Annotated in this window: 105 protein-coding genes and 2 pseudogenes (2 of these 107 running past the window's edge); 66 read left to right on the forward strand and 41 right to left on the reverse strand. The window is 65.2% G+C overall.

Going from position 1 to position 113042, the window contains the following annotated elements:
* The 6 genes from ACWYRN_RS15410 to ACWYRN_RS15435 form a co-directional block, all read left to right on the forward strand.
* Positions 1-993, forward strand: the 3' portion of a protein-coding gene (locus tag ACWYRN_RS15410; protein WP_488688481.1) for an ATP-dependent DNA ligase. It extends 648 nt beyond the left edge of the window; the window shows 993 of its 1641 coding nt (coding positions 649-1641); the start codon falls outside the window, past its left edge; it ends in the stop codon at positions 991-993.
* Positions 990-3458 (forward strand): ligase-associated DNA damage response DEXH box helicase, encoded by a 2469-nt coding sequence (locus ACWYRN_RS15415; RefSeq protein ID WP_488688482.1) that lies wholly within the window; start codon positions 990-992, stop codon positions 3456-3458. Before ACWYRN_RS15410 ends, ACWYRN_RS15415 begins: the two co-directional genes overlap by 4 nt.
* Complete coding sequence (pdeM, locus tag ACWYRN_RS15420) at positions 3455-4129, forward strand: ligase-associated DNA damage response endonuclease PdeM (RefSeq protein ID WP_488688483.1); 675 nt, start codon at positions 3455-3457, stop codon at positions 4127-4129. Before ACWYRN_RS15415 ends, pdeM begins: the two co-directional genes overlap by 4 nt.
* Before the next feature lie 125 nt (positions 4130-4254).
* Positions 4255-5376 (forward strand): sensor histidine kinase, encoded by a 1122-nt coding sequence (locus tag ACWYRN_RS15425; protein WP_488688484.1) that lies wholly within the window; start codon positions 4255-4257, stop codon positions 5374-5376.
* Positions 5373-6167 (forward strand): LytR/AlgR family response regulator transcription factor, encoded by a 795-nt coding sequence (locus ACWYRN_RS15430; protein ID WP_488688485.1) that lies wholly within the window; start codon positions 5373-5375, stop codon positions 6165-6167. The genes ACWYRN_RS15425 and ACWYRN_RS15430 overlap by 4 nt, the downstream gene beginning before the upstream one ends.
* A gap of 153 nt (positions 6168-6320) precedes the next feature.
* Positions 6321-7133, forward strand: a complete 813-nt coding sequence (locus ACWYRN_RS15435; protein ID WP_488688486.1) for a glycine zipper 2TM domain-containing protein — start codon at positions 6321-6323, stop codon at positions 7131-7133.
* A 299-nt stretch (positions 7134-7432) separates the two neighbouring features.
* On the opposite strand, the gene ACWYRN_RS15440 is transcribed toward ACWYRN_RS15435, so the two are convergent.
* From ACWYRN_RS15440 to ACWYRN_RS15450, 3 genes and pseudogenes are all read right to left on the reverse strand, one after another.
* Positions 7433-8224 (reverse strand): Crp/Fnr family transcriptional regulator, encoded by a 792-nt coding sequence (locus tag ACWYRN_RS15440; protein WP_488692822.1) that lies wholly within the window; start codon positions 8222-8224, stop codon positions 7433-7435.
* A 491-nt stretch (positions 8225-8715) separates the two neighbouring features.
* A pseudogene (locus ACWYRN_RS15445) lies at positions 8716-9063 on the reverse strand (LuxR C-terminal-related transcriptional regulator); the annotation flags it as partial.
* A gap of 57 nt (positions 9064-9120) precedes the next feature.
* Positions 9121-9837 carry an IS6 family transposase gene (locus tag ACWYRN_RS15450; RefSeq protein ID WP_488688487.1) on the reverse strand — a complete coding sequence of 239 codons (717 nt, stop codon included), beginning with the start codon at positions 9835-9837 and terminating at the stop codon, positions 9121-9123.
* Positions 9838-10002: 165 nt separating this feature from the next.
* Between ACWYRN_RS15450 and ACWYRN_RS15455 the strand changes: the two genes are divergently transcribed.
* The 3 genes from ACWYRN_RS15455 to ACWYRN_RS15465 are packed head-to-tail and all read left to right on the forward strand — an operon-like array spanning position 10003 to position 13177.
* Positions 10003-11088, forward strand: coding sequence for a catalase family protein (locus ACWYRN_RS15455; RefSeq protein ID WP_488688488.1), 1086 nt, complete (start codon positions 10003-10005; stop codon positions 11086-11088).
* Between the two features lie 12 nt (positions 11089-11100).
* A complete protein-coding gene (locus ACWYRN_RS15460) occupies positions 11101-11799 on the forward strand; it encodes a hypothetical protein (protein WP_005664110.1) in 699 nt (232 codons plus the stop codon).
* Between the two features lies 1 nt (position 11800).
* Positions 11801-13177 (forward strand): Dyp-type peroxidase, encoded by a 1377-nt coding sequence (locus tag ACWYRN_RS15465; protein ID WP_488688489.1) that lies wholly within the window; start codon positions 11801-11803, stop codon positions 13175-13177.
* Positions 13178-13480: 303 nt separating this feature from the next.
* Here the strand turns inward: ACWYRN_RS15465 and ACWYRN_RS15470 are convergent.
* Positions 13481-14197 (reverse strand): annotated as a pseudogene (locus ACWYRN_RS15470) (IS6 family transposase).
* Positions 14198-14249: 52 nt separating this feature from the next.
* Positions 14250-14705: a MarR family winged helix-turn-helix transcriptional regulator gene (locus ACWYRN_RS15475; RefSeq protein WP_488688490.1), complete on the reverse strand. Its 456-nt coding sequence runs from the start codon at positions 14703-14705 to the stop codon at positions 14250-14252.
* Between the two features lie 189 nt (positions 14706-14894).
* On the opposite strand from ACWYRN_RS15475, the gene ACWYRN_RS15480 reads away from it, so the two are divergent.
* Positions 14895-15755 (forward strand): hypothetical protein, encoded by an 861-nt coding sequence (locus ACWYRN_RS15480; RefSeq protein WP_488688491.1) that lies wholly within the window; start codon positions 14895-14897, stop codon positions 15753-15755.
* A 262-nt stretch (positions 15756-16017) separates the two neighbouring features.
* On the opposite strand, the gene ACWYRN_RS15485 is transcribed toward ACWYRN_RS15480, so the two are convergent.
* From ACWYRN_RS15485 to ACWYRN_RS15495, 3 genes are all read right to left on the reverse strand, one after another.
* Entirely contained in the window at positions 16018-17049 is a 1032-nt protein-coding gene (locus ACWYRN_RS15485; protein ID WP_488688492.1) for an SDR family NAD(P)-dependent oxidoreductase, read from the reverse strand.
* 80 nt (positions 17050-17129) lie between these two features.
* Positions 17130-18158, reverse strand: coding sequence for an asparaginase (locus ACWYRN_RS15490; RefSeq protein ID WP_488688493.1), 1029 nt, complete (start codon positions 18156-18158; stop codon positions 17130-17132).
* Positions 18159-18254: 96 nt separating this feature from the next.
* Positions 18255-19118 carry a pirin family protein gene (locus ACWYRN_RS15495; protein WP_488688494.1) on the reverse strand — a complete coding sequence of 288 codons (864 nt, stop codon included), beginning with the start codon at positions 19116-19118 and terminating at the stop codon, positions 18255-18257.
* Between the two features lie 123 nt (positions 19119-19241).
* Between ACWYRN_RS15495 and ACWYRN_RS15500 the strand changes: the two genes are divergently transcribed.
* The 7 genes from ACWYRN_RS15500 (at position 19242) to ACWYRN_RS15530 (ending at position 28755) form a co-directional block, all read left to right on the forward strand.
* Positions 19242-20792: a dipeptidase gene (locus tag ACWYRN_RS15500; RefSeq protein ID WP_488688495.1), complete on the forward strand. Its 1551-nt coding sequence runs from the start codon at positions 19242-19244 to the stop codon at positions 20790-20792.
* Positions 20793-21283: 491 nt separating this feature from the next.
* A complete protein-coding gene (gene galT, locus ACWYRN_RS15505) occupies positions 21284-22378 on the forward strand; it encodes a galactose-1-phosphate uridylyltransferase (RefSeq protein WP_488688496.1) in 1095 nt (364 codons plus the stop codon).
* Entirely contained in the window at positions 22375-23469 is a 1095-nt protein-coding gene (locus ACWYRN_RS15510) for a M24 family metallopeptidase (RefSeq protein ID WP_488688497.1), read from the forward strand. The genes galT and ACWYRN_RS15510 overlap by 4 nt, the downstream gene beginning before the upstream one ends.
* Complete coding sequence (gene galK, locus ACWYRN_RS15515) at positions 23469-24551, forward strand: galactokinase (RefSeq protein WP_488688498.1); 1083 nt, start codon at positions 23469-23471, stop codon at positions 24549-24551. Before ACWYRN_RS15510 ends, galK begins: the two co-directional genes overlap by 1 nt.
* A gap of 14 nt (positions 24552-24565) precedes the next feature.
* On the forward strand, positions 24566-26383 hold the full coding sequence (locus ACWYRN_RS15520; protein WP_488688499.1) for a glycoside hydrolase family 2 protein: 1818 nt from the start codon (positions 24566-24568) through the stop codon (positions 26381-26383).
* Positions 26384-26474: 91 nt separating this feature from the next.
* Entirely contained in the window at positions 26475-27632 is a 1158-nt protein-coding gene (locus ACWYRN_RS15525; RefSeq protein ID WP_488688500.1) for a glycosyltransferase, read from the forward strand.
* Positions 27633-27663: 31 nt separating this feature from the next.
* Positions 27664-28755, forward strand: coding sequence for a TraB/GumN family protein (locus ACWYRN_RS15530; RefSeq protein ID WP_488688501.1), 1092 nt, complete (start codon positions 27664-27666; stop codon positions 28753-28755).
* Positions 28756-28854: 99 nt separating this feature from the next.
* Here ACWYRN_RS15530 and ACWYRN_RS15535 read toward each other — a convergent pair whose 3' ends face one another.
* From ACWYRN_RS15535 to ACWYRN_RS15570, 8 genes are all read right to left on the reverse strand, one after another.
* Positions 28855-29631 carry a hypothetical protein gene (locus ACWYRN_RS15535; RefSeq protein WP_488688502.1) on the reverse strand — a complete coding sequence of 259 codons (777 nt, stop codon included), beginning with the start codon at positions 29629-29631 and terminating at the stop codon, positions 28855-28857.
* A gap of 159 nt (positions 29632-29790) precedes the next feature.
* Complete coding sequence (locus ACWYRN_RS15540) at positions 29791-30189, reverse strand: VanZ family protein (RefSeq protein WP_488688503.1); 399 nt, start codon at positions 30187-30189, stop codon at positions 29791-29793.
* A 79-nt stretch (positions 30190-30268) separates the two neighbouring features.
* Positions 30269-30580: a hypothetical protein gene (locus ACWYRN_RS15545; RefSeq protein ID WP_488688504.1), complete on the reverse strand. Its 312-nt coding sequence runs from the start codon at positions 30578-30580 to the stop codon at positions 30269-30271.
* Between the two features lie 149 nt (positions 30581-30729).
* Positions 30730-31704, reverse strand: coding sequence for an IS1595 family transposase (locus tag ACWYRN_RS15550; RefSeq protein WP_488688505.1), 975 nt, complete (start codon positions 31702-31704; stop codon positions 30730-30732).
* A gap of 564 nt (positions 31705-32268) precedes the next feature.
* The gene (locus ACWYRN_RS15555; RefSeq protein WP_488688506.1) at positions 32269-33045 is read right to left on the reverse strand and encodes an SDR family NAD(P)-dependent oxidoreductase; all 777 of its coding nucleotides are present in this window, start codon (positions 33043-33045) and stop codon (positions 32269-32271) included.
* Between the two features lie 71 nt (positions 33046-33116).
* Complete coding sequence (locus tag ACWYRN_RS15560) at positions 33117-33644, reverse strand: TPM domain-containing protein (RefSeq protein ID WP_488688507.1); 528 nt, start codon at positions 33642-33644, stop codon at positions 33117-33119.
* Complete coding sequence (locus tag ACWYRN_RS15565; protein WP_488688508.1) at positions 33644-34483, reverse strand: TPM domain-containing protein; 840 nt, start codon at positions 34481-34483, stop codon at positions 33644-33646. Before ACWYRN_RS15565 ends, ACWYRN_RS15560 begins: the two co-directional genes overlap by 1 nt.
* A 9-nt stretch (positions 34484-34492) precedes the next feature.
* Positions 34493-35104 carry a LemA family protein gene (locus ACWYRN_RS15570; RefSeq protein WP_488692823.1) on the reverse strand — a complete coding sequence of 204 codons (612 nt, stop codon included), beginning with the start codon at positions 35102-35104 and terminating at the stop codon, positions 34493-34495.
* 149 nt (positions 35105-35253) lie between these two features.
* Here ACWYRN_RS15570 and pyrF point away from each other — a divergent pair, with 149 nt between their 5' ends.
* Positions 35254-36075: an orotidine-5'-phosphate decarboxylase gene (pyrF, locus tag ACWYRN_RS15575; RefSeq protein WP_488688509.1), complete on the forward strand. Its 822-nt coding sequence runs from the start codon at positions 35254-35256 to the stop codon at positions 36073-36075.
* A gap of 272 nt (positions 36076-36347) precedes the next feature.
* Here pyrF and sbcB read toward each other — a convergent pair whose 3' ends face one another.
* Together sbcB and ACWYRN_RS15585 are read right to left on the reverse strand one after the other, a co-directional pair.
* Entirely contained in the window at positions 36348-37796 is a 1449-nt protein-coding gene (gene sbcB, locus ACWYRN_RS15580; RefSeq protein ID WP_488688510.1) for an exodeoxyribonuclease I, read from the reverse strand.
* A 100-nt stretch (positions 37797-37896) separates the two neighbouring features.
* On the reverse strand, positions 37897-38862 hold the full coding sequence (locus tag ACWYRN_RS15585) for a GGDEF domain-containing protein (protein WP_488688511.1): 966 nt from the start codon (positions 38860-38862) through the stop codon (positions 37897-37899).
* Between the two features lie 112 nt (positions 38863-38974).
* Between ACWYRN_RS15585 and ACWYRN_RS15590 the strand changes: the two genes are divergently transcribed.
* The gene (locus ACWYRN_RS15590) at positions 38975-39790 is read left to right on the forward strand and encodes a helical backbone metal receptor (protein WP_488688512.1); all 816 of its coding nucleotides are present in this window, start codon (positions 38975-38977) and stop codon (positions 39788-39790) included.
* A 66-nt stretch (positions 39791-39856) separates the two neighbouring features.
* Here the strand turns inward: ACWYRN_RS15590 and ACWYRN_RS15595 are convergent, their stop codons facing one another.
* The 3 genes from ACWYRN_RS15595 to ACWYRN_RS15605 form a co-directional block, all read right to left on the reverse strand.
* Positions 39857-40243, reverse strand: a complete 387-nt coding sequence (locus ACWYRN_RS15595; RefSeq protein ID WP_488688513.1) for an HPF/RaiA family ribosome-associated protein — start codon at positions 40241-40243, stop codon at positions 39857-39859.
* Between the two features lie 86 nt (positions 40244-40329).
* Positions 40330-41571, reverse strand: coding sequence for an MFS transporter (locus ACWYRN_RS15600; protein WP_488688514.1), 1242 nt, complete (start codon positions 41569-41571; stop codon positions 40330-40332).
* Between the two features lie 215 nt (positions 41572-41786).
* Positions 41787-42815: a CDP-6-deoxy-delta-3,4-glucoseen reductase gene (locus ACWYRN_RS15605; RefSeq protein WP_488688515.1), complete on the reverse strand. Its 1029-nt coding sequence runs from the start codon at positions 42813-42815 to the stop codon at positions 41787-41789.
* 248 nt (positions 42816-43063) lie between these two features.
* Here ACWYRN_RS15605 and ACWYRN_RS15610 point away from each other — a divergent pair, with 248 nt between their 5' ends.
* The 3 genes from ACWYRN_RS15610 (at position 43064) to ACWYRN_RS15620 (ending at position 44720) form a co-directional block, all read left to right on the forward strand.
* Positions 43064-43918, forward strand: a complete 855-nt coding sequence (locus ACWYRN_RS15610; protein WP_488692824.1) for an NAD(P)H-binding protein — start codon at positions 43064-43066, stop codon at positions 43916-43918.
* Positions 43915-44118: a hypothetical protein gene (locus ACWYRN_RS15615; protein ID WP_229438455.1), complete on the forward strand. Its 204-nt coding sequence runs from the start codon at positions 43915-43917 to the stop codon at positions 44116-44118. The genes ACWYRN_RS15610 and ACWYRN_RS15615 overlap by 4 nt, the downstream gene beginning before the upstream one ends.
* A gap of 338 nt (positions 44119-44456) precedes the next feature.
* The gene (locus ACWYRN_RS15620) at positions 44457-44720 is read left to right on the forward strand and encodes a hypothetical protein (RefSeq protein ID WP_488688516.1); all 264 of its coding nucleotides are present in this window, start codon (positions 44457-44459) and stop codon (positions 44718-44720) included.
* An 83-nt stretch (positions 44721-44803) separates the two neighbouring features.
* On the opposite strand, the gene ACWYRN_RS15625 is transcribed toward ACWYRN_RS15620, so the two are convergent.
* The 3 genes from ACWYRN_RS15625 to ACWYRN_RS15635 all read right to left on the reverse strand — a co-directional run bounded on the left by ACWYRN_RS15625 (position 44804) and on the right by ACWYRN_RS15635 (position 49738).
* Positions 44804-45751: a glycine-rich domain-containing protein gene (locus ACWYRN_RS15625; protein WP_488688517.1), complete on the reverse strand. Its 948-nt coding sequence runs from the start codon at positions 45749-45751 to the stop codon at positions 44804-44806.
* Positions 45752-45980: 229 nt separating this feature from the next.
* Positions 45981-47807, reverse strand: coding sequence for a CHASE domain-containing protein (locus ACWYRN_RS15630; protein ID WP_488688518.1), 1827 nt, complete (start codon positions 47805-47807; stop codon positions 45981-45983).
* Between the two features lie 179 nt (positions 47808-47986).
* The gene (locus ACWYRN_RS15635; RefSeq protein WP_488688519.1) at positions 47987-49738 is read right to left on the reverse strand and encodes a glutamine--tRNA ligase/YqeY domain fusion protein; all 1752 of its coding nucleotides are present in this window, start codon (positions 49736-49738) and stop codon (positions 47987-47989) included.
* A gap of 243 nt (positions 49739-49981) precedes the next feature.
* Here ACWYRN_RS15635 and ACWYRN_RS15640 point away from each other — a divergent pair, with 243 nt between their 5' ends.
* The 11 genes from ACWYRN_RS15640 (at position 49982) to ACWYRN_RS15690 (ending at position 61322) form a co-directional block, all read left to right on the forward strand.
* Positions 49982-50272: a DnaJ domain-containing protein gene (locus tag ACWYRN_RS15640; RefSeq protein ID WP_290423683.1), complete on the forward strand. Its 291-nt coding sequence runs from the start codon at positions 49982-49984 to the stop codon at positions 50270-50272.
* A gap of 73 nt (positions 50273-50345) precedes the next feature.
* Positions 50346-50864: a hypothetical protein gene (locus ACWYRN_RS15645; RefSeq protein ID WP_488688520.1), complete on the forward strand. Its 519-nt coding sequence runs from the start codon at positions 50346-50348 to the stop codon at positions 50862-50864.
* The gene (locus ACWYRN_RS15650) at positions 50861-51637 is read left to right on the forward strand and encodes a hypothetical protein (protein ID WP_488688521.1); all 777 of its coding nucleotides are present in this window, start codon (positions 50861-50863) and stop codon (positions 51635-51637) included. The genes ACWYRN_RS15645 and ACWYRN_RS15650 overlap by 4 nt, the downstream gene beginning before the upstream one ends.
* Before the next feature lie 17 nt (positions 51638-51654).
* Positions 51655-52542, forward strand: coding sequence for a hypothetical protein (locus ACWYRN_RS15655; protein ID WP_488688522.1), 888 nt, complete (start codon positions 51655-51657; stop codon positions 52540-52542).
* Between the two features lie 172 nt (positions 52543-52714).
* Complete coding sequence (locus ACWYRN_RS15660) at positions 52715-53929, forward strand: MFS transporter (RefSeq protein WP_488688523.1); 1215 nt, start codon at positions 52715-52717, stop codon at positions 53927-53929.
* A 223-nt stretch (positions 53930-54152) separates the two neighbouring features.
* Positions 54153-56996: a type VI secretion system Vgr family protein gene (locus ACWYRN_RS15665; protein ID WP_488688524.1), complete on the forward strand. Its 2844-nt coding sequence runs from the start codon at positions 54153-54155 to the stop codon at positions 56994-56996.
* A 38-nt stretch (positions 56997-57034) separates the two neighbouring features.
* Positions 57035-58603 carry a hypothetical protein gene (locus tag ACWYRN_RS15670; RefSeq protein WP_488688525.1) on the forward strand — a complete coding sequence of 523 codons (1569 nt, stop codon included), beginning with the start codon at positions 57035-57037 and terminating at the stop codon, positions 58601-58603.
* Between the two features lie 52 nt (positions 58604-58655).
* Positions 58656-59753 carry a hypothetical protein gene (locus tag ACWYRN_RS15675; protein WP_488688526.1) on the forward strand — a complete coding sequence of 366 codons (1098 nt, stop codon included), beginning with the start codon at positions 58656-58658 and terminating at the stop codon, positions 59751-59753.
* A 142-nt stretch (positions 59754-59895) separates the two neighbouring features.
* Positions 59896-60381 (forward strand): hypothetical protein, encoded by a 486-nt coding sequence (locus ACWYRN_RS15680; protein ID WP_488688527.1) that lies wholly within the window; start codon positions 59896-59898, stop codon positions 60379-60381.
* Positions 60382-60390: 9 nt separating this feature from the next.
* Positions 60391-60885 (forward strand): hypothetical protein, encoded by a 495-nt coding sequence (locus ACWYRN_RS15685; protein WP_488688528.1) that lies wholly within the window; start codon positions 60391-60393, stop codon positions 60883-60885.
* Between the two features lie 110 nt (positions 60886-60995).
* A complete protein-coding gene (locus ACWYRN_RS15690; protein ID WP_305824601.1) occupies positions 60996-61322 on the forward strand; it encodes a hypothetical protein in 327 nt (108 codons plus the stop codon).
* Between the two features lie 30 nt (positions 61323-61352).
* Here the strand turns inward: ACWYRN_RS15690 and ACWYRN_RS15695 are convergent, their stop codons facing one another.
* The 3 genes from ACWYRN_RS15695 to ACWYRN_RS15705 form a co-directional block, all read right to left on the reverse strand.
* Positions 61353-62585 (reverse strand): CaiB/BaiF CoA transferase family protein, encoded by a 1233-nt coding sequence (locus ACWYRN_RS15695; protein WP_488688529.1) that lies wholly within the window; start codon positions 62583-62585, stop codon positions 61353-61355.
* Between the two features lie 73 nt (positions 62586-62658).
* Positions 62659-64434 carry a cation:proton antiporter domain-containing protein gene (locus ACWYRN_RS15700; protein WP_488688530.1) on the reverse strand — a complete coding sequence of 592 codons (1776 nt, stop codon included), beginning with the start codon at positions 64432-64434 and terminating at the stop codon, positions 62659-62661.
* Between the two features lie 198 nt (positions 64435-64632).
* Positions 64633-66972, reverse strand: a complete 2340-nt coding sequence (locus ACWYRN_RS15705) for a family 1 glycosylhydrolase (protein WP_488688531.1) — start codon at positions 66970-66972, stop codon at positions 64633-64635.
* Between the two features lie 322 nt (positions 66973-67294).
* Here ACWYRN_RS15705 and trpS point away from each other — a divergent pair, with 322 nt between their 5' ends.
* Both trpS and ACWYRN_RS15715 read left to right on the forward strand, forming a co-directional pair.
* On the forward strand, positions 67295-68347 hold the full coding sequence (gene trpS / locus ACWYRN_RS15710; RefSeq protein WP_229438438.1) for a tryptophan--tRNA ligase: 1053 nt from the start codon (positions 67295-67297) through the stop codon (positions 68345-68347).
* 285 nt (positions 68348-68632) lie between these two features.
* Positions 68633-69682 (forward strand): serine endopeptidase, encoded by a 1050-nt coding sequence (locus tag ACWYRN_RS15715; RefSeq protein WP_488688532.1) that lies wholly within the window; start codon positions 68633-68635, stop codon positions 69680-69682.
* A 57-nt stretch (positions 69683-69739) separates the two neighbouring features.
* Here the strand turns inward: ACWYRN_RS15715 and ACWYRN_RS15720 are convergent, their stop codons facing one another.
* On the reverse strand, positions 69740-70192 hold the full coding sequence (locus ACWYRN_RS15720; protein WP_488692825.1) for a DUF3597 domain-containing protein: 453 nt from the start codon (positions 70190-70192) through the stop codon (positions 69740-69742).
* Between the two features lie 669 nt (positions 70193-70861).
* Here ACWYRN_RS15720 and ACWYRN_RS15725 point away from each other — a divergent pair.
* The 9 genes from ACWYRN_RS15725 to ACWYRN_RS15765 all read left to right on the forward strand — a co-directional run bounded on the left by ACWYRN_RS15725 (position 70862) and on the right by ACWYRN_RS15765 (position 81366).
* The gene (locus tag ACWYRN_RS15725) at positions 70862-71203 is read left to right on the forward strand and encodes a DUF1294 domain-containing protein (RefSeq protein ID WP_488688533.1); all 342 of its coding nucleotides are present in this window, start codon (positions 70862-70864) and stop codon (positions 71201-71203) included.
* Positions 71200-71958 (forward strand): glycerophosphodiester phosphodiesterase, encoded by a 759-nt coding sequence (gene ugpQ / locus ACWYRN_RS15730; RefSeq protein WP_488688534.1) that lies wholly within the window; start codon positions 71200-71202, stop codon positions 71956-71958. Before ACWYRN_RS15725 ends, ugpQ begins: the two co-directional genes overlap by 4 nt.
* A 306-nt stretch (positions 71959-72264) precedes the next feature.
* Complete coding sequence (gene alaS, locus ACWYRN_RS15735) at positions 72265-74877, forward strand: alanine--tRNA ligase (RefSeq protein ID WP_488688535.1); 2613 nt, start codon at positions 72265-72267, stop codon at positions 74875-74877.
* Positions 74878-75042: 165 nt separating this feature from the next.
* On the forward strand, positions 75043-76044 hold the full coding sequence (locus tag ACWYRN_RS15740) for an OmpA family protein (protein WP_488688536.1): 1002 nt from the start codon (positions 75043-75045) through the stop codon (positions 76042-76044).
* Between the two features lie 217 nt (positions 76045-76261).
* A complete protein-coding gene (locus tag ACWYRN_RS15745; RefSeq protein WP_290423782.1) occupies positions 76262-76489 on the forward strand; it encodes a sulfurtransferase TusA family protein in 228 nt (75 codons plus the stop codon).
* Positions 76490-76708: 219 nt separating this feature from the next.
* The gene (locus tag ACWYRN_RS15750) at positions 76709-77458 is read left to right on the forward strand and encodes an electron transfer flavoprotein subunit beta/FixA family protein (RefSeq protein WP_488688537.1); all 750 of its coding nucleotides are present in this window, start codon (positions 76709-76711) and stop codon (positions 77456-77458) included.
* Positions 77459-77472: 14 nt separating this feature from the next.
* The gene (locus ACWYRN_RS15755) at positions 77473-78405 is read left to right on the forward strand and encodes an electron transfer flavoprotein subunit alpha/FixB family protein (RefSeq protein WP_229438431.1); all 933 of its coding nucleotides are present in this window, start codon (positions 77473-77475) and stop codon (positions 78403-78405) included.
* 195 nt (positions 78406-78600) lie between these two features.
* Positions 78601-80391 (forward strand): acyl-CoA dehydrogenase, encoded by a 1791-nt coding sequence (locus ACWYRN_RS15760; protein WP_488688538.1) that lies wholly within the window; start codon positions 78601-78603, stop codon positions 80389-80391.
* A gap of 330 nt (positions 80392-80721) precedes the next feature.
* Positions 80722-81366, forward strand: coding sequence for a hypothetical protein (locus tag ACWYRN_RS15765; RefSeq protein WP_488688539.1), 645 nt, complete (start codon positions 80722-80724; stop codon positions 81364-81366).
* Positions 81367-81385: 19 nt separating this feature from the next.
* Here the strand turns inward: ACWYRN_RS15765 and ACWYRN_RS15770 are convergent, their stop codons facing one another.
* Positions 81386-81799, reverse strand: coding sequence for an NINE protein (locus ACWYRN_RS15770; protein ID WP_488688540.1), 414 nt, complete (start codon positions 81797-81799; stop codon positions 81386-81388).
* Positions 81800-82061: 262 nt separating this feature from the next.
* Here ACWYRN_RS15770 and rpsP point away from each other — a divergent pair, with 262 nt between their 5' ends.
* From rpsP to ACWYRN_RS15825, 11 genes are all read left to right on the forward strand, one after another.
* The gene (gene rpsP, locus ACWYRN_RS15775) at positions 82062-82310 is read left to right on the forward strand and encodes a 30S ribosomal protein S16 (protein WP_182991427.1); all 249 of its coding nucleotides are present in this window, start codon (positions 82062-82064) and stop codon (positions 82308-82310) included.
* 16 nt (positions 82311-82326) lie between these two features.
* Complete coding sequence (gene rimM / locus ACWYRN_RS15780; protein ID WP_488688541.1) at positions 82327-82893, forward strand: ribosome maturation factor RimM; 567 nt, start codon at positions 82327-82329, stop codon at positions 82891-82893.
* A 26-nt stretch (positions 82894-82919) separates the two neighbouring features.
* Positions 82920-83678: a tRNA (guanosine(37)-N1)-methyltransferase TrmD gene (gene trmD, locus ACWYRN_RS15785; RefSeq protein ID WP_488688542.1), complete on the forward strand. Its 759-nt coding sequence runs from the start codon at positions 82920-82922 to the stop codon at positions 83676-83678.
* Between the two features lie 119 nt (positions 83679-83797).
* Positions 83798-84184, forward strand: coding sequence for a 50S ribosomal protein L19 (gene rplS, locus ACWYRN_RS15790; protein ID WP_229438425.1), 387 nt, complete (start codon positions 83798-83800; stop codon positions 84182-84184).
* A 95-nt stretch (positions 84185-84279) separates the two neighbouring features.
* Complete coding sequence (locus tag ACWYRN_RS15795; protein ID WP_488688543.1) at positions 84280-84951, forward strand: CoA pyrophosphatase; 672 nt, start codon at positions 84280-84282, stop codon at positions 84949-84951.
* 124 nt (positions 84952-85075) lie between these two features.
* Positions 85076-86035, forward strand: coding sequence for a CobD/CbiB family protein (locus tag ACWYRN_RS15800; RefSeq protein WP_488688544.1), 960 nt, complete (start codon positions 85076-85078; stop codon positions 86033-86035).
* A 169-nt stretch (positions 86036-86204) separates the two neighbouring features.
* Positions 86205-86555 (forward strand): DUF3579 domain-containing protein, encoded by a 351-nt coding sequence (locus ACWYRN_RS15805; protein WP_488688545.1) that lies wholly within the window; start codon positions 86205-86207, stop codon positions 86553-86555.
* A 79-nt stretch (positions 86556-86634) separates the two neighbouring features.
* Complete coding sequence (locus ACWYRN_RS15810) at positions 86635-87084, forward strand: CBS domain-containing protein (RefSeq protein ID WP_488688546.1); 450 nt, start codon at positions 86635-86637, stop codon at positions 87082-87084.
* Positions 87081-87302 carry a hypothetical protein gene (locus tag ACWYRN_RS15815; RefSeq protein WP_488688547.1) on the forward strand — a complete coding sequence of 74 codons (222 nt, stop codon included), beginning with the start codon at positions 87081-87083 and terminating at the stop codon, positions 87300-87302. The genes ACWYRN_RS15810 and ACWYRN_RS15815 overlap by 4 nt, the downstream gene beginning before the upstream one ends.
* Positions 87303-87311: 9 nt before the next feature.
* Complete coding sequence (locus ACWYRN_RS15820; RefSeq protein ID WP_488688548.1) at positions 87312-90134, forward strand: M16 family metallopeptidase; 2823 nt, start codon at positions 87312-87314, stop codon at positions 90132-90134.
* Between the two features lie 94 nt (positions 90135-90228).
* Entirely contained in the window at positions 90229-91017 is a 789-nt protein-coding gene (locus ACWYRN_RS15825; RefSeq protein ID WP_488688549.1) for a glucose 1-dehydrogenase, read from the forward strand.
* A 59-nt stretch (positions 91018-91076) separates the two neighbouring features.
* On the opposite strand, the gene ACWYRN_RS15830 is transcribed toward ACWYRN_RS15825, so the two are convergent.
* The 8 genes from ACWYRN_RS15830 to ACWYRN_RS15865 all read right to left on the reverse strand — a co-directional run bounded on the left by ACWYRN_RS15830 (position 91077) and on the right by ACWYRN_RS15865 (position 100378).
* On the reverse strand, positions 91077-91595 hold the full coding sequence (locus ACWYRN_RS15830; RefSeq protein WP_488688550.1) for a GNAT family N-acetyltransferase: 519 nt from the start codon (positions 91593-91595) through the stop codon (positions 91077-91079).
* A gap of 139 nt (positions 91596-91734) precedes the next feature.
* Positions 91735-92805: a flavodoxin family protein gene (locus ACWYRN_RS15835; RefSeq protein ID WP_488688551.1), complete on the reverse strand. Its 1071-nt coding sequence runs from the start codon at positions 92803-92805 to the stop codon at positions 91735-91737.
* Positions 92806-92971: 166 nt separating this feature from the next.
* Positions 92972-94294 carry a tetratricopeptide repeat protein gene (locus ACWYRN_RS15840; RefSeq protein WP_488688552.1) on the reverse strand — a complete coding sequence of 441 codons (1323 nt, stop codon included), beginning with the start codon at positions 94292-94294 and terminating at the stop codon, positions 92972-92974.
* Between the two features lie 190 nt (positions 94295-94484).
* Complete coding sequence (locus tag ACWYRN_RS15845; protein ID WP_488688553.1) at positions 94485-96005, reverse strand: glycoside hydrolase family 3 N-terminal domain-containing protein; 1521 nt, start codon at positions 96003-96005, stop codon at positions 94485-94487.
* A gap of 7 nt (positions 96006-96012) precedes the next feature.
* The gene (locus ACWYRN_RS15850; protein WP_488688554.1) at positions 96013-97041 is read right to left on the reverse strand and encodes an SIS domain-containing protein; all 1029 of its coding nucleotides are present in this window, start codon (positions 97039-97041) and stop codon (positions 96013-96015) included.
* Entirely contained in the window at positions 97038-98132 is a 1095-nt protein-coding gene (nagA, locus tag ACWYRN_RS15855; RefSeq protein WP_488688555.1) for an N-acetylglucosamine-6-phosphate deacetylase, read from the reverse strand. The genes ACWYRN_RS15850 and nagA overlap by 4 nt, the downstream gene beginning before the upstream one ends.
* Positions 98129-99019 carry a glucosamine kinase nucleotide-binding domain-containing protein gene (locus ACWYRN_RS15860; protein WP_488688556.1) on the reverse strand — a complete coding sequence of 297 codons (891 nt, stop codon included), beginning with the start codon at positions 99017-99019 and terminating at the stop codon, positions 98129-98131. The genes nagA and ACWYRN_RS15860 overlap by 4 nt, the downstream gene beginning before the upstream one ends.
* 255 nt (positions 99020-99274) lie before the next feature.
* The gene (locus ACWYRN_RS15865) at positions 99275-100378 is read right to left on the reverse strand and encodes a head GIN domain-containing protein (RefSeq protein WP_488688557.1); all 1104 of its coding nucleotides are present in this window, start codon (positions 100376-100378) and stop codon (positions 99275-99277) included.
* 185 nt (positions 100379-100563) lie between these two features.
* Here ACWYRN_RS15865 and ACWYRN_RS15870 point away from each other — a divergent pair, with 185 nt between their 5' ends.
* From ACWYRN_RS15870 to ACWYRN_RS15900, 7 genes are all read left to right on the forward strand, one after another.
* On the forward strand, positions 100564-101388 hold the full coding sequence (locus tag ACWYRN_RS15870; protein ID WP_488688558.1) for a metal-dependent hydrolase: 825 nt from the start codon (positions 100564-100566) through the stop codon (positions 101386-101388).
* A gap of 93 nt (positions 101389-101481) precedes the next feature.
* Entirely contained in the window at positions 101482-101667 is a 186-nt protein-coding gene (locus ACWYRN_RS15875; protein WP_488688559.1) for a hypothetical protein, read from the forward strand.
* Positions 101664-102155, forward strand: coding sequence for a hypothetical protein (locus ACWYRN_RS15880; RefSeq protein WP_488688560.1), 492 nt, complete (start codon positions 101664-101666; stop codon positions 102153-102155). Before ACWYRN_RS15875 ends, ACWYRN_RS15880 begins: the two co-directional genes overlap by 4 nt.
* A 6-nt stretch (positions 102156-102161) precedes the next feature.
* Positions 102162-103766 (forward strand): AAA family ATPase, encoded by a 1605-nt coding sequence (locus tag ACWYRN_RS15885; protein ID WP_488688561.1) that lies wholly within the window; start codon positions 102162-102164, stop codon positions 103764-103766.
* Positions 103767-104729, forward strand: a complete 963-nt coding sequence (locus tag ACWYRN_RS15890; RefSeq protein WP_488688562.1) for a general secretion pathway protein GspB — start codon at positions 103767-103769, stop codon at positions 104727-104729. It begins immediately after the preceding gene.
* Complete coding sequence (gene mobB / locus ACWYRN_RS15895; protein ID WP_488688563.1) at positions 104716-105270, forward strand: molybdopterin-guanine dinucleotide biosynthesis protein B; 555 nt, start codon at positions 104716-104718, stop codon at positions 105268-105270. Before ACWYRN_RS15890 ends, mobB begins: the two co-directional genes overlap by 14 nt.
* Before the next feature lie 36 nt (positions 105271-105306).
* Positions 105307-105507 (forward strand): YjfB family protein, encoded by a 201-nt coding sequence (locus ACWYRN_RS15900; protein WP_488688564.1) that lies wholly within the window; start codon positions 105307-105309, stop codon positions 105505-105507.
* A gap of 54 nt (positions 105508-105561) precedes the next feature.
* Here ACWYRN_RS15900 and ACWYRN_RS15905 read toward each other — a convergent pair whose 3' ends face one another.
* From ACWYRN_RS15905 to fumC, 3 genes are all read right to left on the reverse strand, one after another.
* Entirely contained in the window at positions 105562-105849 is a 288-nt protein-coding gene (locus ACWYRN_RS15905) for a DUF883 family protein (RefSeq protein WP_488688565.1), read from the reverse strand.
* Between the two features lie 171 nt (positions 105850-106020).
* The gene (locus ACWYRN_RS15910; protein WP_229439833.1) at positions 106021-106233 is read right to left on the reverse strand and encodes an RNA-binding S4 domain-containing protein; all 213 of its coding nucleotides are present in this window, start codon (positions 106231-106233) and stop codon (positions 106021-106023) included.
* 75 nt (positions 106234-106308) lie between these two features.
* Entirely contained in the window at positions 106309-107703 is a 1395-nt protein-coding gene (fumC, locus tag ACWYRN_RS15915) for a class II fumarate hydratase (protein ID WP_488688566.1), read from the reverse strand.
* Positions 107704-107791: 88 nt separating this feature from the next.
* Here fumC and ACWYRN_RS15920 point away from each other — a divergent pair, with 88 nt between their 5' ends.
* Positions 107792-109066 carry a FimV/HubP-related protein gene (locus ACWYRN_RS15920; RefSeq protein ID WP_488688567.1) on the forward strand — a complete coding sequence of 425 codons (1275 nt, stop codon included), beginning with the start codon at positions 107792-107794 and terminating at the stop codon, positions 109064-109066.
* A 479-nt stretch (positions 109067-109545) separates the two neighbouring features.
* Here ACWYRN_RS15920 and ACWYRN_RS15925 read toward each other — a convergent pair whose 3' ends face one another.
* Positions 109546-109803 carry a flagellar protein FliT gene (locus tag ACWYRN_RS15925; protein ID WP_488688568.1) on the reverse strand — a complete coding sequence of 86 codons (258 nt, stop codon included), beginning with the start codon at positions 109801-109803 and terminating at the stop codon, positions 109546-109548.
* A 303-nt stretch (positions 109804-110106) separates the two neighbouring features.
* Between ACWYRN_RS15925 and ACWYRN_RS15930 the strand changes: the two genes are divergently transcribed.
* The 3 genes in view from ACWYRN_RS15930 to ACWYRN_RS15940 are tightly spaced (at most 38 nt apart) and all read left to right on the forward strand, a layout consistent with a single transcriptional unit that may run on beyond the window.
* Positions 110107-112176 carry a M13 family metallopeptidase gene (locus ACWYRN_RS15930; protein ID WP_488688569.1) on the forward strand — a complete coding sequence of 690 codons (2070 nt, stop codon included), beginning with the start codon at positions 110107-110109 and terminating at the stop codon, positions 112174-112176.
* Positions 112176-112874, forward strand: a complete 699-nt coding sequence (locus ACWYRN_RS15935) for a class I SAM-dependent methyltransferase (RefSeq protein WP_488688570.1) — start codon at positions 112176-112178, stop codon at positions 112872-112874. The genes ACWYRN_RS15930 and ACWYRN_RS15935 overlap by 1 nt, the downstream gene beginning before the upstream one ends.
* A gap of 38 nt (positions 112875-112912) precedes the next feature.
* A protein-coding gene (locus tag ACWYRN_RS15940; RefSeq protein ID WP_488688571.1) for a CsbD family protein crosses the window boundary here: on the forward strand, positions 112913-113042 show its 5' portion. It continues 47 nt past the right edge of the window; only the first 130 of its 177 coding nucleotides appear in the window; it begins with the start codon at positions 112913-112915; the stop codon falls past the right edge of the window.

The following is a 113042-nucleotide window of genomic DNA, read 5'->3' on the forward strand; positions in this document are numbered from 1 at the left end:
CAGCTGCAGGGCGATCCGGCCGCGCTGGGCGAGCTCAAGGAATGGCAGGTCGAGTGGAAGTACGACGGCATCCGCGCCCAGCTGGTGCGGCGCGGTGCGCAGAACTATTTGTGGTCGCGCGGTGAAGACCTGATCTCCGAACGCTTCCCCGAGCTGTGCGCGGTGCGCCTGCCCGAGGGCACGGTGGTCGACGGCGAAGTGCTGGTCTGGGACCATGCCAACGATGCGCCTGCCCCGTTCGCGGAACTGCAGCGCCGCATCGGCCGCAAGACGCTATCCGCCAAGCTGCTGGCCGAGCTGCCGGCGGTGCTGGTCTGCTACGACCTGCTCGAACTCGACGGCGTCGATTTGCGTGCGCTGCCCCAGCATGAGCGGCGCACGCTGCTGGAAACGCTGGTGGCCGCCGTCGACCAGGCGCAGCTGAAGGTGTCGCCCGTGGTCCATGCCGACGATTGGGCAGCGCTGGCCGAGCTGCGCGCCGAATCGCGTGCGCGCGGCGTGGAAGGCATGATGGTAAAAGCCAGGAGCGCCCAGTATGGCGTGGGCCGCACCAAGGACGTCGGCACCTGGTGGAAGTGGAAGGTCGATCCCTATTCGGTGGACGCGGTGCTGATCTATGCCCAGGCCGGGCACGGGCGGCGCGCTTCGCTGTACACCGACTATACCTTTGCGGTCTGGGATGACGAGGAAGGGAAGGGCGAGCGGCGCCTGGTGCCGTTCGCGAAAGCCTATTCCGGCCTGACCGATGCCGAGATCGCCCAGGTCGACAATGCGATCCGCAAGACCACGGTCGAGAAGTTCGGGCCGGTGCGCTCGGTGAAGCCGACCATGGTGTTCGAGATCGGCTTCGAGGGCATCGCCCTGTCGAGCCGGCACAAGGCGGGGATTGCCGTACGCTTCCCGCGCATCCTGCGCCGGCGCGACGACAAGCCGATCGAGGAAGCCGATACGCTCGACACCCTGAAAGGCCTGCTGGCCGCCGCCGGTGCATGAGCGGGCCGAGTAAAAAGGAGGTGAAAGCGTGGTTCGATGCGCGCGGCTGGAAGCCTTTCCCATTCCAGAAGGCGGTGTGGGACGCGGCGCTGGCCGGCCAATCCGGCCTGCTGCATGCGAACACAGGCGCCGGCAAGACCTACGCGGTGTGGCTGGCGGCGCTGCAGCGCGGCTCCCTCACCAAGGGACGCATGAGCGGCCTGCGCGCGCTGTGGATCACGCCGATGCGCGCACTGGCGGCCGACACCCAGCGCGCGCTGGAAGAATCGGCGGCGGCACTCGCGCCCGAGTGGACGGTTGGCGCGCGTACCGGCGACACCGGTTCCGCCGAACGCGCGCGCCAGGCCCGCAAGTGGCCGTCTGCACTCATCACCACACCCGAAAGCCTGTCGCTGCTGCTCTCGCACGCCGCGGCCGAAGAGCAGTTCAAGCACCTCGACATGATCGTCATCGACGAGTGGCACGAACTGATGGGCAGCAAGCGCGGCGTGCAGGTGCAGCTGGCGCTGGCGCGCCTGCGTACCTGGCGCCCGGGCCTGGTGATCTGGGGCGTGTCGGCGACGATGGGCGACCTCGACCTGGCGCGCCAGGTGCTGCTGGGCGCAGATTCTGAGAATAAGCCGGGCGTCCTGGTCGAAGGCGATACCAAGAAACAGATCGTGGTCGATTCGCTGATCCCGAAGGACGTTTCGCGCTTCCCCTGGGGCGGGCACCTGGGCCTGCAGATGCTGAAGCCCGTCATCGACGAGATCGAGCACTACGACGCGACCCTGGTCTTTACCAACACGCGCTCGCAGTCGGAAATCTGGTACCAGAACATCCTCGAAGCCCGCCCCGACTGGGCCGGCGTGATCGCGCTGCACCACGGTTCGCTGGCGCGCGAGGTGCGGGACTGGGTCGAGATGGGCCTGAAAAAGGGTGAGCTGAAAGCGGTGATCTGCACCGCCAGCCTGGACCTCGGCGTGGATTTCCTGCCGGTCGAGCGCGTGCTGCAGGTGGGCAGCGCGAAAGGCATCGCACGCCTGCTGCAACGGGCCGGGCGCAGCGGTCACGCGCCGGGCCGGGTCTCGCGCGTGACCCTGGTGCCGACCAACAGCATGGAAATTTTGGAAGCGGCCGGCGCCAAGGTGGCGGTGGTCAAGCGCCGCATCGAAGGACGCTACGTGCCGAACAAGCCCTTCGACGTGCTGGTGCAGCACCTGGTGACGGTGGCGCTGGGCGGCGGTTTCCGCTCCGAGCAGCTGTTCGAGGAAGTGAAGCGCGCCTGGTCTTACCGCGACCTGAACGAGGAAGAATGGCAGTGGGCGCTGGATTTCGTCGCGCGCGGCGGCCAGAGTTTGACCGTGTATCCGGAATACCGGCGCGTGCTGCCCGACGAGGAGGGCGTGTACCGCGTGCCGGACATCGGCATCGGACGCCGCCACCGCATGGGCATCGGCACCATCGTCTCGGATGCCTCGATCCAGGTGAAGTACGTCAGCGGCGGGCGCATCGGCAGCATGGAAGAGTCCTTCATCTCGCGCCTGAAGCAGGGCGACCATTTCCTGTTCGGCGGACGCATCCTGGAATTCATCCGCGTGCACGAGATGACGGCCTTCGTGAAACGCGCCACCGGTTCGCGCGGCGCCATCGCGCGCTGGCAGGGCGCGAAGATGCCGATGTCCTCGGAACTGGCGCACGCCGCGCTGGAACAGCTGCGCCAGGCCGCCGAAGGCCGCTTCGAGGGGCCGGAAATGCAGGCCATCCGGCCGCTGCTGGAAATCCAGGAAAAATGGTCGGCGCTACCCACCATCGACACCCTGGTGCTGGAATCGATGAAGAGCCGCGAGGGGTATCACCTGTTCGTGTATCCGTTCGCTGGCCGTTCGGTGCACATGGGCCTGGCCTCGCTGTTCGCCTGGCGCATCGGGCGCGTGCAGCCGATTACGTTTTCGATCGCGGTCAACGACTACGGCTTCGAGCTAATGGCGCCGGAGCCGGTGGACTGGGAGAGCATGTTCGCGGGCGCCACCGGGCTCGAGGTAGCGCTGTTCGCTACCGAGCACCTTCTGGAAGACGTGCTGGAAAGTTTGAATGCGACCCAGCTCTCGCAACAGCGCTTCCGCGAAGTGGCGCGCATTGCCGGGCTGGTGTTCCAGGGTTATCCGGGCCAGCCGAAGTCGAACCGGCAGGTGCAGGCTTCGTCGTCGCTGTTCTTCGAGGTCTTCCGCAAGCACGATGCCGGCAATCTGCTGCTGACCCAGGCCCAGCGCGAAGTGCTGGAGCAGGAACTGGAACTCACGCGCCTGCGCGAAACGCTGGAAGAACTGCATGCACGCAAAGTGGCGTATCGTGTGGTCAAGCGCGCCACGCCCTTCGGCTTTGCGCTGATGGTCGAGCGCTTCCGCGAAAAGGTGAGTACCGAAAAACTCAACGACCGCGTGGCGCGCATGGTACGGGAACTGGAAAAGGCAGCGCAGGTATGAGTGGTACGGGTGAGGTAGTAACAGTGGCATCGGCGGTGGCGGTGGCGGGCGAAACCTTGATGCTGTTGCCGGAAAAGGCCGTGTACTGGCAGGCGCGGCAGATGCTGATCATCGCCGACATCCACTTCGGAAAAGCGGCGTCCTTCCGCGCCCAGGGCATTCCGGTGCCGCGCGGCACCACCACGGAAAACCTGGCCGGGCTCGACGACCTGGTCGAACGCTATGGCGCCCGCCACGTGATGTTCCTCGGCGACTTTTTGCATGCGCGCGCGGCCCATGCATCCTCGACCCAGGGGGCGATGCTGGCCTGGCGCCGCACGCGGCCAGACCTGCAGCTGACCCTGGTGCGCGGCAACCACGACAAGCACGCCGGCGATCCGGCGGCCGCGCTCGGCATCGAGCTGGTCGACGAGCCGCATACGGTGGGGCCGTTCGCCTTTTGCCATCATCCGGACCTCGATACCGGGGGTTACGCCCTGGCTGGGCACGTGCATCCGGCCTGGGTGCTGGCCACGCGCTACGACGCGCTGCGCCTGCCGTGCTTCGTCGTGGGTAGCCAGCGCATGATCCTGCCGTCCTTCGGTTCCTTCACCGGCGGGCACGTGGTCACGCGCGAAGCGGGCGATGCCATCTACGTGACCTCGGGCGAGGCGGTGCACGCGATCCGCTAGGCCGGCTTCGCTCTGGCATCCGGCGTTTTCGCTCCGCCGAAACCGGCTTTCGTCGCAGCCGGCTTGCCGCCGCCCGCGCGGCTCGGCAGAATGGGCTCGTTGCTAACCAGACAAAGCAAACGCCGATGCCCACCACTCTCTTTCCTGCCGAGGCAGCGCCGGCGCCAGCGCCGGCAGCCCCACCGGTGCTGCGGCGCCTGCTGGCCGACCTGCGCATTGCCTTGCCGGTCAGCCTGCTGGCCGGCCTGGTGATCACGCTTGCCAATGGCTACCCGGAATTGCTGTACGAGCAGCTGGTGTATTCGGTGTGGATCGGCCTGATTGCGTTTTGCATGGTCGACCTGGCGCGCCTGCTGGTCTGGCCTGGTCCGCAACGGCGTGCGCACCAGTGGCTGGCGTTTCTCGGCCTGATGCTGCTGGCCTCGCTGGTCGGCCATTTCGCCGGCATCCACGTCGGCGCCGTCTTCCTCCGCCACGAGGTTCCCTCGCTGGCCGCGTACCCGTCTATTGGCCGCCTGAGCATGGTGCTGTTCACCTTCCTCGGCATGTGCACGATGACCTTCCTGGTCGAGTACCGCGAACGCCTGGCGCGTATCCAGCGCGAGCACCAGGAAGCACGCCTGCGCGCCGAAGTCGTCGAGCGCCAGGCCGTGCAGGCGCAATTGCGCCTGCTGCAGGCCCAGATCGAGCCGCACATGCTGTTCAATACCCTGGCCAACTTGCAGGGCCTGATCGCCCTGGACCCGGAGCGCGCCAGCCGCATGCTCGACCAGTTGATCCAGTACCTGCGCGCCACGCTCGGCGCCACGCGCGCGGACAGCACGACGCTGGAGCAGGAATTCGCCGCGATGCAGGCTTACCTCGGCCTGATGGGTGTGCGCATGGGCGCGCGCCTGGCTTACCGCTTCGACCTGCCGCCGGAACTGCGCAAGGCGCGCCTGCCGCCGCTGCTGCTGCAGCCGCTGGTCGAGAACGCCATCGTGCACGGACTGGAACCGAAGATCGAGGGCGGCGAGATCCTGGTCGAAGCCCGCTCCCGCGACGGCCTGCTCGATATCGCCGTGCGCGACAGCGGCCTCGGCCTGGATGAGGACGCCGCTCCAGCCCGCAGCGGCGGCGGGGTGGGCGTGGCCACCACCCGCGAACGCCTGCAAGCCCTGTATGGCGAGCGCGCCAGCGTGCTGCTCGCGCCGGCCCAGCCGCAGGGCACAATCGTCCGACTCACCCTTCCACTGGAGAACCCATGAGCATCCGCGCCCTGATTGCCGAAGACGAACCGATCCTGGCCGCGGTGCTGGCCGCCAGCCTGCGGCGCCTGTGGCCGGAACTGGAGATCGTCGGCACCGCGCCGAACGGCGTCGCCGCGGTCGAACAGGCGCTGGCGCTGCGGCCGGACATCCTGTTTTTCGACATCAAGATGCCGGGGCAGAGCGGGCTCGAGGCGGCCGAGGAACTGGCCGAGTGCTGGGACGCTGTTGGAGAAAACGCGGCGCCGTTCCCGCAGGTGGTGTTCGTCACCGCCTACGACGAATTCGCGGTGCAGGCCTTCGAGCAGGCCGCCGCTGACTACGTGCCCAAGCCGGTGAACGACGCGCGCCTGGCGCGCACGGTCGAGCGCCTGCGCGCGCGGGTTGCCAGCCGCGCAGGCGATGGCGGGCTGGCCAGCCTGGTCGGCCAGTTGCAGGCGCTATTGCCGGCGGTGGCCGCACCTGAACGCCTGAGCGTAATCCGCGCCGCCGTCGGCAATACCGTACGCATGATCCCGGTGCAGGAGGTGGTGTTCTTCCAGGCGCTCGACAAGTACGTGAACGTGGCCACCGCCGACAGCGAGGCCCTGATCCGGCTGCCGCTGAAGGACTTGCTGCCCCAGCTCGACCCGGCCTGTTTTCAGCAGGTCAGCCGCAGCACGGTGGTGAACCTGCGCTGCGTGGCGCATGCCGGGCGCGATACGGCGGGCAAGGTGGTCCTGCACCTGCGCAACCGGCCCGACAAGCTGCGCGTAAGTCCCGTCTACGCCCACCAGTTCCGGCAGATGTAGCCGCGCCGCCGTTTTTTAATGCGGGACATTGCCGCTGCGCTTTACTGCTGTGCTCGTCTGCACGGTACGTTAGCGCACGGTAGACGCGCTTGCGCAGGCGTACTTTCATTCCATGCCCCAGGTCCGCACCGGACCCATCAAGAGGAGGGAAACATGAAAGCACGCAAGACAATCTGCAGCCTGGTGTGCGCACTGCTGCCGCTCGGCCCCCTGGCGCTGGCCCCCATGGCCGCCCAAGCGCAACAATATGCGAATGAACGCATGCCGGCGCCGGACATCCGCGGCTTCGACGTCGAAGAGGTGCGCCGCATCGCCCCCGGCGTGGAGCTGCATTTCAATCTGTACGGCACGCCCGGCGGCAACGCCACGGTGAAGATCGACGGCGCCACCCGCAACCTGCGCCTGCACGAACTCGACCGTGGCCAGTACGCCGGCACCTACACGATCGGCACCCACGACCGCATCCGCAACGGCAGCCGCGTGACGGCCGACCTGCGCGTGGGCGACCGCGTGGCCAGCGACGTGCTCAGGGAAACCCTGGTGCGCGACGGCGCGCCGCCGGCAGCCCAGCGCAACCTGGCTGCCGACAACCGCGGCCGCACTACCGAGTCCCCGCGCGCGGCGCGCTACTGCACCAATTGCGCCACCGTGGAAGCGGTGAACGTGGTGGAGAACAAGGGTTCCGGCGCCCTGGGCACGGTTGGCGGCGCCGTCATCGGCGGCCTGCTCGGCAACCAGGTCGGCAGCGGCAGCGGGCGCACGGCGGCAACGGCGGCCGGCGCCATCGGCGGCGCAGTGGTGGGGCGCAATATCGAGCAAAACCAGCGCCGCGACCAGCGCTACGAAGTCGTGGTCCGGTATTCGGGAAATGGCGCGACGCAAACCCTGCAATACGACAACGATCCGGGCTTCCGCGCCGGCGACGCGGTGCGCGTGAACGACGGCGTGCTGTCGCGCGACCAATAAGAGCCTATCTCAGTAGGCTCGAGTCGCCGCTGGCGCGCCTGACAAGCGGGGGCTGCGTTGCTCGTCGTTGCATGGAACCACCATGCGGCCTCCTCGCGCCTTGCCCGCGCTTGCCATGCATCGCCATCCGCTTCCTCGTGCCTACTAAGATAGGCTCTAAGGCGGCGATTTAAAACGAAACCGGCTCCGATAAGGCGCTCTCGTCCTGAGAAAGCCGCATCGGAGCCGATTCCTGCACTGCTACGACAGCCGGGCATTCCTGCGAACTGCTCCGGTAAAACATGCGCCGGTAGGAGCGCTCAGGCGGTGGCAAGCATCTGGTCGTCGCCGGCCGTATCGAGCTCGGCCTTCTTGCCGGCAGCCTTGGTGCGCGAGCGCGACGGCGGCAGGCGGCGCAGGGTCTTGAGGGCTTCGGCGTCCTTGATGCCGATGGTGCGCTGGTCGACGGTGATCAGGCCGATTTCGTTGAACGCCGACAGCGTGCGGCTGACGGTTTCCAGGGTCAGGCCGAGGTAGCTGCCGATCTCGTGGCGTGTCATGCGCAGGTTGAACAGCTTGCTCGAGTAACCCATGGCGGCGAAGCGGTCGGCCAGCGACACCAGGAAACGGGCTACGCGGGCTTCGGCCGAGAGGGCGCCGAGCATGCCGATCATGGCCTGTTCGCGCACCAGTTCGCGGCTCATGACGCCGTACATCAGGTTTTCGAGCTCCATGTGCACGCGGCCCAGTGCCGTGAGTTTCTTGAACGGCAGCAGGATCAGGTCGCAGTCGGACAGGGCCACGGCCTCGGAGGCGTAGTGGCGGGTGTGGATGCCGTCGACGCCGAGCATGTCGCCCTTCATCGGGAAGCTCAGCACCTGCTCGTTGCCGAACTCGTCGATGAGCACGGTTTTCAGGAAGCCGGAGTTGACGATGTACAGGGTGTCGAAGGCCTGGCCGATGGTGTGCACGCGCTGGCCGGTCTTGAACTGTACGTGCTGGAACAGCAACTCTTCGGAGTTGACCGAGACCGCGGCCGGAATATGCAGCAGGTCGCAGACTTCCTTCAGGTTGGACCACAGGCGGCCCTGGCGTTGGCGGCCGGCCTCCATCGGCGTGGTGTGCATGGTCGACGTGCTGGCGGTGCGTTGGTCTGTCGTTTGCTGGGACTGCATGCTCATCTCCAGTGAAGAATTCTTTCGGGTGAGGCCGCGAGTGGCGCTGCACCGGTGCTTCAATAGGAATTCAGGAACGGCGGCAGGCTGGCTTACGAAGAGAAAGGTGATCGCAAGCAAGTCGATACGCTGGATTCAGTATGCCAACACGAGTCCGGCAGTGGTATCAGCAATGGCTGAATGTGTAGGTAGGAGAGAAGGTAGGAATGTAGGAGTATTCCGACCGAATTACTTACCGCATAGAGGGAGAGGCTTGGTCGCAGCGGATGCGGACCACTGCGAATGGATCAAACTGCGCGTGGCGCTGGTGGCACGAATGCGACTGGACGGTGTCCAAGTTGATTAGGCTTCTTGACGCGTCACGACGCATTGTTGCTTATAGCGCAGTCGTGCCGGAAATACTTTCACGCCAGCATACGGCGGCGCGATCAAGCCTTCATCGGCGCCAGCAGGCGGTGCGCCACCGCATATTGCACCATTTCCGACAACGAAGTCATGCCCATCTTCTGCATGATGCGCGTCTTGTGGGTGCTGACGGTTTTCACCGACAAGTGCAAATTGTTGGCGATCTCGGTGATCGACTTGCCGCCCACCAGCAGCGAAAACACCTCGAACTCGCGGTCCGACAACTGCTTGTGCAGCAATTGCTCGTTCGGCGCCATGATGTTCAGGGCCAGTTGCTCGGCCACTTCGGTGCTGATGTAGGGCCGCCCCGAGGCCACCTTGCGGATCGCCCCCACCAGCTGCGTGCCCGCGCTTTCCTTGGTGAGATAACCGGCTCTGGTGCAAATTATGGACAAAGGTACGCCAACCTGCCGGTGCGCCGGCTGAGTTCACGCAGCCAGAACAGCTGCCCAGATTTCGGACGGAGTTTGCCCCTGAGTTCCCAGACCTCGTAGGTCGAACTGCCCTTTGCGAATGCGATGCATGAGCTCAATACCTTGTATTGTCGTGGTAGCGGAAGTGAAGCTTTTTAAACCCAGCATCGTTCCAAGTCTGGATTTGACATTGCGATGGTCCTGCTCGATCAGATTGTTCAGATATTTTGACGAGCGAAGCTTCGTTAAGTCAGGAAGACGTCCCTGCTCTTGAAGTTCGCGAACGGCACGGTGGGAAGCGGCATAACCGTCCAGCGTAATAGTCTCGGGTGACCGGCCTTGAGAACGTATGGCTTTACGAAAGAATGCCTTGGCCGAAGCGACGTTGCGCCGCGGGCTGAGCCGGAAGTCGACGGTATTGCCGGCCGAGTCGACAGCCCGGTAGAGATAAGCCCACTGGCCGCGGATTCTGACGTAGGTCTCGTCCACCCGCCAGGAGGTGCCAGCCGACGTCGCGAAGCGGCTCCAGCGTTTGTCGAACTCCGGTGCGTACCGCTGAACCCAACGCAGGATTGTCGTGTGAGCGATCGGCAGGCCTCGCTCAGCCATCATCTCGACCAGGTCTCGGTACGACAGCTTATAACGCAGGTACCAGCGCACGCAAAGGATGATGATCTCTTGTTCGAAGTGTCGGCCCTTGAACAGGTCGCTCGTGCTCGCGTGACTACGCATGTTAGGCAAAGGCCGTCATTCTAGCTGAGCTGCAGGTTTGCACCAGAGCCGCAGCAGTTGCGTCAAGCTTTACGATAGAGTGTTCACTCGGTTGCACTGCAACAAATTATCTCCTAACATACAACTCAATGATGCTTTTAATGCAACTTTTTAAGGAGTGTCGCTGTGCGTCCTTTTCCCTATGCCCCTGATGTAGAAACGGTTTCTGAAGACGAAGCACACCTGACAGACCAGATCGTCGAACAGATGGCGGCCGCCAACCGCTGCGCCTTCGAGCGTCACCGTCACGCAGTCCGCGACGCCCATGCCAAGTCCAATGGCCTGCTGATTGGCGAACTAGCGGTGCATGCGAATTTGCCGCCCGAGCTGCGTCAGGGGATTTTCGCCGAGGCGCGCAGCTACCACGTTGTCGCGCGCCTATCCTCGGCACCCGGCGACATCCACTCCGACAAGATTCCGGCACCGCGCGGCTTTGCGCTCAAGGTGATGGGCGTGGAGGGCGAGCGCCTGTCGCCCGGCATTGCTGGCGCCAACCAGGATTTTCTGATGGTGAACTTTCCGGTGCTTGCCTTCGGCACCATCCCGAAGTACAAGCAGATGCTAGCGCTGCTCGAAGCCAATTCACATGCGCCGGATACCTTCCAACGGCTGGTGGCTGGCACCGCGCGTGGCGCGAAAGAGCTAGTGCAGGCACTGGGTATGGAACCAGGCGCAACGCTCGAAGGATTGGCGCGCGATAATTACCATCCGCTCGGCGAGACTTACCACACACAGGCGGCGATCCGCTTTGGCGACTACATTGCCAAGCTCGCGCTCGCGCCCAAGTCTGCAGAGGTGCGTACGTTAACAGGGCAGCCTCTGACAGAGGTGCATGATGCCTGCATGCGCGACGCCGTCAGTGCCTTCTTTGCCGAGCATGGCGCCGAATACGAACTGTCGGCGCAGTTGTGCGTCGATCTGGCGGCGATGCCGGTCGAAGACGCTGCCGTACGATGGAGCGAGGAGCGTTCGCCACACTGCCCTATCGCCACGCTGCGCTTCCCTCCGCAACCGACTGCGACGCCGCAGCGCCAAGTGTATGGCGACGATGTCCTTTCCTTCAACCCCTGGAACGGCATCGAGGCGCACCGGCCGCTGGGCGGCATCATGCGCATCCGGCGCGCGGCCTACGAGCGTTCGAGCGCGTATCGGCACACGATGAATGCGCGTCCGCGCACGGAGCCATCGCAGCCTTCCGACATCCCAGACTGAGGAGCCAGAACCATGACCGACAAGACCACCGACCCGCGCCTGGACGACGAAACCTGGCTGCAGGAAGTCAGGCGCCGCATCGACGCGGTTGCGCACGACGCGCCGCATCTTGCCAAGATCGCACTGGAAGCGATGGTGCGCAAGCACAATCCCGACCTGAAAGGCAGCGCCAGATCGGCCGGGCGCGCCGGCAAGCAGTCCGGGAACGTGTCCGAGCTGACGGCCATCGCGCCGCTCAAGCCGGGCGGCGCCGACCGTCTGCGCCGCATCTTCGATCTCACCAACGGCAATATGGATGGCGCCCAGCGCGTCTCTACCTTGCACGACATGCGCTTTGTTTTCTTCGACAACGACACACGCATCCTGTTCGCCACCACCTATGACGGCGACTGGGACAGCTACATCAATGACTTCGCGACCAAGATTCCAGAACTGATGGACCTGCTATTCGCGAACGTGGAGGGCTGGCCCGGCATCACCAGCCCGAAGGTGAAAGACTTCATCGCATCGCACCAGATCGACGCCGCCGGCTGGTTTGTCGCCAATCCGCAGGTGACCGTGGTCGACACCCGCCGCTACCAGCGGATGGAAAAGGCGCTGGACACCTTCTTCGACGCCATGGCCCCGCATCCGCCTGCGGACGAGGCGACACGCAAGGCGCTGGACACCCTCACTGCCACGATCTCGCAGCCAGAAGGGGTGGATTACTGACATGGGCCTGCTCAACGATCTGAAAGCGCGCTTCCAGCGTGAACGGGTGACGCTGGCCCTAGACGACATCCAGGCCCTGATCCTGCGTTCTCGTCCCGAACCCTATGTCGGCATCCACGCGATGCTGCGTTTCGAGGATGAGGAAGGAGGACGCGACCTGGTGCGCCGTCTGGCCGCCCACATCCCTTCTGCGGCCGGCTGGACCGACGACCGCGATGCCTGGACCGGCGCCGCGCTCAGCTTCGAGGGCTTGAAGGCGCTGGGTCTGCCGGAATCCTCGCTCAAGAGTTTTCCGCTGCCTTTCCAGCAAGGCATGGCGGCGCGCGCCGAGCAGTTGCGCGACGTCGACGTCAATGCGCCCGAACACTGGGATGAAGCGTTCCGCCCCGGCGCCTGCCACCTGGCGCTGACGATCTATGCACGCGACGACGCCGCGCTCGAAACAGCGCGCGCTAAGGCCATGGGCGAACTGGCGCGCTCGCACGGCGTGACTTTGCTCGGTACCCACACATTCGGCGCTGATGCCGATGCCAAAAACCCCTTCGGCTTCCGCGATTCGATTTCGCAGCCAGCGGTTGCCGGCAGCGGCGTCGATGCGCTGCCGGGCCAGGAACGCGCGATCGCGGCCGGCGAATTCATCCTCGGCGAAAACAGCGAGACCGGAGCGCCGGTGGCGATGCCGGATCCGCCCGAGTTAGGACGCAATGGTTCTTTCGTGGTGCTGCGCAAGTACGCCAGTCAGGTGGGCGCGTTTAACGACTTCGTGCGTAGCCAGGCGGCCAGTGAATCTGACGAAGAGCTGCTTGCTGCTAAGCTGGTCGGCCGCTGGCGTAGCGGGGCGCCACTGATCCTGGCGCCGGGGCGCGACGATCCGGCACTGGGCGCCGACCCGAACCGCAACAACGATTTCGATTTTTCGACGGATCCGCGCGGCCTGGTCTGCCCGCATGCGTCCCACATGCGGCGCCTGAATCCGCGCGACAGCAGGCTGACGATCCTGACCGATGTGAACATCCACCGCATTATCCGGCGGTCCTCGACCTTCGGCCCCAAATGGAGTCGCGAGGTAACGGCGGCAGACGATGCACGGAGCGAGCGCGGCATCTTCTTCATCTTCATCAGTGCACGCGCCTATGACACCATCGAGTTTCTTCAACAGGAATGGATCAACCGCGGCAATTTCATCGACTTGGGCACGGAGCGCGACGCTATCGTCGGCCTGCACGAGACGCCTGGCAGTTTCACGCTGCCGCAGTCGCCAGTGCGGCGCCGGTTGGACGGCGTGACTACGTTCAACCAGCTCAAGGGCGGCGAGTACCTGTTCATGCCCTCGCTGGCAGCGCTACGCTGGATCGGCGAGGCCGGTTGGGCACGTTAATAATCTGCGGAACAGGAAGCTGTAACCGTTGGCCCGCAGGCGTAGGAAGACTGCTTCACGGATGCGCCGCCAACCGTCGGCTTGCAGCCACTCTTGAAGAGGATTCTAGTGAATACCTCGAATTTAAACTCCATACACTAGAGAACCCGATAATATGGTTTCTAATGTCGAATGTTGGTGGGATGCTTGGTTCGGACCTACCGCATGTTAGGTGCCGATCAACCTGCAGCTTCAGTTAAAACAAGCGGCTCTGGTGCAAATTATGGACAAAGGCACGCTAACCTGCCGGTGCGCCGGCTGAGTTCACGCAGCCAGAACAGCTGCCCAGATTTCGGATGGAGTTTGCCCCTGAGTTCCCAGACCTCGTAGGTCGAACTGCCCTTTGCGAATGCGATGCATGAGCTCAATACCTTGTATTGTCGTGGTAGCGGAAGTGAAGCTTTTTAAACCCAGCATCGTTCCAAGTCTGGATTTGACATTGCGATGGTCCTGCTCGATCAGATTGTTCAGATATTTTGACGAGCGAAGCTTCGTTAAGTCAGGAAGACGTCCCTGCTCTTGAAGTTCGCGAACGGCACGGTGGGAAGCGGCATAACCGTCCAGCGTAATAGTCTCGGGTGACCGGCCTTGAGAACGTATGGCTTTACGAAAGAATGCCTTGGCCGAAGCGACGTTGCGCCGCGGGCTGAGCCGGAAGTCGACGGTATTGCCGGCCGAGTCGACAGCCCGGTAGAGATAAGCCCACTGGCCGCGGATTCTGACGTAGGTCTCGTCCACCCGCCAGGAGGTGCCAGCCGACGTCGCGAAGCGGCTTCAGCGTTTGTCGAACTCCGGTGCGTACCGCTGAACCCAACGCAGGATTGTCGTGTGAGCGATCGGCAGGCCTCGCTCAGCCATCATCTCGACCAGGTCTCGGTACGACAGCTTATAACGCAGGTACCAGCGCACGCAAAGGATGATGATCTCTTGTTCGAAGTGTCGGCCCTTGAACAGGTCGCTCGTGCTCGCGTGACTACGCATGTTAGGCAAAGGCCGTCATTCTAGCTGAGCTGCAGGTTTGCACCAGAGCCGTTCACAGACCCTCTCCAATGCGGGCGCGCAGGCCTTCCAGCAGGTCGGTCGCGGCGTTCAGGGTGGAGGGGTCGAGGCCGTCGAGCATGGCCGAGCGGAAGGCATCGGCTTCCTCCCGCACCTTGGCGTACAGGGCGCGGCCATCGTCGGTGAGGTGGGCTAGCTTGACGCGGCGGTCGAGCGGGGAGGGTTCGCGCCGTACCAGGCCGTCGCGCTCGAGGCGGTCGAGCATGGAGACGATCGACGGGCCTTCGATGCCGAGCAAATCGGCCAGGGCGCGTTGCGACAGCGGTTCCTTCGCCTTGGCGATCATGGCGATGGTCATCCAGCCGGACTGGCCGACGCCCAGGTCCTTCAGGCGCTTGTCGATGGCGATGCGCCACTCGCGCGCGGTGGCGTGCAGGGCCATCGAGAAGCGTTCGGCCGGCGTGAGCGCCGGATTCGGTAGATGGGACATGATTAGGTGGTTATTCAGTAGGTAGCTATCTATTTTAATCTGAGCAACATCTGTGAGTAAAGCGGCAGTTTTCAGGAGGGGCGGGAGCGCCGTCGTGCGATGAGCGTGCGCAGCCGTGGAGTGGTAAGCTGGTGATCGGAATTTGCTTCAACTATTAAGTGGATTCTTACTCTTCCAGAGGAGGCCGCCATGCCCACTGTCGCACTCGTCTCAGTCCACGGAATGGGCGAAACGCCGCGCGACTACGCGGCCGGCGTGTTCGGGCAGATGCGTGCGCGCCTGGGGCCGGACCTGCGCGAGCGGCTCGCCTGCTATTCGGTGTATTACCAGGGCATCCTGCAAAAGAACGAGCAGCTGGTGTGGAACCGGGTCGACAGCCAGAGCAAGGTGCACTATGACGAGCTGCGCAAGTTCATGCTGTTCGGCTTTGCCGACGCCGCCGGGCTGGAAAACCGCAAGGAGATCCCGGGCTCGGTGTACGAACTGGCGCAGGGCGAGATCGCGCGCAACCTGCTCGGCGCCTGCACGGCGAACCACGCGATGCCGGTGGTGTTCCTGGCGCATTCGCTCGGCTGCCAGGTGCTATCGAGCTACCTGTACGACGCCCAGAAGGCGCGCGCCGGCGGGCGCGTGGAGGCGGGCGTGTGGCGCGACATCGACGCCTGGGCGCGCATGGCGGTGGGGCGGGCGCTGAGCGAGCGCGAGAAGCTTTACCTGGCCGGCGGCACCTGCAGCGGAATGCTGACCACGGGCTGCAATATCCCGATCTTCGTGGCCGCGCACCGCAACATGCACATCAAGCCGATCGCGCCGCCGACGCCGATCTTTCACTGGCTGAATCTGTACGACCCGGACGATGTGCTGGGCTGGCCGCTGCAGCCCTTGTCCGAGGACTACCGGGTGCTGGTGGAAGACCGGGCGATCAATGCGGGGCAGGGGGCGGTGAACTGGATGCTCAAGAGCTGGAATCCGTTGTCGCACAGCGCGTACTGGCAGGACGATGCGGTGCTGGAGCCGCTGGCGGGGATGATCAGGCGGATGATTGAATGACCGCGGCGGCATTGCGGTGGTAACGGTGACCGTACGGTGGGCACTCCGTGCCCACGCGGAAGGATGCATGGTGATGGCGTTGGTGGATGACGTATCGCGCGCATGTCGAAACGTCTCGGAATGATCATCTGGAGACGCTGGCAATGATCCGCTAGCCCGCAGAAAACAACGCCGACATAGCGGCGCGTTCCGCGTGGGCACTTCGTCTTTGAGGCCCCCGGCCTCAAAGACCCCACCGTACGGTCGGCGATACCAACTGATCCTACTGTCCGGCCTTGCGCGCCGCGTCTTCCCGCTCCATCCGCGCCCGCACGCCGCCGTCGACACCGGTCCCGCCCGCCGTCGGCTGATGCACGGCATTGCTGCCATTTTGCGCCGGCCCCGCCTTTTCGAACTGCTCCGCATGGGCGATATTCGCCGACAGGCGCTCGGTCACGTCCGGCGTAATCCGGTGCGACCAGTAGGCCCCGCGCGCCTTCCACCCGGCCGGCACTTCCTCGCGCGGATACACGGACGCGCGCACGATGATGTCGGCCACCTTGTCCGGATCGTCCATCCACGCCATGCGCGGCGCGCGGCCGGTGTAGTTGGCGGCATGGTCGAAGAAGGGCGTATCGGCCGCCCACGGCAGCACGGTGGCAATCGCGATGTTGCGCTGCCCGCCCAGGCGGAGCTCTTCGCGCAGGGCGCGGCCCAGGCTCAGGATGGCGGCCTTGGTCGAAGCATAGGTGGCGTGGTAGGCCAGCGGGATTTCGCTTTCGACCGAGCCGATGTTCACCAGCTTGCCGCCGCCCTGCTGGCGGAACTGGCGCAGCGCCACGTGGCTGCCGTAGATCACGCCCTTCAGGTTGACGTCGACGATGCGCGCATGGTCGGCCAGGGGAATCTTCTCGAATTCGCCGATCGCGCCCACGCCGGCATTGTTGATCCAGACGTCGATGCGGCCGAAGCGCTGCACGGTGGCGGCGGCCAGGCGTTCCACGTCGTCCGGGTTGGCGACGTCGGTGGTCACCACCAGCGGCGTGCCGCCGGCGCTTTTCACCTGGGCCGCCACTTCTTCCAGCACCTGCGTGCGGCGCGCGGCCAGCACCACGTTGGCGCGCATCGCGCCCAGCTTGAGGGCGACGCCGCGCCCGAAGCCGCTGGAGGCGCCGGTGACGACATAGGTCTTGCCGGCCACCGCCTGCGCTTCGCTTTGCGAGAGCGCGGTGGCGCAACCGGTCAGTAGCAGCAGCGGCAGCAGAACAAAGGCGCGCAGCGAGCGCCACGCCGTGGTCAGGCAGGGCTGGGTCATTGTCAGGCTCCATCGAATACGATGGTCTTATCCTAGAACGGAAGCCGGCTCTGCCTGCGTACGATACTGCAAGGAACGGCTCAGGCGCGCTGCAGCGTGAACAGCGGCCGGATGTCGCCCGCCAGCGTGCCGCGCGCGTTGCGGATCTCCGGGCGGCGGAAGCGTTCCAGCACGGTGCGTTTGGCGTCGTCGAGCAGGCCGAGCTGGTCGAGCACGTTGTAGGTCACGGTGTGCATGCCGCGGCTGTTGCCGTCGGCGATCTTGATGGCGATGCCGATGCCGGCCGAGCGGATGCCGATGGCCTGCACCGCGTCGGCGCCGACCTTTGCCACCCAGTCGCCGTCGCCGGCGGTCATGATCACCAGGTCGCTGCGCTCGGTGCCCGAGACCATGTCCGGGTGGCCGGTCATGGCGTCGAACAGCGGGCCGAGAGCGCCGCCCAGGCGCGCGTCCTTTCCGCCTTGCCCCAGGCGCGCATACAGGTGGGCCAGTTTCGACAAGGGGAGAGCGTAGTTCGGCGCCGAGCAGCCGTCGATCCCGGTCGGCATGGCGGACTCCGGCAGGTCGACGGCATCGGCCAGGCTGGCGCGGATCGCCCGCTGCAGCGGGTGGTCCGGGTCGACGTAGTGCGCGGTCGGCACGCCGTGCAGGCGGCACCAGCCCAGGAAGCCGCTGTGCTTGCCCGAGCAGTTGTGGTGCACCGGCGTCCACTGGCGGTCGATCGGCGCCGGCAGGTTCACGAAGTCGTAATACAGGGGCACGCCGCAGCCGCATTCCAGGTGCTCGGCGCCCACATCGATCTTGCCGAGGATGGAGCGTACGCCGGCCAAATGCTTTTCTTCGCCGGAATGGCTGGCGCAGAGCAGCGCCAGTTCTTCCTGGGCCAGGCCGAACTTGTTCGGGCCATCGGACAGCAGGAAGGGCAGGGCCTGGAAGGGCTTCAGGGCGGAGCGGGTAAAGGTCTGGTAGTGCGGGTCGCCGGCCCAGGCGACCAGGCGGCCGGAGGCGTCGACGACGGCGACCGAACCGGCGTGCACGTTCTCGATCGTGTAGCCGGCGGAAGGGTAGCCACGGGTGGTGGCCACCAGGGGGATGGGCGCTGCTTGCATGCTCGGGTCTCGCAAAAGTAGGGACCCGTTCACTCTAGCGCAGCGCGCGCAAACGCAGCGCCACGGCTGCGTTGCATCTACTGTGACAGGGGGCGATTACATCGGCGCCCCGAACTTGCCCGCCTGGTAGTCGCGGATCGCCTGCTCGATCTCGGCGCGCGAATTCATCACGAAGGGCCCGTGCGACACCACCGGCGCGCCGATCGGCTCGGCGTGGCCGAACAGCACCAGCGCGCCTTCGGCCGAAGACAGCAGGATTTCGTCGCCGTCGCTGCTCAGCTCGACCAGGTGGAAGGCGCCGACGCGGTCCTCGTAGTTGCCGACCTGGGCGGCGCCGCGCACCACGTACAGGAAGACGCTGCGGCGCGCCATGTCGCCGATGCGCAGGCTGGCGCCGGGACGCAGTTCGATCGTGCTCATGAAGACGCCGGTGAGCGACTCCACCGGGCCGGTCGTGCCGTCCCAGGTGCCGGAGACCAGGTGCATGGTGGCCTTGCCGTCGTCCAGGGACAGGGCGGGGATCTGGTCCTTCTGCAGGCCGGTATAGGCTGGCTGGGTCATCTTCAGGTGCGGCGGCAAATTCACCCACAGCTGCAGGATTTCCAGCGGGCCGCCGGTCTCCAGGAATTCGCGCGGCGAGATCTCGGCATGGATCAGGCCGCTGCCGGCCGTCATCCACTGCACGCCGCCGGCGCGGATGATGCTCTCGTGGCCGGCGCTGTCCTTGTGGGTCAGCATGCCCTCCAGGATGAACGTGACGGTCTCGAAGCCGCGGTGCGGGTGCGGGCCAAAAGGCAGGCCGCGGTTGTGCGGCGGGTAGGTCTGGGGGCCGTGGTGGTTCAGGAACAGGAAGGGATCGACCTGGTCCAGGTGGGCGCTGGGGACAGGGCGCTGGGTGATCAGGTCGCCGATGTCGTCGCGCAGGGCGGGGTGGACCCGGGTGACGGTCTTGTCGCTCATGGTGGGCTCTCAGTGTGCTTGGATGATCGTTACGATAGCGGAAAACGCGCGGATTGCGCGCTAACTCGCCGCAGGGTGCTGTGCTAGACTCGTTGCGCCTTTGCAATGGAGACTATGGCACCTATGAAAAGAACGATACTCGCCAGCCTGCTGCTGGCCTGCGCGGCGCATGCCGTCGCCGCACCCCAGGACAGCGTAACTGCCAAACCCGACACGAAATCCACCGCCGCCGCCCCAAGCGACGCCGCCGTCAAGGCCGCCAAGTACGCCGTCACGACCTACCGTACCGCGGTGGTCGACACCCTGGGCAAACTGGTCAGCTACAACACGGTGGCCGACCCGAACGTGCCGTCCGACCGCGACCCGCAGCACATCGCCTTCAAGGCCTACCTGAAAAGCGAGGCAGACCGTCTCGGTTTCGACTTCGCCGACCATGGCTGGGTGGTGGTCGTCGGCATGGGGCAGGGCACGGAACGCGTCGGCGTCGTGACTCACGGCGACGTGCAGCCGGTCGATCCGAAGAAGTGGAAGAAGTCGCCTTTCGTGCTGGATCAGACCAGCGAACCGGGCAAGCTGCTGGCGCGCGGCGCCGAGGACGACAAGGGCCCGATCGCCACCGCGCTGTATGCGATGAAGGCGCTGAAGGACCAGCAGCTGCCGCTCTCGAAACGCATCGAACTGTATGTGTACATGGGCGAGGAATCGAACTGGCAGCCGCTGGTCGACTTCCTCAAGACCCACGAGCCGCCCCAGGTGAGCATCACGCTCGACGCCGAGTATCCGGCCGTGGTGGCCGAAAAGGCCTCGGGCACCATCGCGGTGACGATCCCGAAGACGGCGCCGGACGCGGTGCCTGCGGGCGAGCCGCAGATCGTCGCCTTTGCCGGCGGCTTCTTCGGCAGCCAGATTCCGGAAGACGCCAGCGCGGTCGTCGCCAACGCCACGCCGGCGCTGGAAGCCCAGATCAAGGCCCGCGGCGCGAAGCAGGAGGGCATGCGCTACACGTTCGAGCGCAAGGGGAACGACTTGCACGTGACGGCCAACGGTTTGTCCGCGCATTCGTCCAAGCCCGAAGACGGCGTGAACGCGATTGCCATGCTGGCCGACGCGCTGGCCGTGCGCACCTGGCCGAACACCACGGCCGGCGGCGTCGTGAACTACCTGAACGAGCTGGTGGGCACGGGCCTGTACGGCGAGAAGTTCGGCGCGATCGCCTACCGCGACAGCTTCATGGGGCCGATGACGGTGGCGCCCACCGTGATCAAGCAGCGCGAGGACGGCATCGAGGTCTCGATCAATCTGCGCCGCCCGCAAGGCAAGAGCATCGAACAGCTGACGAACGAGGTGAATGCGGCGCTGGCGCAGTGGCAGGGCCGCAACATGGAGCTGGCCAACATCACGGTACGCACGGGCGAACCCTGGGTGCGCAAGGATGCGCCGCAGTTGCCGGTGCTGATGAACGTGTTCTCCTATTTCACCGGCATCAAGGACCCGAAGCCGGTGGCGATCGGCGGCGGCACCAATTCGCGCCTGTTCCCGAACGCGGTGAGCTTCGGGCCGGCGATGCCGGGCAAGGTGTACACCGGGCACTCGGAGCACGAATTCATCACGCTCAAGCAGCTGCTGCTCAATTTGCAGATGTACACGGCGGTACTGGCCGAGCTGGCCAAGTAAAGCTGGCTTGATCGAAACGGTGAATCATCGCTTTTCGTAGGGTGGGCTCCTGAGCCCACGCGGTCTCATCGATTGATGCCACGCGGCGTCTGAAATAGGACGCTGAATTCAGCACCCCGTTGATTCGAAGGGTGATCCAGGTGGGCACAAGTGCCCACCCTACAAAACCCCACATCTCACCCTGTTGAGCTTGTAAGAGCTTTTCTCCCCGCGCCGTGTCAATACTGCCATTCGTTTTGTAGGCTTAGACCTACAAGATTGCATCTTTGACGAAGCCAACCCAGCCATTCCCCCCGCTCTTCATAGGAGCGCACTACGCACCTGCAGCAATTCCTTTGGTCCGCTTCCAATGAGTCATTAACCAGCGGAAAATCCCTCTGTTCCCTCCAGAAAGTGTGGTGAAAACGCCATGTTAGGATCGTTCCCTAGCCGCGTTTGCAGGGCCTGCCGTGCCTGCGAATGTTTGTGGACTGCCCGACATTAGCGAAGCCATGTACAGCAAAGAACTGACCAAGCCCGACGGACGACCCCTTACCCTCTACAGCAACCAGCCGATTCCGGACGGGCTCATCGCGCCCAGTCCTTTCCCCGACCCGATGAACGCAAACCCGCACCTGCGCTGGCACCCCCTGCGCGGCGAGTGGGTGACCTACGCAGGGTTCCGCCAGAACCGCACCTTCCAGCCGCCACCCCAGTACAACCCGCTGGCGGTCACGACCGACCCCGCGAATCCCACCGAGCTGCCCCAGGGCGACTATGAAGTGGCTGTCTTCGACAACCGCTTCCCCTCGCTGGCGCTGGAATCGCACGACCCGCCAAGCCTGACGGTGCCGACCGCGCCCGCCAACGGCCACTGCGAAGTGGTGGTCTTCACGCAAGACCCGAACGCGGCCCTGGTGCACCTGCCGCTGTCGCGCATCGAATTGCTGTTCAAGGTCTGGGGCGACCGCACCACGCGCATCGGCGCGCAGCCGCACATCCAGTACGTGCTGCCCTTCGAGAACCGCGGCAGCGAAGTCGGCGTGACCCTGCACCATCCGCACGGCCAGATCTATTCCTATCCCTTCATCCCACAGGTGCCCGAGCGCATGCTGGCCCAGGAGCGCGACTGGTACCTCGAACATGGCACCAGCCTGCTGTGCGACATGGCGAAGAAGGAATCGGAAGATGGCCGGCGCGTGCTGTTCGAGGACGAGCACGCGATCGCCTTCGTGCCCGCCTGCGCCCGCTACCCCTACGAGGTGTGGGTGATGCCGAGCGCGCCGTGCAAGGACTTCGCGTCGCTGTCCGACGCGCAGCGCACCAGCCTGGCGCGCGCGCTCAAGACCGTGCTGCTGAAGTACGAAACCATGTGGAACCGGCCTTTCCCTTACCTGATGGCCTGGTACCAGGCGCCGACCGACGGCATGGAGCATCCGGAAACCCAGCTGCACGCCCAGTTCTACCCGCCTTACCGCTCGCGCGAGCGCCTGAAATACCTGGCCGGCACCGAGCTCGGCGCCGGCATGTTCGCAATGGACGTGCTGCCCGAGAACACGGCCGCCGAGCTGCAGGCGGTGCAGGTGTCGCTCGAGGAGGACGCATGAGCGAAGCCTTGCAACTGCGCTCGGCGGAGGTGCAGGCCAAGCTGGCGCTGCTGCGCGAATGCCTGAATAAGGCGGGCGCCGCGGCGATCCGCTTGCGCGGCATCGACTGGTTCGCCTGGGTCACGGCCGGCGGTTCCAGCGCGGTGCTGCAATGCGCCGAGACCGGCGTGGCCGAAGTGCTGGTGACCCAGGACGAAGCCGTCATCCTCACCGACGAGATCGAGCTTGCGCGCCTGCGCGAGGAAGAGATACCGGCCGGTTTCAGCTTCCACGCCTCGCCCTGGGCCCAGGTCGAGCTGCGCGAACGCTACGTGCTCGGCCTGGCGGGCGACGCCAGCGTGCTGTCGGACCGTCCGCACAACGGCGAGCAGCCGCTGCCGCACGCGCTGCGCCTGCGCCGCCTGGTGCTGGGGGAGGCCGAGCAGATGCGCTACCGCGCCCTGGGGCGCGAAGCAGCCGCGGCGATGAGCGAAGTGCTGCGCGCGGCGCGCCCCGACTGGACCGAATACCAGCTGGCCGGCGCCGGGGCGCATGCCCTGTGGCGGCGCGGCATCCACCCGGCCCTGGTGCTGGCGGCCGGCGAGCGCCGCTTGCCCTTGTACCGCCACCCGGTGCCGACCCACGAGCCGATCGGCAAACGGGCGATGCTGGTGTTCTGCGCGCGCCGCCACGGGCTGTACGCGAACCTGACGCGCTTCGTCAGCTTCGGCCAGGCGCCACAGGAACAAAGCGCGCTGATGGAAGTCGAGGCCACCGGCCTGAGCGCGGTGGAGCCGGGCAAGTCGCTCTCGGCCGTGTACCACGCTTTTGACGCAGCCTACAAGCATGCGGACCGCGCCGAGGCCCTGAACGAGCACCACCAGGGCGGCATCACCGGCTACCTGGCGCGCGAGATCGTGGCCACGCCGAGCACGGCTACCGGGCTCGAACCCGGCATGGCCTTTGCGTTCAACCCCAGCTTTGCGGGCATCAAGATCGAGGACACCTTCCTCCTCGGCCCGCAGGGACTGGAAAACTTAACCTGTGACCCGCAGTGGCCTGCCGCGAACGTGCACGGCCGCCAGCGTCCACTCTGGCTGGAGATGATCTGATGCTCACGACCGACTCCTTCTTCGGCGGCGCGCCCGAGGTCAATGCATCCGCACCCGGACGCGTGAACCTGCTGGGCGAGCATACCGACTACAACGATGGCTTCATGCTGCCGGTGGCCACGCCCCAGCGCACCACGGTGGCGATGAGCCGCAGCGGCGACGGCCATTTCCATTTCTATTCGAGCACGCTCGACGCGAACGTGACCTTCGCCCCCGACGGCAGTGCGCCGAGCGGCTTCGGCAGCTACATCGAGGGCTGCATCCGCCTGGTCGAGGCCGAGGGCGTGCAGGTGCCGCCGCTGCGCATCTGGGTGTCGACCGACGTGCCGGTGGGTTCCGGCCTGTCGTCGAGCGCGGCGCTGGAAGTGGCGACCCTGCGTGCGCTGCGCGAGCTGCTGGGTTTTGAGCTCGACGACGTCAAGCTGGCGCGCATCGCCCAGCGCGCCGAGATCGAATACGCCCGCGTGAACTGCGGGATCATGGACCAGATGGCGTCCAGCCTGGCCGACGAGGGCCATATGCTGTTCATCGACGCCCGCTCGCTGGAGCACCGCCTGGCGCCCCTGCCGAAGGATGCCGAGATCATCGTGATCGACTCCGGCATCGCGCGCAAGCTGGCCGGCAGCAAGTACAACGAGCGCCGCGCCGAGTGCGAGGAAGCCTCGCGCAAGCTGGGCGTGCAGGCGCTGCGCGACGTCACCGATCCGGCATTGGTCGAAGACCTGCCCGAACCGATCCGGCGCCGCGCGCGCCACGTGGTGCTGGAAGACCTGCGCGTGCTCGAAGCGGTGAAGGGCGTCTCCGCCGAGCGCTTCGGTGCCTTGATGAACGATTCGCACGCCAGCCTGCGCGACGACTACGAAGTGTCGATCCCCGAGCTCGACGAACTGTGCGAACTGCTGCGCCAGCAGGACGGCGTGTTCGGCGCGCGCCTGACCGGCGCCGGCTTCGGCGGCGCCTGCGTGGCCCTGTGCCGCGCCGGCATGGGCGCGCAGGCAGGGCAGGCTGCAGTGGATGCTTACAACAACAAGGACGGACGGCAGGGGCAGCTCCTGATCCCGGTTCCTGCTAGTAACGGCTGAATGAAAGGAAAACGATGAGTCAATTCGAATATCCCCGCCCGCAACTGGTCCGCGACGACTGGACCAGCCTGAACGGCAAATGGCGCTTCTGCTTCGACGACGAGATGCGCTACAAGCTGCCGGGCGACGTGGCGCAGTGGACGCATGAGATCGAGGTGCCGTTCGCACCCGAAACCCAGATGTCCGGCATCGGCGACACCGGTTTCCACCGGGTCTGCTGGTACCAGCGCGAATTCACCGTCACCCCGACCGAAGGCCGCACCATCCTGCACTTCGGCGCGGTCGACTATTCGGCGCGCGTGTGGGTGAACGGCCAGCTGGTGGCCGAGCACGAGGGCGGCCATACGCCGTTTTCGGCCGACATCACGTCGGCCCTGAAGGCCGATGGTCAGCAGGTGGTGACCGTGTACGTGGAAGACGATCCGGCCGACCTGGCCAAGCCGCGCGGCAAGCAGGACTGGCTGCTGGAACCGCACTCGATCTGGTATCCGCGCACCACCGGCATCTGGCAGACCGTGTGGCTCGAGCAGGTCGACAAGACCTATATCGCCAAGTTGAAGTGGACGCCGATCTTCGAGACCTTCGAGATCGGCTGCGAAGTCTTCGCCGGCGGCCAGATTCAGCCGGACATGTTCGTCGAAGTCAAGATCTGGCATGGCGAGCACCTGCTGGCCGACGACCACTACAAGCTGCTGGGCGGCGAGGCGAATCGCAAGATCGCACTGTCCGACCCCGGCATCGACGACTCGCGCAACGAACTGCTGTGGAGCCCCGAGCGGCCGACCCTGCTCGACGCCGAAGTGACGCTGCGCTGCGGCGACCGCGTGGTCGACCGCATCCGCTCGTACACGGCGCTGCGCTCGTTCGCGATCAACCGCGACCGTTTGATGCTCAATGGAAGGCCATACCAGTTGCGCCTGGTGCTGGACCAGGGCTACTGGCCGGAGTCCTTCCTCACAGGCCCGTCCGACGAGCACCTGAAGCGCGACGTCGAACTGGCCAAGCTGATGGGCTTCAATGGCGTGCGCAAGCACCAGAAGATCGAGGACCCGCGCTACCTGTACTGGGCCGATAAACTCGGCCTGCTGGTGTGGGAAGAGATGCCCTCGGCCTACCGCTTCAGCCCGCGCGCCATCACGCGCATGGTGCGCGAATGGACCGAAGCCATCGAGCGCGACTACAGCCATCCCTGCATCATCGTCTGGGTGGCGTTCAACGAATCCTGGGGCGTGCCGAACCTGACGCTGACCCAGGCGCACCGGAACGCCGTGGAGGCGCTGTACCACCTGACGCGCACGCTCGATGCGACGCGGCCGGTGATCGGCAACGACGGCTGGGAAGCCTCGGCCACCGACATCCTCGGCATCCACGACTACGACTGCGATCCGGAAAAGGTCAAGGCGCGCTACGAGGTGAGCGACCCGGTGCGCACCCTGTTCGACCAGCGCCGTCCGGGCGGGCGCATCCTGACCCTGGACGGCTTCCCGCACCGCGGCCAGCCGATCGTGCTGACCGAGTTCGGCGGCATCGCCTTCGACACCAAGGGCGAGCCGGAAGAGGGCACCTGGGGTTATTCGCGTTCGACCACGGCCGACGGCTTCCACAACCTGTACCGCTCGCTGCTGAAGGTGGTGAACGAGACCTTCATGTTCGCCGGCTTCTGCTACACGCAGTTCGCCGACACCTTCCAGGAAGCGAACGGCCTGCTGAACGCCGACCGCACGCCGAAGCTGCCGTTCGAGGTGATCTCGGCGGCCACGCGCAATGCGGCGCTGCAGCCTGCCAGCGACGGCGAGCAAGACAAGGAGGAGCGCGGACCAGATCCTGCATGACAGTGCGCCTTCGAGCGCACGGGTGGTCGGGCGCAGCAGCGAAGGATTCCATAACCGACCACCCGCCCCGAGGGGCGCGAAAGGAGTGATCATGGTGACGATCGTCGTATTCAGCCACTTGCGCTGGGATTTCGTGTTTCAAAGGCCGCAGCACCTGCTGACGCGGCTGGCCCGGCATTACCGCATCGTGATTGTCGAGGAGCCGCTGCACGACGCCGCCGGGACGGCCCGGCTCGAGCGTTCCGAACCGCTTCCCAACGTCACCGTTTGCCGGCCGCGTACGCCGCTCGACCTGCCTGGCTTCCACGACGACCAGATCGCGCTGGTGGCGCCGCTGCTGGCGGACCTGCTGCCGCCGGGCGAGATGCCGATCGCCTGGTTCTATACGCCGATGGCGCTGCCGCTGCTGCAGGAACTCACGCCGCGCCTGGTGGTCTATGACTGCATGGACGAGTTGGCATCCTTCAAGAAAGCGCCACGCCAGTTGCTGCAGCGCGAGTCGGCCTTGCTCAACCTGGCCGACCTGGTGTTTGCCGGCGGCCCCAGCCTGTACGAGGCCAAGCGCCACCGCCATCCGAACGTGCACTGCTTCCCGAGCAGCGTCGACGTCGAGCACTTCGCCCAGGCCCAGGGCGCGGTCGCCAGCCATCCGGACCAGGAACACATCCCGGGGCCGCGCCTCGGTTTCTACGGCGTCATCGACGAGCGCGTCGACCTGGCGCTGGTGGCGGCGCTGGCCGACGACTATCCCGACTGGCAACTGGTGCTGGTCGGGCCGGTGGTCAAGATCACCGAGGACGAGCTGCCGCGCCGTCCGAACATCCATTACCTGGGCCAGCGCGACTATGCCGACCTGCCGCGCTTCCTGGCGGGCTGGGACGTCTGCCTGATGCCGTTTGCCATCAACGAGGCCACGCGCTTCATCAGCCCGACCAAGGTGCTCGAATACATGGCGGCCGAGCTGCCAATCGTCAGCACGCCGATTGCCGACGTGGTCGGGCCGTATGGCGGCGTGGTGGCGATCGCGGCCGGCGCCCAGGAATTCGGCGTGGCCTGTGCCGAAGCGCTGGCGCTGGAACCGTCCGAGCGCGCAGCCAGGACGGCGGCGATGCGCGAGCAGGTGGCGCGCACCTCCTGGGAGCGCACGGCGCAGGCCATGGCCGGCTTGCTCGACGCCGCCTATGCCGAAGCGGCGCAGGCCGAGGAGGAAGCGGCCAGCACGCCGGTACGGCGCGCCGGGGCGGCCTGAGGGCGGGCCGCCGATTTGCCCACGCAGGCGTATGGATGCGTTATTGGATGCCTCGCTGGAGGCGTCGTGCGGCGGCAGGTGGGTCACGCTGATGCGCATCGTGCGGGCCGCATCACGTTTTGCATCACGTTTTGGATCACGCCCGGCATCGGAGTCCGTCCCGGCACGGGCCAGGCGCCTGGCGCTCCTGGCCGGCATGCTGGCGGCGGCGCACGGCGTTCCGGCGCAGGCCGGGCCGCTGGCGGCGCAGGAGTATGCCGTGCACGCGCCCCAGGCCGACGGCCCGGCCCCGGTGCGTGCCCGGCACCAGGGCGGCTTCTACCGTATCAGCGGGCACGGCCGCGTGGCCTATTTGTTCGGCACCATCCACGTCGGGCAGCGCTCGTTTTATCCCCTGGCGCCGGAAGCCGAGCGTGCGCTGGCCGGCGCCGACCGCCTGGTGGTCGAGCTCGATACAGCCGCCGACGCGGCCTTCCTGCGCGCGGTCGACCTGCACGGCCGCTATCCGGCCGGCGGCGACCTGCGGCGGCGCCTGAGCCCGGAGACGCTGGCGCGCCTGCGCACGGCCTTGCACGCACAAGGCGTGAGCCTGGCCAGCATGGCGCACCTGAAACCCTGGCTGGTGGCCAATTTGCTGCTGGGCATGCGCCTGGAGCGCGAGGGTTTCCGCCGCAGCGACGGTGTCGAGCAGGTGCTGCTGGCGCAGGCGCGGCGGCGCGGCACCCGGGTGGCCGAGCTGGAAAGCGCGGAAGCCCAGCTGGCGCTGTTCGACAGCATGAATGACATCGAATCCGAACGCTACCTGTGCGAAACGCTCGATGGCCTGGAAAACGGCAGCGCCCTGCGCCGTGCCGGGCGCGTGATCGAAGCCTGGCGCTCGGGCAACGTGGCCGAGCTCGACGCGCTGCTGCCCGACGCCACGGCTGGCGGCGGCGCCATTGCCGACTTCACGCGGCGCAAGCTGCTGGGCCGGCGCAACCCGGACATGGCGGCGCACATCGACACCCTGATGGGAAGAGGCGGGGTGATCTTCGTCGGCGTTGGATTGCTGCACCTCCTGGGCGAGAATGGCTTGCCGGCCTTGCTGGCGCAGCGCGGTTATCTGGTGGAACGCGTGTACTGAACCGGCCGCCTCGAAGCCGCCGCCCGGGCCGTGACCGTGACCGGGACCGCGCAGGCGCACCTTGCCTGCACGGCCCAGCCCTACCATGCTGCAAGCCTGTCAGCGCCCGATCACGCCGCCGTTCAGGCTCACGCGGTCGCCGCTGCGGAAGTCCGGCGTGGTTTCCTGGGTGACGATCTGGGTGCTGCCGTCGTCCATGCGCAGGGTGACGCGGTAGACGCGGTCCGACGCCATCGAGCTGCCCGTGGCGCCGCTGCCGCTGCTGCCCACCGCGGCGCCGGCCACCGTGCCGCCGCCGATGCTGCCGCTGGGGCGCGGCACCAGTTCGATCGCGACCACCGTACTGTTCGGGCTGGCGCCCGATGCGGTAGCTGCGCCGGCGCCCGTGCCGCCCTGGGCGCTGCCCGTGGCGCTATCGCTTGCGGCCCCGGCCGAGCTGCCTTCGCCCATGCTGACACTGCCGGTAGTGCCGCCGGAACTGGAGGCGCCGCTGCCGGAGCTGCCCGAGGCGCCGGAGCTGCCCGAACCCGACTGGTCGTAGCCGGAACTGCCGGACGTACCGGAGCTGCCCGAGGTGCCGGAACTACCCGAGGACCCCGAGGACCCCGACTGGTCGATGCCGCTGCCCGAGCTTCCCGATGTGCCCGAGGTTCCCGACGAGCCCGAGCTGCCGCTGCCCCAGCTGCCGGAACCGCCCGTGCCGGTGCCGGCGCCGGTGCCCGACATGCCGCCGCTCTCCGTGCCGCTGCCGGTGGCGCTGCTGCCCGAGCTGCCGCTGGCGCCCTCGCTGCCGCCGCGCATGCCGGCGCAGCCGGCCAGGCCGAGCGCCATGGCCAGCAAGCCCGCCAAGACCACGCTTTGGTGTTTTTGGTTCATGATCGACTCCTTGGTTGGATTTTGTCAGTGGGTATGCGTGACGATGTCGTCTGCCACCCCGGTAAGAGAGGCGAACGGGCGCGACGTTCCAGCTGACTCGGGTTGGCACTGAGCCAGATCAACGCTGAGGAAAGAGCATGAAACTCAGGGAAAATTTACTCAGGCACGTTCGAGCTCGGCTTTTGGCAAGACCAGCGACAGGATGGCGCAAGTAACGATGGCCGCGCAGCAATCGACCAGCCAGTCGTGCACGTCGGCGCCGCGGTAGGGGAAGAAACTTTGCACGAACTCGTCGATGGCGCCCATCGCGGCGATCGTGGCCACGGCCGCCAGGCTGCGCGCGGCGGCGCTGCCGCGGCTGCCGGTGTACCAGAGCAGGGCCAGCGTCGCATAGGCCAGCGAATGCAGGATCACGCCCGAGGCGTAGTGGCCGATGTCGGCGCGCGCGCCGGGAATCGAGCCGGCAATCACGATTGCCAGGAACAAGGCGATGGCGCCGGCACGGCGCAGCGTGCGCAGGCGCGCATCAAGCAGGAGGAAATAGAGGAGGGAAGGCATGGTCGACGTGCTGGCAAAACGTCAACCATATCATGTGCGCGGCCGCGCATGCGCGCAGCCGCCGGTATGCCGGAGCGCGTCAGATGGTCAGTGCCGGTTCGCCGTCGGCGTAGCGGGCGTCGAAACAGCTTTCGCATTCGGCGCAGAACAGGTGCGCCATGCGCACCGAGGACTGGCGCAGGACCAGCTTCAGGCTGCCCTGCTGGCACTTGGGACAACATTCGCGCACGCTGCCGAAGGTCATGAGGGTCAGGGCGGCCTGCCCGGCCTCGGCATGGTCGATCACGACGTGCGGGTTGAGTTCGCGGAGAATCAGGTGGTCGGCGCCATTGCTGCGGCGGCGGCTGGAGGATGGCTGCGGGTTCTGGCTTTCAGGTGATTGAAAATTCATCGGTCCGGCTCCCTATTCTGGTTGGCTTGACGCACGTTGCGGTACGCACCGGGCGCGCCGCAACGAGGCGCGAACTTCATCATAGTCAAATGTGCGCGAGGCGCAAGCTTCCCGATTTTTTGCGTTGCGATGCACCTAAAAAGGCGCTGTCACTGTTTGCTGTGGATGGGTCCGATTGCAAGGCGAAGCAATTGATCGGCAGAAGTAATCTTGCCACCATCGAGCATCCGGCGCCAGCCCAGGTAGTTCGGTAGGTAGCGCGACGCAACGCCGTGAAAGGGCAGTAGCCACTCGCGCAAACGCCCGTGATAGCCGTTCACGTTCTGAACGTGGATCGCGCCGTGCGCGCCCTGGCGTACACGCTCGCCGGCGCTGACATTGACGGCCTGGTGCGCAATGCCATGTGCACGGGAAAAAGCACGATAAGCTGCGTTCGCGTCGGTCACGAGCAGGACGTCCCGGTCGAGAAAGGGCAGCAGGTGGCGCTCGAGCTGGGCTTTGCTGATGGCGCCGCGCCCGGTGACGGCATCGATGGTCTGCTTGTTGCGATCGCGCGCCACCAGGATGCAATCGAGCTCGCGTGAGATGCCGCGCCTGCCGGCAACGCCACCCCGTTTACGCGCTGGCCGGTCGAGCTTGCGCGCCCCCTTTTGCGATTCCAGGATGAACATCTCGTCGGCCTCGGCGATACCGCTCAGGCGTGCTGGCCGGTCGTCCTTCACCCGGTCCAGGAAGCGATGGCGCCAGCGGAAGGCGGTGTTACGGTGCACCTTGATGCCGGCGGCTGCCGCGCGCACCGGGCTTGACGCACGCAGCGCCTCGATATAATCGAGCCATTTCTCTTTGAGCCGCAGGCGCGCCAGTGGCGTGCCGGTCAGATCGTTGAAGGTGCGCCGGCACGCGCAGCAGCGGTAGCGCTGCAGGTCGTTCGCGTGGCCATGCCGGTGCCAGCGTTCGCACTGGCAATGCGGACAGCGGCGCCCGGGGGATCTGCATTGTTGAATCAGCGCGAGCACCTGGTGCAGCCCGGCCGCCGGCCGCAGCGCGTCGAGAACCTGCAGCCGCTGAGGCTGGTTCAGTGCGGGCAAGGCTGCGAACCACTTGGTGAAGCGAGGCGCTTTCATGGTCGACCCGTATCGATGGCGATACGGCTTGGACCGCGACTAAGCTCAGCAGTTCATCCTCATCCATAGCTAACGGTGACAGCGCTAAAAAAAATGCCCGCCGGGAGAGAGGTGGCGGGCACAACCCAAGATCGGGCCAAGAGACGCTGTTCGGTGGGTGTGCAGCGCGATTGCGTTGCACACCTGTCTGCCGTCACGCATATCGGTTGCGTGTACCGCAGATGAATCCAGTATAGGCAGGGTTTGTGACGCAGGCATGACACAGCGCAAGCTCATGTGTGGTTATGGGAACGCGGCAGCGTTTGGCTGGTCTACCAGATGAGACGCGAAAGCACGCATCCGTTCGGTGGCATCCAAGAGTTGTTTGAGCACGATCAAACTGTAGCGCAAAAAAAAAGCCCGCTGATTGAGCGGGCTTAAAACTATTTTCTTGGAGGAGAATAGTGGAGACAGGTGCCATTATGCTGCGTTGCGGCATACGTGTCTAATTGCAAATACAGATACCAGACATATGAAGTATGAATACTAGCGGGGCCGTATGCAGGCTGCATTGCCTGCGCCGGTTCAGGCGTTCGCGTCGTCGCGCACCGGCACCGTGTAGTTCAGCGGCAGGCGGCCGCCGTCGGCGTACAGGGTCTGGCCGGTCATGTACGAGGCGTCATCGCTGGCCAGGAAGGCGACGATGGACGCTACTTCCTCGGGTTCGCCGCAGCGGCCGAGCGGGGTGCGCGACAGGATGGTGTGGCGCGCCTGCGGGCTGCCGAGCACGGCCTGCTTGGCCAGATCGGTGAGAATGGTGCCGGGGCCGACCGCGTTCACGCGGATGCCGTGCTGGGCCAGGCTGACGGCGGCCACCCGGGTCAGCTGGTTGACGCCGCCCTTCGACACCACGTAGGGCACCTGGTTCGGGATTACCAGTTCGGCGTTCACGCTCGACATGTTGATGATGCAGCCGCTCCGGCGCTTGACCATGTCGCGCGCTGCCGCCTGGCTGCACAGGAACATCGATTTCAGGTTGATGCGCAGCACGCGGTCGAAGTCGTCTTCGGTGAGGTCGAGGAAGTCGGCGGCATGGGTGACGCCGGCATTGTTGACCAGGATGTCGATGTGGCCAAAGGCTTCCAGGGTGGCGGCGAACAGGGCGTCGACGTCGGATTTCTGGCTGACGTCGGCCACGATGAAGCGGGCGGCGTCGCCCAAGGCCTCGGCGGCGGCGGCGCCTTCCGGGCGCACGTCGGCCAGCATCACGCGCGCGCCTTCGCGCACCAGGCGTTGGGCACAGGCCAGGCCGATGCCCTGGCTGGCTCCGGTGACGATGGCGGTCTTGTTGGCGAGTTTCATGGCAGGGCTTTCAGGATGTCTGGAAAGCCCAGATTGTAGCGAGAACGCAGGCCGGCAGGTAGGCGTTGCTGCTACAACATGATCGGGCGGTCGGGCAGTTCGTTCGGGCGCTCGCCGTCCGCCGGGAAGTGCTCGCGCAGCAGCGAATTCACCTGCTCGACCGCCGCCAGCGCGGCCTGGTGGAATTCGCCGCGCCGGAAGCCTTCGGTCATGGTGCGGCACACGGTCTGCCAGGTGCCGGTATCGATCTTGCGGTCGATGCCGCGGTCGGCCACGATGTCGACCTTGTGGTCGGCCAGGTTTACGTAGATCAGCACGCCGCAATTGTCCTCGGTATCCCACACGCCGTAGTCGGCGAACAGGGCCAGGGCGCGCTGGCGGTTGGTGACGCCGTCCCAGATCTCGTCGGCCGGCAAGGCCTTTTCGACGATGAAGCGCACCTCGCCGCGGTGGGTGCGCTCCCCGGCCGTGATTGCCTGGGCCACCGCTTCCAGGGTGGCGTCGGGGAAGGCGCGCCGCGCATCGGCTTTCGTACTGCGCCAGTGGCGCAACACGCGGCCCAGGCGCTGGCCGAAGGAACCTGCCGTTTCTTGTGTCATCACCAGTCTCCCGAGGCGCCGCCGCCATCGAAACTGCCGCCACCGCCGGAGAATCCGCCTCCGCCGAAGCCGCCGCTACCGCCCGAAAATCCACCGAAGCCACCGCCGCCGCTGCGGCCCATGTTGGCAAGGACGTTACCAAGGATGAAGCCGGTGGCGCCGCTGCCCCAGCCGCCGCGCGAGAGGCGGGTGCGGCGCGGGCGGAACATCGAGCGCACCAGGCTGAAGCCGACCACCAGCAGCACGATGCCGACGATGCCAAGGCCGCCGCCGCCATCGCCCTGGGGCACGCGCGCGGGTTGCGCTTGCTGCTTGGGCGCCGGGAACTGTTCCTGGTTCAGCAGGGTGGCGATGGCGCCGACGCCGGCGACCAGCCCCTCGTAATAATGCTCCTGACGAAAATGAGGCGCGATCGTGTCCTGCAGGATGCGTTTCGACTGTGCATCGGTCAGCACACCCTGCACGCCGCGTCCGGCCTCGATGCGCAAGCGGCGCAGGGAACTCGGGTTGTCGCGCGCCACCATCAGCAGCACGCCGTCGTCCACGCCCTTGCGGCCCAGCTTCCAGGCATCGGCCACGCGAATGCCGAACTGCTCGATGGCTTCCGGTTCGGTCGACTTCACCAGCAGCACGGCGATCTGGCTGCCGGTCTTCGCCTCGTAGTCGGTCAGCACGGCTTCCAGCCGCCCGTGCTGGTCGGCGTCCAGCATGCCGGCCTCGTCAGTGACGTGACCGGCCAGCGGCGGCACTTCCTTCAGCTGTGCCCGGGCCGGCGTGGGCGCCAGCACGGCCAGCGTCATGGCCAGCAGGCAAAGCCAGAAGCTGCGCAGGAGGGTCATCGACGCGCCTTATTTGCCGAAGTCGACCGTTGGCGCGGTCGAGATCGCTTTTTCGTTCTCGACCGTGAACGAAGGCTTGGCGTCGTAGCCGAACATCATCGCCGTCAAATTGGTCGGGAACTTGCGCACGGTGACGTTGTAGTCCTGGACCGAGGCGATGTAGCGCTGGCGCGCCACGGTGATGCGGTTCTCGGTGCCTTCGAGTTGCGACTGCAGGTCGCGGAAACTGGTGTCCGCTTTCAGGTCCGGGTATTTTTCCGACACGGCCATCAGGCGCGACAGGGCGCCCGACAGTTCACCCTGCACCTGCTGGAATTTCTGGAAGGCTTCCGGGTTGTTCAGCACTTCCGGCGTGATCTGGAAACTGGTGGCGGCCGAACGGGCGCGCGTGACCGCTTCCAGCGTTTCGCGTTCGTGCGAGGCATAGCCTTTCACGGTGTTGACCAGGTTCGGGATCAGGTCGGCGCGGCGCTGGTACTGGTTGACCACTTCGCCCCAGGCGGCCTTGGTCGCTTCGTCCTTGGTCTGGAAGTCGTTGTAGCCGCAGCCCGAGAGCAGGGAGCCGGCCAGCAGGGCGCCGGCCAGCAGGCGGGCCCAGCGCGAGAAGAGGGTAGACGTCATCATGTGCTTGTCCATGGCGAGTTGTCGAATGAATAAAATATACCCCAAGAGCGGCAGTGCCGGTCGCACGACCGGGCAGGCGGCGCCGGCCGGCGCTGCGGCGCAGGTAAAATACGGGGTTTGCAATGACACCGTGAAGAGGACTTGCCGTGAATTTCATCGATAAACTGTCCGCCGCCTGGACCCGCAACGATTCGCTCCTGTGCGTGGGCCTGGACCCCGACCTGGCGCGCTTTCCCGCCGAACTGAAGGATGCGCCGGACGGGATTGTCCGTTTCTGCAAGGCCATCATCGATGCCACCGCCGACCTGGCCTGCGCCTTCAAGCCGCAGATCGCCTATTTCGCCGCGCTCGGCGCGGAAAGCCAGCTGGAAGAAATCTGCCGCTACCTGCGCGAGACCTATCCCCACATTCCGCTGATCCTGGACGCCAAGCGCGGCGACATCGGCGCCACCGCGCACCAGTATGCGCGCGAAGCCTTCGAGCGCTATGGCGCGGATGCGGTCACCGTCAACCCCTACATGGGCTTCGATTCGGTCGAGCCTTACATGGAATGGGCGGACCGCGGCGTGATCGTGCTGTGCCGCACCTCGAATGCGGGCGGATCGGATTTGCAATTCCTCGACGTGGGCGGGCAGCCGCTGTACCAGCACGTGGCAAGGCTGGTGGCGGAGAAGTGGAACCGCAACGGGCAGTGCGCGCTGGTGGTGGGGGCGACCTTCCCGGAGGAACTGGCGCAGGTGCGTTCCATTGTTGGCGACATGCCGCTGCTGGTGCCGGGCATTGGCGCGCAGGGTGGGAATGTGGGGGCGACCGTGCGTTCGGGGCGGACCGCCGATGGGGCCGGAATGATGATCAATTCCTCGCGGGCGATTATTTATGCGAAGCCGGAAGCGGGCGAGGATTTCGCGGCGGCAGCGCGCAGGGTGGCGCGCGAGACGCGCGATGAGATCAATGGGTATCGGGGGTAAAACCGGTTAGGGTTTGTGGGGCTGTTGCCTGATCCGTTAGTGGTGGGTTGAATCCGCGTGGGCACGGAGTGCCCACCCTACAGGAGACGTTATCGGCGAGTTCATACGAAACCAAATGAGGTTTCGTCCGAGCGTGAGAACTACGCCAATTCGGGTTTCGCTCGAACTCGCCTGGAACGCATCCCGTAGGGTGGGCACTCGTGCCCACGCGGATTGAAAACACCACCACCCTCACAGGCAACAGCCCCAATAACGCGCGAAACCCATCACGATCAATACCGCTCTGGCGCAATCATCTCCACGTAATCGCACAGCGCCCCCAGAATCACCTGCGCCCGCTCATCCGCCGTCTCCGACAGCGCATCGATCTCCCCGAACAACTGGTCCACAGTCCGCGCATTCCCCGCCCCATCGAACAGGCGCGCCGCGCGGTGCTCTTCCCAGCGCGCCATCTCCACCTCGTTCAGGGTCTCCGGGAAATTGCGTGCACGATAGCGGAACAGCAGCTCGACCAGGCGCTCGTCCTCGAACGCCGCCTGCATGGCGGCCAGCCGCGCCGGCGTTTCGCCGCGCATGGCATCGAGCTTGCGCCGGTCGTTGTTGCCGACGAAGCCGCCATACAAATCCTCATCGACATCGGTCTCGTCGACAGCGGCAGGCTTCTTGAACACCTGCGCCCACACCGCCGCCATGTCCGGCCCCTGCGCCGCCAGCTGGGCATGCGCGCGGTGCTGGGCGACGTCGATGCCCCAGCGCTCGGCCATCGCCGGGCTCAGGGTCTTCAAATTCCCGACCAGCATCGGCGACTTGTTCAGGTGCACGCTCTTGATCGGCAGCCGCGTCACGCCTTCAGGCAGTTCGCTGCTGCGCGTGAACATGCGCTGGCGGATCGTCTCGACGTCGAGCCCGAACAGTTCCGACGGATCGTGGCGGCAATCCCAGACCAGGATCTCGTTCTTGTTCGACGGATGCTGGGCCAGCGGCCATACCAGGCCCAGGCAACCCTGTTCCGCCGGGAACATGCCCGACACGTGAAGGAAGGGCTGGCGCAGCGCCGGTTCCAGGTGCAATCCCATCTCGGCGGCGACCCGGTCCTTCCGCCGCAGTTCCAGGCAGAAATCGAACAGTTTCGGTTGTTTGCTGCGGATCAGGCGCGCCAGGGCGATGGTGGCGCGCACGTCGGACAGCGCATCGTGCGCCGACTCGTGGGCCAGGCCGTTGGCGGCCGTCAGGTGCTCGAGGCGAAAGCTCGGACGGCCATCCTCGTGGCGCGGCCACTCGATACCGTCCGGCCGCAGGGCATAGGTCATGCGCACCACGTCGAGCAGGTCCCAGCGGCCGCAGCCGTTCTTCCACTCGCGCGCATATGGGTCGATCAAATTGCGCCAGAACAGGAAGCGCGTGACCTCGTCGTCGAAGCGGATGGTGTTGTAGCCGACGCCGACGGTGCCGGGCTCGGCAAACGCCGCCTCGACCTGGCGTGCGAACTCGTGCTCGGGCACGCCCAGTTCCAGGCATTGCTGGGGCGTGATGCCGGTGATCAGGCAGGACTGCGGGTCGGGCAGGTAGTCGTTGGCCGGCTGGCAGTACAGCATGACCGGATCGCCGATCTCGTTGAGCTCGGCATCGGTGCGGATTGCGGCAAACTGGGCCGGACGGTCGCGGCGCGGCTGGGCGCCGAAGGTTTCGTAGTCGTGCCAGAGGAAGGTGTGGTTGCTCATCGAAGTCCAGGAAGGTAACGCTGGTGAAGGTGTCGCTCAGCGTGGCACGGAATTGTCGTGGGCAAGTCCCGTTCCGTCAACCGTCCATGGACTCGATGGCTTATAAACTGACGCAGTTGCGGCCAGCTTCCTTGGCGCGATACAAGGCAGCGTCGGCCGCTTCGATGAGGGCGGTTTCGTCGGCGCCCGGGTCGAGCACGGCCACGCCGAAGCAGGCGGTCAGGTGCGGCATCGGCACCCGCATGTCGGGGAAGAGCACGGTCTCGCGCATCTTCTGGCACAGGCGGTTCGCCACCATGTGCGCCATCTCGGCATTGGTGTCGGGCAGCACCGCCATCAGTTCTTCGCCGCCATAGCGCACCGCAAAGTCGGAGGGCCGCAGGCCGTCGCGGATCACGTTCGCCGCGGCGCACAGGGCGGCGTCGCCGACCAGGTGGCCGTGGGTATCGTTGAACTTCTTGAAGTTGTCGAGGTCAACCATGAGCAGGGCCAGCGGGCTGCCCTGGGCACGCGCGCGGCCCACCAGTTTCGGCAGCATGTCGGCCAGCCAGGTGCGGTTGTACAAGCCGGTGAGGGTATCGTTCAGCGAGAGCTGGCGGTAGAACTCGCCCAGCTTCTGGCGCCGGCGCAGCATGGCGTTGGTGGCGCGGATGCGGAAGGACAGTAAACGCAGCAGGTTGCGCGCCACGGCGTTCGAGTGGTCGATGAGTTCCCAGGCGAGTTCGGATTCGATCACGAGGAGGAGGGTGTCTTCCACCGCGCGCACCGCGTCCAGGTTCACGGCGTCGTCCAGCACCGATTGCTCGCCCACGCTTTCGCCGGGCAGGATGCGGTTCACGTTGCCGTCCGAGGCGCCGGCGTGGCCGTCGGTCTCGACTTCGAGCATGCCGCTGAGCACGATATACAGGCGGGCGCGGACCGTGTCTTCGATCAGTTCGCCTTCGGTAACGCGCACCACGTCGCACTCGGCGATCGCGCGTGCAGCCGCGGCCATGTCGGCCCCGCGGAACAATTGCAGGTCGTCGATTTTGTGCCCCGACTGGCCAAACTTACCGATGTGTTTCAAGACTTTCCTCCGCGTGGTTGCTGGCGCAGTGTAAACCATAAGTTGCATGATAAACCATCATGCGAATCGGATCGGCTGGTGTTTCGGAAACATCGGTGTTCCAATAGCGGCCATGACTTCATCAGACCATTATCTTGTCGACGCCCTCGGCGTCCGGCACCAGCCGGCGCCCGCTGCGCGCATCGTGTCGCTGGTTCCCTCGATCACCGAACTGCTGTGCGACCTGGGCCTGGCCGGGCAGGTGGTCGGCCGCACCGGTTTCTGCATCCATCCAGCCGAGGTGGTGAAGACGATCCCGAAGATCGGCGGCACCAAGGACGTCAACATCGAAAAGATCCGCAAGCTGGCGCCGACCCACCTGGTGGTGAACATCGACGAAAACGAAAAACCGACCGTCGAGGCGCTGGCCGCATTCGTGCCGCACATCGTCGTCACCCACCCGCTGGCGCCGCGCGACAACCTGGGGCTGGCGCGCCTGCTGGGCGGTATCTTCGGCGCCGCCGAGCGGGCCGAGGCCTGGTGCGCGGCCTTCGAGGCCGAGTACGCGGCACTGCGCGCACAGGGCACAGGCCCCACGCGCACGGTGCTGTACTGCATCTGGCAAGACCCGTGGATGAGTATTTCCAGCGACACGTATATTGCGCGCATGCTAGGCGAACTGGGCTGGCGCGTGCCGGCGCTTGGCGAAGCGCGCTATCCACGCTTTGCCTGGTCGAGCGAACTCGTCGACCAGCTGGACGCGGTGCTATTGTCGACCGAACCCTACCGCTTCACGCAGGCGCACGCGGACGCGCTCGAGAAGCAGCTCGGCATCCCGACTTTCCTGGTCGATGGGGAAATGATGTCCTGGTATGGCAGCCGGGCCTTGCCCGGACTGCGCTACCTGCGCGAGGTGCGCGCGATGGTCGAGGGGACCGCGCCGGGCTAGTCGGGAACTGGCCCCGGCCCGGCAAGGCCACGTGACAGGATGCCGCGTGGCGCAGCGCGCCCTAGCTTACACGCCGCTGGTCAGGTTCTTGTCGGACAGGATGTCCACAGCGTCGTCGACTGGCGGTGCTTCGTGGCGGCCCTTGTCGTTCAGGCGGCCGATGGCGCTGTCGAGCGCGCGCTTGAGCTTGCCGCCGGCGTTCGAGATCGCCTGGTGCAGGTTGACTGCGTGCTCTTTCACGACAACGGGGGCGTAGCCGTTGACGCGTGCTTCCATCATGCAGTAGTTGCCGCCGTCCAGTTGCTTCTGGCTATTCTCGTTGCTCAGGTGGACATCGACGCGGTTGACCTGCTCGCTGAAGCGGCCGATCGAGGACTGGACCACGCTTTCGACGTGTTCGTCCAGGCCCTGGTGTTTTTCGATGGTGTGGTCGGTGTTAACATTGATTTGCATAGTTGGCTCCCTATTCACAAGTGCTGGAGCCGATCTTACACATCCTGCATGATTCACTGTGTTCGGCCACGCACCGAGCGCTCCAACTAAGTCTTCTTCTCGTGATGCGGGAAGCGGTCCATCTTCGAAAGAACAGGGAACAATACCGCCCACAGGCCGGTCACGGCCAGGGTGGCCGCGCCGCCCAGCAGGATCGCGCGCGTCAGGCCGAGCCAGCCGGCGGTGATGCCCGATTCGAATTCACCCAGCTCGTTCGAGGCGCCGATGAAGACCGAATTCACGGCGCTCACGCGGCCGCGGATTTCATCCGGCGTTTCGTACTGCACCAGCAGATGGCGCACGTAGACGCTGACCATGTCGCCGGCGCCGAGGATGAAGAGGGCGGCCAGCGCCACCGGGAAGCGGTCGGTGAAACCGAGGGTGAGCACGGCCAGCCCGAACACGGCCACGCCGCCGAACATCCAGGCGCCCACGTGGCGGCGCAGCGGGAAGAAGGCCAGGGCGATCGAGCACAGCGCGGCGCCGGCGCCCGGGGCGGTGCGCAGCCAGCCGAGCGCAGTGGGGCCGGCGTGCAGCACGTCGTGGGCATAGGCCGGCAGCAGGGCGGTGGCGCCGCCGAACAGCACCGCGAACAGATCGAGCGAAATGGCGCCCAGCACGATCGGACGCGACCGGACGAAGCGCAGGCCCTCGAGCAGGGTATGCCAGCTGACCGGCGCCGTGCTGCGCGCCTGCGGGGCGCTGTTTGCCGACGCCATCAGGATCACGGAAATCAGCAGCAGCGCCGCCGACACCGAGTACACGAAGGTCGGGCCGAACACATACAGCAGGCCGCCCAGCACCGGGCCGGCGATCACGGCCACGTGGAAGGTCGAGGACGACAGGGCGACCGCCTGGCCGAAGTCCTTGTCCGGCACCAGGTTGCGCAGCACTGCCTGCGAGGCCGGCATCATGAAGGCGCGCGCACTGCCGAACAGCACCAGCACCGCGAACACCGGCCACACGACCTTGCTGCCGCTAAAGGTGAACGCCAGCAGCAGCGCACTCACCAGCAATTGCACCAGCATGCAGGCGACGATGATCTTGCGGCGGTCGTGGCGGTCGGCCACGTGGCCGGCCCACAGGATCAGCACCAGGAAGGGCGCGAACTGGGCCAGGCCGATCAGGCCGAGGTCGAACAGGCTGCCGGTGATCTGGTAGACCTGCCAGCCGACGGCGACACTTTGCATCTGGACGGCCAGGGTGCCGAGGAATCGGGCGGACAGGTAAAAGGAGAGGTTGCGGTTGCGCAGGACGCCCAGACCGCCGCTTGGCGACAACAGAGACATGGATGGAGGAAAATGACTGGCGAGAAGCCGGTCATTGTGCCTGAATTGGGATCAGGCTGCTGGCGACGGGCGACGGGCGTAGGGTGGACGGCTTGCCGTCCACGCGTTCAACTATCCTGCGAACTGTCGCGCCGTGTCATCATGCGTTGGACGCGTGGGCGGCGCACCGGCCGCGTGTCCGTCATGCCAACGGGTGTAGCCGACCACCCTACGGCTTATTGTTGCGCCAGATCCGCCTCGGTCGTAAACGAATCCGCAAAGAACTCGTCCGCCGGCAAGCCGCACTGCGCCACGTACTGCTCGCGCGCCGCATCGACCATCACCGGCGCGCCGCAGGCGTACACCTGCCAGCCCGACAAATCCGGGATGTCCTGCATCACCGCCGCGTGCACGTAGCCGCTGCGGCCGGACCAATTGTCTTCGGGCAGCGCATCCGAGATCACCGGCACGTAGCGGAAGTCGGGCAGGGTGGTGCTCCAGGCCTGGCACAGTTCGTCCATGTACAAATCCTGCGGACGGCGTCCGCCCCAGTACAGGCGCACCGGACGTTCGGACTTCAGGTGCATCAGGTGTTCGACCAGCGCCTTGACCGGCGCGAAACCAGTGCCCGAAGCCAGCAGCACGATCGGCTTGTTCGATTCCTCGCGCAGGAAGAAGGTGCCGAGCGGACCTTCGAAGCGCAGGATGTCGCGTTCCTTCATGGCGCCGAACACGTGATCGGTGAACACGCCGCCGGGCAGGTGGCGGATGTGCAGTTCCAGCGGGCGCTCGAGCGAGGGCGCGCTGGCGATGCTGTAGGCGCGGCGCTTGCCGTCCTTCAGCAGGAATTCGATGTACTGGCCGGCGCGGTAGGCCAGCGCCTCGTTGGCCGGCAACTGCAGGGTGACGATGGCGACGTCGGGCGCGGCGCGGGTGATGCTTTGCACGCGGGTCGGCATCTTGCGCAGCGGGTAGTCGCTGCTGCCGCCGACTTCGCGCGCCTCGATGGTGACATCGCCACCTGGTACCGCGCAGCAGAACAGGGACATGCCCTGCAGCTTTTCCTGCTCGCTCAGGGCGCGCGCCTGGTGCGGCTTGTGGGCGACGCTGCCGTCGACGACCTTGCCCTTGCACGAGCCGCAGGCGCCGTTCTTGCAGCCGTACGGCAGGCCGACGCCGGCGCGGATCGCAGCGGCAAGCACGGTTTCGTCGGGCTCGCAGGCGAATTGGTGGCCGCTGGGCTGGACAGTGATCTGGTACGTCATGGGTGTATGGGCAGAATAGGGTGGAAAAAGCGGGTGGAAAGAGCGGACGGGATCGTGCCGCCGTAACAGATAGCTATTTTACACGGGGCCTTCATTGCGCGAGGCCGCCTGGCGGACGGCGCCTGGCGCGCACCAGGCAGGCCCGCGCGCAAGCACGCCGGCGCTCGCTTACAATCGCTGGCGTGAACACACCATCTTCCCACTTGAAACGCCCGCGCCTGCTGCTGGTGGGCTGCGGCGACGTCGGCATGCGCCTGCTGCCGCTGCTCGCGGGGCGCTATCGCGTCTTTGCCATGACGCGCGACCCGGCGCGCTGCGCCGAACTGCGTGCGGCCGGCGCCGTGCCCGTTGTTGCCGACCTCGACCAGCCGGCCTCGCTGGCGCGCCTGCGCGGCCTGGCGCAGCGTGTCGTGCATCTGGCGCCGCCGCGCCCGGAAGGCGAGCGCGACCTGCGCACGCGCCACCTGGCCGCCCTCCTGCCCGAGGGCGCCCGCGTCGTCTACGTGAGCACGACCGGCGTCTACGGCGACTGCGGCGGCGCCCTGGTCAGCGAAACGCGCAGCGTGGCGCCGAAGAACGCGCGGGCCGGGCGGCGCGTGGATGCCGAGCGGGTCCTGCGCGCCTGGGCCCGCCGCAATGCCGGGCAAGTGGCCATCCTGCGCGTGCCCGGCATCTACGCGGCCGAGCGCTTGCCGCTGAAACGGCTGCGCGAAGGCACGCCTGCCTTGCAGCCCGAGGACGACGTCTACACGAATCACATCCAGGCCGACGACCTGGCGCGCATCATCGTGCAGGCCTTGCGCCGGGCCTTGCCGAACCGGGTTTATCACGCCGTCGACGGCACGCGCATGCAGATGGGGGCGTATTTCGATGCCGTGGCCGACGCGTACGGCTTGCCGCGTCCGCCGCGCCTGGCGCGCGCGGACCTGCAGAGCCAGGTGTCGCCGATGCTGCTCTCCTTCATGTCGGAGTCGCGCCGGCTCGACAACACGCGCTTGCGCGAACTGGGCGTGCGCCTGCGCTATTCCGACGTCGCCGCGGCCCTGGCCGAATGGGCGCCGGCCCACGCTGGTACAATGCCCGCCTTGAGGAAAGAACCATGACCTACGAAGAATACCTGGATGAAGTGACGACCCTGATCGTCGAAAAGTACAACCTCTCCGACGAGGCCGCCATCAAGATCGTCGTCGATGCGCAGGACAAGGGCTATTTCATTGCCCACGACGACAAGAAGGCGATGCGCACCCTGGACCGCGCCCACGACGACGCCCGCGCCCTGTTCAAGGCCAGCGGCGCGAAGTAACAGCAGCCTCGGCTTCTCCCCGGAGCCGCATCGGACCCCCCTCCTACAGGCACCACCCGGCGCCTGCCTCCCTTTTCGCCCTGTTTTTGCGTGATACATCGGTGCATCCGATGCATGGCCGTGTCACATCCGTTGGTTAACTTCCACATTTTCCTTTCAGCTTGTAGGGCTATTCCTACAATTGCTTGAATAAAACGTAACTTTCCCTTTATCATTGCGGCTTGAAGAAAATCACCGTACAAACGGTGTCGATTTAGCTCGCCAGGCCAATTTTTTACGCTCAAAAGTTAGATGTAAGAAATTACTGACGGATTGTGATATTTAGAAAGAATTCAAGAATGCCTATCAGAAGACTGCCGGAAGGCGCAGATTACGACCCGAACCGCGTCCTGGACGCCATCATCGCCAAACTGCAACTGAAAAACGATGCAGCCCTGTCGCGCGCCCTGGAAGTGGCGCCGCCGGTGATCAGCAAGATTCGCCACAACACCCTGCCGATCGGCGCCACCATTCTGTTGCGCATGCACGAAATCAGCGATTTCAGCATCCGCGAACTGCGCGCGCTGATGGTATCGACGCGCGCCGAAGCGGCTGCGGCCTAAAGAAAAAGCCGGCTGCACGGGCCGGCTTTGCAAGACTTTGCCAGGGGCAGGGCGGCGTGAGCCGGCCCTGCCTTTCTTTTTTCTCAGGCAGCAACCGGAACCCGGCCGCACCACGCGGTCTGGGCGGCCGCCGCGGTTGCGGCAGGAGCGCGGCCGCACCAGGCGGTGTCCTGCGCAGCCGCGGTCTTTGCCGGGGCGCGCCCGCACCACGCGGTATCTTTCGCAGCGGCGTCGGCTTTTGCCGGGGCACGGCCGCACCATGCGGTGTCCTTCGCGGCTGCCTCGGACTTGGCCGGGGCGCGCCCGCACCAGGCGGTATCTTTCGCGGCGGCTTCGGCTTTTGCCGGCGCCCGGCCGCACCAGGCGGTCTGTACCGCATCGGCGATCGGCTTGATCGGCGCCCGGCCGCACCACGCGGTCTTGGCCAGGGCGGCATCGGTGCCGGCCGGCGCACGGCCACACCAGGCGGTCTGGGCGGCGCCATCGGCGGTTACTGCCGGCGCACGGCCGCACCAGGCGGTCTCGGCAGCGCCTTCGGCGCTTACTGCCGGCGCACGGCCGCACCATGCCGCCTCGGCAGCGGCGTCAACCACATTCGCCGGGGCACGGCCGCACCAGGCGAGATCGGCCTTGGCTTCGGCATCGAAGCTGAAGTAGGCTTCGCCGAAGGTCGATTCGTACAGTTCGCGCATCCGTTCGCCTGCCTGCTGCTGGACGGCGACGTCGTCTTCGCTGCGCAGGCCGATGTAGGGGTAGTGGTGCAGGAAGTAGCCGAAAGCCTGTTCGCAGTCCTGGGCGTACTTCATGGTGTCGAGGATGTGGTAGTGCCAGAAGGTGTCGACATCGACCTGCGGCGCGGTCTCGTCGTTCGGGAAGGCCTTCATCAGATACAGGAAGCGGCGGTACTCGATTTCCATGGCATTGGCCTTGTCGAGCGACCAGCCTTCGCCGGATTTCTTGTGCATCAGCTTTACTTTAATCGGGGTCAAATCCAGCGCGGCGATTGCTGCGAAATCGTTATTCGAGATCATGATTCATCCTATCGTTTTGGATACTGCATCGTTATTGTGTTGTGTATGACTGGACGGTCGATGAGACATGCTGGCGAATGGTCTGGTCCTCCTCGGGGTTATTGCTGTGTGCATTGCTGCGGGCTTGTTGATGCATCACAGTGAGAACCATTCTCTACCCCAAACTTCCTGAAATAATTGATTTTGCGCAAGTTGAGTGAGGTCAAGCAATTTCTTGTGGTAAATCGCACTACAGGCTCTCGAACGCTTTCGCCGGGCTGGCGACGGTCGGCGTTCCCGGAGCAACCGACAGCAGGTTGTCGGCCACTGGAATCGCCACGTGCACCGTGGTGCCGGCGTTCGGCCGGCTGGTAATGACGCATTTTCCGCCCAGGATGCGCACCCTTTCCTCGATGCCGACCAGGCCGAAGGAACCCGGTTTCTGTCCGCCGCCCTTGTTCAGGCCGATGCCGTTGTCGCTGACCGTCATCGTGATCGACTCCTCGTCCAGCGCCAGCTCGACCCGCACGCTGGTAGCGCGCGCGTGGCGCGAGACGTTCGTCAGCGACTCCTGCAGGATGCGGAACAGGGTGGTGGCGCAGCGGTCGCTGACGTGCAGCTCGCGTCCGTCCGACACCAGCTCGCAGGCAATGCCGGTGCGGCGCTGGAATTCGGCGATCTGCCAGTCGACCGCCGCCGTCAGGCCCAGGTCGAGCACGTGCGGCCGCAGGTCGTTGATGATCTGGCGCACGCTCTTGATGGTGGCGTCGATCTGTTCCAGGGTCCAACGCGCCCGCGCGTGCAGGCGCGGGTGGCGGCCGCTGGTGCGCGAGGCCAGCAGGTCGGCCTCGATGCGCAGGGCCAGCAGGTTCTGGCCGAGATCGTCGTGGATCTCGCGCGCAATGCGCTTGCGCTCGCTTTCCTTGATGGTTTCCGCATGGGCCGCCAGGCGCCGCAAATTGTCGTTGGTCTTTTGCAGCTTGGCTTCGCTGGCGCGCAGTTCACCCGTCATTTCCTCGGCCAGCTCGATGGCGCGCCGGCGCGAGGAGCTCAGGGTCTGGTACAGCGCATACAGCAGGCTGGTGCCGACCATGCCGGCCAGCATCGCCACCCAGGGCAGGTAGATGTCGAGCTCCGAATACATGTCGCGCTTGCTGACGCGAAAGTCGATGTCCCAGCCGCGTCCGCTCACGCCCACCGGCAGCAGGGCGCGGAACACGCCCGGGTCGTCGGCGGCATCGGGATAGTTGTCGAAGAACACGGTGCGCTTGTAGACCCCCGGCGGCCCGCCAGGCTCTTCCACCGGACTCATGCCGGAAATCACGAGGCGCGTGGAGTGCTTCGGCATGTTGTCGAGTACGCCCTGGGCCAGGCGCTCGACGCTGAAGCCGATCCCGACCGAGCCGATGTAGGCGGCGCGGCGCTGGGCCACGTCGCCCAGGGGCATGGCCGGACGGTAGACCGGCATGCGCATGCCCAGGCCGCTGCCGCTGCTGCGGATCGCCACCCGCGTGCCCGAGGTCGAGGCTTCGCCGGTATCGCGCGAGTGTGCCAGGGCCAGCGCCACGGCGGGGCGCGCCTGCAGGTCCATGCCGAGGCGGTTGTTCCAGGCCTGGTTCGGCTCGACGAAGGTGAGTACCGTGTATTCGGGGCGCCGGCCTTCGGGCCAGATGCGGAAGGCATGCTGTCTGCCGTCGAGTTCGCGTCGTACCTGCTGCTCGAACGACGCACGCTCGGCATCCGTGACGTGGCGTGCGAAATTGATGGTCTCGACGCCGGGGAAATGGTTGCTCAGGTCGAGGCCGACGACATATTGCTGGAACTGCTGGCGCGACAGGTTCTCGTCTGTCAGGAACAGGGCCGATGCGCCGCGCAGCAGGTCGGCATAGGTCTTGATGCGCCCGTCCAGGATCGACTGCACGTTGCGCGCCATGTGCAGGAAGCGCTCGTGCGAATCGTATTCGATAGCGCGGCTGGTGCTGATGTGCAGGCCCGCCCCCACGCCGAGCGAGAGCAGGGCGCCCAGCCAAGAGCCGAGTTTGATTGCCCGGATTGTTGCAGTGAAGTCGGCTGTCATCCCCATGTCCGCCTCGGTCTGTGTGTTTTTCTATGACCTTTTTGATTTCGATCAGAATCGCGCAGACAGACCTTGGCTGTTACCTAGCAACCCTGATAGGTTGATGGCGGCAGGTGAACGACATAAAAAAAATCCCGCCGCGGTTACCCGGGCGGGATTGTTTATGCCAGGAAAATTACTTATTTACCCCAGCTATCCTTCAGCGTGGTCACGCGGTTGAACACGGGTTTGCCCGGCTGCGAATCGACACGGTCGGCAACAAAATAACCGTGGCGCTCGAACTGGAAGCGCTGGTCCGCTACAGCGGCGGCCATGCCCGGCTCGAGATAGGCGGTGACGGTTTCCAGCGCGTTCGGGTTCAGCGCGGCCTTGAAGTCCTTGCCGCCCGCGTCCGGCTGGGCTTCCAGGAACAGGCGGTCGTACAGGCGCACTTCGGCTTCGAGTGCCGAGGCGGCGCTGACCCAGGTGATGTTGCCCTTGACCTTGTAGTTGTCGGCGCCTGGCGTGCCCGACTTCGAATCGGCGAAGTACTTCACGTGCACGGCGGTGACCTTGCCGTTCTCGTCCTTGTCGTAACCGGTGCACTCGACCACGTAGCCGTATTTCAGGCGCACGCGCGCGCCCGGCTGGTCGCCGACTGGCGGGGTGAAGCGGAAGTAACCCTTGGTCGGGGTTTCCATGAAGTCTTCCTGCTCGATCCACAGTTCGCGTGTGAACGGGAAGTGGCGCAGGCCCATTTCCGGGTGGTGCGGGTGGACCGGCGAGGTGCAGTCGTGGGCTTCGCCTTCAGGGAAGTTATCGACGATCAGTTTCAAAGGACGCAGGACGGCGATCGCGCGCGGCGCCTTCGGATCGAGGTCGTCGCGCAGCGCGCCTTCCAGCGTGCTCATGTCGATCCAGCCATCGGCCTTCGAGACGCCGATGCGCTCGCAGAACAGCTGCAGCGATTCCGGCGTGTAGCCGCGGCGGCGCAGGCCGACGATGGTCGGCATGCGCGGGTCGTCCCAGCCGGTGACCACGCCATCGTCGACCAGCGCGCGCAGCTTGCGCTTCGAGGTGACAACGTAAGTCAAGTTCAGGCGCGAGAATTCGTACTGGCGCGGCACCGGGCGCGGGAAGAAGCCGCCCTCGGCCAGGGTCTCGACCAGCCAGTCGTAGAACGGGCGGTGGTCCTGGAATTCCAGCGTGCACAACGAGTGCGTGATGCTTTCCAGCGCATCCGAAATCGGGTGCGTGTAGTCGTACATCGGGTAGATGCACCAGTCGTCGCCCGTGCGGTGGTGGTGCGCATGGCGGATGCGGTACAGGGCCGGGTCGCGGTTGGTCATGATCGGCGAGGACATCGCGTCTTCGCTCATCTTGGCACGCAGGATGTGCTCGCCGTCCTTGTACTTGCCGGCCTTCATGTCGCGGAAGAGTTGCAGCGATTCTTCCGGCGGGCGGTTACGGAAAGGCGAATTCGTGCCCGGCGTACCGAAGTTGCCGCGGTTCTTCGCCATGTCTTCGGCGCTCTGGCTGTCGACGTAGGCGTAGCCCTTGCTGATCAGGTACTCGGCCATCTCGTACAGCTTGCCGAAGTAGTCCGAGGCGTAGTGCAGGTATTCCTCGCCGCCTTGCTCCCAGGTGAAGCCCAGCCACTTCACGCTGTCCATGATGGTGTCGACGTATTCCTGGTCTTCCTTCTCGGGATTGGTGTCGTCGAAGCGCAGGTGACAGCGGCCGGCGTAGTCGCGCGCCAGGCCGAAGTTCAGGCAGATCGATTTCGCGTGGCCGATGTGCAGGTAGCCGTTCGGCTCGGGCGGGAAGCGGGTGATGACTTCCGGCATGCCGTCGCGCTTGTGGGTGCCGGCCGCCAGGTCGTTCTCGATGATGGCGCGCACAAAATTCGACGAAGGCGCGTTGGCCGCCGCATTGTTCTTTTCAGTGCTCATGAAAAAGGTGTTTGGATTAGGTAAAGTTCTTGCCATTTTACCGTAGACGGGGGCGCCACGGTCCGTGTATGTGGTGGAGCGCACGGAGTGCGTTTAATGCGAAGCACATACTTGGGCGCTATTGCTCCCACTTGCAAGTGGCTGGCAGGGCCTTTCCGTCCGCTTGGCCGTCCTGACAAGTTGGTGATTTCTATAGGATAATCTCGTTTTGCCGTTTTTCGGCACCAGCCGGAGAGTTCCAAATTGGAAAATTTATACGCGATCCTCGGCGTCGCGCCGAATGCCAGCGACGATGAGATCAAGAAGGTCTACCGCTCGCTGGCGATGCGCTACCACCCCGACCGCAATCAGGCGCCGGGTGCGGAAGCGCGCTTCAAGGCCGTCACCAAGGCCTACGAGATCCTGTCCGACCGCGCCAAACGCGACGAGTACAACCAGAGCGTGAACCACCGCATCGTGCTCGATGCCGAGGCCGAGGCCTTCGAGCTGTGGCGCTCGCTGTTCGCGCTGAACGGCGTGACGCTGCAGGTCTGAGCCGAATGAAGAGCCGTGCCGATGCGGGGCAAGTGCCCCGCATCGGCCCTCGAACCCCTACAGGAACAAGAACATGAAAAGAGTACATCCCGAATTCGCTTACCAGTCGCGCGAGCTGGAAGGCCAGATCGACGGCACACTGGGCGACCCGCCCAACAAGAAGAACTACGACATGATGGTCGACGCCCTGGTGTCGGAATACGCCGGCGGCTCGGGCATCGACGATGTCAACCTGATGGCATTCGCCCTCGTTGACAAGATTCGTTTCAAGGACCCGAAAGGCCTGCTGCGCGAAGCGGCCGACTACGAAGGCGGCGACCCGGCGCCGGTGTTCGCCATGGCCGAGTGCGAAGGCGAGGACGGCGCGGCCATGTACGCGTCGATGACGGAAAACCACCCGGAACTGGCGCGGCAGGCCATCATTACCGCCTTCCTGTTCAAGCACCAGCAGCGCTGGCAGGACGACGACCAGTCGCTCGACCAGCTGGCCGAAGGCGACGAGGGCGACGACGAAGACGACGTCCAGAGCATGGACGACACCGCCGCCACCGACGACTTCACCCAGATTTTCGATCAGGGAGAACGTGAATGAGTGACAAAGCCAACCTGCCGGCGCTGACCAAACAGGTCAGCGAACTGGTACTGGCCGGCTCGCTGCAGCACGCCGAAGAGGCGTTCTCGCAGGCGGCCGACGAACACGGCGACTACGCCGTGGTGGAGGTGCTGTCGACCCTGCCGCCGCAAGTGACGGCGCTGCACCTGGCCGGCTTCGACGGCGCCAAGACTTCGCTGGCCACCATGCTGGTGCCGCCGAAAGCCTGGGCCGACAGCCTGGCCTACCTGGCCGCCACCTGGCCCGACAACATGATCGAGGACGACCCCGAGCGCCTGGCCGAGGGCCTGTTCAACCACGTGCACGGCGTGGTCTACGCCAACGACGACGAAGACCGCCGCCACGAACTGCTGCAGGAAGCCTCGAGCACCGACCACGGCGCCACCGTGTTCGCCATCATCTGGTCGCTGGCGCCGAAGGAGATCATGGAAGTGGCCGGCGAGATCAACCTGAAGGGCCGCTACGTGACCGGCCAGACCTCTTCCGACAGCGACATCATTCCGCTCGCGGTTGACCTGGCCAAGGCAACGGAAGACGGCTGGGAACGTTCGCTGATCGAGCTGTTCCCGGACTTCCGTCACAGCGCCGAGATGGCCGATGCCGAATACCCGGACGATCCCGACGAAGACCCGGACTTTCAGCAGCGCGGCACGCGCGAGCTGCTGTACCGCCTGCGCAAGCAGGTGCCGTCGGTCCGCACCATGCCACGCCGCAGTACGCGCAAGAGCATGGGCTCGGACATCTTCTCGTGAGCGGGAGCGGAGTGTCGATGCTGCCTGCAATCGTCGTCGAGAAGCTGCCGCGCCTGGTCCGCGCGATCAAGCTGCTGGCCAATGAAGACCCGGAAGAAGCGGCGATCCTGGCCGACGAACTGTCCGGGGTCACGGCGATGGTGGCCGAGAAGTTCACCAACGACCGCACCGCCGAAGGCATACAGCGCGGCTTGCTGCTGACGGTGGGCGGCGTGTCGCTGGGCCTGGAAAGCCTGCTCGTGGAAGAGGGCGTGAGCGAGGACGACGGCGACGCCGTGGCCCTCGACATCCTGATCGAGGACGGCGTCGAGTCCGTGTTCCAGGCGGGCTTTCGCCTGGTGCGCGAACTGTCCGCGCTGCCCGAGGACAGCCTGGTCGGCGAGTACGACAGCGACCCGGTCTACGCGCAGCGCCGCCTGAAGGAACTGTTCGTCGATTTGTGCACCGCCGACCCCGGCGAAAGCTGGACCGGCTACGAACGCTACCTCGGCCAGCTGCAGCAGCGCCAGGGCGTGCAGGCCATCGTGCGCGCGGCCCAGTGGCTGCGCAAGCACCACTACGAAGGCGCGGTCAACGATCCGGACCTGAATGCCGAAGGCGTGATCGCGCTGGCGATCATCTTCGCGGTGGAAGGCGGCGGCACCATCGTCGCGCGCACCACGCAGAAGGGCTTCGAGCGCTTCGTGAAGGCGGTGCGCAAGGACAATCCCGACTTCGAAACCGGCTGGGCCCACTTCCTCGACAAGATCCCGGCGCCGCACCGCGCCATCATCGCCGAGCGCATCCAGACCTACCGCGAGCATTGCACGGTCCTGCAAAGCATCCGCACCAAGGCGCCGATGAAGCAGCTGATCGCGGAGCTGGAAAACTATGCGGGTTCGGAGCTGGATACGGAATATCCGTAGGGTGGTCCGGGCCACGAAAGGCGGCTCCACCCGGCGGTGCGCGTGGTGACGGCTCGAATGCCGCCCACGCGTTCAAGGACCGCCGGATATGCCGCGATAAATCACCGGTCTGTTACCAGCAGCCCCAGCCGATCTCCGTTATCATGGGCAGTCGCATTCCAGGATTCACCCCATGCCTACCCCTGCCATCGCTGCCGGCAGCGCCGAGTTCAAGCGCGTCAACCGCGCCATGGCCTTCGGCGGTTTCTCCACCTTCGCACTGCTCTACAGCGTCCAGCCGCTGATGCCCCTGCTGGCGCGCGACTTCGCCCTCACGCCCGCGCAAAGCAGCCTGGCACTGTCGATTTCCACCGGCGCCCTGGCCATCTCCCTGCTGGTCTCAAGCATTCTCTCGGACCGCTTCGGCCGCAAGCCCCTGATGGCCGCCTCGATGTTCAGCGGCGGCCTGCTTACATTGCTGGCCGCCTTCACCAGCGACTACGCGCAACTGGTCGCCCTGCGCGCCCTGATGGGCTTCATGCTGGGCGGGATGCCCGCCGTCGCCATGGCCTACCTGAGCGAGGAAATCGAGGGCAGCTCGCTCGGCCTGGCAATGGGCATGTACATCAGCGGCAGCGCCTTTGGCGGCATGTTCGGGCGCGTGCTGGCTTCGGTCATCAGCGACTTCTTTTCCTGGCGCCTGGCCCTCGGCCTGATGGGCGCGGCCGGCCTGTACGCGGCCTGGGAATTCTGGCGCAGCCTGCCGGTCTCGAAACGCTTCCGGCCGGGGCAGGGCGGTTTGGGCGGCCTGGCCGACGGCGCCCGCCGCCACCTGCGCGACCCCGGCCTGCCTTTCCTCTTCGTGCTGGCCTTCCTGCTGATGGGCTCCTTCGTCAGCCTGTACAACTACATCGGCTACCGCCTGCTGGGGCCGGAATTCGGGCTGCGCCAGAGCGCGGTGGGCGCACTCTCGGTGCTGTACCTGCTCGGCATCTTCAGCTCGGTCTGGGCCGGTCGCCTGGCCGACCGCCTGGGACGGCGCAAGGTGCTGTGGCTGGTCATGTCGCTGATGCTGGGCGGGCTGCTGCTCACGCTCTCCGGCAACCTGGTCGCCGTCGTCGCCGGCGTGGGTCTGTACACCTTCGGCTTCTTCGCCTCGCACTCGGTGGCCAGCAGCTGGGTCGGACGGCGGGCGCGTCCGCCTCAGGCGCTCGCCTCGGCGCTCTACCTGTTCTTCTACTACCTCGGTTCGAGCGTGGTCGGCTGGTTCTCGGGCTATTTGTGGGAGCACGGCGGCTGGTTCGGCGTGGTCGGCCTGCTCGGTGCGATCCTGGTGCTGGCCATGCTGATCGCCTTGCGCCTGCGCGGCCTGGCCCCGCTGAAATCGACGCCGCCTGCCGCGCCGTAAGCGCCGGCTGCGCTGCGAGGCCGGGCTTGAACCCGGCGAAATATTTCACTTCTGCATTGATTCCCGTCATGTTGCACGGGCTATTTCCGTACTTTCCGCTTCGGTAAGATCGACGGCTGTGCGTGTTCGGGCGGGCTCGACAATTCACCTGCCCGACACCCCTGCCGATTTCCCGCATCGCAAAGGAGTCCCGGATGGCATCGATCGCAGTCGTGTCTGCCCCATGAACGCCCCGCCCGAGTTGGCCGCCCTTGGCCTTGCACTGGGCCAGTTCGGCACCGGTCTCAGCCAGCACGCGCGCCTCATCACCCTGGCCAGCGCCCAGGATGGCAGCCTGCCAGAGGCGCCCGCCGTCGAAGCCTTTCGCGGACGCGAAGCCGTCAACGAACTATTCGCCTTCGAGGTCGATGCCCTCAGCACCTCGGCCGACCTCGACCTGGCAGGCTTCATCGGCGAAGAACTGACCGTCGGCCTGCTGCAGCCCGACGGCAGCCGGCGCGCCTGGCACGGCCTGTGCACGGGCGCGGCCTGGCTCGGCGCCGACGGCGGCATCGCCCGCTACCGCCTGCAACTGGAACCGGCCCTGGCGCTGCTGACGCTGCGCCGCGACAGCTATCTGTTCCAGGACAAGAACGCGCGCGAGATCGTCAGCGAACTGCTGGCCGACTACCCGCAGGTGCGCTTCGACTTCGCCATTACCCAGGAATTGCGGATGCGGCCGGTCTGCACCCAGTACCGCGAAACGGATTTCGATTTCCTGGTACGGCTGCTGGCCAGCGAAGGCCTGAATTGGCGCTTCGAGCACGACCAGGCAGGCGATGCGCCTGGTACATCTGATGCGCGTGGCCACGCCGGTCACAAGCTCGTCATCTTCGACCGTCGCGCACGCATTCCGGCCACTCCTGGCGGCGACGTGCTGCGCTTTCACGGCGTGCGTGCCACCGAGCACGACGACGCCATCGACGACTTCCGCGCCAGGCGTGCGGTGCAGGCAAATGGCGTCGCCATCAGCAGCTGGGACCCGACGCAACTGGTGGCCCCGGGCGCCGAGCAGCAATCCTGCCTCGACGCCGGCGAACTGCCGGCATTGCAGGTCTACGACGGCAGCGGCGAGCGCATCGCCACCGAACGCGGCGCGCCCTATGCGCACAGCGACCTGATGCTGCTGGCGCTGGAACAGGACAACAAGGTCTTCGAAGGCGGCGGCGCCATGCGCCGGCTGGCGGCCGGCCACGGCTTCCGGCTGACCCAGCACGACCGCTATCCGAATGGCAAGAACGCCTTCACCGTGCTGTGGGTCGAGCACGCGGCGCGCAACAACTTCCGTACCGGGATCGCCGACAGCACGTCCGGCGGCCTGGAAAACGGCACCTACCGCAACCGCTTCGGCTGCGTGCGCGACGTCGTGCCGCTGGTGCCGCCTGCGACGGTTGCGCCGCATCCGTCGACCGCCCTCGGTCCGCAGACGGCGCTGGTGGTCGGCGTTGCCGACGCCACTGCCACTTCAACGCGCGATCACCAGGTCAAGGTGCAGTTCGCATGGCAGCGCGGGCAGGGCGCGAACCGCGGTGGGCTGGAGCACAACATCGACAAGCGCGGCTGCGCGCCGGGCGACCAGCGCTCCGGCACCTGGGTGCGCGTGTCCGAAGCGCTGGCCGGGCCGAACTGGGGCACCGTGTTCACGCCGCGCATCGGCACCGAGGTGCTGGTCGACTTCATCGAAGGCGACATGGACCGGCCAATCGTCGTGGCCCAGCTGTTCACCGGGGCCGACTTGCCGCCGTTTGCGGCTGGCGTCGATTCGGGCGTCGATCACGCGGGCGTGCTGTCCGGGATTCACACGCACGGTTTCGACGGCAGCGGCTACAACCAGTGGCAGATCGACGACACGCAGGGCCAGTTGCGTACGCGGCTAGCCACCAGCTGCGCGTCGACGCAGCTGAACCTTGGCTACCTGATCCAGCAGTCGCCCGGTTCGGCTGCGCGTGGCGCCTACCGCGGCAGCGGCTTCGAACTGCGCACCGATGCCTGGGCCGTGATTCGTGGCGGTGAAGGCGTGCTGATTACGACCAGTGCACGGTCCCAGCTGGGCAGTGGCATCGCCGCGACGCAGATGGATGCGGCCGAGAGCGTGTCGTTGTTCAAGGGGGTGCAGGCGCTGGCGGGCACGTTGGGTGATGCCGCCGTTCAGCAGGGAGCGCTGTTCAGCAAGGATGCCGCGAAGGCGCAGGCCGATTTCATCGAACAGATCGATCCTGCTGCGCAGGGCAAGTATGCGGGCGCCGTCGGCGGCCAGGAAGCGCTGAAGGCCAGGCCGGGATCGCGCGAACTCGATGCGGGGCAGCCAGTCGAGAAATTCGGTTCGGCGCTTGTGCTGATGGATGCGGCGGCCAGCATGAACTGGGCGACGCCGGCATCGACCGTGATCCATGCGGGGCAGCAGCTGCACTGGACGGCGCAATCCGATTTGCATTTCGCCGCGGCGCATACGGTGTCGTCAGTGGCTGGCGGCGCGGCCACTTTCTTTACCCATTCGGGCGGCATCCAGGCGATCGCGGGGAATGGGCCGGTGTCGCTGCAGGCGCATACGGATCAGCTGGAGATTTTGGCAGACAAGGAGATCACGGTGATCTCGGTGAACGACTGCATCGAGATCAAGGCGAAGGAAAAGATCGTGCTGCAGGCGGGGCAGTCGGCGGTGACGCTGGAGGGTGGGGATATTACGTTTGCTTGTCCGGGGAAGTTTTCGGTGAAGGGTGGGAAGCATGTGTTTGATGGTGGTGGCAATAAGGCCGCAAATCTGTTGAACCTGCCTGGGGAGTTAAGCGAGGAAGCCAAGCACTGGATTGGTTTGCACTACCTCGATCCTGAACTGGCAGAAGGCATCCCCGAGGTGGATTACAAGATTCACTTCGAGGGGGGCTCTGTATTGTCCGGCACCCTCGACAAGGATGGGAAAGCCTTGCACGAGAATGTTCTCAACAAAACCGTCAAAAAGATCGTGTACAGCCCGCGTACGCCAACGAAGGAAAATCCACATGATCCCTTGGAGAAGTTGACCAGTTGATCTGTCATAGGAAACCGATTCACCCCGGAGGACTGTTTATGGCGGAAGTCAATGCAACGCAAATGCGGAGCGCAATAGCTTGGGCGACAGGAGATGAAGAAGGACAAGAGCAAGAAAATGAACCCAGCTCGAATCCTTTTGTATGGTTTTGGGAGGCGATCGAAGGGGACTTCAACGACGACAGGTCGACTGCGCAGATTCTGGTTGATGCTGGCATTTCGATGATTCCTTTAGTTGACCAAGTGTGCGATCTGCGTGATTTGATAGCAAATTGCCGAAAGCTGGCGAAAGACCGTACCGATATATGGAATTGGGTCGCCTTGGTTCTTACTCTCATCGGTCTCTTTCCTTCATTGGGATCGCTTGTGAAAGGAGTCCTGAAGATCTTTTTTGGCTTCGTACGGAAAGTTGGAGAGAAAAAAACAGGGGAAGCGGTTGATGCGGCGATGAGCTGGGTCATCTCTTTCCTGCGCAGACGGCGGGTCCAGGAATATTTGAAATCGCACAAGGTTGACGAAGTCCTAAGGTGGCTAGCTCTCGAAATCAAGACTGTGCGCGCACGTATCAATGTGGCTGAGTTAACTGCAGCTTTCGATCGCGCCATCAAAGTGGTCGAGGCAATGGTAAGCAAGGTTGAGTTGATTCCAATGCTTGGAAACAAAGCAAATCAAGTGTTGCTGGAAGTGAAAAACATTCGTTTGGCAGCAGATAAGTATTTTGCTCGGGCATTAAAACCAGTACAGAATGTCGTCGATACAGTGGTATTACGCTTGGAACGTGAGGCTCTGGAAAGGCAGAAGGGTATTGTAGACGTACGGAATGTACATTTCAGGGGCACTCTACCGGAGGCAAAAGCCGTTTCTCTCATGCGTAATTCGCGTACGAGGCCGAGTTGGCTCAACGATGGCGCACCACGCTTGAACCAGGCCGATCCTGATCTTATGCGCTCAATGGTAGAGGCAAAAGTAAAAGACGGGTGGCCGCCTCTCACCGACGGCAATATCCAGTCGTTTCACAAACTGGTCGCTGACGAGATCAAAGGCCCAGCGAGGCTCTTTCGAATTGTATCGCCGAACAGCAGAGCAATGAGTGATTGCTGGATCAGTGAAAAAGTGTTTAATGACATCCAAAATTCGCCTAACCCAAGAGAGGCATGGCGAAAGTTTCTGGCAGTGTGGCCCGACTGGAATGCAGATGGACAGTTCGTGATTTATGACTTGAAACCGGGTGAGTCTCTCAAAACGTGGAGAGGACCTGCCTCTGGACAGACGAAAGATGCATTGCCAGACCATCACCTCGAAGGGGGATACGAACAGATTGTTTTCAATATAGCACGGGCCGACCCGAGAAATGATGTCATGCGGTTTTACAAGCTAAAGGGCGGCAAGAAAGATATTCTAAGGGCACCTATTACGCAAGCTGATTTTAACAAGCTGAGTCGGGCCGAGCAGAAGGAATATGTATCGATACGTGAGTCAATAACTCATCCGAACATTAGCGGGCCGTTTGAAACAGGGTGGGGATACACTGACTTCGAAGGGGCAGGTTTCGGGGATAAAATAGGACTCCCATCGTTGCCTGGGCAGACCACCATATTAAATCATTGAAGTGATTGCCAGATCTTCTGGCTTTCGCTTGAATCAATCAGAGAGCATCTGAATGAATCTTACCTTGTGGCAAAAGAAGCAGGCTGCGCTTCTATATCATTTTTCCTCTCTAAAATATCTTGAAGGGTTAAAAGATCAAGTTATACAGCTTAGGATGTTTGCTGAAGGTATTCTCGACATAAGTCATGATGAAGGGCGGGATCTATTACTTCGTTGCAAACAGTGGGGAAGTCGCAATACAAGCGAAAACTGGGAGAATAATGCCTGGCCATTTCTTGGTGATTTTCAGCGTTCGGTAGCGCAGAGTATTGCAGATCTCAAGTCAAATATTTATCACAAGACAGGTGCATATCAATGTGGCCGCGGCATGGCAGAGTTTTCAATGCAATGGACCACTCCGGAGGAGCAGGAGCAATTTGATCGAATGTTTGAGGCGGTGTCCAAATATGCGCGGTATATCGATAATACGATGGATCGAGCGGTATCTTCGACTCGATGGAATGATTTCGGTTTGACTCTCGCGTGGGAAGGTCATCGGGATATTTTCCCGGTCTTGCCCAAATTCCGAGTCATACCTGAGCTTGTCTGCGAGAGTGGTCAGGTACCTCCTAAAACTGGTGTGTATGTATCCATCAATGATCCAAACGCAAGCTTGCAGTTTGCCTGGACTGGAAATGCAACAGGCAAGCTCTTGGCCGGGACGACGTTCAACGACTTAGGGAGAGCTGCTCTGGCGAGTGTGGGTCGCGCGAAGCTGTGGACTGATGGAAGTGCGATGCTTCGTTTTGTTGTCGATAATCTATCCTCCCCGGATCTGAGGCAAGATAGCTTCTTCGAGGAATCGCAGACTCCCGAGCTAGCACCAAGTCTCGTAGCTCGCAACGCCTTTAGACCAAATTCATCACGCTGGTGCTTTGTCGGACTCGTCAACGATGAGGTGGAGGAGATCTACGCCGAGCCGCAAGTTGGATCAGCAGAATTGTTACGCTTTGACGCGGGCGAATACTGTGTGCAAGCCGGATTCTATTTATCTCCAGCAGCGGTAAATTCGCGTCGCTACTATCGGTCAGGTGAACAGTTTGACAACCTTAATTCGGATTATGGAAAAACGATTTGGCAATGGGATAGTGATCAAGGCCAGAAAACATGACAAGGAAATGTTGAGCGGCATAATTGTCCGCGTCAAAGCCTGAGAAGCGTGCACATCAACATAAGTGCGCTGGAAGCAGCACACCTATTTAACTTTGTAAATCATGTCCATGTTCTTATTTCGTCGCTTGAGCCGCTGCGCAATGGCGATCCTGATTGGTGCCATGCTGAGTAGTGGCGTCATGGCAGCAAACAATAATCGTTCCTTGACGATGCATGGGGGGACCTATTCCAACACCTGCTCCAAACCTGAGCAGCAAGTCCTGCGGCAGGCCGTGTCGAAGGCAGGCGTGAAAAATATGCCGGTCGTATGGAGAGCGGTCCAGGCACTGCTATGCGCACCTCGGACAGGTCCTGAACGTGCCTACCTTGCCAGCATGTTCGCCAAAAAGATAAAAAGAGAACTGGAAGCTACGGGTACGGAGCCCTCATATGAGGTGGTTTCCCGAACCGATGAGTTGATCGACAATACGATGGCTGCTGGCGAAGCGTGGGCTGCGGGTATTCAGATCGAAGTGGATGAGATAAAACTTCATTATTTCGCCAATGAGGCGTCTGTCAGAGGCGTTACATTGTCGTATCGCCGGAACAAATGGGTGATCGACGAGATCGGTGAAGCCTGTGATTAAGACCGTCGCGTGGTGATCATGCCGTCTCGCCTCCATCAGTTAGCGTTGTGGTTGATCTTGCTGTCACTTGTCGCCTGTGATGCCAGTAGCGGCGTGCGCTACTCTACCGATCAGGCCGAATTGATACGCCTGGTCAAGCTCGACTTGCCCATCAATACAGTGCGCTGGGAAGTATTCAGCACGCCAGAGTCGACAGGCCTCGTTCCGGGACCAACCGACTATGTCACGTTAATAGCAGAGATCGCACCAGCCATTCGGGTTGCCCAGGCCAACCCGGCAGAAACCGCATGGATCACACCGGGTTCCGCACGTCGCTGGTTATCTCCCGATTTCAGGGCGATGTTCACGCAACACAGCAATTCGCGATCGGTCTTGCGCCATATCGGAAACTGCGCAGCACTCCACGCGGAGCTCACGAAATCAGGCAAGAAGGTGCAAGGTTTTCTCTGCAGTGGCGAGGCAAGCTCGGTCGTTTATCTGACACTGCACAGCGCCTTCGAATAACTACGCTACCGTCATCAAATCGACGATTTCATCCGGGTAACGTGCGCCATTAACGCAAGCATTTTCTCCCAGCGCTAAAATCGGCTGCTCTCTTTAAAACGGAGGTCATCATGTTGCAAGCAAACGAAATCCAGCAACGCTACAGCCATCTGCAGCAAACCATCGGTGAAGCCGAGCAGGCCTGCCGCTCGTCGCAGGATACGCCGCGGGAAATGCGCGACTGTATCGAGAAAATCTCGCGTGAAGTGAAACAGGCGCGCGATGTGATGCAGTCGAATGACGAGGCGAAAATCGTCCAGTGCGTCGACAGCCTGGAAGACATGGGCGACGAAGCGAAACGCATCAGCCGTTCGATGCCGCAAATGCCGGCGCACCTGGAAGCGATGGTCACCCGCGTCCACGCGGAGCTGTCCGACTTCAAGCACAAGCTGCACTAAGCCGTAGAAAACGCGGCAGGGGCAAAAAGCTTACACCACACCCTTGCCGCGCAGCGCCGCAATCTCGTCGCCGTTCTTGCCCAGCACATCGCGCAGCACTTCCTCGGTGTGCTCGCCCAGCAGCGGCGGCGCCTTGGTGCTGGTCGCCGGCGTGGCCGACATCTTCATCGGACTGCGCACCAGCGTGACCTTGCCGGCCGCCGGGTGCGGCAACTCCACCGCCATCCCGCGCGCCTGCACCTGCTCGTTGGCGAACACTTCGCCCACGTCGTTGATCGGCCCGCAGGGCACGCCCACTTCCTCGAGCATGGCGATCCACTCGTCGCGCCCGCGCGTGGCCGCCATCTCGGCCAGCAGCGGCACCAGCACGTCGCGGTGCTGCACGCGTAGCGGGTTGGTGGCAAAGCGCGGGTCGGTCGCCAGCTCGGGCCGGTCGCCGGCTTCGACGAATTTCCGGTACTGGCCATCGTTGCCGGCGGCGACGATCATGTGGCCGTCGGCGCAGGCAAAGGTCTGGTAGGGCACGATGTTCGCGTGCGCATTGCCCCAGCGTTTCGGCGCCTTGCCGCTGGTGAGGTAGTTGCTGCCGACGTTCGCCAGCATCGCCACCTGGGTGTCGAGCAGGGCCATGTCGATGTACTGGCCTTCGCCGGTGCGGTCGCGGTGGGTCAGTGCCGCCAGCACGGCGATGGTCGCGTACATGCCGGTCATCAGGTCGGTCAGCGCCACGCCGGCCTTTTGCGGGCCGCCGCCGGGCAGTTCGTCGCGCTCGCCGGTCACCGACATCAGGCCGCCCATGCCCTGGATCAGGAAGTCGTAGCCGGCGCGGTGCGCGTAGGGGCCGTCCTGGCCGAAGCCGGTGATCGAGCAGTAGACCAGGTCCGGCTTGACCGCCTTCAGCGAGTCGTAGTCGAGGCCATAGCGCTTCAGGTGGCCGACCTTGAAGTTCTCCAGCACCACGTCCGCGTGGCGCGCCAGTTCGCGGATCAGGGCCTGCCCCTCGCTGCTTGCGATATCGACCGTCACCGAGCGCTTGCCGCGGTTCGCCGACAGGTAGTAGGCGGCTTCGCCCGTATCCCGGCCGTCCGCGTCCTTGGCATAGGGCGGTCCCCAGGCGCGCGTGTCGTCGCCGCTGCCGGGGCGTTCGATCTTGATCACGTCGGCGCCCAGGTCGGCCAGGTTCTGGGCGCACCAGGGGCCGGCCAGCACGCGAGACAGGTCGAGTACACGGATGTGGCCGAGGGCTTGCAAGGTATCGCTCATTGTCTTTTTCGCCAGGTTGGAAGAAGGCCGATTATAGCTGGCTGCGTTCGGCAATCGATGGCCGGAAGGAGCCTCACGCGCGGTGCGTACCCGCTTCGCGCAGGCCGGCGTCGTTGAGCTGCTCGGCAAACAGATCGCGCTCGCGGTCGACGATGTCGTCCACGGTGCGCTCGTCCAGTCCCATCGCTTCGAGCACGAAGGCCGAGAGCTGCAGGCTCGCTTCCAGCGTTTCCGGCACCACCACCGTGGCGCCGGCCAGGCGCAGGGCGCGCGCATGCTTTTCGTCGCGCGAGCGCACGAACAGCGGCACGTGCGGGAAGTCGCGGCGGATGCCGCGCACCGCCTGCAGGGCCGATGCCGGGTGGTCCATGGTCAGCACGATGGCCGGCGCTTCGTCGGCATGCACGCGGCGCAGCAGCTCGCAGCGCGCGGCATTGCCGAAGTAGACCGGCACGCCTTGCGCATGCAACTGCGAGACCATTTTCGCGTTGTTTTCAAACGCGATGAAGTCGATGCGCTGGGCGCCGAGCAGCTTGCCCAGTTGCTGGCCCACGCGGCCGAAGCCGGCAATGATGATGCGTCCGCGCGCGGCGGCCAACGCGGCTTCGTCCACCTCGGCCAGTTGTGCGCGTTCGCCGCGTTCGGCGCGCTCGCCGATGGCGCGGCCCAGGCGCGCCAGCAGCGGCGTGATGAACATCGACAGGCCGACCGCCAGCATCGCCCGTGCACCCAGGTCGGGTTCCAGCAGCCGGGTCGAGATGGCATAGCCGATGACGATGAAGGCGAACTCGCCGCCCTGGCCGAGCAGCAAGCCGCCTTCGACCGCGCGCGGCCAGGGCAGTCGGCCGATGCGGAAGATCAGGGCGATCACGCCCGCCTTGATCAGCACCAGGGCAGCGACAAACGCCGCCAGCCACAGTGGCGCGTCGACGATGTGGCGGGTGTCCATCTGCATCCCCACCGTCATGAAGAACAGGCCCATGAGCAGGCCCTTGAAAGGCTCGACCATCAGCTCGACCTCGTGCTTGAACTCGGTCTCGGCCAGCAGCAGGCCGGCGATCAGGGCGCCGAGCGCCATCGACAAGCCGGCGGCGGCCGAGAGGCCGGCGATGCCGAAGGTGCTCAATAAAATCAGCGCCATGAACACGTCGGGCTGGCGCTGGCGGGCAAAGGCCTTGAACAGCGGATGGATCACGCGCCCGCCGACCAGGTAGATGAGGGCGATCGCGCCGCCGGCCTTTGCCATCGTGACCACGGCCAGCATGGCGGCGCCGTCGCCGCTGCCTTTTGCCAGGGCGCCGATCAGGATCAGGATCGGCACCACGGCCAGGTCCTGCAGCATCAGTACGGCAAAGGCGGCCTGGCCCAGGCGCGTGCCGGTGCTTTGCTGCTCGCTCATCAGCTGCATGACGACGGCGGTGGACGAGAGCGAGAGTACCAGGCCGAGGATGATGGCGGTGGGGATGGCTGCACCGAGCAGGAAGACGACGGCGGCGCCGATGATGGCGGCGCTGGCCAGCACCTGGGCGCTGCCGGCGCCGAACACCCAGCGCCGCAGGGCCCACAGGCGCGCGGCCGAGAGTTCCAGGCCGATCATGAACATCAGGAACAGCACGCCGATTTCGGCCAGCATCGAGACGCCGGGGCCGCTGGGGAAGGTGAGCCAGGACAGCCAGTGGATGTCGGCGGCCAGCAGTCCCAGGCCGAAAGGGCCGACCAGCGTGCCGACGGCCAGGAAGCCGAGCACCTGGTTGATGCGCAGGCGCTGCAGCGTCGGGATCAGGATGCCGGCGAGGATCAGGAACAGCAGGATTTCGCGCAGGAAGGGGAAGGCGTGTTGCTCGTGCACGGGTGAAGGCCTTTGCGGTTGTGGGCTGGCATTGGCATTTTATAACGTGCGGATGGGAAGACTAGTAGGGTAGACGGCTTGTCATTCAGGCCCCAGCCTGAATGACTCCACGCGTTCAACGGATGCATGAAGATCCGATATCGCGATTGATCATCGGGTGGTTGAACGCGTGAACGGCGAAGCAGTCCACCCTACGTGTCAGAGACTCTTGGCCTGGAACGCTTCCGCCGGCGTTTCTTCCTGCTGGCGATGGCCGCTGGCCACCGGCTGACGCGATTCGGCCGTCTTCACCAGTTCCTCGTACTCCGGATCGTCGGTGCCACGCAGTTCGATGAAGCGCTCCAGCGCGTTCTCCAGCTTCGGCAGCAGGATCGCACGCTCGCTGTGCAGCACGCTGTAGGCAGGGCGTGGAGCCGTCATGCCCAGTTCCGACGAGGCGCGCGCTTCCAGGCGCGAGGCGTCGATGCCGGCCTTTTCCGCCGCCATCTTCGCCAGCTCGTACCAGCTCACCGAGCCCACGTTGTTCAGGTGCCAGACGCCGCTCTCGCGGTCCACGGCGAGGTCGAGGCAGGTGTGCACCAGGTCCGGCACGTAGGTCGGCGACACCGTCATGTCGCTCGCGGCGGTGAAGGACTCGCCGCGTTCCAGCGCGCCCAAAGCCTGGGTGACGAAGTTATGTTGGTCCCAGGGCCCGAAGAAGGCGCTGGTACGCACCACCAGGGCGCCCGGGTGCTTGTCGAGGACCGCCGTCTCGGCCTCGGCCTTGCTGCGGCCATAGGCGTTCAGCGGCGAGACCGGATCGCTTTCGACGTACGGGCTGTTCTTCGAGCCGTCGAAGACCAGGTCGCTCGAGAAGGTGGTCAGGTGCACGCCATGGCGGGCGCAAGCTTCGGCCAGGATGGCGGCGCCTTGCGTGTTGTCGCGGAAGCAGCGCTCGAGATCGCCCTCGGCATCGTCCACCCGCACATAGCCGCAGGTATTGATCACGGCCCAGGGCTGGTGCAGGCTCAGCGCGCGCTCCACCGAGGCCGGGTCGGCGATGTCCATGTCGTGGCGCGACAGCAGCTTGTAGTGCAGGTGGCGCTTCTGGCAGATGCGCGCAAACGCGCGGCCGAGGGTGCCGCTGGCGCCGAGGATGAGGATCGGCGCCGCGCTCGTGCCGACCAGGCTGTGGCCGTCGGCCGAGATCGAGGTGAGGGCGGCGGGCGTGGCGACCGGCGTGCACAGCCAGCGGTTCGGGCGGCGCCACCAGCCCTGGCCGCGCAGCACCGGGTGCGACAGCGGCTTGCCTGCGGCCAGTTCGCGCATCATGGCCGCCAGCGCGGTCGGGCGCGGCATGGGCGAACGCACGTCGAACGGGCCCGGCTCGTAGTAGCCGCGGTTCTGCGTGACCAGGCTGTTCCAGTCGAAGGAGCCGAGCAGCGACCAGACGGTGACGGCGCAGATATCCACGCCATTGTCGCGCGCGGTATTGGCGGCCTGCCAGATTTCCAGCAGCCAGCGCAGCTGGTCTTCGCGGTTGGCGTCGATGTGGGCTTCGGTAATCGCAATCTTCAGGTGGTAGCGGTCCCAGACTTCCTGCAGCAGCGGACCGATGCCGGCGGTGGGCGTGGCCAGCGCGCGCGAGGCTTCGATATCGGCGCAGGGAATACCGTCGGCGACGCCGCGGTGGTGCTCGGGGTAGCGCTGTGGACGGTGGTCGAGCCAGCGCTCGCTGGTGACGTAGTAATTCACGCCGATGACGTCCGGCGGGCAAGGGTTGTCGCGGAACCAGAGGAACTCGGCGGCGTCGATGCCGGTTTTCGTCAGGTAGTTCCAGAGCTTGTGCTCGGGGCCGACGGTGCCGCACAGCAGGTCCCAGGCCAGCCAGCGGCGCTCGTTATAAAAATCGGCCACCTTGGCCAGTTCCGGCGTGCTGTAGGTCTTGCCGAGGTCGTCGGTCTGCACCAGCTTGGCGTTCGGATTGACCTTGCGGATTTCGCGCATGCACAGCACCACGGCGCGGCACTGGATCAGCAGGGCTTCGATGAAGCTGCGGTCGTCGCGTGCGTGCGGGTACCAGACGCCGTACAGGCCGGCGAAGCGGGCGGTGGTGCAGGGCTCGTTGACCGGGGTGTAGTACTCCAGCCAGGGATAGCGCGCGGCCACGGCGCCGGCGTATTCGGCCAGGCGTTCCGGGAAGGCCGGGTCCATCAGGCTGGTGTCGCGCGGACCGCTGCCGTGGTGGATCAGGCCGGCGATCGGGGTGACGCCGGCTTCACGCAGGGCGGGCAGGCGTTCGTCGGGCCAGGACCAGTCGGCCTTGGCGATGCCCTCGGGGGCGGTGCGCTCCCAGAGGATGGGGTAACGGATGGCGCGGATGCCGAGCGAGGCAAAACGGCCGATGTCGCAGGCCCGCAGTGCGTGGCCATTGCGGTCGAGCTGGCTGAAGTAGTCGTCGCGGACGCGGTTGACGGTGCATTCGAGGCCGCCCCAGAGTTCGAGCGGCTGGCGCTCTGGTGGGCGAGATTGGCTGTTCAGGCTCGTATTGGTATTCATAAATCACCACTCGTTATATTTTTAGCAACAAAGAAAGTTTAGATGGCTACCGAAAGCGAAAAGTTCGCTCAGTCCGGTGCGGTTCGCCGGGTCCCCCTGTCCCGGTCAATGATGCCGATGGTGTAACGCGCGGTTGACAGCGCGTCGCCAACCTGCAACCATGCCACCCATGAATTTTCTGAAACCACATCGTTCGCTCTGCACCTGGTGGCGCCGCTGACAGCGCGCGGCCCAGAGATGATGTGACTCGATGAACGCCGCCTCGATTCAGGTGGCGTTTTTCGTTTAGCGCGGCAGGATCGGGGCACAACAAGGAAACCCGATGAGCCAGCAACACAATCCTGCTTCAGACCCAGCCCAGACCCCCGCTACCGCTGCGGCGCCCGTCATCCTGACCGGCGACCGCCCGACCGGCCCCTTGCACCTTGGCCACTTCGTGGGCAGCCTGCGCAACCGCGTGGCCTACCAGGACCAGTACCGGCAGTTCGTCATGCTCGCCGACGCCCAGGCGCTCACCGACAACATGGACGACACGAACAAGGTGCACCGTAACGTTGTCGAAGTAGCGCTCGATTACCTGGCGGTCGGCATCGACCCGTCGCGCTCGACGATCTTCATCCAGTCCCAGGTTCCGGAACTGGCCGAGTTGACATTTTATTACTTAAATCTCGTCACTGTCGCACGCTTGGAGCGTAACCCGACTGTCAAGACGGAGATTGCGCTGCGCGGCTTCGAGCGCGACATTCCGGCTGGCTTCCTGACCTACCCGGCCAGCCAGGCATCCGACATCAGCGCCTTCAAGGCGACCCTGGTGCCGGTGGGCGAAGACCAGATCCCGATGATCGAGCAGTGCAACGAGATCGTGCGCCGCTTCAACCGCATCGCGAACCGCGACATCCTGGTCGAGTGCAAGGCCCTGGTGCCGGAAATCGGCCGCCTGCCCGGCATCGACGGCAAGGCCAAGATGAGCAAGTCGCTCGGCAACACCATCAACCTGGGCGACAGCGCCGACGCCATCCGCGCCGCCGTCAAGCAGGTCTACACCGACCCGCTGCACCTGAAGGTCTCGGACCCGGGCCACCTGGAAGGCAACGTCGCCTTCCTCTACCTGGATGCCTTCGATCCGGAAAAGGAAGCGCTGGAAGAGATGAAGGCGCACTACACCCGCGGCGGCCTGGGCGACAGCGTGGTCAAGAAGCGGCTCGACGTGGTGCTGCAGGAAATGCTGGCGCCGATCCGCGAGCGCCGCGAGCACTTTGCCCAGGACAAGGGACAGGTGCTGCAGATGCTGAAGGAAGGTACGATGAAGGCGCGCGAGACCGCAGCGCAGACGATGGACGAAGTGCGCCGCGCGCTGGGCCTGTCGTACTTCTGATGCTGGTACCGTAGGGTGGACGGCCGTACCCGCCAGCGTGAATACACGCGATGGGTGCGCCGTCCACGCGTTCAACAATCCTGTGAATTGCCGCGACGGTTCTGGAGCCGCCTGAACGCGTGGGCGGCGTCCACGCAGCGTGGTTTCCACCACCCGGGTGGAGCCGGCCACCCTACGTCGCTTTCCGATACCCCCGGTATCGCATCCCGCTCCTTCGTTCTGCCAGCTAGCCCCGCGCTTTGACATGTGACAAGCTGCGCTCCATCGTTAATCGAGGAGAATCCCATGTCGAAAGGTTTGCGCTTGACCGAGCGGTGGATGGGCCGCGCGCTGTGGCTGGTCGCCTTCATTTTCGCCGCCTTCCTGATCGGCCTGGGCGGCAAGATCGTCGAGAATCTGTGGGACGTCGAGTCGCCCCTCACGGTCGAGCAGTTCATGGACCCGCAGCGCCTGGCTACCCTGCAAAGCCAGCGCGACGCGGCCGAGCAGAAGCAGACCGCCGCCCGCACCGCGCTCCAGCAGGCCGAGCAGCAGCACGAGGTGGCGCGTTCGAATACGGCCTCGGCCCGCGCCTCCTTCGATAACTGGCTAGCCACGCGCCGCGTCACGGCGCGGCCCGACCAGGACAGCGAACTCATCACCCGCACGAAGGCCCTCGACGCCCTGGAGGCCGAGGAGCGCAAGGCCCTGGGAGCGGTGGAGGCCCAGCGCCAGGCCATGCTCGACGCCACCCAGCAGGCCGAAAGCGTGGAAAGGAACTGGCAGGCGCTGGAACGCCCGGCCATGCAGGCCCACTTCGAGGCGGTGCGGTCCAAGGAACTGCGCGTCTTCCTGTACCGGCTGGCGCTGACCCTGCCGCTGCTGGTGATCGCCGGCTGGCTGTTCAAGCACAAGAGGAAGAGCACCTACTGGCCGTTTGCCTGGGGCTTCATCTACTTTGCCCTGTTCGCCTTCTTCTTCGAGCTGGTGCCCTATCTGCCCAGCTATGGCGGCTATGTGCGCTACCTGGTGGGGATCGTGGTGACAGTGGTGGTGGGGCGCTATGCGATTGTCTCGCTGCAGCACTACCTGGCGCGCCAGAAGGAAACCGAAGCGCTGCCCGACGTGGCGCGGCGCCAGACCATGCGCTACGACATGGCCTTGCAACGCTTGGCGAAAAGCGTGTGCCCGGGCTGCGAGCGCACGGTGGATTTGAAGGATACGAGCATCGATTACTGCCCGCACTGCGGCATCGGCCTGTTCGACCGCTGCGGTTGCTGCAAGACGCGCAAGAACGCGTTCGCGCGGTTCTGCTTTTCGTGCGGAACCGCGGCGAACACGACGCTGGCGGATTGAGAGACCGGCGGGCGGCGCAGGGCCGGCCGCCAGTCGCTCCCTTATCCCGTCAGGCGCTTAATCCTGCAGGTCGGCCGGCACCTTGCCGCCGTTTTCGGCCAGCTTCTTCATGACCTGCTTGTGCAGCCAGATGTTCATCGAGGCCGAATCGCTCGTGTCGCCGCTGTAGTGCAGCTCGGCGGCCAGTTCCTTGCGCGCGGCCAGGCTGGAGTCGAGGTCGAGCAGCTTCATCAGGTCGACGATCGAGGTACGCCAATTCAGCTGCTGGCCCGAGGCCTTCAGCTTGGCATTCAGGATTTCCTCCACGTCGACCTGCTGGTTCAGGGTCGAGGCCGGGGCGGCTGCGGCCGGAGCGGTCGGCGCCGGGTTCGGTGCGGCCTGCCCAGCAGGCTGGGCAGGGGCGGCCGGGGCCGGCGCTGGCGCGGCGGCTGGCGCGTTCTGCTGCTGTGCCGGCGCCGGGGCCGACTTCTGCGGGAAGATCTTATGGAAGATATTGCTCAGGATGCCCACGTTGTTCTCCTTTTCGGGTGTCGAAGTTGAATTGCGGCGCTGGATGCCCTGCGCCATGGCGCCGAGTGCGACGGCCAGCGCCGTGGCGCCGATCGCCTTGACCGCGGTCGGGTGTTCGGCATAGAACTCGCCCATGCGGTCGAGGATGCCCGGGTTTTCCTTCTGCGCCTGTTCGGCGATGTCCTTGATCTGCTGCTCCGAGACTTGCGAAGCCTGTTCCGGCGTCACTTTGCCGCCGTTACCGCCGAACAGCCCGCCCAGCTTGCCCAGCAGGCCGGGGCCGGCGCCGGCGATCAATTGGTTCAGCATGCCTGCGCGCTGGTCCGGATTGCTATTGCCGAACATCTGGGCCAGCATCTGCGGGAAAGGTGGCGTCTGGTCCGAGCGCAATGCCTGGGCCAGGCCCTGCGCGAGGGTATCGCGCGGCGCCGATTGCGCTGCGCGGTCGAAGTCGTCCGATGCCTGCGCGGTATTCGCGCCGCCGCCCAGGTATTGCCCGAGCAAATTCCCTAAATCAAAACCCATGTGTCCTCCTGCTTCATTGACGTTGAAGGAAGAGTGTAGGACGGTTGAGCACCGGTTTTCGGTACGCTGACGAACCTATAACAGACAAAATCCGCCAGTTGCTGCCTGCTGGTAATTACCTGCTGCCCGCGCTAAGCTGACTGCATGCCTTATCTTCCTCTCCTTGCCTTTGCCGTCTTGTATGCGGGCGCGACCCTGGCCTGGGACTTGCCGCCGCTGGTGGCGGGGGCCTATGCCGTTACCAGCCTGAGCTGCTTCGTTGCCTACGCCATCGACAAGTCGGCGGCGCGCAAGGGCGGCTGGCGTACGCCCGAGCGGACCCTGCTGCTGCTTGGGCTGGTGGGCGGCTGGCCGGGCGGGCTGTTGGCCCAGCAATGGCTGCGCCACAAGTCGGCGAAGCGGTCTTTTCAGGCGATGTTCTGGGTGACGGTGGCGCTGAACGTGGCGGGTTTTGCGTACTTGTCCTGGCGGATGGCGGGCGCATGAGCTGGACCTATCCAGAGCGCATACTGGCCCACCGCGGCGGCGGCACGCTGGCGCCGGAAAACACCATGGCCGGGCTGCTGGAAGGCATGCGGCGCGGCTTTCGCGCCATCGAGTACGACGTCATGCTGGCGCGCGATGGGGTGGCGGTGGTGATGCACGATCCCTATCTCGGGCGCACGGTGGCCGGGTCGGGGAATGTGTTCGATTACAATGCGTTGGAGCTGGCGGCGATGGATGCGGGCAGCTGGTTCGGGCGGGCGTTCGATGGCGAGCCGGTGCCGCTGTTCGTCGAGTATGCGGGATTCTGCAAGGCGCAAGCCGTGTGGATGAACATGGAGATCAAGCCGGCGCCGGGGTTTGACATCGAGACCGGCGGGGCAGTGGCGCGCATTGCTGCCGGGATGTTTGCCGATGAGATAGCGGCGGGGAGGTGGGATGTGGCGCCGCTGCTGTCGTCGTTCAGCGAGCTGGCGCTGGAGGCGGCAAGGGAGGTGGCGCCCGAGGTGCCGCGCGCCTTGCTGATGAGCGAGCTGCCGCCGGATTGGGAGCGGCGGGTGCAGGCCGTGGAGGCGGTGGCGGTGCATACGAATCATCGGCATTTGACGGCCGAGCTGGCGCGGGCGGTGAAGGAGGCGGGGTTGGCGCTGTTTTGCTATACCGTGAATGAGCCGGCGCGTGCCAGGGAACTCTTTGGGTGGGGAGTCGATGCTCTTTGTACCGACCGCATCGACCTGATCGGGGCGGATTTCATGTAACGCTGGCACCTGGACTGGGTGCGCGAAATGCGGGATGTTGTAGGGTGGGCTCTCGAGCCCACGCGGTCTCACCGGCTGATCATCGGCGCCATTTGAGAAAAAAGGCTTGCACACGCAAATGGGGCTGTTGCCTGCACTGTTATCGGTATCTTCAATCCGCGTGGGCTCGAGAGCCCACCCTACGGACATTGCCGCGGACTCGCGGTGACGAAACCCCCGCCTTGCACACCATGCAAATAAGTCACGGGTGACTGATATAATCGTTTCCTTTATATACCGTACTGCTCTCTTTCCGCATCCGCCAACATGAAATCTTCCGAAATTCGCGAAAAGTTCCTCAAGTTCTTTGAGTCCAAGGGCCATACGATCGTACGGTCCAGCCCGCTCGTGCCGGGCAACGATCCGACCATGTTGTTGACCAACAGCGGAATGGTGCAGTTCAAGGACGTCTTCCTGGGCCTCGATTCGCGCCCCTACAAGCGCGCCACCACCGTGCAGCGCTGCGTGCGCGCCGGCGGCAAGCACAACGACCTGGAAAACGTCGGCTACACCGCGCGTCACCACACCTTCTTCGAAATGCTGGGCAACTTCAGCTTCGGCGATTACTTCAAGCGCGACGCGATCAACTTTTGTTGGGAACTGCTAACAAAAGTTTATCAGCTGCCGGCCGAGAAGCTGACCGTCACCGTCTACTTCGAGGACGATGAAGCCTACGACATCTGGGCCAACGAGATCGGTGTGCCGACAGAGCGCATCATCCGCATCGGCGACAACAAGGGCGCGCGCTACGCGTCGGACAACTTCTGGCAGATGGCCGACACCGGCCCTTGCGGTCCGTGCACCGAAGTGTTCTACGACCACGGCGCCGACATCTGGGGCGGTCCTCCGGGCTCGCCGGAAGAAGACGGCGACCGCTTCATCGAAATCTGGAACCTGGTGTTCATGCAGTTCAACCGCGACGAATCGGGCGTGTTGACCCCGCTGCCGAAGCCGTCGATCGACACCGGCATGGGCATGGAACGCCTGGCCGCGGTGCTGCAGCACGTGCACAGCAACTACGAGATCGACCTGTTCCAGAACCTGATCAAGGCGGCTGCCCGCGAAACCGGCGCGAGCGACCTGAACAATAATTCGCTGAAAGTGATCGCGGACCACATCCGCGCCGCTTCCTTCCTGATCGTCGACGGCATCATCCCGAGCAGCGAAGGCCACGGCTACGTCCTGCGCCGCATCATCCGTCGCGCGCTGCGTCACGGCCACAAGCTGGGCCAGACCCGTCCGTTCTTCTACAAGCTGGTGCAAGACCTCGACATCGAGATGGGCTCGGCGTATCCGGAACTGACCGAAGCGAAAGAGCGCGTGGCCCAGGTGCTGAAGGCCGAGGAAGAGCGTTTCGGCGAGACCCTGGAAAACGGCATGAAGATCCTGGAAGCCCAGCTGGCCAAGGATCCGCAAAAGCTCGACGGCGGCACCGCCTTCACCCTGTACGACACCTACGGTTTCCCGCTGGACCTGACCGCCGACATCTGCCGCGAGCGTAACGTCACGCTCGACGAAGAAGGTTTCAATGCCGCCATGGAGCAGCAGAAGAAAACCGCGCGCGCCGCCGGCAAGTTCAAGATGGCTGCCAAGGTCGAGTATGCGGGCGACAAGACCAAGTTCGTCGGCTACGAATCCCTGGTGCACAACACCCACGTGCTGGCGCTGTACAGCGAAGGCGTGTCGGTGCAGGAACTGAAGGAAGGCCAGGAAGGCATCGTCGTCCTCGACACCACGCCGTTCTACGCGGAATCGGGCGGCCAGGTCGGTGACCACGGCACGATCGCCTCCGGCGCGGGCCAGTTCGAAGTCGAAGACACCCTGAAGATCCAGGCCGATGTGTTCGGCCACCACGGCGTGCTGCGTTCGGGTTCGCTGAAGGTCGGCGACACCGTCGATGCACAAGTGGACCAGGCCAAGCGTGCGCGCACCATCCGCAACCACTCGGCGACCCACCTGATGCACAAGGCCCTGCGCGAAGTGCTGGGCGGCCACGTGCAGCAGAAGGGCTCGCTGGTCGATCCGGACAAGACCCGCTTCGACTTCAGCCACAACGCGCCAGTCACGCAGGAACAGATCGCCCAGGTCGAGCAGATCGTCAACCGCGAGATCCTGGAAAACCACGCGACCCTGGCCCAGCACATGAGCTTTGACGACGCCGTGAAGCATGGCGCCATGGCCCTGTTCGGCGAGAAGTACGGCGACGAAGTGCGCGTGCTCGACATCGGTTCCTCGAAAGAGCTGTGCGGCGGCGTCCACGTGACCCGTACCGGCGACATCGGCCTGTTCAAGATCGTGTCGGAAGGCGGCGTCGCAGCCGGTATCCGCCGTATCGAAGCGGTGACCGGCGAGGGCGCCCTGGCCTGGGTGCAGGCGACCAATGCCAAGCTGCTGGCCGCCGCCTCGGCCCTGAAGACCGGCCCGGACGAGCTGCCGTCGCGCATCGCCCAGGTGCAGGATCAGGTCAAAGTGCTGGAGAAGGAAGTCGCGGCGCTGAAGTCGAAACTGGCTGCCGGCCAGGGCGACGAACTGCTGAACCAGGCGGTCGATGTGAACGGCATCAAGGTGCTGGCCGCAACGATGGAAGGCGCCGACGTTGCCACCCTGCGCGAAGCCATGGACAAGCTGAAGGACAAGCTGGGCACCGCCGCCATCGTGCTGGCCAGCGTGATCGACGGCAAGGTCAGCCTGATCGCGGGCGTGACCAAGGACGCCACCGGTAAAGTAAAAGCCGGCGAGCTGGTCAACTTCGTGGCCCAGCAGGTGGGCGGCAAGGGCGGCGGCCGTCCGGACATGGCGCAAGCCGGTGGTACCGATCCGGCTGGCCTGCCGCAGGCGCTGGCCGGCGTTGTGGGCTGGGTGGGCGAACGCGCCGCGTAAGGTATCGCTCCAGCACACGCTGTATCCAAAAACGCCGCTCCATGCGGCGTTTTTTTTCGCCCGTTCGCGCTGCGCACGATTGCTTTATGCATGGTAACTAGGCATTGCAGCCCCGCGAGCTCGTCCATACAATCCGTTGTTTATTTCATATGGACGGAAATGAACATGCGCATGTTTCGACTCATCGGCGTACTCCTGCTTGCCGCAACCAGCTCGCTGGCCTGGTCCATGATGCCGGCGACCGACACAGTCAAGGGAGGCAAGGACCATCCGCTGCTGTCGCGCTTCGAGGGCGCCAAGCTGGTGGGCTACGATGTCAAGCAATTCGATGAAACCATGCTCCCGGCCGGCAAGCATTACATCACCAAGGATGGCCTTGCGGCGCATGACAAGACAGTGCAGCTCGAAGGCAAGGTGACGCGCATTGCCTACAATTTCCCACGCGAGCGCTCGTCGCTCGAGGTATTGCGCAACTACCAAAGCGCGCTTGAGCGGGCCGGCTTGAAGACCCTGTTCACCTGTGCCAAGGACGCCTGCGGCCAAAAGTTCGGTGTGTTCTGGTATGAGCGCCGCCTGAGCGATGGGTTTGTACAGGGGAGCGGAACCTACGCGCCGTTCATCGACGGCCGCAGTGACATGCGCTTCCTGCTCGCTGGCGGCACGCGGCCGGACGGCTCGGCGCTGCACGTCGGTGTGTTTGTCTTCGCGCCGGTGAAGAACCAAGATGGCGGCCTCTACCTGGAGATCGTCGAAGGCAAGCCCATGGAAACCGGCAAGGTCACCGCCAACCTGAGTGCGGCCGAGATGGCCAAGGGCATCGTCAACGAGGGTAGGGTAGCGGTCTATGGCGTCTATTTCGACACCGGCAAGGCCGAGCTGAAGCCGGATTCGAAGCCGGCGCTGGCCGAGATGGCCAAGATGCTGCAGCAGGAACCCAAAATGAAGGTGTTCGTGGTCGGCCATACCGATAACCAGGGCGTGCCGGCCCAGAACCTGGCGCTCTCGCAGCAGCGCGCCGATGCCGTGGTCAAGGCCCTGGCCGAGGGCTACAAGATCGACCCGAAGCGCCTTTCGGCCAAGGGGCTGGCCGCCTACGCGCCGCTGGCGTCGAACCGTGCCGAAGACGGCCGCCAGAAGAACCGCCGCGTCGAACTCGTCGAACAGTAAGTGAAGCGGTTTGCACTGCCGTAGTGCTTATTGATGAGCACATGTTGCACGGCAGTGCAAGCGTTCGCGTCACTTTTACACTTCGGTTGTACCCCTGCAACAATGTGTGACTATTTTGGTGCGCTGCGTCATACTGCGCGAATTGGAGTAGTATGCGATTTCAGTACCACCACCTAGCAGGCGAGCGATGAGCGACACCACTATCGACATTGACACCATGGAGTTCCAGAAAGACCTGGATGCGCGCGGACTGAACTGTCCCTTGCCCATCCTGAAAGCCAAGAAGGCGCTGGCCGAAATGGAGAGCGGGCAAGTCCTGCGCATCGTGGCCACCGACACCGGCTCCGTGCGTGACTTCCAGGCATTTGCCAAGCAGACCGGCAATGCCTTGCTGGCCCACACCGCCGAAAACGGCGAATTCACCTTCCTGATGCGCCGCAAATAAACCTGTCGGCGCACGCGGCGCCAACCCGGCGGGGCGGCTTCCTGGCCCCGTCCGTTCCTCCTGATTTCACGGAATTTCAGTCGTTGAGCACGATTTCGAAGATTCACTCTAGCCAAAAATCGCACGATCGTGCTTTAATCCGGTTTGGCGGCAGTTTATCTCTTATAATCTAGGCCACTTTAGCCAAGTCTACCTCTTCAATTTTTCAAAGGCACACCTATGAAAGTCCTGGTACCCGTCAAACGCGTGGTCGACTATAACGTCAAGGTCCGCGTCAAGTCCGACGGCAGCGGCGTCGATATCGCCAACGTCAAAATGTCGATGAACCCGTTCGACGAGATCGCACTCGAAGAAGCGACCCGTTTGAAGGAAGCCGGCAAGGTCACCGAGGTGGTGGCCGTGTCCGTCGGTGTGCCGCAGTGCCAGGAAACCCTGCGCACCGGCATGGCGATCGGCGCCGACCGCGGCATCCTGGTGGAAACCGCCGGCGACACCGAGCCGCTGGCCGTGGCCAAGATCATGAAGGCGCTGGCCGACAAAGAGCAGCCGCAGCTGATCATCCTGGGCAAGCAAGCCATCGACGACGACTCGAACCAGACCGGCCAGATGCTGGCAGCCCTGCTGGGCTGGCCACAGGCGACCTTTGCATCGAAAGTCGTGCTGGAAGACGGCAAGGTCACCGTGACCCGCGAAGTCGACGGCGGCCTGGAAACCGTGGCCCTGAGCCTGCCTGCCATCGTCACCACCGACCTGCGCCTGAACGAGCCGCGCTACGTGACGCTGCCGAACATCATGAAGGCGAAGAAAAAGCCGCTGGAAACCGTCAAGCCGGAAGACCTGGGCGTCGACGTCGCGCCGCGCCTGAAGACCCTGAAAGTGGTCGAGCCGGCCAAGCGTTCGGCCGGCGTGAAGGTGCCGGACGTCGCCACCCTGGTGCAGAAACTGCGCACTGAAGCCAAAGTCATCTAAATATAGGACACATCATGGTCGCACTCGTAATTGCTGAACACGACAATGGCTCCCTGAAGGGCGCAACCCACCACACCGTGACCGCGGCCGCCCAGTGCGGCGGCGACGTACACGTGCTGGTCGCCGGCTCGAACTGCGGCGCCGCCGCCGAAGCCGCCGCGCAGATCGCCGGCGTCTCGAAAGTGCTGGTCGCCGACGCGGCCTACTTCGCCGACGGCCTGGCCGAAAACGTGGCCGAGCAGATCCTGGCGATCGCCGGTTCGTACTCGCACATCCTGGCTCCGGCCACCGCCTACGGCAAGAACATCCTGCCGCGCGTCGCCGCCAAGCTGGACGTGGCCCAGATCTCGGAAATCACCAAGGTCGACTCCCCGGACACCTTCGAGCGTCCGATCTACGCCGGTAACGCGATCGCCACCGTGCAGTCGAGCGACAGCGTGAAAGTCATCACCGTGCGCGGCACCGGCTTCGACGCCGCCGCTGCCACCGGCGGCTCGGCTGCCGTCGAGAACATCGCCGCCGCTGCCGACTTCGGCAAGTCCAGTTTCGTTGGCCGCGAGCTGGCGAAATCGGACCGTCCGGAACTGACCGCTGCCAAGATCATCGTCTCCGGTGGCCGCGGCATGGGCTCGGGCGACAACTTCAAGCTGCTCGAGCCGCTGGCCGACAAGCTGGGCGCGGCCATGGGTGCGTCGCGCGCCGCGGTCGACGCCGGCTACGTGCCGAACGACTGGCAGGTTGGCCAGACCGGCAAGATCGTCGCCCCGTCGCTGTACATCGCCGTCGGTATCTCGGGCGCGATCCAGCACTTGGCCGGCATGAAGGACTCGAAGACCATCGTCGCCATCAACAAGGACCCGGAAGCACCGATCTTCTCGGTGGCCGACTACGGCCTGGTCGGTGACCTGTTCGAAGTGATTCCGCAGCTGGTGCAAGAGCTCGGCTAATCGTAGGGTGGGTTCTCGAACCCACCATTCGCGCGCATCGACGTAACCGTGACAGGTGGGTTCAAGCCGTACGCGGACCGACCCACCCTACGTTGTCGATCCCGCCAGCCATGCAAGAACGACATACAGGCCACGCTGGTCCGGCAATTTGCCCGGCTACCGTGGCCTGAATTACATCCATTCCGAGGAGATATCGTGAGCTACCAAGCCCCGATCAAAGACATGCTGTTCGTCATGAACGAACTGGCCGGCCTGAACGTCGTTTCCCAGCTGCCCGGCTGCGAAGACGCGACCATCGACACCGTGGAAGCGGTACTGGAAGAGAACGCGAAGTTCTGCGGCGAAGTCATCGCCCCGCTGAACCACCCGAGCGACAAGGAGCCGAGCTTCTGGCACGACGGCCAGGTGACCACCGCCGCCGGCTTCAAGGTGGCCTTCCAGGCCTTTGCCGAATCCGGCTGGCAGGGCGTGCAGCACCCGAGCGAATTCGGCGGCCAGGGCTTGCCGAAGCTGGTATCGACCCCGTGCACCGAGATGCTGAACGCGGCCTCGATCTCGTTCGCGCTGGTGGCCCTGCTGACCGACGGCGCCATCGAGGCGCTGCTGACCGCCGGCTCGGAAGAGCAAAAGGCGCGCTTCCTCGAGCCGCTGATCTCGGGCAAGTGGACCGGCACCATGAACCTGACCGAGCCGCAGGCCGGTTCGGACCTGGCCGCCGTGCGCACCCGCGCCGTGCCGCAGGGCGACGGCACCTACAAGATTTTCGGCACCAAGATCTACATCACCTATGGTGAGCACGACATGGCCGAGAACATCATCCACCTGGTCCTGGCGCGTACGCCGGACGCGCCCCCGGGCGTGAAGGGGATTTCGCTGTTCATCGTGCCGAAGTTCATGATCAACGAAGACGGCTCGCCGGGCGCACGCAACGACGCCCACTGCGTGTCGATCGAGCACAAGCTCGGCATCAAGGCCAGCCCGACCGCCGTGCTGCAGTTCGGCGACAACGGCGGCGCCATCGGCACCCTGGTCGGCGAGGAAAACCGCGGCCTGGAATACATGTTCATCATGATGAACGCAGCCCGCTTCGGCGTCGGCCTGCAGGGCATCGGCCTGGCCGAGCGCGCCTACCAGCAGGCAGTGGCATTTGCCAAGGAGCGCGTGCAGTCGCGCGACCTGGCGGGATCAAGCGGCCCGGTGGCCATCATCAACCACCCGGACGTGCGCCGCATGCTGATGTCGATGCGCGCCCAGACCGAGGCTGCGCGGGCGCTGGCCTACGTTGGCGCCGGCATTTCCGACGTAGCCCACTACCACCCGGACGAGACCACGCGCCGCGCCAACCTGGCGGTATACGAGTACCTGGTGCCGGTCATCAAGGGCTGGTCGACCGAAATGAGCGAAAACGTGGCGCGCGATGGCGTGCAGGTGCACGGCGGCATGGGCTTCATCGAGGAAACCGGCGCAGCGCAGCACTACCGCGACGCCAAGATCCTGACCATCTACGAAGGCACGACCGCGATCCAGGCGAACGACCTGGTCGGCCGCAAGACCGCGCGTGACGGCGGCGCTGTGGCGAAAGCCATCATCGACCAGGTACGCGAAACCCAGGCGGCGCTCGCCGAGCTGCAGGGCGAAGACTTTGCTGCGATCAGCAAGCAGCTGGGCCTGGGTGTGGCGGCGCTGGAAGAGGTGGTCGACTTCGTGGTGGCCAACGTCAAGCCGAACATCAAGGGCGTATTCGCCGGTTCCGTGCTCTACCTGAAGCTGGCCGGCATCGTGCTGGGCGGCTGGCAGATGGGGCGTGCGGCGCTGGTAGCGCAGAAGAAGCTGGAAGCGGGCGAGGGCGATGCCGCTTTCCTGCGCGCGAAGATCGCCACCGCGCGCTTCTTTGCGGATCACATCCTGTCTGGTGCGCAGGGCCTGCGTTCGGCGATCGTCGAAGGCAGTGCGGGCGTGCTGGCGCTGGACGTCGAGCAGTTCTGATCGTCGGTATCAGTATGACCGGAAGCGGCCTGCGGGCCGCTTTTTTTATGACTTTGTAGGGTGGACCGGGCCGCGCAGGGCACCTGTGTCCACGCGGTCTCATCGCATGCGTCGATGCGGCATCTCTAACGGCGCTGACGCTGGCGTGGGCATGTTTCGACTTGCATGTGCACTACAGCGTGGGCACAAGTGCCCACCCTACGAACTACGCCCCGTCCTGCACCACCGCCGAGCTTGATCTGGCTTAAACGAAGCACTACAGCCGCGTCCGTACCATCGACTCATCCACCAACCCAGCCCGTCATGTGGCGGGCTCATCCGGGAGCCGATATGCGATTCGCCACTGTCCGATCCGGCCTGTGCCTGGCACTGGCCGCTTTCCTGTCCCTGCTGTCCGCCTGTGGCGGCGGGGGCGGCCATGATGACCCGCCACCGACCACCACCCAGCCGCCACCGCCACCCGCGCCGCTGCCGCCGCCGGTGTCCCTGGCCGCCACCTACACCGACCTGGTCGCCGGCACCATCAACAGCCCCCAGGGCTGGCCCGCCTGGAGCGGCAGCGGCCAGCCGGTGGCCGGCGTCGGCTGCCTGGTCAACGAGGACTACCACATCCACGCCCTGGTCTCGATCTACAAGGATGGCGTGCGCCAGGGCTTGCCCGACAACATAGGCCGCAGCGGCTGCGCCTACGAACTGCACACGCACGACGTTACCGGCACCATCCACATCGAGACGAATGTGCCGAAGAAGTTCACGCTGGGGCAACTGTTTGCGCTATGGCGCCAGCCGCTGCTGGCAAGCGGCACGGCCGGGCTGCCGGGGCCGATCCGTTTCTATGTAATCGACAAGGAAGTGCTGACGCCCTACACTGGAGACCCCGGCGACATCGAACTGGCCGCGCACCGCGAAATCGTGATCGTCAGCGGCACGCCGCCTGCCACGCTGCCGAAGTACCGCTGGCCGAGCGGAATCTAGCGCAGCGAGGGAAGGGCAGTCAGCCGTAGGCGCCGCCGGTGTACATCAGGTCGAACAGGCGCGAGATCGTGGCGATCAGCACGGTCGCGCCCACCATCAGCGTCGCCACCAGCAGCACCGCCAGTATCCAGTTCGACTGCGTTTGCCTGCCGGCGCCGGCGTTGAAGCGCGCATCCCATTTCTCGTCCGGCATCAAGCCGATGACCAGCGCAGCAATGAAGCCGGCGATACAGGACACGAGCAGCGGCAGCATGGCGTAGAACAGATCGACGCCGCCATCGGTCTGGCTGTACAGCAGGCCCGCGACGGGCAGGCTGCAGGCGTGCAGGATGCCGATCCGGTCCACGCCGCCATGCAGGTAGAAACGGTGCGCACCCAGTCCGCCCAGGGACAGTGCCAATGCGGTGGCCAGTGTCTTGTTCTTGAAAGGCATGCGCTCGATATGTGTTAAATAAAGGCGCAAGTATCGTTCAAAAATGTTTTAAAAGCATCACATTTTATGTAAATGCCATGTATCGAGTTGTATATGCCACCACAACGAGCGAGTTGGATGGGTAGCGGCGCGGCGCAAAATCGGCCATAATGCGCAATTCGGCCGGGACCGCGCGCCCTGTTCTCATATCGCTTGCCGCTGTGCGGCATTGCGCGCTATAATCGTCGGCTTTCTCCGTCCAGTACAACTTTTTGGAATTATTATGGTCGTTATCCGTTTGGCTCGTGGCGGCGCAAAAAAGCGCCCGTTCTTCAACATCGTTGCAACCGACTCGCGTAACCGTCGCGACGGCCGTTTCATCGAGCGCATCGGCTTCTACAACCCGATGGCTTCGGGCGCTGAAGTCGGCCTGAAGATCACCGCGGACCGTCTGGCCTACTGGCAAGGCGTTGGCGCACAACTGTCGCCAACCGTTGCTCGCCTGGTCGCTCAGCAGACCCCGGCTGCCTAAGTAAGGTAAGCCTGGTTTGACCGCTTCAGCAGCAAGCGGGGCGCAAGCCCCCGACGACCTGACCCAGGTCGGGTATGTTTCCGGCGCCTATGGCATTGCCGGCGCCATCCGCGTCACGCCGTTCTCGACGGACGCCGATGCGCTGCTGAACGTCAAAACCTGGTGGCTCGACAAGTCGGCTGACAAGTCGGCCCCGCAGTCCGTCACCGTACGGACCGCAAAGATGCATGGCGGCGACGTGGTCGCCACCCTGGTCGGGATGAGCGATCGCAACCTGGCGGAGGCGCTGAAAGGCGCAGCCGTCCATGTATCGCGCGGCGCATTTCCCGAACTCGAGGAAGACGAGTATTACTGGTCCGACCTGATCGGCATGGATGCGGTGAACCTGCAGGGCGAAGCCCTCGGCAAGGTGACCGACATGATGAGCAACGGCGCGCAATCCATTTTGCGCATCGAGCCCGTGCAAGATCCGGCCAGTACCGAAAAAACGCCTGAGCGCCTGGTGCCCTTCGTGGACCAGTTCGTGAAGACCGTCGACCTCAAGGCAAAACAGATTACCCTGGACTGGGGTCTTGATTTCTGATCCCTCCAATTCGAAGCGAGGTCCCGATGCAGTTTGACGTCGTGAGCTTGTTTCCCGAGATGTTTGCCGCATTGACGCAGTCGGGTGTGACCCGGCGCGCTTTCGAGCAGGAACGCTGGGGCCTGACCTTGTGGAATCCGCGCGATTTCACGACGGACCGCCACCGCACCGTGGATGACCGCCCGTATGGCGGCGGCCCCGGGATGGTGATGCTGGCCAAGCCGCTCGAGGCGACGATCAATGCGGCCAAGGCGCGCCAGGTCGAGCGTGGCCTGCCGTCGCCGCGCGTGGTATTCATGTCGCCGCAAGGCAAACCGCTGACCCACGAACGCGTGGTGGCCCTGAAGGACGAGCCCGGTCTCGTCATCCTGTGCGGCCGCTACGAAGCCGTGGACCAGCGCCTGCTGGACCGTGTCGTCGATGAGGAAATTTCTCTTGGCGACTTCGTGCTGTCGGGTGGCGAGTTGCCGGCGATGGCATTGATGGATGCGGTGGTGCGGCTCTTGCCCGGCGTGCTGGGCGACGATGCCTCGGCGGTCGAAGACAGCTTCGTTAACGGCTTGCTCGACTCGCCGCATTACACGCGTCCGGAAGTCTACGAAGACGTGGCTGTGCCGCCAGTGCTCATGGGCGGCAACCATGCTGAAATTACCAAGTGGCGCCGCCAGCGCATGCTGGAAGCGACACTGAAGAAGCGGCCCGAATTGCTCGACGCCGCCAGGAAGGCAGGGCGCTTGACGCCCGCCGACGAAAAGTTTTTGGCCACGCTTTCGCAAGAGGGCTAGGCTGGAAAAATGCACCGATATTGGTGCGCAGCACCCGGGCATGTTGCCCGTGTGTTCAACCCCATCCTCTACTGGGCAACAAGTACAGCGCCAGCAAGATGGTTTTTGGAGTCATAAGCATGAATCTGATTCAGCAACTCGAACAGGAAGAAATCGCGCGCCTCGGCCGTGCCATTCCTGATTTCGCACCTGGCGACACCGTGATCGTCAACGTCAACGTCGTCGAAGGCAACCGCAAGCGCGCCCAGGCATACGAAGGCGTCGTCATCTCGCGCCGTAACCGTGGCCTGAACTCGAACTTCATCGTTCGCAAGATCTCGTCGGGCGAAGGCGTGGAACGTACGTTCCAGCTGTACTCCCCGCTGATCGCATCGATCGAAGTCAAGCGCCGCGGCGACGTTCGTCGTGCGAAGCTGTACTACCTGCGCGAGCGTTCGGGCAAATCGGCACGTATCAAAGAGAAACTGCCGCAGCGCCGCGTCGCCGCTACCACCGCTGCTGAGTAATAGCATCTGTGGAATGAAAAAGGCATCCTTCGGGATGCCTTTTTCTTTATCTGTCCGTCGTGTTGGCTGGAGGAAATCTGGCCGGAGGAAACCTTTTGGTAAAGCCGCATCTCGATCCCACCCGCTTGCCGGTAGACGCCATTGCCGGCGAAGCGCCCGTCGATCCGGCGCTGCTGACCGCCGCCCGCCTGCGCGCGCGCTTCGCCGAGACCCTGCGCGCCTGGGATCCCGAAGCCACCGAGGAAATGCCGTTCCAGCCGGGATTCAAACTGCGCCGCGCCTCGGTGCTGGTGCCGCTGATCGATCGTCCCGCAGGCCTGACCGTGCTGCTGACCCAGCGTACCGACCACCTCAGCAGCCACGCAGGCCAGATCAGCTTCCCGGGCGGCCGCGCCGAGGAATACGATTCCTCGCCGATCGAAACGGCGCTGCGCGAATCCGAAGAAGAAATCGGCCTGCACCGGCGCCACGTGCAGATCGTCGGCGTGCTGCCCGAATACATTACCGCCAGCGCCTACCGCGTGCGTCCGGTAGTGGCGCTGGTGACGCCGCCTTTCGACCTGACTGCCGACCCGGGCGAAGTGGCCGAGATCTTCGAGGTGCCGCTTGCCTTCCTGATGAACGGCGCCCATCACCAGCGCATGTCCTTCGACCTGCCGGAAGGGGCGGGGCGGCGCAGCTTCTACGCCATGCCCTACGAGCGCTTCTTCATCTGGGGCGCCACCGCCGGCATGCTGCGCAATCTCTTCCATTTCCTGCGCGCCTGAGGGGGAGCCGGCCAGCGCCAGACTTAAGGCGCAATGAAGATCGTATCCCGGCATTTGATTATGGCGGGCGACTGCGCTATCGTAGCGGGCAGCGTAGTATTGCCATAACAAAAGAAGGATTTGCATGACATTTTTTTCCATTCTGTGCGCCTTGCTGATCGAGCAACTGAAGCCTTTGCGCGCGGATAACCAGGTCTACGGCGGCATCAAGACGCTCGCGATGCGCATCGAAGGCTGGTTCAATGCCGGCGAGCCGAAGAACGGCCGCATGGGATGGATATTGATGATGCTGGTGCTGGTGGTGCCGGTCGCCATCGTCTACTGGGTCCTCGTCTACTATGGTTTCGTGTTCCTGGCCTTTGCCTGGAATGTGGCGGTGGTCTACCTGACCCTGGGTTTCCGCCACTACAGCCATTACTTCACCTCGATCCAGCTGGCCCTGAACCAGGGCGACGAACCCACCGCCCGTACCTTGCTGGCCGAATGGGCGCGCATCGATACGGTGGGCATGGATGCCCAGGAAATCGCCCGCATCGCCGTCGAAAAATCCCTGATCACCACCCACCGCAGCGTGTTCGGCGTGTTCTTCTGGTTCCTGATGCCGGCCGGCCCGGCCTGCGCCGTGCTGTACCGCGTCTCGGAGTACCTGGCGCGCGCCTGGAACGAGCCCGAGCACATGCGCAACGAAGCCTTTGGCCAGTTCGCCGCCAGGGCTTTCTACTGGATCGACTGGATTCCGGTGCGCCTGACGGCGATTGCCTTTGCCGTGGTCGGCAACTTCGAGGACGCCATCTATGCTTGGCGCAATTTCGCCAGCCGCTGGGCCGACGAATCGCGCGGCATCATCCTGGCCGCCGGCGGCGGCGCCATGGGCGTGCGCCTCGGCACCCCGTTCGAGAACGCGCCGCAGCTGTTGCCGGCCGACGCCGCCATGGTCGACCTGAGCGAAGCCGAGACCGACGTCCTGCCCGGCGAGGAACCGAACCTGCGCGCACTGCAAAGCACCGTGGGCCTGGTCTGGCGCGCTCTGATACTATGGATGATCCTGTTGCTCCTGCTGTCCAGCGTGGTCTGGCTGGGCTAGGAAGCAGATCGCGACTTGCGTGCAGATATGGTCGAATGGCCTGAAGTTGGCGTTGGTTACCGCCAGCAAGGCTAAAGTCCGGAGACAGGACTCGTCCGCAGGTCTTCTATAAGATATAATACTGCCGTTGTCTCCTCCACGCAGTATTCTTGTATCAGCAAGCAGCACTATGGCAGAGTTACCGCACACCGGGAGCGAAAGCGCGAATGGCGAGTTCTTCATCCTGGGACTGACGAATAAAGGCAAGCAGTTCCGCCCCAGCGACTGGGCGGAGCGCCTGTGCGGCGTCATGTCCTGTTTCCGTCCCGAAGGCAGCGGCGGCCGCCACGCCCACCTGCAGTTTTCCCCCTACGTCCACCCGACCGTGGTGAACGGCGTCAAGGCCGTTGTCGTCGACAACAAGCTGCAGAAAGCCGAACCGCTGGCTTACCACTTCGTCGTGAATTTCGCCAAGGACAACGACTTGCAAGTCGTCGACGCCTGCTTCGTCGACCTGCCGGGCGACCAACAGGCCAAATAAGTTCCGCTGGCGGTTTGAGCTAGCTCAAACCGCGCCCACTCTCCTGCATTAGCGTGACCGCAGAAGGGAGGGCATCATCATGAACATCGGCGAAATCTGCACCATCCAGACCGTCACCTGCACGCGCGACGAAACCGTGCAGGGCGCGGCGCTCCTGATGCGCAAGCACCATGTGGGCGATTTGATCGTCATCGACGGGGCCGACGGCCAGGCGGTGCCGGTCGGCATCGTCACCGACCGCGACATCGTCGTTTCCGTCATTGCCCTCGGCCTCGATCCCGCCGGCCTGCAGGTCGACGACATCATGAGCGACGATTTGCTCACCTGCCGCGAAGACGACGACGTCTACGAAACCATCGAGCACATGCGCCTGCGCGGTATCCGCCGCGTGCCGGTCGTCAACGGCGCGGGCGGCTTGACGGGTATCGTCAGCGTTGACGACCTGCTCGAATTCCTGGCCGAGGAAATGGGCGACCTGTCGCGCATCAGCGCCAGTGGCCAGGCCCACGAAAAGCGCGCGCGGCATTGACCCGCATTCCGGCGCGCGATGCTGGCGGCGCCGGCGCCGGCGCCAATGTCCTGTCGCTGCAGCGCTTGCCGCCGCATTGCCCGCATCCGCAGCGCCCGCATCTCCCCACCCGCACCGCAATAGTGCGTGCAGGCATCTATTCACCCGGCCATCTGTTACCATCGCCGCTGGCGCGCCGCGTTGGCGGCGCATGCGCGTTCGCCGCGACGCACCTTTGACAGGACTTCATGAATTCGACGAGTTACCAGCGCCGCCTGCCCGCGCACCTGATCGCCGGCGCCTTTGCCTTCCTCGCCGCCGCCGCTGCTCCTGCCGCTCCTGCCGCCGCCGCCCCTCCTGCCGCTCCTGCCGCCGCCGCCCCTCCCGCCGCTCCTGCTGCTCCCGCCGCTCCCGCCGCGCCCGCCAGGCCGCTGCCGAAGGGCGTCACGCTCGGCCCCTCGGTCGAAGGCATCACCGAATACCGCCTGGCCAACGGCCTGAAGGTCCTGCTGTTCCCGGACGCCTCGCGTCCCACCGTCACGGTCAACGTCACCTACCTGGTCGGCTCGCGCCACGAGAACTACGGCGAAACCGGCATGGCCCACCTGCTCGAACACCTGATGTTCAAGGGGTCGCGCAAGAACCGCGACATCACGCGCCAGTTCGCCGACCGCGGCATGGACTTCAACGGCACCACCTCGCTCGACCGCACCAATTACTACGAAGTGTTCCAGGCCTCGAACGACAACCTGGACTGGGCGCTGCAGATGGAAGCGGACCGCATGACCGGCTCCTTCATCGCCCAGAAAGACCTGGAGTCGGAAATGACCGTGGTGCGCAACGAGTACGAGAGCGGCGAGAATTCGCCCTCGAGCGTGCTGGTCAAGCGCATGGAAAGCGTGGCCTACGACTGGCACAGCTATGGCCGCGCCACCATCGGCAACCGCAGCGACATCGAAAACGTGCGCATCGCCAACCTGCAAGCGTTTTACCGCACCTATTACCAGCCGGACAATGCGGTGCTGCTGGTGGCCGGCAAGTTCGACCCGGACGCCACCCTGGCCAGGATCAACCGCCTGTTCGGCGTCATCCCGAAGCCGAAGCGCAGCTTGCCGGCGTTCTGGACCGTCGAGCCCCAGCAGGACGGCGAGCGCAGCTTTGCCGTACGGCGCCAGGGCGACGTCCAGCTCGTGATGCTGGGCTACAAGGTGCCGTCCGCCATCCACGACGACAGCGACGTGATGGCCTTTGCCTCGTCCATCCTGGGCGACGTGCCGACCGGGCGCCTGCACAAGCAGCTGGTCGAGACCGGCAAGGCGAGCCAGGTGTTCAGCTATGGCCAGACCGGTTATGCGCCGGGCCTGCAGATGATCGGCGCCGTGGTCAAGAAGGGAGAGCCGATCGAGCCGGTGCGCGCCGCCCTGACCGAGGCGGTGGAAACCTTTGCCGCCAAGCCGCCCACCGAAGAAGAAATGGCGCGCGTGCGCCGCCTCTACGAAAACCAGATGGAGCGCAGCCTGAACGACCCGCAGCAGGTAGGGGTGGCGCTCTCGGAAACCATCGCGCTGGGCGACTGGCGCCTGTTCTTCACCGGGCGCGAGCGCATCAAGAGCATCAGCGCGCAGGAAGTGGCCGACGTGGCGCAACGCTATTTCCGGCGCGACAACCGCGTTACCGGCACCTTCGTCCCCGAGGATGCGCCGCAGCGCGCCACCATTCCGCCGGCGCCGAGCGTGGCCAGCATCCTGGAGAAGTTCACGCCGCGCGCGTCGACCCTGGTATCGGAAGACTTCGATCCGACCCAGGCCAATATCATGAAGCGCACGCAGTTGACACGCGCCGGCGGCGTCAAGCTGGCCTTGCTGCCGAAAAAGAACCGCGGCGAGACCGTCACCGTCGACCTGCGCCAGCACATCGGCGACGAAAAGAATTTGTTCGGCACCGGCGCGGTTCCCGAACTGACCGGGGCCATGCTGGCGCGCGGCACCACCCGCTACTCGCGCGAGCAATTGGCGGACGAATTCGACCGTCTCAAGATTTCCGGCAGCCTGAACCATTTCCAGACCACGCGCGCGCACCTGCACGAGGCCCTGCGCCTGGTGGCGCACGTCCTGAAGGAACCGGCCTTCCCGAAGGCCGAGTTCGAGCAGTTGCAGAACCAGGCCCTGGTCGGCCTGGAAGCGAGCCGCGGCGAGCCGCAGGCCGTGGCCGCACGCGCCCTGGCCGAGCACTTCGACACCTACCCGAAGGGCGACGTGCGCCATGCGAATACATTTGACGAAGACATGGCCGAGCTGAAGGCGGCAAAGGTCGAGGACCTGGCCGACTTCCACCGCCGCTACTACGGCAGCGTGCCGGCCGAGCTGGCCATTGTCGGCGATTTCGACGCCGCCGCCGTGGTGCCGCTAATCGACGAACTCTTCGGCGCCTGGCGCGCCCAGGAAAACGTGGCCCCGGTGCTGCGCCGCTTCGATGACATCGCGCCCCTGAAGAAGACCCTGGACACGCCGGACAAGGAAAACGGCGTCTACATCGCGCGCCTGAACCTGGACCTGAACATCGACGACCCGGATTACCCGGCCCTGATGCTGGCCAACTACGTCTTCGGCGAAGGCGGCCTGCGCTCGCGCCTGATGGACCGCATCCGCCAGAAGGATGGCCTGTCCTACGGCGGCGGCTCCCAGCTCGACGCCGGCGACCTGGACCGTGCCGGCAGCTTCGCGATCAGCGCCATCGCCGCCCCGCAGAACCTGGCCAGGCTCGACGCCGCGGTGCGCGAGGAACTGGCGCGGGCGCTGAAGGACGGCTTCACGGCCGCCGAGCTGAACGGCGCGAAATCCGGCCTGATGCAGAGCCGCATCCAGACCCGCGCCGACGATGGCGCCCTGGCCGCCGGCTGGACCTCCTACCTGTTCCGCGACCGCACCTATGAATGGTCGCGCCAGTTCGAGGAGAAGCTGATGGCGGTCACGCTGGCGCAGCTGAACGCCGCCTTCCGCAAGGCGATCGACCCGGCGAAACTCTCGGTCGTCATGGCCGGCGACCAGCAGAAGGCGAAACCGGCGCCTTGAACCTGTTGCGCCGCGCCGACGCATGATTGAACAAAGGACGGCTTCCGGTTATGATGTTGCCCGCAAGCATCATTTTAGTGTGGAGTCGATGTACATGAAGGGCAAGAATAAAGCGGAACCGGCGGAAGCCACGTTTGCCGGCAAGGTTGCGCTGGTGACGGGCGGCGCCAGCGGCATCGGGCGGGCAACGGCGCTCGCCTTTGGCCGCGCCGGCGCTGCGGTGGTGATTGCCGACGTGTCGGTCGACGGCGGCCATGCGACCGCGGCCATGATCGTGGAAAACGGCGGCAAGGCGCTGTTCGTGCAGGCGAACGTGAGCCACGCGCAGGACGTCGAGATCCTGCTCGACAAGACCCAGTATCACTATGGCCGCCTCGACTGCGCCGTGAATTGCGCCGGCCAGCAGGCCGCCGGCGCGCGCCTCGACGAGATCGAGGAAGAAGATTTCGATCGCCTGATGGACGTCAACGTGAAGGGTGTCTGGCTGTCGATGAAATACCAACTGCGCCGCATGAAGGAGCAGGGCGGCGGCGCCATCGTCAACTTGTCGTCGAGCTACGGCTTGGTGGGCGCGCCTTCGCAGGGCGCGTATGCGGCCAGCAAGCACGCGGTGGCCGGCCTGACCCGCACCGCCGCCGCCGAGTATGCCAAGGACGGGATCCGGGTCAACGCCCTGTGCCCGGGCGCGGTGCGCACGCCGATGCTGGCGCGCGCGTTGGGCGGCGAAGCAGCGCTGGAAAAGAAACTGCGCGCCGCGCACCCGATGGACCGTTTCGCCGAGCCGCACGAGATTGCCAACGCCATCCTGTGGCTGTGCTCCGAGCAATCCTCCTTTGTCACCGGCCACCAATTGACCGCCGACGGCGGCTTCACCGCGATTTGATGGGGGCAGGTGGGTATGCCTACCCGCCGTAGGGTGGGTACTCGTACCCACCAACAATATCAATCTCCGCCCGCAACCCCATCCATCACCAGCCGCATCTGCTGCAGCATTAGCGCCGACCCGGCACGCATCGGCACCGGCGCATTCACCGGCCTGAACCCGGCGCGCTCGTACAGGCGCAGGGCCGAGGCATTCCCCAGCGTGACGTCGAGCTCGGCAAAACGCACCTCGCGCTCGCGCGCCCAGGCCAGCGCCGCATCGAGCAAGCCGCGGCCGACGCCCTTGCCGCGGCATTCCGGCGTTACCCACATCTGGAACAGGTGCACCAGGGCAGGGTTGATACTGTCCATTTTTGCCCAAACCAGGCCGGCGGGCTGGCCGTCCAGCTCGGCCACCAGCGGGCAATCCTGGCCCGATACGGCCGCCGCCGCCAGCCGCGCCGCCCAGTCTTCGGCCGTGCGCGCGCTTTCGGCCTCGAGGGTGCTGTAGAAAGCATCCGGCGCATCGGCCAGCGAGCGCAGGCGCAGCTCGCGGTAGATTGCCCATTCGTCGGGATACAGCGGACGGATGATGGGCATGCGATTCGATGTATTCATGTCAGGAAAAAGTAGTTTTTGTTTTGCAACAATACTACCATGTCCGGGGCATGCATGTTCAATGTGTAGACGATCCGGCAAGATCGTCGCATGCGTCAGCTGCTCCGCCCCATTGCCCGGCTCACTTCGGACGCGGGTCGCGCAGGCGCGCATCGGGCGGGATCACGCGGCCGGAGCGGATGTCCTGCACAGCCAGCGCCACCGCGCGCGCGACGTTGCGCACTTCTTCCTGGAAGGTGGTGTCGCGGTCCAACACGTCGTGGCTCTCGGCATACGATTCGTAGTAGCCGATGAAGCGGTCGAGCTGGCCGAAGCTGCCCGAATCGACCAGGCCCATCCAGTTCAGCCAGTCCGATAGCGAGCGCCGCGTGCCCTCGATGCCGGCAACGTCGCCGTGCACTACCAGGCCGAAGGCGCGCCCGGCCAGGTGCTTCGGATAATCCCAGCCGTCGAGTTCGATGCGCTTGGCGATCTCCGGGTCCTTGCCCTGGGTCGAGCTCGGGTCGGGGTTGCCGCCGTCGGCGCAGACCAGGCGGTCGATCATCAGCTTCAGGGTGGACGGGGTCTGGTACCAGTACACCGGCGTCAGGATGATGATGCCGTGGGCGGCGACCCAGCGTTCGTAGATCTCGTTCATCCAGTCGCCGGTCTGGCGCTCGGAATGGTTCGGGTAGCAGCTGCACGGCCAGTGGCAGAGCGGCATCGCGGTCGAGACGCAGGCCTTGCAGGGGTGGATGTGACGGTCGTAGTCGGAGGTCAGGCGGCTCAGGTCGAGCAGGTCGGCTTCGATGCCCTGGGCAGCCAGGGTCTCCTCCGCCATCTTGCTCATGCGCCAGGTCTTCGACATTTCGCTGGGGCAGGTGCCGTCGTTGCGCGCCGCGGCGTTGATGACCAGCACGCGGCTGGGCGTGGCCGGGTCTTTCTGCTTCGCTTCGGCGGCAAGCAGGCGGTCGCGCGCCTGTTTCCATTCGATCGACAGATCGTAGTCGGGGTCGGCGAAGCCGGGGCCGGCCTTGGCCGTGCGCGGCGCCTTGCGCTTGTCCTGGTAGGCCTGCCAGGCGATTTCCTCGACCTTGGCCAGCTCTCCTGCGACCGCTTCGAATGCCGGGTCGAAGAACTGCCCGATGAACTTGCGATGGAATTCGTCCCGCTCCAGCCTTGCGGGCGCCTGGCCCTTGCGCACCGTTGTCATGCCGCCTCCTTAGTCATGAGCTCATTATCGAAGGGGTATGGCAATGCGGATGTTCGTTGGCGCACCGAGGCGGGCATGCAGGATGTAAAAAAAGCAGAGTACGCTTGCGCGCCTCCGCTTCCTTGCCTGCCCCGGAAAGGGGCAGGCCGCTTGATGCCTGTTGCCGTTACTGGCCGGCTGGCGCCGCCGCGGCAGTTGCCTGCGCGCCCGCGCCGGCAGGCTGCTTCAGCAGCGTGATCCAGATGCGCGCCGCGTCCGACAAACCGCCGCCGGCTTTCACGCTTTCGAACGTCTTGATCGCTTCGTCCTTGCGGCCGGCCTTGGCTTGCGCCGCGCCCAGGCGCAGCTTGGCTTCGTCGGGCTGCTTCAGGCCGCCCTTGGCGATGCCTTGCTGGATGAAGCCGATCGCCTTGTCGTGCTGGCCCATGGTGCTGTAGGCCCAGCCCAGGTTGACCAGGCCGGCGCCGGTCTTGGCCTTGGCGGCCGAGGCTTCGCCCGAAGCGATGTTCTTGGCGTCGTCGGCGGCGCCCTTGTTGGCGCGGTCGCGCAGCTGGCCGTGGGCCTTGGCGTTCGCGCCCTTGCCCAGTACGCCGGCGGCGTAGCCCGCGTCCATCACGTTCTTGGCTTCGGTCGGGAAGCCGTCGCGCAGGGCGGTCTCGGCCAGGTCGATGTAGTCTTCCTCGCGCAGGGTCTTCATGGCGGCGAACTCGAGGCGCAGCACGGTCATGAAGTTGTCCTGGCTGAAGCCCGGCTTCTTGATAACGCCAACACGGATCAGTTCGCTCCAGTACTCGTCGGTCGGGTAGTAGGCCACCATCTTCTCGACCGCGGTGTTGTAGGCGGCGGTGTCTTTCGACTCATGGGCGGCGCTGAGCAGCAGCTTCAGGTCTTCCTGGGTCGGGGTCTTGCCGGCCTTTTCGTTCTCGGCGACCGTTTGCAGCAGCTGGGTCTTGGCGCCGGCGTAGTCCTTGCCCAGGTACATGGCGCGTACCAGCAGCGGACGCGCGGTGGTCATGTCGCCGCCCATCGATTCATAGCGCTTGAGCTGCTCGACCGCGGCAGGGTAGTTCTGTTCCTTGTAGCGGAGGTCGGCAACGGCCAGCACCATCTTGGCCTGCGAATCCTTCGGCTCGAAGCCGGAGTTGATGACGTCCTCGATGGCGGTGGCCAGGGTGGCATTGTCGCCAGCGACCGAGGCGGTCACCATCTTGACGCGGTTGACGGCGTAGGTTTCATACGGCGTCTTGTTCGGGAGCGCTTCGGCCTGGGCGATGCGGTTCTTCAGCTCGGTGACGTTCTTGGTCGCCACCAGTTGCTGGACCTGGGCCGAATCGATCAGTTTGAACAGTTCCGGGCGCACCGTGTTGGCCTGGGCTGCCGCAGGGGCGTCGGCTTTCTGGGCATGGGCGCTCGTCATCAGGGCAGGCGCGGTGTTCAGGCCGACGGCAGCCAGCAGCAGGCAGAGGCGAGCAAGGCGGAAATGGGACATGAATGATCCTTCTAAAAAGATGAGCGGTACAAATCCGCGGCAAGATGGCGTTTTTGCCAAGCTTGAGCAAACGCGCATTGTCCCATAAAACAGGGCGGGACCCTGCGGCGCTATTGTGCCGCAGGGCGCGGCCCGGCGGGGCGCCGGTTACATTGCGTTACCGCGAGTCGATCGCGGCAACATGCAACTGTCAAAAACCCGGCACCGGGCACTGTCCTGCGGCCTCGATGCGGCCCGCCAGCCAGGCGTTCACGGCGTCCAGCGCCGGCGCCGCGAAGCCGTAGGTCATCAGGGCCGGGGCGGCGAAGTCGAGCGCCTGGTAGGGATTCCACAAGGCCAGGTGCAGGTCCGGGCGCCAGGTGTCGCGCGCATGCGGGCCATAGCGGCGGCGCGAGGTCGAGGCCAGGATCGTGAAGCGGCCGTCCTGGGGCAGGGCGCCCCAATCGAAGGCTTCGGCGTCGGCGAAAGTGACCAGTTCGACCTCGAACAATTGCCCGAGCGAAGCCGCCAGCGTGGCCGCCGGCACGCCGGCTTCGGACACGCCGTCGCTGACCACGTCCTGGCGCGCCACCAGGCGCACCCTGCTGCCGGGAGCCGGACGGCGCACCGCGCCGCGCGCGCTCAGGCCGCGCTGCCAGGCGCGCGCCATCAGGGCGCGGTCGGCGCTGTCGCCGTCCTGCAGTGCAGCCTTGCCGACGCCGACGCCGGCGGCGCCGGCCGGGTGGCCCGCTGCCAGCGCGGCCAGGCGCGCCAGCTTCTGCTCGACCTGGGCCAGCGGCAACTCGCCGGACGCGAGGGCGGCGGCAATCGCGGCCACCGTTTCTTCCTGGGTCTCGCGCGAACCGATCGCCATCACCATGTCGGCGCCCGCCACCAGGGCGCGCACGGCGGCCTGGCCGGCGCCGTAGCGGTGGGCGATCGCATGCATGTCCATGCCGTCCGTGATCACCACGCCCCCGTAATTCCATTGCTCGCGCAGGATGCCGGTGAGGATGGCGTGCGACATCGTGGCCGGGTAGTCGGGGTCGAGCGCCGGATAGACGATGTGGGCGGTCATCATGGCCGGCGCCGGCGCCGCACCTCCCGCCGCCATCCGGAACGGCGCGAATTCGAAGCGTTCCAGTTCCGCCAGCGGCTTGTCGACGGTGGGCAGGGCCCGGTGCGAATCGACGTGGGTGTCGCCGTGGCCGGGGAAGTGCTTGACGCAGCAGGCCACGCCTTCGCTTTCGCTGCCGGCCATCCAGGCCAGGGCGATGCGGGTGGCGGTTTCCGGGTCGGCGCCGAAGGAGCGCTCGGCGATCACCGGGTTGTGCGGGTTGTTGTTCAGGTCCAGCACCGGGGCGAAGTTCCAGTTGAAGCCGAGCCCGCGCACCGCGCGCGCCACCGCCGCGCCAACCTCGAACGCCAGTTCCGGATCGTTCGCCGCGCCCAGGGCCATCGCCGAGGGCGGCGCCGGCACCCAGGTCGAGCGCACCACGGCGCCGCCTTCCTGGTCGAGCGCAATCAGGGCCTGCTCGCCCATCACCTCGCGCAGGGCGCCTGTAAAGCCGGTCAATTGCTCGGCATTGAGCATGTTCTGGCGGAACAGGCAGGCGCCGCGGATGCGGTTGTCGCGCAGGAAGGCGGCCGTGTCCTCGTCCAGTTCGGTGCCGAACAGGCGCACCATGATCAATTGGCCGGCGATGCGCCGCAGTTCGCTCAGGTCGTTCATGGTCTGCTTAGTTCGTCTTGGTGACTTTGCTCAGGTGGCGCGGACGGTCCGGGTCGAGGCCGCGTGCCTTCGAGAGCTGGGCCGCCATCACATAAAAGGCCTGGATCGCGACGATCGGGTCGAGGTCCGGGTTGGCCGCCACCGGCAGGGTCAGGTCGCGTTCCGCCACGTCTTCCGGCGCGGCCAGCAGCACGCGCGCGCCGCGGCCGCGCATTTCGCTTGCCAGGGCCAGCAGGCCGGCCTGGGCCGGGCCGCGGGTGGCGAAGATCAGGAGCGGATAGCCTTCCTCGATCAGGGCCATCGGGCCGTGCTTGATCTCGGCGCCGGAAAAGGCTTCGGCCTGCAGGGCCGAGGTTTCCTTGAATTTCAGGGCCGCTTCCAGGGCGACCGGGAAGCTGATGCCGCGCCCGACGACCATGATGTTGCGTGCCGGCGCCAGCACGTCGATGGCGGCCGACCAGTCGGCCTGGCTTGCCTTGCGCAAGTCGTCGGGCAGGGCGGCCAGGCCGGCGCGCAGGCCGTCGTCGTCCTGCCACTCGGCGACCAGGCGCGCACCGGCGACCAGGCTGGTGATGAAACTCTTGGTGGCGGCCACGCTCTGCTCCTTGCCGGCGTGCAGGGGCATGGTCCAGGCGGCGCTCTGCGCCAGCGGCGATGCGGCATCGTTGACCAGGGCGACCGTGGTGGCGCCGCCGTCGCGGAAGTACTGGATCGGCTCGACCACGTCCGGGCTCTGGCCCGACTGCGAGATGGCGATCGCCAGCGTGTCGCGCGTCACCAGCGGCGATTTGTACAGGGTGATCAGGGACATCGGCAGCGAGGTCACCAGGCGGCCCAGGCGCGACATGATCAGGTAGGCAACGTAGCTCGAGGCGTGATCGGAACTGCCGCGCGCCACCGTGACGGCGCTGTGGAAATCGGTCGAACGCAGCGTGCGGCCGAGTTCGGCGTAGCGCTCCACGTCCTGGCTCAGCTGCAGGGCAACGCAATCCCCGGCCGACAGGGCTTCCTGCAGCATCAACGAGGTCGTGGTCATACTGGTTCTCCTTCGATATAAACGGCCTTGATGTGCAGGTCGCGATCCAGCACGACGATGTCGGCGTGGCAGCCCGGCGCCAGGCGCCCGCGCCGGGTTTCGCCGAGGTAGTCGGCGGCATTCGTCGAGACGCGGCGCGAGGCGTCGGCCAGCGACAGGCCGATCTGCACCAGGTTGCGCAGGGCCCCATCCATGGTGAGCGTGGAGCCGGCCAGGGTGCCGTCGGCCAGGCGCACGCCGCCCATGCATTTATGGACGACCTGGCGCCCCAGCATGTACTCGCCGTCGGGCATGCCGGCCGCTGCCGTGGAATCGGTCACGCAGAACAGGTGCGGAATCGAGCGCAGTGCCACCTTGATCGCGCCCGGATGCACGTGCAGCAGGTCGGGAATGATCTCGGCATATTGCGCATGGGCCAGGGCGGCGCCGACCATGCCCGGTTCGCGGTGGTGCAGGCCGGGCATGGCGTTGAACAAATGGGTGAAACCGGCGGCGCCGTGTTCCAGCGCGGCCACGCCGTCTTCATACGAGCCGCTGGTGTGGCCGATCTGGACGCGGATGCCGGCGTCGGCCAGCAGGCGTACCAGTTCCAGGTGACCATGGATTTCCGGCGCTACCGTAATCAGGCGCATCGGCGCCTGGCGGCCATAGGCTTCGACTTCGGCCAGCGAGGCTTCTTTCGCAAACGGCGGCTGGGCGCCGAGCTTGCTCGAATTGATGTAGGGGCCTTCCAGGTGCACGCCCAGGATGCGCGCCTCGCCTTTGCCGCGTTCCTTGCAGGCGGCGCCGATGGCGGCCAGGGCGCGCTCGATGTCCTCGGGCGGCGCGGTCATGGTGGTGGCCAGCAGGCTGGTGGTGCCGTGTTTCGCGTGCAGGGCAGCGATCACGTGCGGGGCGTCGCCGCCTTCCATCATGTCGCGCCCGGCGCCGCCGTGCACGTGGACGTCGATGAAGCCGGGCAGGATGTAGTCGTCGCCGTTGGCCTGCGGATCGGCGGCAACGCCCTCGATGGCGGCAATGGTGGCGCCGGTCTCATCAAAGTGCAGTTCGCCGTGGACCCAGCCGTTTGGCGTCAGGATATTGCCTTTCATTGGGGTGCACCTCCGCCATGGCCTTCCACATACAGCGCGATCATGCGCAGCGCGCCCTTGGCCGAGTCGCCTTCGGGCGGGGTGCAGCGGGCGCGGGTGTCCTCGGGCAGCCAGGCCAGCAGCACGTCGCCCAGGCCGCCGCACAGCGACAGCGGCAGCCTGCCGCTCTTGTCGAGTGCGCGTGCGATGCCGGCCACTTCGCGCCCGGCGTGTTCGAGGATGGCGCGCGCCACCGGATCGGTCTCGCCATGGGCGACCACGAAGCGGGCCAGGCTGGCATAGGCGGTCTGGTTGGCGCGGCCGAGCCAGATTTGCACGGCATCGCGGGTGCCGCCGCAATGGGCGATGACTTCGCGCGCAAAGGCGCCGCCGTCGACGCGGCCGTCGAGCACCTGCTCGATGTGGTTCAGGGCGCGCAGGCCCATCCAGGCGCCGCTCGCTTCGTCGCCGGCCGGAAAGCCCCAGCCGCCGACCTCGACCTTGGTGCCGTCCTCGAGCATGGCTTCGCCGACGCTGCCGGTGCCGATGGCAACGATGGCGCCGGGCTTGCCGCCGTGGGCGCCCATCAGGGTACTAAAGCCGTCGGTGTCGAGCACGAGGGCGGCAAAGCCGGGATTCGCCGCGGTAAATTGCGCCGCCCATTCCTTGTTGTGCACGCCAGCCAGGCCGAGGCCGATGCCCATCGCCGCGAGGGGCGGATCGCCGATGTCGGCCGCCGCGCAGGCTTCGCCGACGGCGGAAAGAATGGTGGTCCAGGCCTTGGCAATGCCTTGCGACAAGGCCGACGGACCCGCCGTGGCCTGGGCCAGCTCGACGCCGTCCAGGGAAGCCAGGCGAACACGGGTGCCGGTGCCGCCGCCATCGACGCCGATGAGGTATTCGATCATGAGAATAAGAGTGCCGGGGAAGGTCAGGGCACTATAGGGAGGCGGGTTCGGCTTGTCAACAGGTATTTAAGTGGTATTCAAGTCATGGGGAAACTGGTATGCAATCTGGTATGGTTCCGAAGTCAGCGCCACGTAGGGTGGGCACTCCGTGCCCACGCGGAACGATGAGCATAGTTAGCCGTGCAAAAAGCATAACCGCAACGTCATTAGCACGTTATCACTACTCACGCTCCACGCATGCCAGGTACCACCACCTCACCCCCCATTCCGCCTCCCATTCCGCTCCACCACCACCACCTCACTCCGCCCATCCCGCACCTGGCTCACCCGCGCACTCCCCGGCCCACGCACGCTGATGTCGCTCTGCCGCACCGTCAACCGCCGCCCCTCCAGGCTGCCCGACCCGCTCAGCTCTGCACGCAACTCATCGGCGCTGCCGCTCAAGGTCACCGTCCCCGGCCCGCCCATGCGCAGCACCGCACGCCCCGCCTGCAGACCACGCGCTTCGAGGTCGCCCGACCCCTGCACCTCGCCCTCGAACTCGCGGATAGTGCCCGCCACACACACATCGCCCGGCCCGTTCTGGACCGTATTCACGCCCTCGGCCTCCAGCTCGCAGCCGTCGAAGTCGCCCGATCCCCTGACCTCAACCCGCAATGCGCGCGCCCGGCCGCGCAGATTCACGTCGCCGGGCCCGCTCAGGTGCGCCACGGCCCGCTCGAGGCGCAAGTCCTCGCCCTCGAGATCGCCCGAGCCGCTGACGCGCGCCGCCAGTTCCCTGCCGATGCCGGCCACCTGCACGTCGCCGGGGCCGGACATGTCCAGCTCGAGCTTGTCCGCCCGCAGCCGGCGCAAATCGAGGTCGCCGCTGCCGCTGCTCGCGACGCGCAGCTCGCGCACCTCGCCGCGGGCATGCACATCGCCCGGACCGCTCGACGTCAGGCTGAAGCGCGGGCCAGCCACGCGCTCGAGTTCGACGTCACCGCTGCCGCTGGTGTCCAGGCTGCGCAGGCCGGCCGCGCCGATGCGCACCACGACTTCCTCGTGCTTCTTGCCGAAGCTGAGCTGGATATTCCAGCGCGACTTTTGGCGCACGACCAGCTTACCGTTGCGCACCGTGGTCTCGATGTCGGCCAGGCGCGCCGGATCGCCCGACAGTTCCAGGCCTGGCGGCCCATCGGTGACGATCACGCGGAACGGCCCGGCCAGTTCGATGGCGTCGAAGGCCGGAACGGTGCGCTTTTCGGTGGTGTGGGCGCCGTGCCTGTCCTGGGCGCCGGCGGGGTGGAGCAGGGTGAGGCCGGCGCAGAGGGCGACGGTCAAGGTGAGCGGGGCAATGCGCTTGCGTTGGCTATTCATGGTTTCCTTTGTTGTTTTTGTGATGAACACAGCGTCCACGATATGTGAAATTGAACGAAGATACGCGGTTCAACCGACGAACGAACGAAACGAAGGGGCCAGTGGTCGAAGAAGGGAGCTGAGCCGCGCTTGATTTCCCGTCCGCTCGTTCGCACTTGAGATCCACGTCATATCGAGGAGTTAGCATGTCCAGCCTGACCGTTCGCAAGATCGACGTCGACCTGTCCCGGGGCTTCGGGCGCCACTGGAATGGTGGCGACGCTTACCGCACCCAGTTGTTCAATGCCTTGTCGATGAGCTTTCCACGTGGTGAGCAATTGTTCATCGACGCGGTGCGCGACGTGCCCCAGGATTGCCTGACGGACCCGGTGCTGCGCGCCGAGGTCAAGGATTTCATCGGCCAGGAAGCGACCCATCGCTACCTGCATGCGCAGTACAACAAGGGGCTCGAAGACCACGGCCTGCCCTACACGCGCGAAGAAAAACTCAAGAAACGCCTCGCCCGTGTCGATAAGCTGGGAGTGCTGGACCGCCTGGCGATCACCTGCGCGCTGGAACACTACACGGCGGTGCTGGCCGACGGCGTGCTGCGCCACCCCGACTGGCTGGCCGGCGCCGAGCCGCACATGAAGACCCTGTGGTACTGGCATGCGGTCGAGGAAACCGAGCACAAGGGCGTGGCCTTCGATGCCTACGTGGCGGCCGGCGGCGGCTACCGGCGCCGGGTGGCGTGGTACCTGCACGCCAGTATCGTGTTTGCCTACGACAGTTTCATGCAGACCCTGCATAACCTGCGCAACGATGGGCAATTGTTCCGCCTGCGCACCTGGGGCAGCGCGCTCCATACCTGGTTCGGGCGCAGCGGCCTGGCCTGGCACCTGGCGAAACCGGTGCTGGAATACCTGTCGCCGCGCTTCCACCCCTGGCGGCACGATAACCGCAAGCTGATCGACGATTGGCTGCAAGAAAACAGCGCGTCCTGGCGCCCGGTGCGGAGCAAGGCCGCATGAGGCGCCTGCTTCCCGACTGCCCGCCGTGCCGGGCAGGGCGGCGAGATGTCATAATGTGCCTTCCGCAAGGGGGGCGAGAGAGAGGATAGACAAGTGATTCGTTACATGGGCACGCGCAAGAACAACACCGGCGCCACTGTCTACGTCTTTATCGTGAACGGCCTCGAGAAAGAGGTGCGCGAACACGCCCTGAAGCAGCATCCGGGCTGCTACGAAGCCTTGCCGGCCACGGCCAAGGCGCAGATCGCCGCCAACCGCAACTGGCTGTCGAAGGCGTGAGCGTGGGCCGGGTGCGCATCGCTGCCGCGGCCGTTCACGGGCTGGCGCTGGCTTGCGCCTGTTCCTGGGCCGGCGCCGCGGCGCTGCCATCGACCTTCGAGCCGACCGTGGGCGGGGCCTTGCTCTGCCGTAGCCAGCTCGACAACGCTTATTTCCACGCCTACCTGAGCACCGCCTTCGGCCCGCCCTACAAGCACGAGGGCGGGGCGTACTGGTTCAAGCTTGACGCCACCCTGTGGGGCAAGCCCGTCAAGGAAGTCATGGTCAGCGACGACACGAGCGAACTGGTGTTCGTGGCGGCCGTTGCCGACAGCAAGCCGGACGAGCTGGCCGAGGCGATCCGCAGCAGCGCCGGCATCCGCCACCGCGCGGTCGACGCCTCGCCGTATTCCTTACGCGTATCAAACCCCGGCAGCGTCATCGCTTATCAGAACAACAAATCCAAAATATACTGCGCAAGATACAAATCCTTGCCGCCGGCACCCTAGCTTCGCATGTACAACCATTACTTCAGCCTGAAAGGCGCGCCGTTCTCGATCGCGCCCGACCCGCGCTACCTGTTCATGAGCGAGCGCCACCGCGAGGCGCTGGCCCACCTGCTGTACGGGATCGGCAGCGGCGGCGGCTTCGTGCTGCTGACCGGCGAGATCGGCGCCGGCAAGACCACGGTCTGCCGCTGCTTCATCGAGCAGGTGCCCGAGAACTGCCGCCTTGCCTATATCTTCAACCCGAAGCTGACCGTGGCCGAGTTGCTGCAATCGGTGTGCGAGGAATTCCGCATCGCCGTGCCGGCCGGGCAGGGCGGCGTGAAGGCCTATGTCGACGCCATCAACGATTATTTGCTGGCCTCGCATGCCCAGGGGCGCAACAACGTGCTCGTCATCGACGAGGCCCAGAATCTGTCGGCCGAAGTGCTGGAGCAGCTGCGCCTGCTGACCAACCTCGAAACCAGCGAGCGCAAGCTGCTGCAGATCATCCTGATCGGCCAGCCGGAACTGCGCACCATGCTGGCGCGTCCCGAGCTGGAGCAACTGGCCCAGCGCGTGATCGCGCGCTACCACCTGGGGCCGCTTTCCGAAGCTGAAACCGGCGCCTACATCGCGCACCGCATGGCGGTGGCCGGCTTCCAGGGCGCGCCGGTGTTTCCGCCTGCGGTCGTGCCCGTCGTGCACCGCATCACCCACGGCGTGCCGCGCCGCATCAACCTGCTGTGCGACCGCGCGCTGCTGGGCGCCTATGTCGAGAACAGCCGCGAGGTGACGAAAAAGATCTTGCGCACCGCCGCCGGCGAAGTGTTTGCCGGCGAAGCGCCGGCCTCGGCCCCTTCACCGCGCTGGCCGCTGGTGGCAGGCGGCGTGCTGGCCGGCGTCGTGCTCAGCGCCGCGGCCGCCTGGCAGGTGCTGCCGCATGGCGCGCCGCTGCAGGCCGCAAGCGCGCCGGCCGCTCAGGTGCACAAAATCAAGCCCGTGCAGGCAGCGCCAGCGCCGGCGGCCAGCGCCGGCTTGCCGGCCGGGCATGCCGACCAAGCCGCGGCGCTGCGCGTGCTGGCCGGGCTGTGGGGAGAAGCCTTGCCGGCGGGCGAGCCCTGCGAGGCGGCGCTGCGCCGCAACCTGCGCTGCCACCAGGGCAAGGGCGGCCTGTTCGAGCTGCGCCAGCTGGACCGTCCCGCCGTGTTGACCCTGCGCGATGGCGCCAGGACGCGCTACGCGGTGCTCACCGGCATGGACGACGGGGCCGCAAGCTTCGAGGCGGGCGGCAAGCGCGAGCGCATGGACCTGGCGGCGCTGGCGCTGCGTTTCACCGGCGAATTCACCACCTTCTGGAAAGTGCCGCGCAGCTTCCGCGACCAGGTCGCCGCCGGCGACGAAGGGCCGGACGTCGACTGGCTCGCCGCCCAGCTGGCGCGCCTGGACGGCACTGCGCCGCCGCCGGCGCGCCAGGCCTTCGGCACCCATACCCAGGAATTGCTGCGCGCATTCCAGGCCAAGCAGAACCTGAAGGCAGACGGCGTGGCCGGGCCGCGCACCTTCATGCGCCTGAATCAGCTCGGCGGCGTAAACGAGCCGCGCCTGCTCACGGCCGCCAGGACGGGACAATAAATGTCGTACATTCTCGAAGCACTCAAGAAGGCGCAAGCCGAACGCCAGCTCGGCAGCGCCCCGGATATCCATACACCGGCGCCCAGCCACGTTCCCGCGCCAACTGCCGGCGCCAGCCGCAAGCCGCTGCTGATCGGGCTGTCGGCCGGGATCGTGATTGCCGGTATCGCCGGCGTGCTGGCCTGGCGCTCCCAGGCGCCTGCGCCGCAGGTGGCCGTGCTGGCTTCCGCTGCGCAAGGGGCGGGCGGGGCGGCTATGCCGGCGCCGGCGGTTTCATCAGACGCGGCTGCGCCAGCGCCTGGGTTGGCGGCAAGTGCGCCATCGCCTGTGGCGGCTGTGCCGGCTTCGGCTCCAACGCCGGCTCCGGCTTCAACGTCGGCTCCAACGCCAACTTCAACAACGGCTGCAGGCAGTCCCGGCGCATCGGCGGACGCGCCGGCCCCGGTCGCGGCGCCCCGCGAGCTGCCTGCGCAAGCCCCACGCCAGGCAGCCCATGCCGTGACGGCCGCCGAAGCGGCACCCGCGTCACGGCCGGCAAACGCGGCGCCGCCAGCCGGCGAGGCGGCGCGTCCGCGCTCATCCACGCAGCCGGATGGCAAGGCGCCGGCCGCCCGCAGCACCCCGGCGCCCGCAAACGTCGCCGCTGCCAGCCCGGAAGCCGTCTACCTGCCGGCTCCCGCCGCACGTGCGCCCGATCTGGCGCCGGTGGCACGCGCACCCGAACCAGTCGAGGAAAACCTGCGCACCCTACAGCAATTGCCGGAAGCGATACAGCGCGAGGTGCCGAGGGTCAGTGTCGGCGGCTACATCTATTCGCCGAATCCGGCCGACCGCCTGCTGCTGGTCGACAAGATGCTGCGCCGCGAAGGCGAGGAGCTGGCGCCTGGCCTGGTGCTGGAACGCCTGATGCCGAAGTATGCCGTCATGAATTACCGGGGTACCCGCTATCGTGTCGCGTATTGAGGACGGCCCGGGGCCCGGCCCGGTATTGGCCGTGGTCGGCTGGTCGGGCAGCGGCAAGACGACCCTGCTCGAATTCCTGGTCGGCGCCCTGGCGCAGCGCGGCCTGCGCGTGAACATCGTCAAGCACAGCCACCACGACATCGTGCTCGAACCGCCGCAGAAGGACAGCGCGCGCCTGCGCATGGCCGGTGCGGCCGAGGTGATGATCGCCTCGCCTTACCGCTACGCCATCATGCGCGAGCTGCGTGGCGCGGAAGAACCCAGCCTGCGCGAGCAACTGGCGCGCCTGGGCCCTGCCGACCTGACCCTGGTCGAAGGGTATAAATGGGAAGCGCTGCCCAAGCTGGAAGTGTATCGGCCCGGATTGGGCAAGCCGCCGCTGCACGCCGACGATCCGCTGGTGGTGGCCGTGGCCTCGGACGCGCCTGCACCCGATGCGCTTGCGCCCGGCACGGCATGGCTGAACCTGAATGCGCGCGACAGCGTCCTGGTTTGGCTCAGCAATTGGATGATGACAAAGCCTAAAGTTCCCGGAGCTTGAGCCGTTAAACAGGGATAACCCTCTACAGGAGACGATATGGACGTCCTCGCCATCGCCAAGCTGTCTACTACCATGGCAGAAACCGGTAACAAGCAGGAAGTTGCGATGACCGTGCTGAAAAAGCAACAAGACATCCAGCGTTCGCACGCCGCCCAGCTGCTGGAGGGTATCCAGCCGCCGCAGCCGGCGCAGAACCTGCCGGCTCACCTGGGCAATACCATCAACACCACGGCCTGAATAACAACGCCGCGTCACGACGCGGCGTTGTTGTATGCGCTCAGTGCAATGCGCTCAGTGAAAAGCGCGCAGGATGCGCGCTTCGCCGGAGTGGTCGGCGAAGCGTTCGTTGGCGAGGCGCGTGGCTTCCATCATGCGGGTCAGCTGCGCATCCTCGAAACGTTCGAGCTCCTCGTTGGCGGCATTGAGCGCCATGGCCAGCTTGGCGCGCGCATTCTGGTACAGCACGCTGGTGTAGTGATCGGTGTTCTTCAGCAGTTCTTCCGCGTTTTCGATCACGAGGCGCAGGTCGCCGATCAGCCGCTCCTGCGTTTGGGGTTGGTTGTCGTCCGGGGTATTCATTGCGTTCACCTCAACCGGTTAGTCACATCCTGGAGTGTCCGACAATGTCCCGGGGCCAGGTTGCCGTATCTCGCCCCGAGCGTTTTGCCAGCCGCTCTTAAAATATAAGCAAGGACTACCGGTCGCGTTTGTCTGATCTCAAACGCACGAAGCTCAGGCCGGCAGCCCCATTTACGCCACAGAAATCTGCACGTCGCCTACCGTCACGGTCTGGCCAGTGCGGATCTTGGCGGTCTTGCGCAATTCCTGCTTGCCATCGACCGACACCACGCCGCTGGCCACGATGTTCTTGCCGGCGCCGCCGCTGTCGCACAAACCCACCAGTTTCAGCAGCTGGTTGAGTTCGACGAACTCGGATGTCAGTTCGAAAGTTGTCTTTTGCATTCTATCCTCGGGAAAAATTGTGGGGCGTACGGTTGAGGACGCCATTTTTGTTGGCGCGCATGCCCCACACCGTCCTTACGCCGGGTCCGGCCGCGTCATGTCGATCGGAACGATCCACTGGGAGAACTGTTCCGCACTGACGTGGCCCGATTGCAGGGCCGCCTCGCGCAGCGTGATGCCTTCGTGCTGCGCATGCTTGGCGATCTGCGCGGCGCGATCATACCCGATGTGGGGCGCCAGTGCGGTCACCAGCATCAGCGACTGCTCCATGAGTTCACCGATGCGCGTACGGTTCGGTTCGATGCCCTGGGCGCAGTGCTCGTCGAAGGAGCGCATGCCGTCGGCCAGCAGGCGCGCGCTTTGCAGGAAATTGTGCGCGATCATGGGCTTGAACACGTTCAGCTCGAAGTTGCCCTGCGAGCCGCCGATGGTGAGCGCGACGTCGTTGCCGAACACCTGGCAGCAGAGCATGGTCATCGCCTCGCACTGGGTCGGGTTCACCTTGCCCGGCATGATCGAGCTGCCCGGCTCGTTTTCCGGAATCGTGATCTCGCCCAGGCCCGAGCGCGGGCCGGACGCCATCCAGCGGATGTCGTTGGCGATCTTCATGAGGGCGGCGGCCAGGGTCTTGAAGGCGCCATGGGCGGCGACCAGGGCGTCGTGCCCGGCCAGGGCCGCGAACTTGTTGCTGGCGCTCTTAAACGACAGCCCGGTGCGCGAGCCGAGTTCGGCGGCGATGCGCGCGGCGAACTCGGGGTGCGCGTTCAGGCCGGTGCCGACCGCGGTGCCGCCGGCGGCCAGGGCCAGCAAGCCGGGCAGCGAAGCGCGGATCGCAGCCTCGGAAAATTCGAGCTGGGCCACGTAGCCGGAAAACTCCTGGCCCAGCGTCAGCGGGGTGGCGTCCTGCAGGTGGGTGCGGCCGATCTTGACGATGTCGGCGAAGTCGCGCGACTTCACCGTGAGCGTGCCGCGCAGGCGCGCCAGGGCCGGCAGCACTTCCTTCGAGACCGCGAGCGCCGCCGCCACGTGCATGGCGGTGGGGAAGATGTCGTTCGAGGACTGGCCCATGTTGACGTGGTCGTTCGGGTGCAGCAGGCGCGCCTCGCCGCGCTCGCCGCCCATCAGCTCGGAGCCGCGGTTGGCCAGCACCTCGTTCATGTTCATGTTGCTCTGGGTGCCAGAGCCGGTCTGCCACACGGCAAGCGGGAATTCGGCGGGATGCTTGCCGTCGAGGACTTCGTCGGCGGCGGCCATGATGGCGTCGGCCTTGTCCTTCGGCAGCTTGCCAAGCGAGCGGTTGACAGCGGCGGCGGCGCGCTTGACCTGGGCCAGCGCGGCCACCAGTTCCGGCGCCATTTTTTCGGTGGAAATGTGGAAGTGGTGCAGGGAGCGTTGGGTCTGGGCGCCCCATAAATGGCCGGAAGGTACCTCGATCGGGCCAAAGCTGTCTTTTTCGATACGGTTTTCCATTGGCGGTCCTGTTATTTCGAAGGCTGGAGCTAAAGAGTGTAGCGCAACACCCGTTAATTACGCTGAGGCTACAAATTCACCCCTATATATGGCGATTCGCCCTTTCCACCTGTTTGCCGGCTTGCTGCTTCCGTTCGCGGCGCCCGGTCTCGTCCACGCTGCGGAGCTCGGCGACGCGCGCGTGCTGTCCTATATCGGCCAGCCGCTGGCTGCCGAAGTCGAGCTGACTTCCGTCGAGGATGCATCGAAACCCGTGCAGGCCCAGCTGGCGCGCCGCGACGTCTACCGCGGCGCCAACATCGCCATGCCGCCGGTGCTTTCCGGCCTCGACATTGCTGTGATCCGCCAGGGCGGCAAACAGTTCCTGCGTCTGGCTTCGGTCAAACCGGTTGAAAGCAAGCACTTGCACGTCTACCTGGAACTGGTCGATGGCGGCCAGCGTTCGGTGCGCCTGGTTACGCTGTGGCTGACGCCCGACCCGGACCCGGCGCCGCCGCCGGTGGCGGCGCCCGTCCCGGCGCCGGTCCTTACCCCGGTTGCCCTTCCGCCGCCTGCCGAGCCTGCCGCATCTGCAGCGATAGCCGCGCAGCCAGCCAAGGCCAGCAAGCCTCCGGCGCCGCTGCCCAGGCCCGTGCCGCCGAAGCGCCGTCCAGCACCGGTCCAGGCCGTAGCTGGCGAGCATCCTGCCGAGGACGCGGCGCACGTCGCCCCGCCGAAGCCGGTCGTTGCCGCTGCCGGATCGGTTGCCAAGCCGGATGCCGCGGCCGCCGGGCCGGCTGGGTCGCCCGCGGCCTGCGCCCCGGCGCCGGCTGCTGCGGAACTCAACGCGTGCGCCGTGCTCGGGGCGAAAAACGAGGCGCTGCGCCATGAACTCGGCCAGCTCGAGGACAAGGTCAAGGTCTTGCAGGTGGCAACCGGCGTGAAGTCGGCTTCCGAAGCCGATGCCGAGACCGTCGCCAGGGCGAATGCGAAACTCGATGCGGATGCGCAGACAAAGCCGGAGACCAGGCCGGATGCCGGTCCGAAGCCGGCGCCGCGCATCCACCGCAAGCCGAAACCGGCCGCGCCGCCGGAAGAGCCGATGCCCTGGCTGGCCATCGGCGGCGCCCTGGCGGGCCTGCTGGCGCTGGCCGGCCTGTTCCTGGTGTGGCGCCGCCGCCGCGCGGCCGCAGGCAAGGAACTGAAGACGGCGCGCGAGCCTGAAGTCGTGGTCCTGCCCCAGGATGGCGGGGCGGCGAAGCCGAGCATGATGTCCGTGCTGAAGGCGCGCCTGGCGGCTTTGCAGGCCAGGAAGCGTCCGGCGCAGGCTGCGCGTACCGAACCGCAAGCCGCCGACGAACAGCCGCTTACCCAGCCGGAATAAGCCGCCGGCAAGGAAAAAAGGCGCGCACGAATTGGTCTACACAAGCCCGAAAATTCGGTTATACTGAATTCGCTGGTTAATAAAACCACAAAAAAACGGCCCCAGGGTCCGGCGCAGCCACCACCGATAGCGTGGCGCGGGAACCGGATGTACGTCGCAAGACGCCTGTGTACGGAAGCGGTTGTCTGCCAACAGCGGCAGTCGACGCCGGATGCAACCGGCAAAGAGGCGGCACCAGGACTAGCCTGGTGTTCGCTCTCCGAATTCATGCAAACGGACCTGTTCCGCGTGCAGCAAAGACAAGGCGCCCACGGGCGCCTTTTTTGTTGCCTGCTTCGTTCCTTGCCTGCCCTCAGGTGTCCGCCGATTGTTCCCTTGCTGTCCGCTTGCCTTGGTTCCATGGCAGGAGTCTGCCCAAGCCATCCCTCGCGCCCAACAAAAAAGCGCCCGCAGGCGCTTGTTCGTTCGAGCAGCTCGGCTCAGTGCGCACACATCGCACGGTCGAGCTGGCCCATCCATGGCTCGGTGATGTCGCGAATCGCGCGGTCGTTGGCCATGATCTGCTTCAGCAGATCGATCTTGCGCAGGCGGCGCGCGCCTTCGAGGGCAGGGACGCCGGTGGCGGCAGCGCTGGCCTGGCTGGCGCACTCGCCCTGCAGTGCGTCGAACCCGTTCCAGTCACCCGATTGCGCGGCGCCAGCCATCTTGCCCGTCAGGCCGGCAATATTTTCGTACATAGCGAGGACTTCGTTCTGGTTCATCTTGGCACCGAGGCAATTTTTTCCGGACGGATGACCGGTTGTCCTCCTTTTACGGCAGTGTTTTTGGAAACTTTAGGCCTTTTGCTAAAAAATTTTGAAAAATCTTTTATCAATACCGTCGCCGTCGGCAGCCCCGCTGATTTGCATCATGGCGATATGATGGGCAATATGCGGCCAAGAACTTCGGTCCGGAAATCCGGGTCGAAGCTAGGACGCGAACAAACGCATCCGCACCGCCGCAATGTCATTGCAAGGTCACCGCACAACATAAGGAAGCACATGACTATTCGCTGGACCCTGGCCAGGACGGCCATCGCCCTGGCCCTTGCTGGCTCCGCCTGCGCCGTGCCAAATTTTGCCGCTGCCCAGGCCGCCTCGCCCACTGCGCCCGCAGCTCCCAAGGCCGACAAGCCGGCCGCCATGACCGTGTTGCCTGGCGACGATTTCTTCGCCTATGCCAACGGCGACTGGCTGGCCAAGACCGAGATCCCAGCCGACCGCGGTTCCTGGAGCGCCATGGGCGCCCTGGCCGAAGACACGAATACCCGCATCGCGAAGATGATCGAGGCGCTGGGCGCGGCGGAGGGAACGTCCGGCGACGCGCGCAAGGTGGCCGACTTCTACGCCGCCTACATGGACGAAGCCGCCATCGAGAAGCGCGGCCTGGCCCCAATCAAGCCGATGCTGGCGGACATCGCCGCGATGGAGGACAAGGCGGCGCTGGTGCGCGCGCTGGGCGCCTCGGTGCGGGCAGACGTCGACCCGCTGAATGCCACCGATTTCTTTACCGAGAACCTGTTCGGCGTATGGGTCGCGCAAGGCCTGAACGATCCCTCGCGCAACCTGCCTTACCTGCTGCAGGGCGGCCTGGGCATGCCCGACCGCGCCTACTACCTGGAAAACAACACGCGCATGGCCGAGCTGCGCACAAAGTACCAGCAGCACATCGCCGCCATGCTGAAGCTGGCCGGCTTCGACAAGACCGACGAGCGCGCCGCCCGTGTATTCGAACTCGAACTCGCGCTGGCGCAAACCCATGCCACGCGCGAAGAGTCGGCCGACATCCAGAAGTCGAACACGGTCTGGACCCTGAAGGATTTCGCCGCCAAAGCGCCGGGCGTCGACTGGAATGCCTTCTTCAAGGCGGCCCGCCTGTCCGGCCAGGAACGCTTCCAGGTCTACCATCCGGGCGCGGTGACGGGCGCGGCGCGCCTGTTGGCGCATGCCGACGTCGCCGTCTGGCGCGACTACCTCGCCTTCCACAAGCTGAATCAATATGCCAGCCTGCTGCCGAAAGCCTTTGCCGACCAGCGTTTCGAATTCAACGGCAAGGCCCTGACCGGCACGCCGCAGCAATCGGTACGCTGGAAGCGTGCCCTGGCCGCCACCAACGAAGCCATGGACGAAGCCGTCGGCAAGATCTATGTCGAACGCTATTTCCCGGCCGCAGACAAGGCGCGCGTACAAAAGATGGTCGCCAACATCATCGAGGCATTCAGCGCGCGCATCGACAAGCTGGAATGGATGGCGCCGGCCACCCGCGCCCAGGCCCAGGCAAAAGTCAAATCGCTGTACGTGGGCGTGGGTTATCCGGACCAATGGAAGTCCTACGCTGGCCTGCAGGTGGAGCGCGATGATGCCTTCGGCAATGCCGTGCGCGCCGAGGCGTTCCATTACGCGCAGGAGCTGGCCAAGCTCGGCAAGAAGCCGCAGCGCCTTGACTGGGCCATGCCGCCGCAGCTGGTGAATGCCGTGAATCTGCCCCTGCAGAACGCGCTGAACTTCCCGGCCGCCATCCTGCAGCCGCCGTTCTTCGACCCGAAGGCATCCGACGCCGCCAATTACGGCGCGATCGGCGCCATCATCGGCCACGAGATCAGCCACAGCTTCGACGACCAGGGCGCCCAGTTCGATGCCCAGGGCCGCCTGCGCGACTGGTGGACCAGGGAAGACCTGGCCCACTTCAAGGCCGCGTCAGGCAAGCTGGTGGCGCAGTACAACACCTACCGGCCTTTCCCCGACCTGGCGGTAAACGGGCAACTGACCCTGAGCGAAAACCTGGCCGACCTGGCAGGGCTACAGGCGGCTTTCGACGCCTATACAGCCTCGCCGGCGGGCAAGGCGGCAGGCGTCGAGGGCGAACGCCAGTTCTTTACCGGCTTCGCCCAGGGCTGGCGCACCAGGATGCGCGAAGCCTCGCTGCGCCGCGCCGTACTGACCGATGGCCATGCACCGGCCCAGTACCGCACCTACATCGTGCGCAACCTGGACGGCTGGTACCGGGCCTTCGACGTCAAGCCCGGCCAGGCGCTGTACCTGGCGCCGCAAGACCGGGTGCGGATCTGGTGATGGGGGAGAACGACGACCCCGCCGGCCGCGCTGCCGGCGACGCGCCCGGCGCTTTTGACACCATCACGCAGCGCACGCTCGCGCATTACGAGCGCAACGCCAAGCAATTTTTTATCGGAACGATCGACCACGACGTCAGCCAGAACGTCGCGGCGCTGCTGTCTGCCATCGACGCGCCGGCGCCGTTCACGCTGCTCGACCTCGGCTGCGGGCCGGGGCGCGATCTGAAAACCTTCAGCGCGCTCGGGCACCGCGCCATCGGGCTCGACGGTTCGGTCGAGTTCGTGGCCATGGCACGCGCCTACAGCGGCTGCGACGTCTGGCACCAGGACTTCCTGCACCTGGACTTGCCGCCGGCAAGCTTCGACGGCGTGTTCGCGAACGCGTCGCTGTTCCACGTGCCGAGCGCGGCGCTGCCCGACGTGCTGGCGGCGCTGTACGGCGCGCTGAAGCCAGGTGGCGTGCTGTTCAGCTCGAACCCGCGCGGACACAACGAAGAGGGCTGGAACGGGCCGCGCTACGGCAGCTATTACGACTATCCGACCTGGGAGCGGCACCTGGCCGCGGCGGGCTTCGTGGCGCTGCACCATTACTACCGGCCGGAAGGCCTGCCGCGCGAGCAGCAGCCCTGGCTGGCCAGCCTGTGGCGCAAACCCAGTGTTAACCAGCGCACAGAGATGCCCAGCCATCAGGCTTAAGGTGTGACTTCGTTTCACTACATCAAAGAGGTAATGTCATGAACGAAGACCAGATCAAGGGCAAGGCCAAGGATATCGGCGGCAAGGTCCAGCAAAAGGTCGGCGAAGCCGTGGGCAGCCGCCAGCAGCAGTCCGAGGGTTTGTCGAACCAGGCCGAAGGCAAGGTCC

This window comes from Massilia sp. BAP21 (assembly GCF_057801335.1).

Bases quoted from the DNA above. Each gene is read 5' to 3' on its own strand.
- ACWYRN_RS15415 (WP_488688482.1), top strand. From the start codon at position 990: ATGAGCGGGCCGAGTAAAAAGGAGGTGAAAGCGTGGTTCGATGCGCGC.
- pdeM (WP_488688483.1), top strand. From the start codon at position 3,455: ATGAGTGGTACGGGTGAGGTAGTAACAGTGGCATCGGCGGTGGCGGTG.
- ACWYRN_RS15425 (WP_488688484.1), top strand. From the start codon at position 4,255: ATGCCCACCACTCTCTTTCCTGCCGAGGCAGCGCCGGCGCCAGCGCCG.
- ACWYRN_RS15430 (WP_488688485.1), top strand. From the start codon at position 5,373: ATGAGCATCCGCGCCCTGATTGCCGAAGACGAACCGATCCTGGCCGCG.
- ACWYRN_RS15435 (WP_488688486.1), top strand. From the start codon at position 6,321: ATGAAAGCACGCAAGACAATCTGCAGCCTGGTGTGCGCACTGCTGCCG.
- ACWYRN_RS15440 (WP_488692822.1), bottom strand. From the start codon at position 8,224: ATGGAGGCCGGCCGCCAACGCCAGGGCCGCCTGTGGTCCAACCTGAAG.
- ACWYRN_RS15450 (WP_488688487.1), bottom strand. From the start codon at position 9,837: ATGCGTAGTCACGCGAGCACGAGCGACCTGTTCAAGGGCCGACACTTC.
- ACWYRN_RS15460 (WP_005664110.1), top strand. From the start codon at position 11,101: ATGACCGACAAGACCACCGACCCGCGCCTGGACGACGAAACCTGGCTG.
- ACWYRN_RS15465 (WP_488688489.1), top strand. From the start codon at position 11,801: ATGGGCCTGCTCAACGATCTGAAAGCGCGCTTCCAGCGTGAACGGGTG.
- ACWYRN_RS15475 (WP_488688490.1), bottom strand. From the start codon at position 14,705: ATGTCCCATCTACCGAATCCGGCGCTCACGCCGGCCGAACGCTTCTCG.
- ACWYRN_RS15480 (WP_488688491.1), top strand. From the start codon at position 14,895: ATGCCCACTGTCGCACTCGTCTCAGTCCACGGAATGGGCGAAACGCCG.
- ACWYRN_RS15485 (WP_488688492.1), bottom strand. From the start codon at position 17,049: ATGACCCAGCCCTGCCTGACCACGGCGTGGCGCTCGCTGCGCGCCTTT.
- ACWYRN_RS15490 (WP_488688493.1), bottom strand. From the start codon at position 18,158: ATGCAAGCAGCGCCCATCCCCCTGGTGGCCACCACCCGTGGCTACCCT.
- ACWYRN_RS15495 (WP_488688494.1), bottom strand. From the start codon at position 19,118: ATGAGCGACAAGACCGTCACCCGGGTCCACCCCGCCCTGCGCGACGAC.
- ACWYRN_RS15500 (WP_488688495.1), top strand. From the start codon at position 19,242: ATGAAAAGAACGATACTCGCCAGCCTGCTGCTGGCCTGCGCGGCGCAT.
- galT (WP_488688496.1), top strand. From the start codon at position 21,284: ATGTACAGCAAAGAACTGACCAAGCCCGACGGACGACCCCTTACCCTC.
- ACWYRN_RS15510 (WP_488688497.1), top strand. From the start codon at position 22,375: ATGAGCGAAGCCTTGCAACTGCGCTCGGCGGAGGTGCAGGCCAAGCTG.
- galK (WP_488688498.1), top strand. From the start codon at position 23,469: ATGCTCACGACCGACTCCTTCTTCGGCGGCGCGCCCGAGGTCAATGCA.
- ACWYRN_RS15520 (WP_488688499.1), top strand. From the start codon at position 24,566: ATGAGTCAATTCGAATATCCCCGCCCGCAACTGGTCCGCGACGACTGG.
- ACWYRN_RS15525 (WP_488688500.1), top strand. From the start codon at position 26,475: ATGGTGACGATCGTCGTATTCAGCCACTTGCGCTGGGATTTCGTGTTT.
- ACWYRN_RS15530 (WP_488688501.1), top strand. From the start codon at position 27,664: ATGGATGCGTTATTGGATGCCTCGCTGGAGGCGTCGTGCGGCGGCAGG.
- ACWYRN_RS15535 (WP_488688502.1), bottom strand. From the start codon at position 29,631: ATGAACCAAAAACACCAAAGCGTGGTCTTGGCGGGCTTGCTGGCCATG.
- ACWYRN_RS15540 (WP_488688503.1), bottom strand. From the start codon at position 30,189: ATGCCTTCCCTCCTCTATTTCCTCCTGCTTGATGCGCGCCTGCGCACG.
- ACWYRN_RS15545 (WP_488688504.1), bottom strand. From the start codon at position 30,580: ATGAATTTTCAATCACCTGAAAGCCAGAACCCGCAGCCATCCTCCAGC.
- ACWYRN_RS15550 (WP_488688505.1), bottom strand. From the start codon at position 31,704: ATGAAAGCGCCTCGCTTCACCAAGTGGTTCGCAGCCTTGCCCGCACTG.
- ACWYRN_RS15555 (WP_488688506.1), bottom strand. From the start codon at position 33,045: ATGAAACTCGCCAACAAGACCGCCATCGTCACCGGAGCCAGCCAGGGC.
- ACWYRN_RS15560 (WP_488688507.1), bottom strand. From the start codon at position 33,644: ATGACACAAGAAACGGCAGGTTCCTTCGGCCAGCGCCTGGGCCGCGTG.
- ACWYRN_RS15565 (WP_488688508.1), bottom strand. From the start codon at position 34,483: ATGACCCTCCTGCGCAGCTTCTGGCTTTGCCTGCTGGCCATGACGCTG.
- ACWYRN_RS15570 (WP_488692823.1), bottom strand. From the start codon at position 35,104: ATGACGTCTACCCTCTTCTCGCGCTGGGCCCGCCTGCTGGCCGGCGCC.
- sbcB (WP_488688510.1), bottom strand. From the start codon at position 37,796: ATGAGCAACCACACCTTCCTCTGGCACGACTACGAAACCTTCGGCGCC.
- ACWYRN_RS15590 (WP_488688512.1), top strand. From the start codon at position 38,975: ATGACTTCATCAGACCATTATCTTGTCGACGCCCTCGGCGTCCGGCAC.
- ACWYRN_RS15595 (WP_488688513.1), bottom strand. From the start codon at position 40,243: ATGCAAATCAATGTTAACACCGACCACACCATCGAAAAACACCAGGGC.
- ACWYRN_RS15600 (WP_488688514.1), bottom strand. From the start codon at position 41,571: ATGTCTCTGTTGTCGCCAAGCGGCGGTCTGGGCGTCCTGCGCAACCGC.
- ACWYRN_RS15605 (WP_488688515.1), bottom strand. From the start codon at position 42,815: ATGACGTACCAGATCACTGTCCAGCCCAGCGGCCACCAATTCGCCTGC.
- ACWYRN_RS15610 (WP_488692824.1), top strand. From the start codon at position 43,064: ATGCGCCTGCTGCCGCTGCTCGCGGGGCGCTATCGCGTCTTTGCCATG.
- ACWYRN_RS15615 (WP_229438455.1), top strand. From the start codon at position 43,915: ATGACCTACGAAGAATACCTGGATGAAGTGACGACCCTGATCGTCGAA.
- ACWYRN_RS15620 (WP_488688516.1), top strand. From the start codon at position 44,457: ATGCCTATCAGAAGACTGCCGGAAGGCGCAGATTACGACCCGAACCGC.
- ACWYRN_RS15625 (WP_488688517.1), bottom strand. From the start codon at position 45,751: ATGATCTCGAATAACGATTTCGCAGCAATCGCCGCGCTGGATTTGACC.
- ACWYRN_RS15630 (WP_488688518.1), bottom strand. From the start codon at position 47,807: ATGACAGCCGACTTCACTGCAACAATCCGGGCAATCAAACTCGGCTCT.
- ACWYRN_RS15635 (WP_488688519.1), bottom strand. From the start codon at position 49,738: ATGAGCACTGAAAAGAACAATGCGGCGGCCAACGCGCCTTCGTCGAAT.
- ACWYRN_RS15645 (WP_488688520.1), top strand. From the start codon at position 50,346: ATGAAAAGAGTACATCCCGAATTCGCTTACCAGTCGCGCGAGCTGGAA.
- ACWYRN_RS15650 (WP_488688521.1), top strand. From the start codon at position 50,861: ATGAGTGACAAAGCCAACCTGCCGGCGCTGACCAAACAGGTCAGCGAA.
- ACWYRN_RS15655 (WP_488688522.1), top strand. From the start codon at position 51,655: ATGCTGCCTGCAATCGTCGTCGAGAAGCTGCCGCGCCTGGTCCGCGCG.
- ACWYRN_RS15660 (WP_488688523.1), top strand. From the start codon at position 52,715: ATGCCTACCCCTGCCATCGCTGCCGGCAGCGCCGAGTTCAAGCGCGTC.
- ACWYRN_RS15665 (WP_488688524.1), top strand. From the start codon at position 54,153: ATGAACGCCCCGCCCGAGTTGGCCGCCCTTGGCCTTGCACTGGGCCAG.
- ACWYRN_RS15670 (WP_488688525.1), top strand. From the start codon at position 57,035: ATGGCGGAAGTCAATGCAACGCAAATGCGGAGCGCAATAGCTTGGGCG.
- ACWYRN_RS15675 (WP_488688526.1), top strand. From the start codon at position 58,656: ATGAATCTTACCTTGTGGCAAAAGAAGCAGGCTGCGCTTCTATATCAT.
- ACWYRN_RS15680 (WP_488688527.1), top strand. From the start codon at position 59,896: ATGGCGATCCTGATTGGTGCCATGCTGAGTAGTGGCGTCATGGCAGCA.
- ACWYRN_RS15690 (WP_305824601.1), top strand. From the start codon at position 60,996: ATGTTGCAAGCAAACGAAATCCAGCAACGCTACAGCCATCTGCAGCAA.
- ACWYRN_RS15695 (WP_488688529.1), bottom strand. From the start codon at position 62,585: ATGAGCGATACCTTGCAAGCCCTCGGCCACATCCGTGTACTCGACCTG.
- ACWYRN_RS15705 (WP_488688531.1), bottom strand. From the start codon at position 66,972: ATGAATACCAATACGAGCCTGAACAGCCAATCTCGCCCACCAGAGCGC.
- trpS (WP_229438438.1), top strand. From the start codon at position 67,295: ATGAGCCAGCAACACAATCCTGCTTCAGACCCAGCCCAGACCCCCGCT.
- ACWYRN_RS15715 (WP_488688532.1), top strand. From the start codon at position 68,633: ATGTCGAAAGGTTTGCGCTTGACCGAGCGGTGGATGGGCCGCGCGCTG.
- ACWYRN_RS15725 (WP_488688533.1), top strand. From the start codon at position 70,862: ATGCCTTATCTTCCTCTCCTTGCCTTTGCCGTCTTGTATGCGGGCGCG.
- ugpQ (WP_488688534.1), top strand. From the start codon at position 71,200: ATGAGCTGGACCTATCCAGAGCGCATACTGGCCCACCGCGGCGGCGGC.
- alaS (WP_488688535.1), top strand. From the start codon at position 72,265: ATGAAATCTTCCGAAATTCGCGAAAAGTTCCTCAAGTTCTTTGAGTCC.
- ACWYRN_RS15740 (WP_488688536.1), top strand. From the start codon at position 75,043: ATGCGCATGTTTCGACTCATCGGCGTACTCCTGCTTGCCGCAACCAGC.
- ACWYRN_RS15745 (WP_290423782.1), top strand. From the start codon at position 76,262: ATGGAGTTCCAGAAAGACCTGGATGCGCGCGGACTGAACTGTCCCTTG.
- ACWYRN_RS15750 (WP_488688537.1), top strand. From the start codon at position 76,709: ATGAAAGTCCTGGTACCCGTCAAACGCGTGGTCGACTATAACGTCAAG.
- ACWYRN_RS15755 (WP_229438431.1), top strand. From the start codon at position 77,473: ATGGTCGCACTCGTAATTGCTGAACACGACAATGGCTCCCTGAAGGGC.
- ACWYRN_RS15765 (WP_488688539.1), top strand. From the start codon at position 80,722: ATGCGATTCGCCACTGTCCGATCCGGCCTGTGCCTGGCACTGGCCGCT.
- ACWYRN_RS15770 (WP_488688540.1), bottom strand. From the start codon at position 81,799: ATGCCTTTCAAGAACAAGACACTGGCCACCGCATTGGCACTGTCCCTG.
- rpsP (WP_182991427.1), top strand. From the start codon at position 82,062: ATGGTCGTTATCCGTTTGGCTCGTGGCGGCGCAAAAAAGCGCCCGTTC.
- trmD (WP_488688542.1), top strand. From the start codon at position 82,920: ATGCAGTTTGACGTCGTGAGCTTGTTTCCCGAGATGTTTGCCGCATTG.
- rplS (WP_229438425.1), top strand. From the start codon at position 83,798: ATGAATCTGATTCAGCAACTCGAACAGGAAGAAATCGCGCGCCTCGGC.
- ACWYRN_RS15800 (WP_488688544.1), top strand. From the start codon at position 85,076: ATGACATTTTTTTCCATTCTGTGCGCCTTGCTGATCGAGCAACTGAAG.
- ACWYRN_RS15805 (WP_488688545.1), top strand. From the start codon at position 86,205: ATGGCAGAGTTACCGCACACCGGGAGCGAAAGCGCGAATGGCGAGTTC.
- ACWYRN_RS15810 (WP_488688546.1), top strand. From the start codon at position 86,635: ATGAACATCGGCGAAATCTGCACCATCCAGACCGTCACCTGCACGCGC.
- ACWYRN_RS15820 (WP_488688548.1), top strand. From the start codon at position 87,312: ATGAATTCGACGAGTTACCAGCGCCGCCTGCCCGCGCACCTGATCGCC.
- ACWYRN_RS15825 (WP_488688549.1), top strand. From the start codon at position 90,229: ATGAAGGGCAAGAATAAAGCGGAACCGGCGGAAGCCACGTTTGCCGGC.
- ACWYRN_RS15830 (WP_488688550.1), bottom strand. From the start codon at position 91,595: ATGCCCATCATCCGTCCGCTGTATCCCGACGAATGGGCAATCTACCGC.
- ACWYRN_RS15835 (WP_488688551.1), bottom strand. From the start codon at position 92,805: ATGACAACGGTGCGCAAGGGCCAGGCGCCCGCAAGGCTGGAGCGGGAC.
- ACWYRN_RS15840 (WP_488688552.1), bottom strand. From the start codon at position 94,294: ATGTCCCATTTCCGCCTTGCTCGCCTCTGCCTGCTGCTGGCTGCCGTC.
- ACWYRN_RS15845 (WP_488688553.1), bottom strand. From the start codon at position 96,005: ATGAACGACCTGAGCGAACTGCGGCGCATCGCCGGCCAATTGATCATG.
- ACWYRN_RS15850 (WP_488688554.1), bottom strand. From the start codon at position 97,041: ATGACCACGACCTCGTTGATGCTGCAGGAAGCCCTGTCGGCCGGGGAT.
- nagA (WP_488688555.1), bottom strand. From the start codon at position 98,132: ATGAAAGGCAATATCCTGACGCCAAACGGCTGGGTCCACGGCGAACTG.
- ACWYRN_RS15860 (WP_488688556.1), bottom strand. From the start codon at position 99,019: ATGATCGAATACCTCATCGGCGTCGATGGCGGCGGCACCGGCACCCGT.
- ACWYRN_RS15865 (WP_488688557.1), bottom strand. From the start codon at position 100,378: ATGAATAGCCAACGCAAGCGCATTGCCCCGCTCACCTTGACCGTCGCC.
- ACWYRN_RS15870 (WP_488688558.1), top strand. From the start codon at position 100,564: ATGTCCAGCCTGACCGTTCGCAAGATCGACGTCGACCTGTCCCGGGGC.
- ACWYRN_RS15885 (WP_488688561.1), top strand. From the start codon at position 102,162: ATGTACAACCATTACTTCAGCCTGAAAGGCGCGCCGTTCTCGATCGCG.
- ACWYRN_RS15890 (WP_488688562.1), top strand. From the start codon at position 103,767: ATGTCGTACATTCTCGAAGCACTCAAGAAGGCGCAAGCCGAACGCCAG.
- ACWYRN_RS15900 (WP_488688564.1), top strand. From the start codon at position 105,307: ATGGACGTCCTCGCCATCGCCAAGCTGTCTACTACCATGGCAGAAACC.
- ACWYRN_RS15905 (WP_488688565.1), bottom strand. From the start codon at position 105,849: ATGAATACCCCGGACGACAACCAACCCCAAACGCAGGAGCGGCTGATC.
- ACWYRN_RS15910 (WP_229439833.1), bottom strand. From the start codon at position 106,233: ATGCAAAAGACAACTTTCGAACTGACATCCGAGTTCGTCGAACTCAAC.
- fumC (WP_488688566.1), bottom strand. From the start codon at position 107,703: ATGGAAAACCGTATCGAAAAAGACAGCTTTGGCCCGATCGAGGTACCT.
- ACWYRN_RS15920 (WP_488688567.1), top strand. From the start codon at position 107,792: ATGGCGATTCGCCCTTTCCACCTGTTTGCCGGCTTGCTGCTTCCGTTC.
- ACWYRN_RS15925 (WP_488688568.1), bottom strand. From the start codon at position 109,803: ATGTACGAAAATATTGCCGGCCTGACGGGCAAGATGGCTGGCGCCGCG.
- ACWYRN_RS15930 (WP_488688569.1), top strand. From the start codon at position 110,107: ATGACTATTCGCTGGACCCTGGCCAGGACGGCCATCGCCCTGGCCCTT.
- ACWYRN_RS15935 (WP_488688570.1), top strand. From the start codon at position 112,176: ATGGGGGAGAACGACGACCCCGCCGGCCGCGCTGCCGGCGACGCGCCC.